The sequence below is a fragment of the Acetobacter sp. P5B1 genome (genome assembly GCF_018811985.1).
In the GTDB taxonomy this organism is placed as follows: Bacteria; Pseudomonadota; Alphaproteobacteria; order Acetobacterales; family Acetobacteraceae; genus Acetobacter; species Acetobacter cerevisiae.
The window spans coordinates 57,672-168,988 of the sequence record NZ_JACRVS010000005.1 but is presented as its reverse complement, the minus strand read 5'-3'; the positions used below and the strand labels follow the sequence as shown (position 1 = coordinate 168,988).

General features: G+C 59.0%; 92 protein-coding genes and 2 tRNA genes. 43 read left to right on the top strand and 51 right to left on the bottom strand.

What is annotated here, in order from left to right; all coding sequences use genetic code 11:
- From KP703_RS05180 to KP703_RS05155, 6 genes are all read left to right on the top strand, one after another.
- A partial coding sequence (locus tag KP703_RS05180; protein ID WP_062271793.1) for an energy transducer TonB occupies nucleotides 1–472 on the top strand: 472 nt, incomplete at its 5' end.
- 89 nt (nucleotides 473–561) lie between these two features.
- Nucleotides 562–1,590, top strand: coding sequence for a MotA/TolQ/ExbB proton channel family protein (locus tag KP703_RS05175; protein WP_082779863.1), 1,029 nt, complete (start codon nucleotides 562–564; stop codon nucleotides 1,588–1,590).
- A 2-nt stretch (nucleotides 1,591–1,592) separates the two neighbouring features.
- Nucleotides 1,593–2,018, top strand: coding sequence for a biopolymer transporter ExbD (locus KP703_RS05170; RefSeq protein WP_062141650.1), 426 nt, complete (start codon nucleotides 1,593–1,595; stop codon nucleotides 2,016–2,018).
- Nucleotides 2,019–2,138: 120 nt separating this feature from the next.
- Nucleotides 2,139–2,579, top strand: coding sequence for a biopolymer transporter ExbD (locus tag KP703_RS05165; protein ID WP_062141649.1), 441 nt, complete (start codon nucleotides 2,139–2,141; stop codon nucleotides 2,577–2,579).
- A 4-nt stretch (nucleotides 2,580–2,583) separates the two neighbouring features.
- Entirely contained in the window at nucleotides 2,584–3,804 is a 1,221-nt protein-coding gene (locus KP703_RS05160) for a tetratricopeptide repeat protein (protein WP_062250442.1), read from the top strand.
- A 154-nt stretch (nucleotides 3,805–3,958) separates the two neighbouring features.
- Complete coding sequence (locus tag KP703_RS05155) at nucleotides 3,959–4,510, top strand: GNAT family N-acetyltransferase (RefSeq protein WP_215754007.1); 552 nt, start codon at nucleotides 3,959–3,961, stop codon at nucleotides 4,508–4,510.
- Between the two features lie 9 nt (nucleotides 4,511–4,519).
- Here the strand turns inward: KP703_RS05155 and KP703_RS05150 are convergent, their stop codons facing one another.
- The 11 genes from KP703_RS05150 to KP703_RS05100 form a co-directional block, all read right to left on the bottom strand.
- Nucleotides 4,520–6,055, bottom strand: a complete 1,536-nt coding sequence (locus tag KP703_RS05150; protein ID WP_215754006.1) for an efflux transporter outer membrane subunit — start codon at nucleotides 6,053–6,055, stop codon at nucleotides 4,520–4,522.
- A gap of 4 nt (nucleotides 6,056–6,059) precedes the next feature.
- Complete coding sequence (locus KP703_RS05145; protein WP_062250446.1) at nucleotides 6,060–9,215, bottom strand: efflux RND transporter permease subunit; 3,156 nt, start codon at nucleotides 9,213–9,215, stop codon at nucleotides 6,060–6,062.
- A 5-nt stretch (nucleotides 9,216–9,220) separates the two neighbouring features.
- Nucleotides 9,221–10,396 carry an efflux RND transporter periplasmic adaptor subunit gene (locus KP703_RS05140; RefSeq protein ID WP_062250448.1) on the bottom strand — a complete coding sequence of 392 codons (1,176 nt, stop codon included), beginning with the start codon at nucleotides 10,394–10,396 and terminating at the stop codon, nucleotides 9,221–9,223.
- Between the two features lie 226 nt (nucleotides 10,397–10,622).
- Nucleotides 10,623–12,020, bottom strand: coding sequence for a sugar porter family MFS transporter (locus KP703_RS05135; RefSeq protein WP_215754005.1), 1,398 nt, complete (start codon nucleotides 12,018–12,020; stop codon nucleotides 10,623–10,625).
- Nucleotides 12,021–12,174: 154 nt separating this feature from the next.
- Entirely contained in the window at nucleotides 12,175–13,332 is a 1,158-nt protein-coding gene (gene rodA, locus KP703_RS05130) for a rod shape-determining protein RodA (RefSeq protein ID WP_215754004.1), read from the bottom strand.
- A 2-nt stretch (nucleotides 13,333–13,334) separates the two neighbouring features.
- Nucleotides 13,335–15,284: a penicillin-binding protein 2 gene (gene mrdA / locus KP703_RS05125; protein ID WP_215754003.1), complete on the bottom strand. Its 1,950-nt coding sequence runs from the start codon at nucleotides 15,282–15,284 to the stop codon at nucleotides 13,335–13,337.
- Nucleotides 15,285–15,303: 19 nt separating this feature from the next.
- Entirely contained in the window at nucleotides 15,304–15,870 is a 567-nt protein-coding gene (locus KP703_RS05120; protein ID WP_231866249.1) for a rod shape-determining protein MreD, read from the bottom strand.
- Nucleotides 15,871–15,882: 12 nt separating this feature from the next.
- The gene (gene mreC, locus KP703_RS05115; RefSeq protein WP_062141641.1) at nucleotides 15,883–16,788 is read right to left on the bottom strand and encodes a rod shape-determining protein MreC; all 906 of its coding nucleotides are present in this window, start codon (nucleotides 16,786–16,788) and stop codon (nucleotides 15,883–15,885) included.
- A gap of 142 nt (nucleotides 16,789–16,930) precedes the next feature.
- Nucleotides 16,931–17,977, bottom strand: a complete 1,047-nt coding sequence (locus tag KP703_RS05110) for a rod shape-determining protein (RefSeq protein WP_043549245.1) — start codon at nucleotides 17,975–17,977, stop codon at nucleotides 16,931–16,933.
- A 198-nt stretch (nucleotides 17,978–18,175) separates the two neighbouring features.
- Nucleotides 18,176–19,765 (bottom strand): 2-isopropylmalate synthase, encoded by a 1,590-nt coding sequence (locus KP703_RS05105; protein ID WP_062271757.1) that lies wholly within the window; start codon nucleotides 19,763–19,765, stop codon nucleotides 18,176–18,178.
- A 275-nt stretch (nucleotides 19,766–20,040) separates the two neighbouring features.
- Complete coding sequence (locus KP703_RS05100; protein WP_156470188.1) at nucleotides 20,041–21,087, bottom strand: COX15/CtaA family protein; 1,047 nt, start codon at nucleotides 21,085–21,087, stop codon at nucleotides 20,041–20,043.
- Between the two features lie 120 nt (nucleotides 21,088–21,207).
- On the opposite strand from KP703_RS05100, the gene KP703_RS05095 reads away from it, so the two are divergent.
- The 8 genes from KP703_RS05095 (at nucleotide 21,208) to KP703_RS05060 (ending at nucleotide 32,049) form a co-directional block, all read left to right on the top strand.
- Complete coding sequence (locus KP703_RS05095; RefSeq protein ID WP_252353850.1) at nucleotides 21,208–21,915, top strand: TVP38/TMEM64 family protein; 708 nt, start codon at nucleotides 21,208–21,210, stop codon at nucleotides 21,913–21,915.
- 127 nt (nucleotides 21,916–22,042) lie between these two features.
- Nucleotides 22,043–23,326 (top strand): multidrug effflux MFS transporter, encoded by a 1,284-nt coding sequence (locus KP703_RS05090; protein ID WP_215754001.1) that lies wholly within the window; start codon nucleotides 22,043–22,045, stop codon nucleotides 23,324–23,326.
- Nucleotides 23,327–23,385: 59 nt separating this feature from the next.
- Nucleotides 23,386–25,617, top strand: a complete 2,232-nt coding sequence (locus KP703_RS05085; RefSeq protein WP_215754000.1) for an ATP-binding protein — start codon at nucleotides 23,386–23,388, stop codon at nucleotides 25,615–25,617.
- A gap of 82 nt (nucleotides 25,618–25,699) precedes the next feature.
- The gene (locus KP703_RS05080) at nucleotides 25,700–26,233 is read left to right on the top strand and encodes an adenine phosphoribosyltransferase (RefSeq protein ID WP_062141636.1); all 534 of its coding nucleotides are present in this window, start codon (nucleotides 25,700–25,702) and stop codon (nucleotides 26,231–26,233) included.
- 144 nt (nucleotides 26,234–26,377) lie between these two features.
- Complete coding sequence (locus KP703_RS05075; protein ID WP_062250466.1) at nucleotides 26,378–28,609, top strand: FUSC family protein; 2,232 nt, start codon at nucleotides 26,378–26,380, stop codon at nucleotides 28,607–28,609.
- 81 nt (nucleotides 28,610–28,690) lie between these two features.
- Nucleotides 28,691–29,683: a quinolinate synthase NadA gene (gene nadA / locus KP703_RS05070; protein ID WP_215753999.1), complete on the top strand. Its 993-nt coding sequence runs from the start codon at nucleotides 28,691–28,693 to the stop codon at nucleotides 29,681–29,683.
- A 45-nt stretch (nucleotides 29,684–29,728) separates the two neighbouring features.
- Nucleotides 29,729–30,586, top strand: coding sequence for a carboxylating nicotinate-nucleotide diphosphorylase (nadC, locus tag KP703_RS05065; protein ID WP_215753998.1), 858 nt, complete (start codon nucleotides 29,729–29,731; stop codon nucleotides 30,584–30,586).
- A gap of 221 nt (nucleotides 30,587–30,807) precedes the next feature.
- Complete coding sequence (locus KP703_RS05060; RefSeq protein ID WP_252353856.1) at nucleotides 30,808–32,049, top strand: glycerate kinase; 1,242 nt, start codon at nucleotides 30,808–30,810, stop codon at nucleotides 32,047–32,049.
- 16 nt (nucleotides 32,050–32,065) lie between these two features.
- On the opposite strand, the gene KP703_RS05055 is transcribed toward KP703_RS05060, so the two are convergent.
- The 4 genes from KP703_RS05055 to KP703_RS05040 form a co-directional block, all read right to left on the bottom strand.
- Nucleotides 32,066–32,740: a uracil-DNA glycosylase family protein gene (locus KP703_RS05055; RefSeq protein ID WP_373687438.1), complete on the bottom strand. Its 675-nt coding sequence runs from the start codon at nucleotides 32,738–32,740 to the stop codon at nucleotides 32,066–32,068.
- 113 nt (nucleotides 32,741–32,853) lie between these two features.
- Complete coding sequence (locus tag KP703_RS05050) at nucleotides 32,854–34,269, bottom strand: cytochrome c (RefSeq protein ID WP_062141657.1); 1,416 nt, start codon at nucleotides 34,267–34,269, stop codon at nucleotides 32,854–32,856.
- A gap of 56 nt (nucleotides 34,270–34,325) precedes the next feature.
- Nucleotides 34,326–36,554: a PQQ-dependent dehydrogenase, methanol/ethanol family gene (locus tag KP703_RS05045; protein WP_062141631.1), complete on the bottom strand. Its 2,229-nt coding sequence runs from the start codon at nucleotides 36,552–36,554 to the stop codon at nucleotides 34,326–34,328.
- Nucleotides 36,555–36,787: 233 nt separating this feature from the next.
- Nucleotides 36,788–37,363 (bottom strand): 2'-5' RNA ligase family protein, encoded by a 576-nt coding sequence (locus KP703_RS05040; RefSeq protein WP_215753996.1) that lies wholly within the window; start codon nucleotides 37,361–37,363, stop codon nucleotides 36,788–36,790.
- Nucleotides 37,364–37,449: 86 nt separating this feature from the next.
- Here KP703_RS05040 and KP703_RS05035 point away from each other — a divergent pair, with 86 nt between their 5' ends.
- The 5 genes from KP703_RS05035 to cyoD all read left to right on the top strand — a co-directional run bounded on the left by KP703_RS05035 (nucleotide 37,450) and on the right by cyoD (nucleotide 42,713).
- Complete coding sequence (locus KP703_RS05035; RefSeq protein WP_062141629.1) at nucleotides 37,450–38,226, top strand: Bax inhibitor-1/YccA family protein; 777 nt, start codon at nucleotides 37,450–37,452, stop codon at nucleotides 38,224–38,226.
- A gap of 629 nt (nucleotides 38,227–38,855) precedes the next feature.
- Nucleotides 38,856–39,779, top strand: coding sequence for a ubiquinol oxidase subunit II (gene cyoA, locus KP703_RS05030; RefSeq protein WP_043549228.1), 924 nt, complete (start codon nucleotides 38,856–38,858; stop codon nucleotides 39,777–39,779).
- A 5-nt stretch (nucleotides 39,780–39,784) separates the two neighbouring features.
- Nucleotides 39,785–41,776, top strand: coding sequence for a cytochrome o ubiquinol oxidase subunit I (gene cyoB / locus KP703_RS05025; protein WP_062141628.1), 1,992 nt, complete (start codon nucleotides 39,785–39,787; stop codon nucleotides 41,774–41,776).
- On the top strand, nucleotides 41,776–42,381 hold the full coding sequence (cyoC, locus tag KP703_RS05020; RefSeq protein WP_043549225.1) for a cytochrome o ubiquinol oxidase subunit III: 606 nt from the start codon (nucleotides 41,776–41,778) through the stop codon (nucleotides 42,379–42,381). The genes cyoB and cyoC overlap by 1 nt, the downstream gene beginning before the upstream one ends.
- The gene (gene cyoD, locus KP703_RS05015) at nucleotides 42,381–42,713 is read left to right on the top strand and encodes a cytochrome o ubiquinol oxidase subunit IV (protein ID WP_062250477.1); all 333 of its coding nucleotides are present in this window, start codon (nucleotides 42,381–42,383) and stop codon (nucleotides 42,711–42,713) included. Before cyoC ends, cyoD begins: the two co-directional genes overlap by 1 nt.
- A gap of 197 nt (nucleotides 42,714–42,910) precedes the next feature.
- Here cyoD and fdxA read toward each other — a convergent pair whose 3' ends face one another.
- A complete protein-coding gene (fdxA, locus tag KP703_RS05010) occupies nucleotides 42,911–43,243 on the bottom strand; it encodes a ferredoxin FdxA (RefSeq protein WP_025826541.1) in 333 nt (110 codons plus the stop codon).
- Between the two features lie 168 nt (nucleotides 43,244–43,411).
- Entirely contained in the window at nucleotides 43,412–46,006 is a 2,595-nt protein-coding gene (locus KP703_RS05005; RefSeq protein WP_252353849.1) for a helicase-related protein, read from the bottom strand.
- 106 nt (nucleotides 46,007–46,112) lie between these two features.
- On the opposite strand from KP703_RS05005, the gene KP703_RS05000 reads away from it, so the two are divergent.
- From KP703_RS05000 to KP703_RS04990, 3 genes are all read left to right on the top strand, one after another.
- A complete protein-coding gene (locus tag KP703_RS05000) occupies nucleotides 46,113–47,558 on the top strand; it encodes a M17 family metallopeptidase (protein ID WP_215753995.1) in 1,446 nt (481 codons plus the stop codon).
- A 159-nt stretch (nucleotides 47,559–47,717) separates the two neighbouring features.
- Entirely contained in the window at nucleotides 47,718–48,131 is a 414-nt protein-coding gene (locus tag KP703_RS04995) for a MarR family transcriptional regulator (protein ID WP_062141624.1), read from the top strand.
- A 170-nt stretch (nucleotides 48,132–48,301) separates the two neighbouring features.
- Nucleotides 48,302–48,751: a hypothetical protein gene (locus KP703_RS04990; protein ID WP_062250483.1), complete on the top strand. Its 450-nt coding sequence runs from the start codon at nucleotides 48,302–48,304 to the stop codon at nucleotides 48,749–48,751.
- Nucleotides 48,752–48,777: 26 nt separating this feature from the next.
- Here KP703_RS04990 and KP703_RS04985 read toward each other — a convergent pair whose 3' ends face one another.
- Nucleotides 48,778–49,887 carry a glycosyltransferase family 4 protein gene (locus KP703_RS04985; protein ID WP_215753994.1) on the bottom strand — a complete coding sequence of 370 codons (1,110 nt, stop codon included), beginning with the start codon at nucleotides 49,885–49,887 and terminating at the stop codon, nucleotides 48,778–48,780.
- Between KP703_RS04985 and KP703_RS04980 the strand changes: the two genes are divergently transcribed.
- Genes KP703_RS04980 through KP703_RS04970 form a run of 3 tightly spaced genes read left to right on the top strand, consistent with a single transcriptional unit; the run spans nucleotide 49,881 to nucleotide 53,535 of the window.
- On the top strand, nucleotides 49,881–51,920 hold the full coding sequence (locus KP703_RS04980) for a nucleoside-diphosphate sugar epimerase/dehydratase (protein WP_215753993.1): 2,040 nt from the start codon (nucleotides 49,881–49,883) through the stop codon (nucleotides 51,918–51,920). The genes KP703_RS04985 and KP703_RS04980 overlap by 7 nt on opposite strands.
- On the top strand, nucleotides 51,917–53,056 hold the full coding sequence (locus KP703_RS04975; protein ID WP_215753992.1) for a DegT/DnrJ/EryC1/StrS aminotransferase family protein: 1,140 nt from the start codon (nucleotides 51,917–51,919) through the stop codon (nucleotides 53,054–53,056). Before KP703_RS04980 ends, KP703_RS04975 begins: the two co-directional genes overlap by 4 nt.
- A gap of 14 nt (nucleotides 53,057–53,070) precedes the next feature.
- Complete coding sequence (locus tag KP703_RS04970; RefSeq protein WP_215753991.1) at nucleotides 53,071–53,535, top strand: hypothetical protein; 465 nt, start codon at nucleotides 53,071–53,073, stop codon at nucleotides 53,533–53,535.
- 83 nt (nucleotides 53,536–53,618) lie between these two features.
- On the opposite strand, the gene KP703_RS04965 is transcribed toward KP703_RS04970, so the two are convergent.
- From KP703_RS04965 to KP703_RS04950, 4 genes are all read right to left on the bottom strand, one after another.
- Nucleotides 53,619–54,905 carry an Hsp70 family protein gene (locus KP703_RS04965; RefSeq protein ID WP_215753990.1) on the bottom strand — a complete coding sequence of 429 codons (1,287 nt, stop codon included), beginning with the start codon at nucleotides 54,903–54,905 and terminating at the stop codon, nucleotides 53,619–53,621.
- A 3-nt stretch (nucleotides 54,906–54,908) separates the two neighbouring features.
- The gene (locus KP703_RS04960; RefSeq protein ID WP_062141617.1) at nucleotides 54,909–56,303 is read right to left on the bottom strand and encodes a dihydroorotase; all 1,395 of its coding nucleotides are present in this window, start codon (nucleotides 56,301–56,303) and stop codon (nucleotides 54,909–54,911) included.
- An 81-nt stretch (nucleotides 56,304–56,384) separates the two neighbouring features.
- Complete coding sequence (gorA, locus tag KP703_RS04955) at nucleotides 56,385–57,782, bottom strand: glutathione-disulfide reductase (RefSeq protein WP_215753989.1); 1,398 nt, start codon at nucleotides 57,780–57,782, stop codon at nucleotides 56,385–56,387.
- A gap of 31 nt (nucleotides 57,783–57,813) precedes the next feature.
- Entirely contained in the window at nucleotides 57,814–58,728 is a 915-nt protein-coding gene (locus tag KP703_RS04950; RefSeq protein ID WP_373270316.1) for a ferredoxin--NADP reductase, read from the bottom strand.
- Between the two features lie 241 nt (nucleotides 58,729–58,969).
- Between KP703_RS04950 and KP703_RS04945 the strand changes: the two genes are divergently transcribed.
- Nucleotides 58,970–61,336 (top strand): helicase-related protein, encoded by a 2,367-nt coding sequence (locus tag KP703_RS04945; protein ID WP_215753988.1) that lies wholly within the window; start codon nucleotides 58,970–58,972, stop codon nucleotides 61,334–61,336.
- A 10-nt stretch (nucleotides 61,337–61,346) separates the two neighbouring features.
- On the opposite strand, the gene KP703_RS04940 is transcribed toward KP703_RS04945, so the two are convergent.
- The gene (locus KP703_RS04940; protein ID WP_215753987.1) at nucleotides 61,347–62,297 is read right to left on the bottom strand and encodes an SDR family oxidoreductase; all 951 of its coding nucleotides are present in this window, start codon (nucleotides 62,295–62,297) and stop codon (nucleotides 61,347–61,349) included.
- On the bottom strand, nucleotides 62,294–62,878 hold the full coding sequence (locus tag KP703_RS04935) for a DedA family protein (RefSeq protein WP_197056165.1): 585 nt from the start codon (nucleotides 62,876–62,878) through the stop codon (nucleotides 62,294–62,296). The genes KP703_RS04940 and KP703_RS04935 overlap by 4 nt, the downstream gene beginning before the upstream one ends.
- A gap of 269 nt (nucleotides 62,879–63,147) precedes the next feature.
- On the opposite strand from KP703_RS04935, the gene KP703_RS04930 reads away from it, so the two are divergent.
- Complete coding sequence (locus KP703_RS04930; protein WP_215753986.1) at nucleotides 63,148–65,115, top strand: prolyl oligopeptidase family serine peptidase; 1,968 nt, start codon at nucleotides 63,148–63,150, stop codon at nucleotides 65,113–65,115.
- A gap of 140 nt (nucleotides 65,116–65,255) precedes the next feature.
- Here the strand turns inward: KP703_RS04930 and KP703_RS04925 are convergent, their stop codons facing one another.
- The 4 genes from KP703_RS04925 to KP703_RS04910 all read right to left on the bottom strand — a co-directional run bounded on the left by KP703_RS04925 (nucleotide 65,256) and on the right by KP703_RS04910 (nucleotide 68,140).
- Nucleotides 65,256–66,890: an NAD-dependent malic enzyme gene (locus tag KP703_RS04925; RefSeq protein WP_215753985.1), complete on the bottom strand. Its 1,635-nt coding sequence runs from the start codon at nucleotides 66,888–66,890 to the stop codon at nucleotides 65,256–65,258.
- Between the two features lie 326 nt (nucleotides 66,891–67,216).
- Nucleotides 67,217–67,747 (bottom strand): transcription termination/antitermination protein NusG, encoded by a 531-nt coding sequence (nusG, locus tag KP703_RS04920; protein WP_062250505.1) that lies wholly within the window; start codon nucleotides 67,745–67,747, stop codon nucleotides 67,217–67,219.
- A 9-nt stretch (nucleotides 67,748–67,756) separates the two neighbouring features.
- Nucleotides 67,757–67,951: a preprotein translocase subunit SecE gene (gene secE / locus KP703_RS04915; protein WP_025825930.1), complete on the bottom strand. Its 195-nt coding sequence runs from the start codon at nucleotides 67,949–67,951 to the stop codon at nucleotides 67,757–67,759.
- 112 nt (nucleotides 67,952–68,063) lie between these two features.
- Nucleotides 68,064–68,140 (bottom strand) — tRNA-Trp (locus KP703_RS04910).
- Between the two features lie 220 nt (nucleotides 68,141–68,360).
- On the opposite strand from KP703_RS04910, the gene KP703_RS04905 reads away from it, so the two are divergent.
- The 6 genes from KP703_RS04905 (at nucleotide 68,361) to atpC (ending at nucleotide 74,099) form a co-directional block, all read left to right on the top strand.
- Nucleotides 68,361–68,434 (top strand) — tRNA-Gly (locus KP703_RS04905).
- A 686-nt stretch (nucleotides 68,435–69,120) separates the two neighbouring features.
- Nucleotides 69,121–69,705, top strand: a complete 585-nt coding sequence (atpH, locus tag KP703_RS04900) for an ATP synthase F1 subunit delta (protein ID WP_025825935.1) — start codon at nucleotides 69,121–69,123, stop codon at nucleotides 69,703–69,705.
- Nucleotides 69,705–71,240 (top strand): F0F1 ATP synthase subunit alpha, encoded by a 1,536-nt coding sequence (gene atpA, locus KP703_RS04895; RefSeq protein WP_215753984.1) that lies wholly within the window; start codon nucleotides 69,705–69,707, stop codon nucleotides 71,238–71,240. The genes atpH and atpA overlap by 1 nt, the downstream gene beginning before the upstream one ends.
- Nucleotides 71,241–71,256: 16 nt before the next feature.
- On the top strand, nucleotides 71,257–72,156 hold the full coding sequence (locus KP703_RS04890) for a F0F1 ATP synthase subunit gamma (RefSeq protein WP_062141606.1): 900 nt from the start codon (nucleotides 71,257–71,259) through the stop codon (nucleotides 72,154–72,156).
- A 31-nt stretch (nucleotides 72,157–72,187) separates the two neighbouring features.
- Complete coding sequence (gene atpD, locus KP703_RS04885) at nucleotides 72,188–73,660, top strand: F0F1 ATP synthase subunit beta (protein ID WP_043549205.1); 1,473 nt, start codon at nucleotides 72,188–72,190, stop codon at nucleotides 73,658–73,660.
- A 28-nt stretch (nucleotides 73,661–73,688) separates the two neighbouring features.
- Complete coding sequence (gene atpC / locus KP703_RS04880; protein ID WP_062141605.1) at nucleotides 73,689–74,099, top strand: ATP synthase F1 subunit epsilon; 411 nt, start codon at nucleotides 73,689–73,691, stop codon at nucleotides 74,097–74,099.
- 110 nt (nucleotides 74,100–74,209) lie between these two features.
- Here atpC and queF read toward each other — a convergent pair whose 3' ends face one another.
- Entirely contained in the window at nucleotides 74,210–74,680 is a 471-nt protein-coding gene (gene queF / locus KP703_RS04875) for a preQ(1) synthase (protein ID WP_061508480.1), read from the bottom strand.
- Between the two features lie 128 nt (nucleotides 74,681–74,808).
- Here queF and rnd point away from each other — a divergent pair, with 128 nt between their 5' ends.
- A complete protein-coding gene (rnd, locus tag KP703_RS04870; protein WP_215753983.1) occupies nucleotides 74,809–75,996 on the top strand; it encodes a ribonuclease D in 1,188 nt (395 codons plus the stop codon).
- Nucleotides 75,997–76,058: 62 nt separating this feature from the next.
- Here rnd and KP703_RS04865 read toward each other — a convergent pair whose 3' ends face one another.
- Together KP703_RS04865 and KP703_RS15900 are read right to left on the bottom strand one after the other, a co-directional pair.
- Nucleotides 76,059–77,057 carry an adenosine kinase gene (locus KP703_RS04865; protein WP_061500805.1) on the bottom strand — a complete coding sequence of 333 codons (999 nt, stop codon included), beginning with the start codon at nucleotides 77,055–77,057 and terminating at the stop codon, nucleotides 76,059–76,061.
- A 275-nt stretch (nucleotides 77,058–77,332) separates the two neighbouring features.
- Nucleotides 77,333–77,467, bottom strand: coding sequence for a hypothetical protein (locus KP703_RS15900; RefSeq protein ID WP_373320540.1), 135 nt, complete (start codon nucleotides 77,465–77,467; stop codon nucleotides 77,333–77,335).
- On the opposite strand from KP703_RS15900, the gene KP703_RS04860 reads away from it, so the two are divergent.
- On the top strand, nucleotides 77,466–77,972 hold the full coding sequence (locus KP703_RS04860) for a polymer-forming cytoskeletal protein (protein WP_062250515.1): 507 nt from the start codon (nucleotides 77,466–77,468) through the stop codon (nucleotides 77,970–77,972). The genes KP703_RS15900 and KP703_RS04860 overlap by 2 nt on opposite strands.
- Nucleotides 77,973–78,084: 112 nt before the next feature.
- On the opposite strand, the gene KP703_RS04855 is transcribed toward KP703_RS04860, so the two are convergent.
- From KP703_RS04855 to KP703_RS15780, 3 genes are all read right to left on the bottom strand, one after another.
- Nucleotides 78,085–78,675, bottom strand: coding sequence for a GcrA family cell cycle regulator (locus KP703_RS04855; protein ID WP_062141600.1), 591 nt, complete (start codon nucleotides 78,673–78,675; stop codon nucleotides 78,085–78,087).
- A gap of 143 nt (nucleotides 78,676–78,818) precedes the next feature.
- Nucleotides 78,819–79,430 (bottom strand): LysE family translocator, encoded by a 612-nt coding sequence (locus KP703_RS04850; RefSeq protein ID WP_215753982.1) that lies wholly within the window; start codon nucleotides 79,428–79,430, stop codon nucleotides 78,819–78,821.
- Nucleotides 79,431–79,506: 76 nt separating this feature from the next.
- Nucleotides 79,507–79,638, bottom strand: a complete 132-nt coding sequence (locus KP703_RS15780) for a hypothetical protein (RefSeq protein ID WP_256441377.1) — start codon at nucleotides 79,636–79,638, stop codon at nucleotides 79,507–79,509.
- A 419-nt stretch (nucleotides 79,639–80,057) separates the two neighbouring features.
- Here KP703_RS15780 and KP703_RS04845 point away from each other — a divergent pair, with 419 nt between their 5' ends.
- Nucleotides 80,058–81,173, top strand: a complete 1,116-nt coding sequence (locus KP703_RS04845) for an S-(hydroxymethyl)glutathione dehydrogenase/class III alcohol dehydrogenase (RefSeq protein ID WP_215753981.1) — start codon at nucleotides 80,058–80,060, stop codon at nucleotides 81,171–81,173.
- A 51-nt stretch (nucleotides 81,174–81,224) separates the two neighbouring features.
- Here KP703_RS04845 and arsC read toward each other — a convergent pair whose 3' ends face one another.
- Nucleotides 81,225–81,575: an arsenate reductase (glutaredoxin) gene (gene arsC / locus KP703_RS04840; RefSeq protein WP_215753980.1), complete on the bottom strand. Its 351-nt coding sequence runs from the start codon at nucleotides 81,573–81,575 to the stop codon at nucleotides 81,225–81,227.
- 39 nt (nucleotides 81,576–81,614) lie between these two features.
- Nucleotides 81,615–82,076 (bottom strand): Lrp/AsnC family transcriptional regulator, encoded by a 462-nt coding sequence (locus KP703_RS04835; RefSeq protein WP_086653232.1) that lies wholly within the window; start codon nucleotides 82,074–82,076, stop codon nucleotides 81,615–81,617.
- Between the two features lie 116 nt (nucleotides 82,077–82,192).
- Here KP703_RS04835 and KP703_RS04830 point away from each other — a divergent pair, with 116 nt between their 5' ends.
- The 4 genes from KP703_RS04830 (at nucleotide 82,193) to KP703_RS04815 (ending at nucleotide 87,180) form a co-directional block, all read left to right on the top strand.
- Complete coding sequence (locus KP703_RS04830; RefSeq protein WP_215753979.1) at nucleotides 82,193–83,665, top strand: aminotransferase class V-fold PLP-dependent enzyme; 1,473 nt, start codon at nucleotides 82,193–82,195, stop codon at nucleotides 83,663–83,665.
- Between the two features lie 196 nt (nucleotides 83,666–83,861).
- Nucleotides 83,862–84,656, top strand: a complete 795-nt coding sequence (locus KP703_RS04825; RefSeq protein ID WP_215753978.1) for an SDR family NAD(P)-dependent oxidoreductase — start codon at nucleotides 83,862–83,864, stop codon at nucleotides 84,654–84,656.
- Between the two features lie 270 nt (nucleotides 84,657–84,926).
- Nucleotides 84,927–85,313 (top strand): hypothetical protein, encoded by a 387-nt coding sequence (locus KP703_RS04820; RefSeq protein WP_215753977.1) that lies wholly within the window; start codon nucleotides 84,927–84,929, stop codon nucleotides 85,311–85,313.
- 190 nt (nucleotides 85,314–85,503) lie between these two features.
- The gene (locus tag KP703_RS04815; protein ID WP_215753976.1) at nucleotides 85,504–87,180 is read left to right on the top strand and encodes a SulP family inorganic anion transporter; all 1,677 of its coding nucleotides are present in this window, start codon (nucleotides 85,504–85,506) and stop codon (nucleotides 87,178–87,180) included.
- A gap of 319 nt (nucleotides 87,181–87,499) precedes the next feature.
- On the opposite strand, the gene KP703_RS04810 is transcribed toward KP703_RS04815, so the two are convergent.
- From KP703_RS04810 to KP703_RS04780, 7 genes are all read right to left on the bottom strand, one after another.
- Complete coding sequence (locus KP703_RS04810) at nucleotides 87,500–87,703, bottom strand: hypothetical protein (protein ID WP_043549186.1); 204 nt, start codon at nucleotides 87,701–87,703, stop codon at nucleotides 87,500–87,502.
- Nucleotides 87,704–87,717: 14 nt separating this feature from the next.
- Complete coding sequence (cydB, locus tag KP703_RS04805; protein WP_215753975.1) at nucleotides 87,718–88,857, bottom strand: cytochrome d ubiquinol oxidase subunit II; 1,140 nt, start codon at nucleotides 88,855–88,857, stop codon at nucleotides 87,718–87,720.
- A 27-nt stretch (nucleotides 88,858–88,884) separates the two neighbouring features.
- Nucleotides 88,885–90,501 carry a cytochrome ubiquinol oxidase subunit I gene (locus tag KP703_RS04800; RefSeq protein ID WP_062141594.1) on the bottom strand — a complete coding sequence of 539 codons (1,617 nt, stop codon included), beginning with the start codon at nucleotides 90,499–90,501 and terminating at the stop codon, nucleotides 88,885–88,887.
- A 54-nt stretch (nucleotides 90,502–90,555) separates the two neighbouring features.
- On the bottom strand, nucleotides 90,556–92,247 hold the full coding sequence (gene cydC / locus KP703_RS04795; RefSeq protein ID WP_215753974.1) for a thiol reductant ABC exporter subunit CydC: 1,692 nt from the start codon (nucleotides 92,245–92,247) through the stop codon (nucleotides 90,556–90,558).
- The gene (cydD, locus tag KP703_RS04790; protein WP_215753973.1) at nucleotides 92,244–93,941 is read right to left on the bottom strand and encodes a thiol reductant ABC exporter subunit CydD; all 1,698 of its coding nucleotides are present in this window, start codon (nucleotides 93,939–93,941) and stop codon (nucleotides 92,244–92,246) included. Before cydD ends, cydC begins: the two co-directional genes overlap by 4 nt.
- Nucleotides 93,942–94,206: 265 nt before the next feature.
- Nucleotides 94,207–94,989 (bottom strand): sulfite exporter TauE/SafE family protein, encoded by a 783-nt coding sequence (locus tag KP703_RS04785; RefSeq protein WP_061487395.1) that lies wholly within the window; start codon nucleotides 94,987–94,989, stop codon nucleotides 94,207–94,209.
- Between the two features lie 53 nt (nucleotides 94,990–95,042).
- Entirely contained in the window at nucleotides 95,043–95,969 is a 927-nt protein-coding gene (locus KP703_RS04780; protein WP_215753972.1) for an MBL fold metallo-hydrolase, read from the bottom strand.
- Between the two features lie 108 nt (nucleotides 95,970–96,077).
- Between KP703_RS04780 and KP703_RS04775 the strand changes: the two genes are divergently transcribed.
- Complete coding sequence (locus KP703_RS04775) at nucleotides 96,078–96,737, top strand: peroxiredoxin (RefSeq protein ID WP_062141590.1); 660 nt, start codon at nucleotides 96,078–96,080, stop codon at nucleotides 96,735–96,737.
- Nucleotides 96,734–97,156 (top strand): helix-turn-helix transcriptional regulator, encoded by a 423-nt coding sequence (locus tag KP703_RS04770; RefSeq protein WP_215753971.1) that lies wholly within the window; start codon nucleotides 96,734–96,736, stop codon nucleotides 97,154–97,156. The genes KP703_RS04775 and KP703_RS04770 overlap by 4 nt, the downstream gene beginning before the upstream one ends.
- 82 nt (nucleotides 97,157–97,238) lie before the next feature.
- On the opposite strand, the gene KP703_RS04765 is transcribed toward KP703_RS04770, so the two are convergent.
- On the bottom strand, nucleotides 97,239–98,459 hold the full coding sequence (locus KP703_RS04765; RefSeq protein WP_215753970.1) for a cation:proton antiporter: 1,221 nt from the start codon (nucleotides 98,457–98,459) through the stop codon (nucleotides 97,239–97,241).
- 372 nt (nucleotides 98,460–98,831) lie between these two features.
- Here KP703_RS04765 and KP703_RS04760 point away from each other — a divergent pair, with 372 nt between their 5' ends.
- Entirely contained in the window at nucleotides 98,832–99,389 is a 558-nt protein-coding gene (locus tag KP703_RS04760) for a hypothetical protein (RefSeq protein ID WP_215753969.1), read from the top strand.
- Between the two features lie 448 nt (nucleotides 99,390–99,837).
- Here KP703_RS04760 and holA read toward each other — a convergent pair whose 3' ends face one another.
- The 7 genes from holA to KP703_RS04725 form a co-directional block, all read right to left on the bottom strand.
- On the bottom strand, nucleotides 99,838–100,851 hold the full coding sequence (holA, locus tag KP703_RS04755) for a DNA polymerase III subunit delta (RefSeq protein ID WP_215753968.1): 1,014 nt from the start codon (nucleotides 100,849–100,851) through the stop codon (nucleotides 99,838–99,840).
- 24 nt (nucleotides 100,852–100,875) lie between these two features.
- The gene (locus tag KP703_RS04750) at nucleotides 100,876–101,574 is read right to left on the bottom strand and encodes an LPS assembly lipoprotein LptE (RefSeq protein WP_215753967.1); all 699 of its coding nucleotides are present in this window, start codon (nucleotides 101,572–101,574) and stop codon (nucleotides 100,876–100,878) included.
- Complete coding sequence (gene leuS, locus KP703_RS04745) at nucleotides 101,574–104,219, bottom strand: leucine--tRNA ligase (RefSeq protein ID WP_215753966.1); 2,646 nt, start codon at nucleotides 104,217–104,219, stop codon at nucleotides 101,574–101,576. The genes KP703_RS04750 and leuS overlap by 1 nt, the downstream gene beginning before the upstream one ends.
- A 78-nt stretch (nucleotides 104,220–104,297) precedes the next feature.
- Nucleotides 104,298–104,837 (bottom strand): DUF3576 domain-containing protein, encoded by a 540-nt coding sequence (locus KP703_RS04740; protein ID WP_052403647.1) that lies wholly within the window; start codon nucleotides 104,835–104,837, stop codon nucleotides 104,298–104,300.
- Nucleotides 104,838–104,901: 64 nt separating this feature from the next.
- Complete coding sequence (locus KP703_RS04735) at nucleotides 104,902–107,064, bottom strand: BTAD domain-containing putative transcriptional regulator (protein ID WP_215753965.1); 2,163 nt, start codon at nucleotides 107,062–107,064, stop codon at nucleotides 104,902–104,904.
- A 140-nt stretch (nucleotides 107,065–107,204) separates the two neighbouring features.
- Nucleotides 107,205–108,353 carry a transglycosylase SLT domain-containing protein gene (locus tag KP703_RS04730; protein WP_215753964.1) on the bottom strand — a complete coding sequence of 383 codons (1,149 nt, stop codon included), beginning with the start codon at nucleotides 108,351–108,353 and terminating at the stop codon, nucleotides 107,205–107,207.
- Nucleotides 108,354–108,501: 148 nt separating this feature from the next.
- Complete coding sequence (locus tag KP703_RS04725) at nucleotides 108,502–110,943, bottom strand: membrane-bound PQQ-dependent dehydrogenase, glucose/quinate/shikimate family (protein WP_215753963.1); 2,442 nt, start codon at nucleotides 110,941–110,943, stop codon at nucleotides 108,502–108,504.
- Nucleotides 110,944–111,317: the final 374 nt, after the last annotated feature.

Genomic DNA, 111,317 nt, shown 5'->3' with positions numbered 1-111,317 from the left:
GGTCATGACGGTTCCGCCGCCGCCGTATATTCCTCCGCCGAAGATACAGCTGCCGCCGCCGCCGAAGCCGCCGATCAAGCATGTGGCCCGGACGCCGCCCAAACAGGCGACGCCTCCGCAGACGACAACGGCTCCGGCACCGCCCGTGTCAAGCGAACCGGCATCCACTGCGGCACCGTCCAACTCGCCGGATACTTCGGCTGGTACATCGCCGCTGAACAACGCCCGGCCCGTCTATCCGCCTGATATGGAGGAAGACAACATTGAAGGCCGTGTGACTGTTGCATGTGATGTGGAGACAACGGGGATGACGAGCAATTGTTCTGTTCAGTCCGTGCAGGGGGGACAATCCTTCGCGCAGGCTGCTCTGGATTACGTTCACAAGGCCCGGTATCGCCCGGCTATGAAGAACGGTGCGCCCGTCAAGGAGCTTCACAAGGTGTATGTGATCAGGTTCAGACTGGATGACTGATCCCGGCGTTTAGCCGAACTCTGCAGAAAACTGTCTGGTGCGGGGAGGCCCCCGTCACCAGGCCGACAAAGATAAGGATTTTTAGGTACATGATCAGACTGTCTCGTCTTCCAGTGTCGGGTCTCGCGGTTCCGGCCCTCGCGGTCATGCTGGGCACGGCGACACCGGTTCTGGCTCTGGCTCAGGATGCCTCTGCTCCTGCTGCATCAGCGCCTGCTGCTACGGATTCCACCACAGCACCTGCCGCTCCTGCCCCCGACGCCGCCGCTCCGGCTCCGACTGACACGGCTGCTCCTGCCGCCCCGACGCCTGACGCGTCCGCCCCGGCTGCCCCGGCAGCTGATGCGCCTGCTCCGGCTGCCGCTGCTCCGGCCACTAAAGAAGAAGCCAACCCGTACGGTCTTGGCGCTCTGTGGTCCAACGGTGACATCATCGCACGTGGCGTGCTGATGATCATGCTGATCATGTCCCTGGGCACCTGGTTCATCATGATCACCAAGTTCATCGAACAGGCTCGTCTGTTCGCTGCTGCTAAAGAAGCCACCAAACAGTTCTGGACGAAGAGCACCATTCAGGAAGGCGCTGCTGCCCTGAAGTCGACCTCTCCGTTCCGCTACATTGCTGACACCGGCATTGTTGCTGCTGAACACCATGAAGGCACGATGCAGGAATCCATCGACCTGAACAGCTGGACCTCCCTGTCCATTCAGCGTTCGGTGAACAACATCCAGAACAGCCTTCAGTCTGGTCTGGCCTTCCTGGGCACCGTGGGTTCCACGTCTCCGTTCATTGGTCTGTTCGGCACCGTCTGGGGTATTTACCACGCTCTGACCGCCATCGGCATTGCTGGTCAGGCTTCCATCGACAAGGTTGCTGGTCCGGTTGGTGAATCCCTGATCATGACGGCTATTGGTCTTGCGACCGCTGTTCCGGCCGTGCTGGGTTACAACCTGCTGGTGCGCCGTAACAAAGGGGCTATGGACCGCGTGCGTGACTTTGCGGCTGATCTGCAGTCCATCCTGATTGGTGGCGTGCGTCATGGCGCCGGTGCAGAAAGCATCGTTGTGCGTCCTGACAACTCTCCCACCACCTCAACTGTCTCTAACCGGGTAGGTTAATCATGGGTATGTCTGTCGGAGACAGCGGGGGCGAAGACGACGTCGTATCGGCGATCAACACAACTCCCCTCGTTGATGTCATGCTGGTGTTGCTGATCATCTTCCTGATCACAATTCCGGTTGCAACCCACACGGTCAAGGTAACTTTGCCGAAGGATATGAACCAGCCGACACAGACAAAGATGTCTAACGTCGTGCTTGCAGTGGCGGAAAACGGACAGGCATACTGGGACGAAACGCCGCTCAAGGGCCGGGCCGATCTTCTGGATCGGCTTGAAAAGGCGGCGGTCCAGAAACCGCAGCCGCAGATTCAGATCCGTGGGGATATCAAGACCCGCTATGAATCTGTCGGCAAGCTGGTCGAGGCCTGCCAGGAAGCTGGTATCTATCATATCGACTTCATTACCGAGCGGCCAAAAACCAACTGACCGAGCAGGGAGGTTCCGCCTTCTCTCCTTCGGGAGGGCAGGCGGGCTTCAGTCCACTATCCCGCGTCCGGCCTGGTTTGGACCGTGCCGTGGAACCAGAGTTTGAGAGAGTGACACCCCATGGGCATGAATGTCGGATCGGAAAGCACGACGGAAGACGAAGGCATTGTCGATATCAACACCACGCCGTTGATCGACGTGATGCTGGTTCTGCTGATCATGCTTATCATCACAATTCCGTTGCAGACCCAAGCCGTTTCCATTGACCTTCCGCAGGGTAACCCCCCGCCTTCCACGGTTGAATCCCCCGTGGTGACGCTGGCTGTCGATTTTGACAATAGCATTACCTGGAACGGTCAGCCGGTTACCAGTGAGGATGATCTGCAGGCCCGCCTGCGTGAAGCCGCCACCGGACCGGAAGACCAGCAGCCGGAAGTGCATCTGCAGCCAAACCGGCTGGCCGATTACAAAACGGTGGTGCATGTTATGGCAGACGCCCAGCGACTTGGCGTGACCAAGCTTGGTATCGTCGGGCAGGAACAATTCGCAGAAGGTCAGTGATCTGATGTCATCTCGTCTTTTACGCGTCGCGCTGTTCGCAAGCGCTGCATTCGCTCTCTCTTACCCCGCAGCTCAGGCTGAGGACGTGCTGGGGGCGGATGTTGGCAAGGCGCTGCAGCAGGCACAATCCGCTCTGTCCGCTCACGACTACACCAAGGCCATGGCCGCGGTGAATGCCGCTGACGCGGTAAAGGGCAAGAGTGACTACGAGTCCTACACCATTACCCAGATGCGCGCCGCTGTGGCGACACAGGGCGGCAATCTGGATGTGGCAACCCAGGCTTATGACAAGCTGATTGCCTCTCCGCGCACGCCCAAGGACACCAAGCACCAGATGCTGATGTCTGAAGCAACAATGGCCTACACCGCAAAGGACTACCCGCGCGCGGTTAAAGCCATTGAGCGCTACCAGAAGGAAGTTGGCTCCAATGCCACAATGGATACGCTTCTGGCGCAGTCCTACTACCTTCAGAAAGATTATCCGAATTCCGTTCGGGTGCTGAAGCAGCAGATCGATCAGGAAATCAAGGCGAAGAAAACGCCGGCAGAATCTCAGCTGCAAATGCTGGGCGCCAGTGCGACCGCCATGAAGGATTCCGCGACCACCACGCATGCGTATGTGCTGCTGGCCACCTATTATCCCAAGCAGGAATACTGGGCGCTGCTGCTGCACGAACTCATCGTGAACCCCAAGATTCCGACGTCACTCCAGCTGGACGTTTATCGTATCCGTCTGGCTGCCGGGAACGTGTCTCAGGCGCGTGACTTTATGGAGATGACGGAAATTGCCATGCAGTCCGGCATGCCGCAGCTGGCGCTGGACCTGATGAATCAGGGCTATCAGGCCAATGTACTGGGGCAGGGTGCAGAAGCGCCGCGTCAGGCACGCCTGAAAGCCATGGTTGAGAAATCCGTTGCTGACAAAAAAGCCTCCATTGCGGCTGATGAAGCGGCAGCGCTCAAGCAGAAGACCGGCGATGACCTGCTGACGGTTGGCTATAACTACGTCACCTTCGGGCAGGCAGATAAAGGCCTCGGCCTGATGCAGCAGGCGATGAGCAAAGGTGTGACGGACATGAATGTGGCCCGCCTTCACTACGGTCTGGCTCAACTGGCTGCCGGTAAAAAGGCAGATGCCATTGCCACGCTCAAAACCGTCGATGGCGGAGCTGGCGCGCAGGACATTGCTCAGCTCTGGGTTCTGAAACTCTCTGCGGCCAAATAAAAGCAGTTAACCCTCTCCGGGTGTGGAAAAGGTCGTCTCCTGGAGACGGCCTTTTTTATTGCCCGTAGCGTTTCACGGAGCTGAGGCAGGCTGGCGGAGCTTTGCTGGCACATTTCTCTTGTGAGAGCCGGCCGGTAGGTGGCAACAGCGGGGCATGTGTTCTTCTGTTTCTCTCCTTGGTGAAAAGCCTTCCCGTGTTTCAGTGCGTCTGGCACGGTATGAAGATGTCGTGTTGCTGCCTGAAATTGAGCGTTCTGCGGCACAGAGCTTCCGCACGATTCCCGCGCTGGCATGGATTGCTGAGGGGGCGTGCCTTCCGATCGACACGCATCTGGCGAGTCTGGAGGCAGGGACGTGCTGGGTAGCCGTGACAGAGCAGGAACGCCCTGTCGGGTTTCTGACAGCCGAACGCGAGAAAGACCGGCTTCATATTCTGGAAGTATCGGTGGAGGCGCAGGCTCAGGGGCGCGGGGTAGGGAAAGCCCTGTTAGCGGCGGCATTTCAGGCGGCGCAGCAGACTGGGCTGAAGCGTATCACGCTCACCACCTGCCGGGATGTGCCCTGGAACGCGCCCTTTTACCATAAAATCGGTTTTGACTATCTGGAGGAGGCCGCTCTGGACAGTGACCTGCGGGCTATTCTTGAGGAAGAAGAAGCCTGCGGTTTCCCGCCCGGCACGCGCTGCGCCATGCAACGCTGCCTTTAAGGGTTTTTGTCAGCCTGCGTCAGTTTGGCGCACAACACTGGTTGGCTGCTGGGCTGAGGCCTCCGTATGCTGCTTCCAGCCGCCCCCCAGAGCGCGATAGATGGTGATCAGGTTCTGGTATTTGGAGACGGCCACCATAATCTGCATCTGCTGGGCCTGCAGGTAAGAGCGCTGTGATTCCAGTGTGGTCAGATAGGAATCAGACCCGGCGTTAAAGCGCATTTTTGCCAGACGGAACGCATCGGCGGTGGAGACCACAAGGTCGTCTGCCTGTTTGTTCTCATCCAGATAGGCTTCACGTGCGGCCAGTGCATCGGCCACTTCACGGAAGGCGGTCTGCACCGTCTTTTCATACGTGGCAATCTGGACGTCACGCGCGGCTTTAGAGGCTTTCAGATTCCCGCTGTTCATGCCCCACGTCCAGAGCGGGATTTGCAGAGACGGATTGAGCCCCCACGTCGTGGCCGCTGCCGTAAACAGTTTATGGAACTGAAGGCTGGAAACGCCGTCGGATGCTGTCAGTGTCAGGCGCGGGAAGAAGGCCGCACGGGCCGCCCCGATATCGGCCTGAGCCGCCAGCAGGTTATGCTCGGCGGAAACAATGTCCGGCCGCCGTTCCAGCAGGTCTGAGGGCAAGCCTGCAGGCAGGTCTGCGAGAAGCGTCTGTTCCCCCAAAGAGCGGGCCGGGGGCAGATCTGTCGGGATGGGCGCGCCAATCAGCAAGGCAATCAGGTTTTCGTCCTGCTCGACCTTCCGGCGGGAGTCGGCGCGGAGTGCCGCACTTTGCTGCACCTGCGTTTCCGCCTGACGGACGGTGAGCAGGTTTTCTTCCCCATGCTCATATTTTGTACGGGTGAGGTTGAGGGTGTCCTGCTGGTTGGCCAGCGTTGTGTCCGCCAGAGCCAGCGTGTCCCGATCCCCTAACCACGTGACGTAAGCAGTGGCGACCTGTGAGATGATGCTGATGGCCATGCTGCGCAGGGAGGCTTCCTGCGCCAGTGCTTTTTCTGCAGAGGCCTGGGTCAGGCTGCGAATGCGGCCAAACAGGTCAATTTCGTATGAAGAAAAGCCGATTCCGCCCTGATAGTATTTAAAGACGCGACCCCCGCCAAAGGCTTCGTTGCTCTGGTTCTGCTCCAGCCCCGGTGCAAAGCTGAGGCCCGATGCGCTGGCCGGAGCCTGATAAATAGGACCGCCTGTTGCAGAAATGGTGGGGAAGAGGCCCGCATGCTGCACATCATACTGCCCCTGTGCCTGCGCAATATTGGCTGCGGAGATGCGCAGATCCCGGTTTTCACGCAGGGCAATGGTGATCAGGGCTTTCAGCCGCGGGTCCGTAAAGAAATCCTGCCAGCCGATGTCTGAGGCCGCCCGCGCAAGGCGCGGATTCCCGGTAGCCTGATACGCAGGGTATGTGTTGGCCAGCGGCGGTGTAGGCCGCGTGTATTTGGGAATCATGGTGCAGCCGGACAGCAGGCCGGCTGCCAGAGTCAGGCTCAGAGCACGGAAGCGGCGCGAGGAGTGTGAGGGGACGTGTGACGACATGCGCTTACTCGTTTCCGGGAACTGACGGGGCAGAAGACGGGGTTTCCTGACGTTCGCTGAGGCGACGGACCTTGAACAGCCGCAGTACCACCACAAAGAAAACCGGCACAAAATAGACCGCCAGCAGGGTGGCCGTGGCCATACCCCCCACCACCGCGGTGCCAATGGCTACGCGGGAGGCGCTGCCCGCGCCCGTTGCGATGGCCAGCGGGAACACGCCGACGACCAGCGCAATGGAGGTCATCAGAATGGGGCGGAGACGTTCGCGGGCGGCCGTCAGCACCGCGTCACTCAAGGACTCGCCGCGTTCAAAGGCCATTTTGGCGAATTCCACAATCAGAATGGCGTTTTTCACGGCCAGACCAACCGTAGTCAGCAGCCCCACCTGAAAGTAGACGTCGTTATCAAGGTTGCGCCACAGCGTTGCGGCAATGGCCCCGAGAACGCCCAGCGGAATGACCAGCATCACCGCCAGCGGGATGGCCCAGCTTTCATACAGAGCCGCCAGACAGAGCAGGATGACAACCAGCGCCAGCGCATAGAGCGGACCGGTGGAGGAGCCGGACGCAACCTGTTCAAAGGACAGACCGGTCCACTCGTAGCCGACACCCGCCGGCAGCTTATTCAGAACGCCTTTAATGGCGTTGATGGAATCGCCCGAGCTGTAACCCGGCGCAGGCTGGCCCAGAATTTCAAAGGCATTCAGGCCGTTATAGTTTTCCACTTTCTGCGGGCCGACTTCCCAGTGTCCTGTTGCAAAGGCATTCAGCGGAGTGAGGGTCTGCAGGGCGTTGCGGATATACCATTTATCCAGATCGCTCGGCAGCATGCGGGCTTCCGGCACGCCCTGGATATAGACCTGCTTCACACGGTCATTCCGGGTGAACTGGTTCACGTAGATGGACCCCAGCGCCCCCTGAATGGTGGTGTTGATGTCATCAATGGTGATGCCAAGCGCGTTGGCTTTTTCCCGGTCGATATCCAGATGGTACTGGGAAGCGTCTTCCATACCGTTCGGGCGCACGGCCATCAGGCGTGGATCTTTGGAGGCCAGACCCAGCACCATGTTCCGGGCTTCCAGCAGCTTCTGATGGCCCAGATGGCCGCGGTCTTCCAGCTCAAGGTCAAAACCGGTGGCGTTGCCCAGTTCCAGCACAGCTGGCGGGTTGATGGCGAAGATTTGCGCTTTGGGGCTGAACCAGAAATGCTGCATGATCCGCCCGGCAATGGCCGAGGATGTCTGGGAGGCCAGAGGGCGGTCTTCCCAGTCTTTCAGACGGATGAAGAACGCGCCGGAGTTCTGACCCTGCCCGGCAAAGTTGAACCCGTTGATGGAATAGACGGATTCAACCAGAGAGCCTTCGGACTTGAGAATATAGTCGGCAACTTCGTGGTTGACGGCCTGTGTTTCTGCCATGGGCGTGTTGGGCGGCATGGTGATCTGCCCGAAGATCAGCCCCTGATCTTCATCTGGCAGGAACCCGCCGGGTAGACGCATGAACAGGAACACGGCCAGCGCTGTGATGACAACAAACCCGAGCATGGAGAGCACAGTCCGGCCGATAAGGAACTGCACGCCCCGCAGATAGCCATTGGTCAGGCGGTTGAACTGGCGGTTGAACCAGCCAGCGGGGCCGGTTGTTTTCTCATGCCCGCCCGCTTTGAGCATGGTGGCGCACAGGGCCGGAGTTAGCACCATTGCCACCAGAACGGACAGCCACATGGCCGCAACAATGGTGACGGAGAACTGGCGGTAAATCACGCCCGTGGAGCCGGAGAAGGCTGCCATGGGCAGGAAGACGGCTGTCAGCACCAGCACGATGCCAACCAGTGCGCCGGAAATTTCATCCATGGAGACGCGAGCAGCATCTACCGGAGAAAGCTTCTTCTCCGTCATCACACGTTCGACGTTTTCCACCACCACAATGGCATCATCCACCAGCAGACCCACGGCCAGAATCATGGCCAGCATGGTCAGGGTGTTGATGGAGTAGCCCAGAATATTGAGCACCCCGAACGTGCCGAGCAGCACGACCGGCACGGCGATGGTCGGGATAAGGGTCGCCCGGAAGTTTTGCAGGAAGATCAGCATCACGACAAAGACGAGCGCGATGGCTTCCAGCAGGGTTTTGACGACTTCCTCAATGGAGAGAACGATGAACGGCTCTGTATCCAGCGGGTAGACGGTTTTCAGGCCCGGCGGGAAGAACTTTTCAAGCTGGGTGATCTCGGCGCGGATGGCCGCTTCCGTCTGCATCTGGTTGGCACCCGGAGCGAGCTTCAGCGCCATGCCGGAGGCGGGCAGATTGTTGTAGAACGAGTTGGTATTATAGGTCTGCGGGCCCAGCTCCACCTTGGCGATATCGCTGATGCGGACCTGAGATCCATCTGGCTGCACCTTGAGCAGAATCTTCTGGAATTCTTCGGGTGAGGTCAGACGCGTCGGGCCGATGATGGTGGCATCCAGACGGATCGCCTTTTTGGCAGGCAGGCCGCCCAGTTCACCGGAGGAGACCTGGATGTTCTGGGTCTGGATGGCGGTTTCAACGTCCTTGATGGTCAGGCCGTAGCTGTACAGCTTGCCGGGGTCCATCCAGATTCGCATGGCGTATTCCGACCCGAACAGGGTGTGGTCCCCCACGCCGGACACGCGGCTGAGCGGGTCGGAAATGCTGGAGGCGACGTAGTCGGCAATATCACTGCCGGTCATGCTGCCATCGGTGGAGATGAAGGCCAGAACCATCATGAAGTTCTTCACGGCCTTGGTGATGCTCAGGCCCTGAGCCGTCACTTCCGGCGGCAGCTTGGGCTGGGCCAGCTGCAACTTGTTCTGCACCTGCACCTGCGCAATATCCGGGTTGGTCCCCTGCGCGAAGGTGAGGTCGATCTCCATCATGCCCGAGGCGTAGGACTGGGCGGAGATATATTCCAGATGATCCAGCCCGAACATCTGCTGGAGAATGGGGCGCACGACCGTATCGTTCACCGTATCTGCCGAGGCACCGGGATACGTCACGGAAATGGCGATCTGCGGAGGAGCAATGCTCGGATACTGTGAGATGGGCAGTCGGAAAATGGACAGACCACCCACCAGCATGATGATCAGGCTGATCACCCACGCAAAAATGGGGCGATCAATAAAGAAACGCGAAAGAGACATCCGGTTTACTGCCCTTTGTTCTGGCTGGAGGCGTCGGATGCTGCCTGCGCGGCTGCGTCGTCCGTGGGTTTGACCTTTGCACCGGGTTTGATCTTTTGCAGACCAACGGTGACGATGCGCTCACCGGCTTTCAGGCCGCCTGTCACCAGCCAGTCCGTGCCAACGGCCTGGCCGATCTGGATCTGGCGCAGTTCCACCGTATCATCCGCTTTGACCACCCAGACCTGCGGGTCCCCATGCGTATTGCGGCTGACCGCCTGCTGCGGCACGAGCAGCCCGTTGGGGTCCGCGCCTTCATCCAGCTGGGCATGCACATACATACCCGGCAGCAGCAGCTTGTCCGGGTTGGGCATGAGAGCACGCACCACGACGGAGGCCGTGGACGTATCCACGTTCACTTCGGAAAGTGCCATACGGCCCGTATGTTCATAGGTGCTGCCATCTTCCAGCGTGAGGGTGACGGGCACCTCACCATTGGCCTGACGGGTAATGCGGCCTTCCGCCATTTCGCGCTTGAGGCGCAGCAGGGTGATGGCGGGCAGATTCACGTCCACATAAATGGGGTCCAGCCGCGTGACGACGGCCGTATTGTCCGTCTGGTTCGCAGTGACGAGCGCACCCACGGTGATAATGCTGCGGCTGATGCGGCCCGTGATGGGCGAATTCATGCGCGTATAGCCCAGATCAACCTGGGCGTTTTCAACCTGTCCTTTGGCGGTCAGAATCTGGCCCTGTGCTTCTTTTTCGGTGGCGAGGGCGTCGTCATAATCCTGATGACTGACGGCGTGCGCCTGCAACAGAGACTTATAGCGCTGGAGTTTGGCACGGGCGGTGACTTCCGCTGCCTCGGCCTGAGCCAGCTGGCCACGGGCGGTGTCATAGGCCGCCTGATAACGGGACGGGTCAATCTGATAGAGCTGCTGTCCGGCCTGCACGTCTGCGCCTTCAGTAAACAGGCGCTTCTGAATAACGCCTGTTACCTGCGGGCGGACCTGTGCAATTTCGTAAGCATCCGTGCGGCCCGGCAGAACGGTATGCACATTGACGGACTGCGCGTGGAGCGTAATGACCCCGACCTGCTGCGGTGGCATGGCGGGAGTGGCGGCTTTGCGGTTACAGCCGGACAGCGCCAGCAAAGCGACAGCAGAGAGCAGGACCGGGCGGAATGGAAGGGAATGCATTGTCACTCTGGCGGATCCTGCCTTTGGAAAACAAAAAAACGAAAAGGGACACGAACACCGGTTCTGATGCGCCTGATGAGCCTTGCTCAAGGACCGGACTCAGGGCGTGCAGAAAGATGAAGTGTATCAAAAAACAAAATATGGAGGCCTGAAACAGTACTAAGCGTTACCGTTTCAGGCCTAAGCTAAAAGGCGTCAACAGGCTAGTCAAGCCACCTGAAAAGCGTCAGCGGCCAATATCGCGCAGTTTTTTGCCGGCCATGAGGTTTTGCTCGATCACTTCAAGCGAGACCCCTCTTGTTTCGGGCACAAGCAGACGGGTGAACACGAAGAAGACGGCGTTGAGAGCGGCAATCAGGCCAAACGTCAGCGGCGCCCCCAGCGCGTTCAGCAGGCTGAGGAAGGAGACGCCGACAATCATGTTGGAGACCCAGTTCGTCAGGGTGGACAGGGTAATGCCCAGATCCCGGCCTTTGATCGGCTGAATTTCCGAACACAGAACCCACATCAGCGGCCCAGCGGACATGGCGTGGGCGGCAATAAAGATCATGATGAGGAAGACGCACAGCAGTTTGGCCGTCTGACTGTCCAGCCCATTCGCATTAAGCAGGGCGAGTGCGCCCATGGCGACGGTCATGGTGGTAAAACCAGCGTAAAGGATGGGTTTACGGCCCCAGCGATCCACCAGCCCGATGGCCGCTACCGTGGCCAGCACGTTCACAAAACCGATAATGGCCGTGCACCACATCTGCGCGGTGCCGACAAATCCCGCCAGTGCGAAAATTTTGGGGGCGTAATACATCACCACATTGATGCCCGCGAACTGCTGCATGGCCTGAAGCAGCATGCCCAGCAGAATGGAGCGCCGGAAATTGGCGTTCTGCCAGAGCAGCCCTATGCCACCCTGCCGCTGCTTGAGCTGCTCATCAATGGCGCGAATTTCGGCACGAGCTTCATGCGCGGTGGGGCGGAGGTCGGTCAGTACAGCCAGCGCTTCCTGCCGCCGGCCCTTCATCATCAGCCAGCGTGGGCTGTAGGGCAGGAACAGCACCCCAATGACGAACAGCACACSGGGGATGGCGATTACGCCAAACATCCACCGCCACTGGCCGTGGTAGCTGAACAGCGTATCGCTGATGAAGGCGAGGAAAATGCCCACCGTAATCATCAGCTGATAGGTGGAAATCATGGCCCCGCGTGTGTTCTCACTCGCAATTTCGGACAGGTAGAGCGGGGAGGTAAACGCGGCGATCCCGATGGCCAGCCCCATCAGGGCGCGCCCGACGATCATGCTGGCGACAGACCAGGACAGCGCACAGGCGACAGACCCGATGATGAAAATGACCCCGCCGATGACGAGTGCCCATTTGCGCCCGCCCAGACGTGCCAGCCAGCCGGCCAGAATGGCCCCGATGGCAGCCCCTGCCATCATGCCGCTGACAATCCATTCCTGCGCAAAGGTGGAGGCATGGAAAGCATCTGCAACAAAATCCAGTGCGCCGGAAATAACGCCAATGTCCAGACCAGACATAAGGCCGCCGGTTGCAGCAAGAATACCAATAATAATGGTGCGGAGTTGAGAGGTGGAGTCGCTCTCTGTCTCGACTGAAGGCTGGTTTTGCATGGGGGTTAAGGGTTTCCGTGAAGAAGATTATTATTATTGGCGCATTTGTGCTTGTCGTGACCGGGCCGGGTCATCCTTTATAGGGTCACCAGCTTCAGGATGGTCTCGGTAATGCCACAAAATGGCGGATAAATATATCTTTCGTTAAACGGAATCAGGCCTGATCCTGATTTTCGCTCTCTCCAAAGCGGGAATCCCGATGCACCCATGTTGAGAGTAGCAGGCCGAACCCGAGCATGACGTTCAGCATGGCCGAGCCGCCATACGACACCAGAGGCAACGGCACGCCGCCCACCGGAATGGCGCCCATCACCATGGACAGATTAACCAGACAATACAGAAAGAAGTTCATGCTGATGCCCAGAGCCACCAGCCGCCCGAAGCGGTTGCGGCTCCGGATGGCCATCAGCATGCCACCCAGAATCAGAAGCAGCAGGAGGCCGATAACGGTGACGGCTCCGACATACCCCCATTCTTCCGCAATCATGGTGAAGATGAAGTCGGTCTGTTTTTCCGGTAGAAAGTTCAGCTGTCCTTGTGAGCCGTGCAGATAGCCCTGCCCCCACATGCCGCCAGATCCGAGTGCGATCTTGGACTGAATGATGTTGTAGCCAGCCCCCAGCGGGTCACTTTCCGGGTTGAGGAAGGTGGTAATACGGGCGCGCTGATAGTCATGCAGGTGGGCATAGGCAAATTTGGCCAGATACGGCACAGGTAGCAGGAGCAGGGTAATCAGCCACAGTCGCATGCCCGCGGCAAAGAACATGGACGCCCCGATCCCGCCAATAATCACGGCGGTCCCCAGATTGGGCTCCTTGAGCACCAGCACAACCGGTAGCAGCACAAGGAAAGCCGGGGGGATCAGCCAGAGGGGATTACCCATCCGGGCGTAGCTGATGCGGTGGAACCACGCGGCCAGAGCGAGCACCAGAGCCACCTTGGCGTATTCGGAAGGCTGAACCTGTAGCCCGCCAATCATCAGCCAGCGTTCCGCACCTTTGCCTACATGCCCCATGTGTAACACGGCCACCAGCAGGATGATGGAGAGCACATAAAGTGGCCCGGCAATACGCACCAGCATTTTGGGTGGCAGCATGGCCACCGTAATCATCAGCACCAGCCCCACCGCAAAGCGGGCGGCCTGTGGTGCTGCAAACGGATAGGGTGTGCCACCGCCTGCGGAATACAACGTGACATAGCCAACGCCTGCCAGCGTACAGATAAGCAGCACATACAGCCAGCTGATGCTCCAGAGTTTGGAGAGCAGGCGGAAGCTTGGCTCGGCGCGCAGAAGGCGTTTGTGGAATTTCATGATTATTCAGGCGTGTCCGCTGGGGGCGTATCCGCGTTCGGTGTCTCTGCGGTTGCCACACTTTCCGGCGGCGGGGTGAGGTGGTTCACCGGGTCCCGCAGTAGGGTGTCGGTCATGATATCGCGCGCCAGCGGGGCCGCAGCATCAGCGCCGGTATTGCCGTGTTCAATGACGACCGAGACCGCATAGCGCGGTGCGTCATACGGTGCGAAGCAGATGAACAGCGCATGTGGGCGATATTCCCACGGCAGATTGGCGGAGTTGAAGTGCCCGCTCTCACGCAGCGCACGCGACACACGGCGCACCTGAGCAGAGCCGGTCTTGCCCGCCATTGTGATGCCGGGCAGCCCCAGCCGGGCCTTGGGGGCTGTGCCGTGCTGTTCGTTCACCACAGCAAACATGCCTGAGCGCAGCGCGGCCAGATATTTGTCGGGCATGCCGAGTTCGGGCCAGTGTTCGGGCGTGGCTTCCGGCCCCAGATCCCCATTCATGGCGCGCACCAGATGCGGCTGCACGGCCCGGCCTGTGGCAAGGCGGGAGGTATAGGTGGCCAGTTGCAGCGGCGTGACCTGCACAAACCCCTGTCCAATACCGCTGACGATGGTATCGCCCCCGTTCCAGTGGTGGTGGTGTGCCTGCCGCCATGTGGGGGTGGGGATCAGCCCGGTACGGGTGTGCGGGAGTTCAATATCCAGTGCCGTGCCCAGTCCGAACTGGTGAGCCGTTTCGGCTATGCGGTCCATGCCAACCCGGCGGGCCATTTCATAAAAATAGACGTCGCAGGAATATTTGAGCGCCTGATGCAGGTCCACAGACCCGTGCCCCCAGCGGGACCAGCAGTGGAAGCGTGTGCCGCCCACATCCAGATGACCGGGGCAAAAGACGCGGTCCGTCGGGGAGAACAGACCAGACTGTAGTCCGGCCATGGCGACGGCGGGTTTGAAGGTCGAGCCGGGGGGATACACGCCCGCCACCGCCTTGTTGATCAGCGGTGTGCGTTCGTTATTGGTCCACTCAATCCACTGGGCGTGGCTGACGCCACTATCAAACAGCGAGGGATCGAACGAGGGGGTGCTGACCATGGCCAGCACTTCCCCGTTGCGGCAGTCCATCACCACGGCGGAGGCTGTCTGCTCGCCAATGCGGCTCAGCACCTTTTGTTGCAGGCCGCGGTCAATGGTCAGGCCAATTTCTGCACCGGGCACGCCTTCCACCCGGTTGAGTTCGGACATAACGCGGCCCACGGAATTGACTTCCATTTCCACGGAGCCAGCGGTGCCGCGTAGCTTTTCGTCCTGACTCTGCTCCACACCCGCACGGCCCACGCGCATGCCGGGCAGGGCCAGCAGGGCAGAGCGGGCGACGTCCCGCTCATTCGGCGGTGCGACATAGCCGATCAGATGCGCCAGCAATTCCCCTTCCGGGTAAACACGCCGGGTGCCGACATCAATCAGCACACCGGGGAGGGAGGGCGCGTTGAGTTCAATCCGCGCCATTTCCTCCCAGGAGAGGAAGTCACGCAGCATGACGGGGATAAACCGCCGCTGGTGGCGCATTTCGCGCGCAATCCGCGCGCGGTCCCGGTCATCCAGCGGAATGATGGTGGAAAACCGCTCGATGGTGCCGCTGACATCGGTGGTTTCTTCCGGCATCAGCAGGGCGCGCCAGTTTTCCTTGTTGTTGGCCAGTGCCACGCCGTAGCGGTCCACAATCCGGCCACGCGGCGGGGCCAGATAGCGTTTGCTCACGCGGTTGCTGGCTGCCATGCGGGCGTAGCGGTCCCCGTCCTTGATCTGAAGCTGGTAGAGCTTGTGCGCCAGTTCCCCCAGCGCGCCTGCCTGCACGGCCATGAACAGCAAAGCCCGGCGCGTAAAAACACCGCGGCCGGGGTCCTTCTGGTTCTTGATGGGCATCAGGCGGCTGCTCTCCCGCCTGCGACGCCTCAGCCGCATGACATGCCTCCGGCCAGCATCAGGGGTCTTCCTTTTCGTCCAGCTTATTCAGAACCCATGAGAACAGGGCCGAAAGCGGAGGATAGACACCGATTGTCAGAAGAGCCTCGAACAAAGCCGGGGCGATGTCCAGCACAGCAAGCCGAAACAGGCAGGCCAGTCCCCATTGCAGCAGGCAGGCCCCTGCGGCCACGAGCGCAAACACACCCCAGACCAGCAGAAAGTTCAGGCGCATCAGGCCAAAGCGGGAATAAAACGCCACGCCATGCACCAGCAGCAGGATAAACGCGCTGACCCCGAGCGGCGTGAAGCCGACCAGATCCATGAACAGGCCAAGCAGAAACACTGCCACCCCAGACATGCCGGTGGGCCGCCAGAACGACCAGAAAAAGACCGTGGCGATAACAATGGCAGGCAGCAGTTCCGCAGCGCCCGGAATGTTCAGGGGTGCTGAGAAAAAGACAATGATGAGCGCGATAAAGATGGAAGGCAGCAGGCGGCGCGCCCCGTGGTCGAGGCGTTGCCACACAGTCTGGCGGGGCCGGATTTCCGGCTCCCACGCGCTCATGGAAGGATCTGGCATCATCCGCGTCTGCCCTCAGCCCTGACCAAGCAGGGTTTTGAGGGGCAGGGTCAGTGTTTTACGTGGGTGGGCCAGAGGTACATGGCCGGGGGCATCAGGCGGGTCGATCAACGCCTGACCAAAATCGAACACCCGCAGCAGGCTCAAATGGTCAAGCTGCGCAAACGGTACCACCACCGGCTGGCCGGGATGCAGATAATGCACCGTGCCAATGGGGAGTCCTGCGGGAAAAGCGCCTGCCTGATCACTCGTCACGACTCGTTCACCTTCAATGGGCCGGGTATCCTGCGCGTAATACATCAGCCGGGGGAGGGGGGTATTGTCCCCGCCCATGATGGCGGTAGCATGGCTGGCGTCCAGCATGACGGGCAGGCGGCTGGCAATATCGGTAATCAGGAGGATGCGGGCGGAGCGGGCACCGGTTTCCGTCACGCGGCCAGCCAGACCATTGGCGGCCAGCGCCACATTGCCCACATGCACGCCGCTATCCGTACCGGCCACAAGCAGGACGGCGCGGGCGTAAATGCCCCCGCTATCCGCCACCACACGGCCCGTGACAAAGGCGGGTGTGGGTTCAGGAATCCAGTGCAGGGCGGTTTTCAGGGCATCGTTTTCCCGGGTCAGGGAGACGGCGACATCATACCAGCGGCGCAGATTTTCATTTTCTGTCTGAAGTCGCGCATTTTCGGACGCCATACGTCCGGCTTCGCGCAGATTGGTGTTGATGGCCTGCACGCGGTGCTGCGCGGAGGTCATCAGCCCCCACAAAGGAGCCAGACCATCGGCTACCGTCATGCGGGCTTTATCAGCCAGTTTGCGGTCTGCCTGACCGGCAATGATGATGCCAATGGACAACAGAACCAGCAGGGGCAGCACCAGCTTGCCCAGTGCCTGACGCATCTGGATGGAGACGGGAATCATACGGCCTCCACAGCTTTCAGGCGGTCAGCCCCTGTGTGTGCGTTCAGGGCGTGTCTGCGTGTTCTCCACATGGAGTGGCATGCATCCTTTCCATCAGCCGGGCTGACGTTTTGTCCCGCGTTTTAAGAGAAAAACATGACAATCAATACATGGTTGTCAGGACGTTGCGCAGGCGCTTCATTTCTTCCAGCGCACGCCCCGTGCCAAGTGCCACGCAGGACAGCGGATCTTCCCCAACGGTGACGGGCAGGCCTGTGGCCAGACGCAGCACTTCGCTCAGGCGATGCAGCAGCGCACCGCCGCCGGTCAGCACAATGCCTTTGTCCACAATATCCGCCGCCAGTTCCGGCGGGGTGTTTTCCAGCGCCGTGGTAACGGCATCCACAATCTGACTCACGGGTTCCAGCAGGCTTTCGGCAATCTGGGCCTGAGAGACCTGAACCTCACGCGGGACGCCGTTAATAAGGTCACGCCCTTTCACATCCAGCCAGGGGCCGGGGTCTTCCGGGTCATCCGGCATCATGGCGGAGCCGAGGTTGATTTTGATGCGCTCGGCGGAGCTTTCGCCAATCAGCAGGTTATGGGTGCGGCGGATGTAGGAGATGATGGCTTCATCCATCTTGTCCCCGCCCACACGCACCGAGCGGGCATAGACAATGCCGCCCAGAGAAATAACGGCTACTTCCGTCGTGCCGCCACCAATATCAACAATCATGCTGCCGGACGGTTCCGTAACCGGCAGACCGGCGCCAATGGCAGCGGCCATCGGTTCTTCAATCAGGAAGACGCGGCGCGCACCGGCACTTTCCGCACTTTCCTGAATGGCGCGGCGCTCAACGGCGGTAGAGCCGGAGGGCACGCACACAATAATCTGCGGGCTGGTAAAGGCGCGGCGATTATGGACCTTACGGATGAAATGTTTGATCATTTCTTCCGCGACATCAAAATCGGCAATCACGCCGTCCCGCATCGGGCGGATGGCGGTGATGTTGCCCGGAGTCCGGCCAACCATCAGTTTGGCCTCATCCCCCACGGCCAGCAGTTGCTTCTTGCCCCGCACCTCGGCTATGGCCACCACGGACGGCTCATTGAGCACAATGCCGCGTCCTTTGACATAGACGAGGGTATTGGCGGTACCCAGGTCGATAGCCATGTCGGCGGACATGAGACCGAGCAAACGAGAGAACATCCAGCACTCCTGGCTTGAGAGGGTACTGCACGCGCCTGAACGCAGGCGCGCAAACAACCACACTCTAAGATAATCAGCTTCTATATGGGGGCAGGGATTACCGGGCCGCAACCACCCAGACAAGACCCTGAGGCAATAAACTGCCTAAAATTATACCAACCCGGTCTGGTATAACAGAACCGGGCTGGTTAGCAGTTTTTAAGCAGTGAGTTCTTCGGGTTCTGCACGGTCTCGTTTGACCAGCAGTTTGTTCAGCGCATGCACATAAGCACGTACGGCAGACACCACCGTATCGGCATCCGCACCCTGACCATCCACCAGCTTGCCGTCTTCTTCCAGACGCACGGTGGTGCGGGCCTGTGCGTCCGTCCCTTCCGTCACTGCACCGACGGAGAACAGCGCCAGACGGGCTTCATGCGGGAAGGCGATGCGCAGGGCGTTGAAGGCGGCATCCACCGGGCCGTTGCCAGTTGCTTCGGCTTCAATCGTCTTGCCATCTACCTGCAGGGACAGCGTGACGTTGGAGGGCTTGCCGGAGCAGGAGGTCAGGCTGAGTGCGCCAAAGCGGATATGCTCGTTATCGCGCACTTCGTCGTCCACGAGTGCTACGATATCTTCGTCGTAAACGGCCTTTTTCTTGTCGGCCAGATCCTTGAAGCGGGCAAAGGCGTCATTCAGCTTGGCATCGTCCAGATCGCCATAACCCAGCGCTTTCAGCTTGTCGCGGAAGGCCGCGCGACCGGAATGCTTGCCCATGATCAGGGAAGAGCGGGACCAGCCCACGCTTTCCGGGGTCATGATCTCATAGGTTGCGGCGTTTTTCAGCACGCCGTCCTGATGGATGCCGCTTTCATGCGCAAAGGCATTGCGGCCCACAATGGCCTTGTTGGGCTGCACGTCAAAGCTGGTGATGGTGGCCAGCATGCGGGAGACCTTCAGCAGGCTTTCCGAATGGATGCCGGTGGTGAAGGGATACTGGTCATGCCGCGTGCGGATGGCCATGACGATTTCTTCCAGCGCGGCATTCCCGGCGCGTTCGCCAATGCCGTTGATGGTGCATTCAATCTGGCGGGCCCCGCCGCGTACGGAAGCCAGCGTGTTGGCAACGCCCAGCCCGAGGTCATTATGGTTATGGGCGGAGAAAATGACCTGATCCGCTCCCGGCACGCGCTCGACCAGCATGGAGAAAATGCGTTCCATGTCTTCCGGCGTGGCGTAGCCTACGGTGTCGGGGATGTTGATGGTGGTGGCACCGGCCTTGATGGCGGCTTCCACGCAGCGGCACAGGAAGTCCGGCTCGGTGCGGGAGCCATCTTCTGCGGACCACTCCACATCGTCTGTCAGATTACGGGCGGCGGTGTTGCCGGTGGTGATCAGGTCCAGAACCGTCTCCGGCTCCATCCGCAGCTTGTATTTCATGTGCAGCGGGGAGGTGGAGATGAAGTTGTGAATCCGCTTGCGCTCTGCCGGGGCCAGAGCCTCACCTGCGGCAGCAATGTCTTTCGCCCCACCCGAGCGAGCCAGTGCGCAGATGACGGCGCCTTTGGTGTGCTGCGCAATCTGGTTGACGGACTCGAAATCCCCTTTGGAGGCGACGGGGAAGCCGGCCTCAATCACATCCACACCCAGTGCCGCAAGGGCTTCTGCCATGCGCAGTTTTTCCGCCAGATTCATGGAGAAGCCGGGGGACTGCTCGCCGTCGCGCAGCGTGGTGTCAAAAATGATGACACGGTCGGCAGGCAGGCGGCCAAAGGAGGGATGATTGATAATGGTGGAGCTGGCTGACATTGGAAACTGTCCTTGAAATCGGTCTTGTCTGGTTTCTGGCATGCGGGTCAGGCACGCCGGTATCCGCTATGGATACAAAGGCTCATTCGTCTTCCCCCTAAGCGCGACAGCACAAGGCCGCCCAGATCGCTCAGGGGCAGATTAGTCGAAGAAGAAGGTCCAGACGTGTGGCCACGCCGCCCGCCTGCGCCGCGTTGCGGCACAGCAGAGACTCGGACGTGAACCAGACGGAATTCATGGCGGACACCATACAGACGGATTTTGTAAAAGCAACTCTAGTTTGCGCGCTGACCGCGCAGGCAATGCAGGGTGTAGAGCATGACGCCCAGCAGAACGGCAGCGAAGGTCTGATGCACAGCCCCGGCCCAGACCGGCACAACCAGCAGCAGGGTGGTCACCCCCAGTGCATACTGGATCAGCACCGCCCAGCCCAGCAGCATGATGGCGTTATGCGCCTTGCTGCCAAGAGTGGCGCTGCGCAGGCCGAACAGCAGAACCGCGCCAATGCTCAGGGCCGTCAGGGTGGCCAGCAGGCGGTGGTCAAACTGAATGGCGGCCTTGTTGTCCACCAGATTCATCCAGAACGGGGAAAGACGGGCGTATTCCGTCGGGATCAGGTGTCCGTCCATCAGTGGGAAGGTATTGTACACAAAGCCCGCGTGCGTGCCCGCGGTAAAGCCACCGGCCACAATGGTGATGCAGATCAGGCAGAGCGCCAGCCAGACCAGCCGCTTGGTGCGGGTGCCCTCGGCAGAGGGTGTGACCACCTGCGGGGTGGGCCAGCGGATGGAAAGGGCCGTCCACAGAATGGCAAGATACAGGGCGAGGGCGGCGCTCAGATGCAGCACCAGCCGCACCGGTTCCACCGCCGTGCTGTCCGGACGGAAGCCGGACGCGACCATGAACCAGCCAATGGCCCCTTGCATGGCGCCCAGAACAAAAAACACAAACAGGCGCAGCGCCAGTGCACGGGTAATCATGCCCCGGATGGTGAACCAGATGAGCGGCAGCAGCAGCACGAGGCCCATCAGGCGGCCCCAGAAGCGGTGAATCCACTCAGCCCAGAAAATTCTCTGGAAACCTGCCAGCCCGAACCCTTCATGCTGAAGGTGATATTGCGGGATGGTTTGATACAGCGCGAACAGCCGTTCCCACTCTGCATGAGACAGAGGAGGGATAAACCCGCTGACAGGCTGCCAGTCCATAATGGACAGGCCGGAGCCTGTCAGGCGCGTCACCCCACCAATGGCAATCATGCCCAGCAGCATGAAGCAGAGCAGGAACAGCCAGTTGGAAATCAGGCGGCGGTGGTTGGGGGCCATATCGGCATAGCGCGGAGGAGAGGAGGACATGGCACCCTTTGGCCTGTGTTGTGTCTGACTATAACGAGGGTTTAAACCCGGCTTGCGGCTGGCGGCAAGAAGATGGTAGCAGCCGGCAGGATGGAACAGACACCTCCCTCCGCCGCACGGCCTGTTTTCCGGTTTTTGCGTCCTGCTCTGATGCTGGCCTTTCTGGTCGCGGGGGCCGTGTTGCTGCGCGCCGTGCCGGGGCTGAGGCATGTGCTGGAAAGTACGGCTCTGCTGCGGGATGGCGCATGGGGGCGCGTGGTGTTTCTGGCCGGTGCGTCCGTCTGGTGTGCGTTTGGCCTGCCGCGGCAGGTTGCGGGGTTTGCTGCCGGGCTGGCTTATGGGGCCCTTGAGGGCACGGTGCTGATTACTGTTGCATCGACAGCCGGATGTGTGGCTGGCTTTTTCTGGGCACGCTGGGGTGGCCGGCACTGGGCGCAGGCCCGGCTTGGGGCGCGCTTTGCCCGGCTGGATGCCATGCTGAGCCGCCAGCCTTTTCTGAGTATTCTCACATTACGTCTGCTGCCGGTTGGGTCTGCTTTGTTGCTGAACCTGCTGGGGGGCGTTTCAGGCATTGGCGTGGTGCCGTTTGCTGCGGCTACCGTGCTGGGCGGCCTGCCGCAGAATGTAGTGGCGGTGCTGCTGGGGGCCGGGGTGCGGGTTGACGCTGTGTGGCAGTTTGTGCTTGGCGGGGGCCTGTTTGTTACCTCGGGCGTGCTGGGTGTGTGGCTGCTGCGCCGGGCGCAGGTGGGCCGCATAGTGCAGCAGGATACAGACCGGGCCGCCCAGCCAGACGCCTAGGAGCCAGCCTCCCTGGGGCGCATCACAAAGATGCTGCATTTCTGTTCTTCGTTTTTGCCTCTGTCCTGTCAGGCCGATGTCCTGTTCAGTTCTTTTTTGCCCCTCTTTTTCTTTCCGGAGCGCCACGATGGCATCTGCCACCGTCTCACGAGAGCCTGTTTCTGCCATTTTCCCGAACGGGGTGCCGGGCTGGCTCCCCCTCCTGCTGGGGTTTCTGACTGCCGTTGGCCCCATTTCCACGGATATCTATCTGCCAGCGTTTCCCGCCATGGAGCAGTCTCTGCACACCACGGCGGGCAATGTGCAGATGACGCTGTCTATCTGGTTTGTCGGGCTGGCCATCGGGCAGATTACCATGGGGCCGCTGGCGGATCGCTACGGGCGGCGCTGGCCGATGCTGGCGGGCAATCTGATTTATGGTCTGGCGTCTGCGGTCTGCGCTTTTGCGCCGGACATCATCACCTTTTCCATTGCCCGGTTTGTGGCGTCCATTGGCGCGTCGGCCAGTCTGGTTATCCCCACGGCCTGCGTGCGCGATATTGTGCCGGACCGGAATGCCGGGGCTAAAATGTTGTCTCAGCTGGTGATGGTGATGGGCGTTGTGCCCATTCTGGCTCCCATGCTGGGCGGTATGGTTGTGGCTGTCACCTCATGGCGCATCATTTTCTGGGCGTCTGCGGTGTATGGGCTACTGTGTGTGCTGCTGGTAGTGTGGGTGTTACCGGAAACGCTGCCGTACCAGAGGCGTGTTTCCCTGTCCCCCATGACGCTGGTCACCCGTTATCTCACTCTGCTGCGGGACCGGTCATTCAGCTCCCATGCGCTGATCACCGGTTTTTCCACCTTCATGCAGTTCAGCTATCTGACGGCGGCATCCTTTGTCTTCATCAAGATTTTTGGGTTCACGCCGTTCCGCTTCTCCATGCTGTTTGGCATTTTTTCCGTCTTCATGATCGGCGCATCCCAGCTGAACGGGGTGCTGGTCGGGCGGATCGACTCGGCCAGATTGCTGGTTATGGCGGTGCTGGTGGCTGTGCTGGGCGGCGCGCTGGTGGTGGCTGTCAGTCTGTGGGGGGATTGGTATGCAAGTGCGGAATGGCGCAAACATTACGAAGTGTGGTTCCTTATTGCCACAATGGTGCTCACCCTCGCGCCGACGGGCTTTATTTTCCCTAATGGCATGATGGGCGCACTGGCGGACCACCCCAGTCTGGCAGGGGCGGCGGCTGCGCTGGCGGGCACCATGCAGTATGTGCTGGGCGCGCTGGCCGGGGCTGTGCTGGGGATGTTCCCCACAACGTCGGCTCTGCCTATGGCGGGCTGTATGTTTTTTGGTACATTAATGATGCTGGCCATGTGTGCACTCCGGCCCGGAGGTTTGAGCAGCACCACTGGCCACCAGAGCGACTGAGGCAAACACGGGCGCTGTGCCCTGACGCCGCAGGCAACGTGAAACGGAGCTAGGACGGCATGGCACGGCATCCCGCAAGACGGGCCCATATTCTGGCACTGATTGGTGCCGGTCTGCTTATTGTCACGTTCGGGACTATGGGCATTGAGCTGGGTAACGAAATGGCCCGCCATGGCGATCTGGATCGCCGGAGCACCGCTGCTGGCAGTTACCTGCGCAACCTGCACCATGCGACCAGCGAGGCCCGGATCTGCCATTATGCCTGGCTGGCCAAGGGGCAGGAGCGGGATGAGACCTGTTATGAGCGCGCCATTGCCCAGCTTGGCGCAGCCCGACAGGATTTTACGGCGTTCAAGGCCATTCAGAAGCGGCAAGGCAGTGAGCGATCAGAACCTCTGAGTGCGGTCGATAATGGTCTGACGCAGGTTGCCGGCTGGAAGACAACCGGCGGGGCGATGCCGGAGGGTGGCGAACAGGTTCTGGCCACTCTTGATGATAACCTTTCCGTTCTCAGCCGCGTCAGCACGCTGGATCAGGCAGACCGCGTGGCCAACATGCTGCGCAATACCAGCTGGCAGCGGCGTCTGGGGCTTCTTGGTATTCTGACTGGTGTGCTCAGTCTGATTTCCGCTGGCTGGGTTCTGGACCGGTCTTCTCTTGCCGCAGCGCGGGCGGAAGCATCCTCGCGTGATCTGGCATTGCGTCTGCGCGCCACGCTGGACAGCCTGAGTCTGGGCGTTGCGGTGTTTGGCGCGGATGGCCGTCTGTGGCACTGGAACGAGCAGCTGCGCACTGTGCTTGGGCTGGAAAAGGATTTTCTGAAACTCGGCCTCTCTTATGAGGAACTTAGCGCGGTTCTTGTGGTGGGGGGCGTACCTCTTCTAGAGCCGTTCGAGCATATTGAAGCCAGTCTGTTGCGCGGTGAATCTGCGCCGCCAGTCATGGTGGAATGTAACGGGATTAATGGTGCGGATCTGGAACTGTGCCGTACCCTGTTCTTCGCGCCGGATGGGGCAGCGGAACGCCGGGGCTTTGTGCTGACGGCAGCCGATATCACCCTCCGCCTGCGCAGTGAGCGCGCTCTGGGTGAAGCCCAGAAACTCCGCGCTCTTGGCCAGCTGACCGCGGGCATTGCGCATGACTTTAAAAATCTGCTCACCGTGATTCTGGGCAATCTGGAACTGGCTGCGGATCATGACCAGCCGGACCATGTGGAGCAGCGGCAGGAATATCTTTCCGCCGCCACGCATGCCGGGCGGCGGTCCGAGGCGCTGACGGGCCAGTTGCTCTCCTTCATGCGGCGGCAGAGTACGACGCCGGATTCTTTATCCCTGGCCGATCTGTTCTCTTTTTTGAGCGGGTTGCTGGGGCGGATTATCGGCTCCCGTATTGTCGTGGAATGTGGGGATGTTTCGGGCGTATGGTCCGTGCGGGCTGACCCGGCGCAGCTTGAAAGTGCTGTGCTGAATCTGGCCATTAATGCGCGGGACGCCATGCCGACAGGCGGCCGTCTGCGCATAGTCGCGCGGAATGTCACCTTCCCCGTCAATGCCGACCTGATGAGCCTTCCGGTGGAGGAAGGCCGCACAATGCGCGTTGTCTCAGACCCAACCCCTCTGACCGCAGGGGACTGGGTGCGGCTGGACGTGATTGATAGCGGCAGCGGCATGACGAAGGAGGTTCTGGCGCATCTGTTTGAACCCTTCTTCACCACCAAGAGTGAAGGCGCCGGCACAGGGCTGGGGATGGCCATGGTTCTGGCGTTTTCCCAGCAGGCACGCGGGCGCGTGGTGGTAGCGACGGGTGCATCCTGCGGCACGGAGGTCTCCCTGTGGCTTCCTCGCGCCGTTACGGATGTGAAGGAGGTTGTGCTGCCCAAATGCGCACCGGCGGCACCGGTGCAGGAGCGACAGATGCAGGTTCTGGTGGTGGAAGATGATGCGGCCATTCGGGATATTGTCGTCACCATTCTCAGCATGGCCGGGCACCGGGTGCTGGAAGCCGGGGACGGCGAGCAGGCGTTTGACGTGGCGGCTGCGGCCAAGGGGCGGATCGATCTGCTGGTGACGGATATTCAGCTCCCCGGCCCGCTGGATGGCGTGACGCTTTCCCGCGTGCTGGCGGGGCGGGATGCTGGTCTGGCTGTGGTCTATATGTCGGGTGAACTCACGCCGGACAGCCCCCCGCCACCCGGCGCGCTGAAGGGAGCGCGGCTGCTGCCTAAGCCTTTCCGGAGAGATGGCCTGATGCAGGCGGTTACAGCGGCTCTGACCGCACGGGCGGGGGCCTGACTCCCATCCTTCTCTCTTGCGGAAGGGGGAGGGGCGGGCTAGAGCGTGTGCCGCAAAACCATCGGAAAGGACACCACGGGCCATGACGCAGCACGAGGATATCGACCTGAAGCGTTATATTCGGAACATTCCGGATTTTCCGAAACCGGGTATCCTGTTTTACGATATTTCCACGCTGATGCGTGAGCCGGATGCCTGGCAGATCACCATGGGCCGTCTGGCACGCCAGATTGCACCGTGGGAGCCGGATATGCTGGCCGCTGTGGAATCCCGCGGGTTTCTGACAGCTGCTCCGCTGGCGGACCGCCTTGGCTGTGGCATGCTGATGCTGCGTAAACCAGGCAAGCTGCCGGGTGCCACCATCTCCCATACGTATGATCTGGAATATGGCAGTGACACGCTGCAGATTCAGGCCGACGCCATCAAACCCGGCCAGCGCGTTGTGGTGATGGATGATCTGCTGGCAACCGGCGGCACGCTCTCCGCGTCTGTCACGCTGCTGCAAAAGGCTGGCGCTAATGTGGTTGGGGCCTCTGTGCTGGTGGAACTGACCGGCCTTGGCGGCCGCGCAAAAGTAGATGCGCCAGTTAAAACCCTGCTGTCTTACGACGAATAAAACACGGTCCGCCCTGCTTTGCCTGTGACGCCTGCCTGTCAGGCATAGCGGGCATAGTAAGGTGTGAATACGTTTTTACTCTGCCCTAAGCTATGAAGGCTGCATGGCAGGTATTTCCGTAAAATACGATTGGCTGAGTGCTGCATGAGGAGTGCCGCACTTTCTATAGGCCAGCTCTGGCAGGCGTTTGCGCAAATTGCGCGCCAGACCCTGCTGGGGGGTGGCCCGCCGCGTAAACTGGACCACTTTCGCTGGCTGTATGCGCCGGATCTCCTGTCCTTCGGCTACGCGCTGCGGACCACCATTTCCGCTCTGATCGCACTGGGTATCGCCCTCTGGTGGGAGCTTGGCAGCCCGCAATGGGCCGCGCTGACGGTCTGGATGGTGGCGCAGGGCACGCGCGGCAAATCCATCGCCAAGGCGCGGTGGCATATGTTTGGTATGGTGGTAGGTACCATCTGCGCCATTGTGCTGGTGGCCTGCATGCCACAGGCACCGCTGCTGTATCTGTTCTGTCTGGCCGGAGGGATCGGGGCGTTCTGTTTTATCGGAACGCTTCTGCCCGGCCCGGCGGCTATGACCAACTACCGTATTCATGGCATGCGGGCGTCCGGCTTTACCTACGCCATTATCGCGCTGGATGGGGTGCTGGCACCGGACCATATTTTTGAAATCGCCATGGCCCGCGCCACCTACATCACGCTGGGCATTGTGGTGGAAACCACCATTTCTTCCCTGTTTCAATACCGGCTGGAAAACCGTGCGAGAAACCGGCTGGCCAGCAATTTTGTGCAGGCGCTGGGCGGCGTGACGCGCACACTCGGCCGCCTGCTGCAAGGCGACCGGCGCTCAGTGTCCACCTCGCCTGAGGTGTTCTCCACCATTCTGACGCTGAGTGATCAGGTTGAGTTTGCCGAAATTGAGATGGGCAAACACAAGCATGAAGGCGACCACGCCCGCGCAGCCCTTGCCGCCATGACGGTCCTGATGTCGCGCGGGCTGGATCTGGCGGCCTTGTTGCAGGTGCCAGACAGCGAGGGCACCCATTATCAGCAGACAGCTGCGGAAGTGAGCCACTTTTTGCAAACGCTGCCGGGCCGTGTGGATCAGGATCAGCCCGTCGCGCCCGTCCTGCGGGAGCTGGATGAATTATGTGCCACCTGCCGCCAGCTTGCAGCCGCCTGTCTGGATGAGGAAATGGTCGCGGCGACTCATACGCCGGTTGATCGGGATGAGGAGCGCGTTGTCTCCCGTCAGGGCCAGCTTTTGCACAAGCTGGGAGAAATGATGGACGAACTGCGGCTGGCGCTTGAGCAGTTCGACATGAGCCGCAACCCGCAGCCGCATGACCACTTCCGCTACGCCATGCGGTCTTACCGGGACTGGCGGATGGCGTTTACCAACAGTCTGCGGGCCTCGGTGACCATCTTCTGTTCCGGGCTGATCTGGGTTGCCACGGCCTGGCCGGATGGTCTGACCTTCATGATGTTTGTCTCCATTGTCTGCGCCCTGTTCTCCACGCTGGAACAGCCGGCTCTGGCGACCAAAGCCTTCCTGCACGGGACTATCTGCGTCATCGGCATGTGCGGCCTGCTGGATTTGTGGGTAATGGCTCAGCCCACCACGTATGAAATGCTGGCCATGTGCCTTTCCATCCCCATGCTGCTGGGGGGACTGGCTTTTGCCTATGTGCCGCTGGTTCTGGCGGCGGTGGCCTATAACCTGTTCCTGCCCATTCTGGTCGGGCCGCTGAATCAGGGCCGGATGGATGAGGTCATGTATTTCAACACGGCGCTGCCGCTCTTGCTGGCCATGGTGTTTGCCATGTGGATGTATCGGGTTTTCCTGCCGTTTGACCCCGATGGTCTGCGGTGGGACATGCGGCTGAACATTCTGCGCGGCTTGCGGCGGCTGGCCAGCCAGCGGGTGCCGGAACTGCCGTCCGAAGTGGTGGGGCGCAGCGTGGATGGCTTTGTGCGCCTGTCCACCATGACGCCGGATAAAAAATCTTTTGTGCTCAATCGCTATCTGAGCGGCGTGCTGTCCGGCATGACCATCGGGCTGAATGTGCTGCGGTTACGGGCCATTCTGGCGCAGGGTGTGCTGCCACCCGGCGCACAACGGGCCACGCAGGCCATGATGAACCGGATGCAGCGGTTTACAGGCCGGTATGGTGGGCAATATGGACGCACGGCGCGGGCCACGCATCTGGCAGTGCAGTATCTGGTGCAGCGGGAGCAGGTGGAAACAAACCTGTCCGTGCGGCTGGAAATGCTGCGCGCCCTTGCCAGCCTGAGGGTGATTGAAACGGAACTGGAGCAGAACCAGGATTTCTTTGATGCGTCCTCCCCGTATCTGGACAAGGCGTTTTCCTGACTGTGTTTTGACTCTTCCTGTGCCAGCAGGCATGGAAAAGGCGATGCCCCGGCCCCTTTTTGTTCAGACGGATACAGCAAAATGACCGCCTCCCTTCAGACGTCATTCTGGCAAGAGCAGGCAGACAGCCTGTACCCACGGGTAAGCCATGTTATTCCGGCCATGGAGTGGCCCGCTTTTTCTGAAGATATTGCCGCTATTTTGGCCCTTAAGGAAAAGCGTAACGCCGTCATCCTGGCGCATAACTATCAGACGCCGGAGATCTTCCATTGTGTGGCGGACGTCACGGGGGATTCCCTTGCTCTGGCGCGTAAGGCGCAGGAGGTGGAAGCCGACGTGATTGTTATGGCGGGGGTGGCCTTCATGGCTGAGACCGCCAAGCTGCTGAACCCGTCTAAAACGGTGCTTCTGCCGTCTGTGGAAGCCGGATGCTCACTGGCGGATTCCATCACCGCAGCCGATGTCCGGCTGATGCGCGCCCGTTACCCCGGCGTGCCGGTGGTGACGTATGTGAACACCTCAGCCGATGTGAAGGCAGAAAGCGATATCTGCTGCACCTCCGGCAACGCCCGCCAGGTCATTGAAAGTCTGGGCGTGGATGAAGTGATCATGATCCCCGATGAGTTTCTGGCGCAGAATGTGGCGAAGGAAACCGGGGTGAAAATCATCACATGGAAAGGCCATTGTGAGGTGCATGAGCGTTTCACGCCGGAAGAAATCCGCCAGTGGCGCGCCGCATGGCCCGGCCTTGTTGTGCTGGCGCATCCGGAATGCCCGCCGGAGGTTGTGGCGGAAGCCGATTTTTCCGGCTCAACTGCCGGGATGTCAGAGTTTGTGGCGTCTGGAAAAGCCGGACGTGTGCTGCTGGTGACGGAATGTTCCATGAGCGACAATCTGGCCGTGGAACATCCCGAGGTAGAGTTTGTCCGCCCGTGTAATTTGTGCCCGCATATGAAGCACATCACACTCTCCGCCATCCGCAAATCGCTGGAACAGATGGAAGTAGAAGTGACGGTCGATGCCAGCGTGGCAGACCGCGCCCGTCTGTCCATTGAGCGGATGCTGGCGGTTTAAGGTCTTTTCCACTTACGATTTTTGAAGAAGAGAACGAGACGCTCCATGCTGCCTGCCCTGCCTGATATCATGCTCGAACCGCTGGTGCGGGCCGGACTGCTGGAAGATCTCGGCCGCGGAGGGGATCTGACGACCAGCGCCGTTCTAAAAGGGACAGAGCGCGTCCGGGTGACCCTGCGGTGCCGGGAAAAAGGCGTGCTGGCTGGGCTGGATCTGGCGAGATTGTCCTTTCATCTGATGGACCCCTCTCTGCTGTTCGAGCGTCTGAAAATGGAGGGCGCGCCTCTGGAACCCGGTGATGTGGTGGCCGTGGTGGAAGGCTCTGCACGTTCCATTCTGACAGGCGAGCGGGTGGGGCTGAATTTCCTCTCCCACCTCAGCGGCATTGCAACCGCCACGGCGCAGATTGTGGCCAGCATGGCAGGCACAAAGGCGTGCCTGTGCTGCACGCGCAAAACTTTGCCCGGTCTGCGGGCGGTGCAGAAATATGCTGTGCGGGCCGGTGGGGGGATCAGCCATCGGATGGGGCTGGATGACGCCATTTTGATCAAGGACAACCATATTGCGCTGGTGGGCAGTGTGCAGGAAGCCGTGGCGCGGGCGCGCAAGGCAGCGGGCCATATGGTGAAAATTGAAGTTGAGGTCGACACACCCGAGCAGTTGCAGGACGTGCTGGCGGGGGAGCCGGTGGACGCCGTGCTGCTGGACAACATGCCGGTGCCCATGCTGCGCACCTGTGTTGAGATGATTAAAGGCCGCCTGCTGACCGAGGCCTCCGGTGGCATTACGCCGCTGACGGCTGCGGCCATTGCCGGGACGGGGGTGGATCTGCTGTCCGTCGGCTGGCTGACGCATTCCGTCAAAGCGCTCGATTTTGGTCTGGATTTTGAAAAGACCCTTTGAACGTCAACATCCTCACGTCCCGGTGTTTTTTGTAACCCTTGGGGCAGGTCACGCGTTAGTCGGTAAAATGTGAGTCTGATCCCTTGAGTTCACCTCCGGAACCTCATGGGATGATGCACGAAAAATAAGAGGCAGCCTTTATGTCAGAGTCTTTCAGCACAGCGTCGCCCACCCCGGCGGAAGAGTGGTCGGAAACCCGGGTACGGGTTTTTCTGCGCGAGATGTTTGATGCCGCCGTGGCGAGCGCCAGCCCGTTCCATGTGCTGGCGCGGTTCCTGCCGGAAAAACCCAAAGGGCGGTGTATTGTGGTGGGGGCTGGCAAAGCAGCCGCTTCCATGGCGGCGGCGCTGGAAGCCGCATGGCCGGATGTCCCGCTGGAAGGCGTGGTCGTCACGCGGGACGGGCATGCCATGGCGACCCAGTCCATCCGTGTGCTGGAAGCCTCACACCCGGTCCCGGATGAACGGAGTGAGCAGGCGGCCCGGGAGATTCTGAAAACGGTGAAGGGGCTTCAGGCGGATGATCTGGTGATTGCCCTGATCTCCGGTGGTGGTTCGGCTCTTCTGGCGCTTCCCGCTGAGGGCATTACGCTGGATGAGAAAAAGCAGATTGCCCGCCAGCTCCTGCATTCCGGCGCGACCATTACAGAGATGAACACCGTCCGCCGCCATTTGTCCGCCATCAAGGGTGGGCGGCTGGCACAGGCGGCTTATCCGGCACGGGTTGTCTCTTTGGTGATCAGCGATGTTCCGGGTGATGATCCAGCTGTCATTGCCAGCGGCCCCACACTGCAGGATAAGACCACGGCGCAGGATGTGCTGCGTATTATCCAGAAATATGATCTGACGTTACCCCCGGCAGCACAGGCCTTGCTGGAACGGGAAGCCAGTGCAGCAAAGCACACGTGTCCGCCCGTGGCGGAGGGCAATAGCCTGACACTGATCGCAACGCCGTTCTTCGCGCTGGAAGCCGCAGCCGATGTGGCGCGCCGGGCAGGTGTAACCCCCATTATTCTGGGGGACGCGCTGGAAGGGGAAAGCTGTTCTGCCGGGGTTCTGTTTGCTGGCATGGCCCGGTCTGTCAAACAGCACGGCCATCCTGTGGCTGCCCCTGCTGTGCTGCTGAGTGGCGGCGAAACGACTGTGACCATCAGGCCGGGTGAAAAACCGGGCAAAGGGGGCCGTAATACGGAATTTCTGCTGGCCTGTGCGCAAAGTCTCGCCGGTGAAGCGGGGATCTGGGGTATGGCCGGGGATAGTGACGGGATTGATGGGACGGAAGATGCGGCTGGTGCTTTGATCGGCCCGCACACCCTCTCCCGCGGTGCTACGCTGGGTTTAAGTGCCGAAGGTTTTCTGAAACGGCATGATAGCTACAGCTACTTTAAAGAGCTGGATGACCTTGTGATGACCGGCCCAACGCTAACTAATGTGAATGATATTCGCCTGATTCTGGTTCTGTAAAAGGCGCTTTTCAAACTCAGTCTTCCAGAGCGTGTCTGACGGCGTCCCGCAGAGCCGGGATGACCACGTTCTGGAATTCCGGCGTTTTCCGCTCCCACGCCCCTGTTCGCCATGAGGGGTGCGGCAGTGGGAAATTGCCGGGGAGATAAGAACGGAAATCCAAAACCCGTTCAAAAACCTTCCCTTTTCCCAAAGCATAATTCTGCGCGTATGATCCCACAAGCAGCGTTAGCCGCAGGTTGGGCAGGAAGGACAGGATGCGCTCCCGCCACAGGGACGTGCATTCTGGCGGCGGTGGCCGGTCGCCCCCTTTTGGTAAAACCCCGGGATAACACAGGGCCATTGGCACAATGGCGACCTGTTCTGTGTCGTAAAAAACATCCGGGCTCATATCCAGCCAGGAGCGCAGGCGCTCGCCAGATGCATCATTAAACGGGATGCCGGTGTTATGCACACGTGTTCCGGGCGCCTGTCCGGCAATCAGAATCCGGGCGCGGGGCGAGAGGCGCACAACCGGGCGCGGCCCGAGCGGCAGCTTGTGCGCGCAGGCCTGACACCCCTGTAGTTCTTTCAGAAAACTGGCGAGAGCTTCATCCTGTTCCGCAGCGGTGCTGTCTGCGGGAAAGCCGGGAGTATGTTTGGAAAAGAGAGAGGCCATGCCAAGGATATGTGGTGGGGTGTCCCGTTCCACAATACGCGGTCCTTCCCTCACGTAATGCGCATAAAAAAACACCGCGCTGGCAGGACCAGCGCGGTGTTTTCAGATCTGCCCCGGTTAAGGGGCAGAGTGAGAGAAGAGGCGGCTTACTGTGCTGCGTCTTCACCCGTGTGGGTCTGCGGAGAGAACGTCCAGCCAGCGCCGTAAGGCTGCGGATGGAAGACACCCCACGTCGCCGTGTCGCTCCCACCAAAGCCCCAGGAAGCGGAGGAGATCGGTGCATGATCAACACGCAGCTTCTGGATATCAGAGGCTGTCACGTTAGCAGGAGCTTTGTTGCCCCATGCCGTGCGGATGAAGTTCACGACATCAGCCATCTGCTGGTCAGACAGAACGCTCTTGTAACCCGGCATGGCCACAGCGGACGGAGCCCAGTTGGTCGGCGGCAGAACCGCACCGTCCACAATGATGTGGGCGACAGATGTCGGGTTTTCAGACACCACAACCGGGTTGCCAGCCAGCGGCGGGAACATACGGGCTACACCACCACCGTCATTACGGTGACAGATGGCGCACTGGTCAACATACACGCTGGCGCCGGGGGTGCCGGACGTGTTGTTGGAGTCCAGAGCCTGTGCCGTGGACGGGTCATACTTGTAGTCACCCCGTGCCGGCGGAACCGGGGGCAGGGCCTTCAGGTATTTCGCCATGGCGTGCAGGTCAGAATCCGTGAAGTACTGGGTGCTCCAGCCCACCACGTCTGCCATGCCACCAAACACTGCGGAATGGTCGGTACGGCCAGATTTCAGGAACTGGTAGAGGTCTTCTTCAGACCAGCGACCAACACCCATAACCGGGTCGTTCCGCAGGCTGGGGGCAATCCAGTTATCAATCGGAGCGCCACCGGCCAGGAAGTCAGCACCGCCGGAGGCATCCAGAGCTTTTTCCTGCATGCCAAAGCCGCGCGGCGTATGACAGGCACCGCAATGGCCCGGACCCGTGACGAGGTATTCACCGCGGGCAATGTCAGCATCCGTGCCCGGAGCCGGCGTGAAGTCCTTGGGTGCCGGAGCAAACACGGAACGCCAGATGGACAGCGGCCAGCGCATGGACATCGGCCAGGAGATGCCAGCCGGTTTGTTGGCGTCGGCAACCGGCTTCACACCATGCATGAAGTACGCATACAGCGCCTTCATGTCGTCCTGCGTCATCCGTGCAAAGGACGGATAAGGCATGGCGGGGTAAAGCGTGCTGCCATCCTTGCGGACGCCGTGGCGAACGGCTTCGTCAAATTCCTTGAACGTGTAGGTGCCAATCCCGTGGGTCGGGTCCGGCGTGATGTTCGTGGAATAGATGGTGCCAATGGGGGTCTGAATAGACAGACCACCCGCGTATTTCTGGCCATGCAGCGCTGTATGACAGGCCACGCAGTCACCCAGACGGGCGACATACTCACCTTTTTTTACCAGTTCATCATCAGTGCTCTGGGCATGGGCCAGAGAAGTTCCTGCCAGAAGCCCGACAGTGACCGCTCCAAGAGCGGCTTTTAGTCCTTTGATCATCGTTTTTACCACTGTATCGCTTGTGTGCCGAATGACGTCATGACTCTGCCGGACCATTACGGCGTGATGCCGAGGGTCGCGTTTTCAGGAATGCCCTTGTCATTCTTGCGAGCATCCACTTCACGCTGATACGTTTCGTTCGCGCGCTTGATGAGGAACTGGCGAATGGCCTCAATCTCATCAGGCTTCATGCTCGTATCAAAACGATCCATGCCGTAGGCAGTCAGAGCACCGCGACCGACAACGTTGTAGAACGCATCCTGATGGCGGATTGAGCCGGACCAGCGCAGATCAGGCAGAACGCCAGCACCTTCCCCGTTATCGCCATGGCAGGCGGCGCAATAGGTCTGGAACTGGAAGTAGCCGTTATCCGTCACCTTGGTGTCATACTGTGCCGGCGGCTTGACGGGCAGGAAGCCCTTGTCGTTCTGCGGCGGCAGAACAGCATTGCCATCCAGAGAGAAGGCCACAACGCGGGAGTGGTTGACTGTCCAGCCGGACGTACGGGCCAGACCACCCAGGAAGAACGGATAGATCCCGCCCCAGCCCACTTCCACAGCCACGTACTGCTTGCCTTTTGCCTTATAGGTAATCGGCGGAGCAATAATGCCGCTCTGTGCATCAAAGTGGAACAGATCTGCACCGTTCGTGGCGTCGTAGGCGTGGAATTCGCCGTTAGCCAGACCCTGGAACAGAAGATCACCGCCAGTTGCCAGCAGACCGCCATTCCAGGGGCCTTTGTGGTCAACAACCCAGGCAGCCTGCTGCTTCTTCGGATCCCAGGCCACAATCCAGCCCTTCAGATCTTTCATGAACGCCGTGCGGGCTTCGGGGGTATCGGGCAGACCAGCTTTGGTCATGTCCAGACCGAGGTTCCAGGAGTCCGGGTGCGGCTTGAAGCCACCAACCTGGTTTTTATACAGGAACGGAACCTGCTGCGCCGGGATGTAGACCAGACCCGTTTTGGGGCTGTAGGCCATGGCAGCAAAGTTATGCCCGCCCAGATCGCCCGGAATGCCATACCATTCCTTGCCGTTCAGGGTATAGAGCGCATCCGGGTTATAGATCGGACGACCCGTCTTGGGGTCCAGACCCTGGGCCCAGTTCTGGTACACATAGTTGTTGCCGGACAGGAATTCACCCGTTTTGGCGTCCAGAATGTAGAAGAAGCCGTTTTTCGGCGCATGCACGATCACGTGGCGTTTTTCACCATTGATCGGCAGATCAAGCGTCATGATCTGCTGGACCGAGGTGTAATCCCACTGGTCCATCGGCGTTTCCTGGAAATGCCAGACGTATTCGCCGGTTTCAGGCTTAACGGCAACAATGCTGCCCAGGAACAGGTTATCGCCAATCCCGTCAGAACGATATTTGTAGTTCCAGGGGGAGCCGTTACCAACGGCCAGATAAACCAGATCGGCTTCCGGGTCATAGACAATGGAGTCCCAGACCGTGCCGCCGCCGCCCTGACGCGTCCAGGCCCCCGTGGGGCTCCAGGTCTTGTAGGCTTTGTTCATCAGCGCGGAATCTGATGCAGCGTGGTCAGGCTGGTTCTTGTTGTTAGGAACCGTATAGAAGCGCCAGTCCATCTTGCCGGTTTCGGCATCGTAGGCGGTCACAAAACCACGGGCACCAAATTCGGACCCGCCGTTGCCGATCAGAACGCGACCTTTTGCAACACGCACAGCGCCGTCAACCGTATAGGAACGCTGCTGGCCCAGAGAGGCATCTTTGGGGATGGTGTTCACGCTCCACACCAGCTTGCCGGTTTTGGCATCCAGTGCGATCAGGCGGCCATCAAACGTGCCAAAGTAGACTTTGCCGTTCCAGTATGCCGCACCACGGTTGACCGTGTCACAGCAGCCCTTGTCCGCAATGTTGCCCGGCGTGCGCGGGTCATAGGCCCACAGCAGCTTGCCGGTTGCGGCGTCGAGCGCCTTCATTTTGGACCAGTTGGTGGTGGCATACATCACGCCGTCCACAACCAGGGGCGTGCCTTCCTGCCCGCGGTTTGTGTCCAGGTCGTAGAACCAGGCCAGCTTCAGATTGCCAACGTTGGACCGGTTGATGTCCTCCAGCGGGCTGAAGCGCTGTTCCGTGTAGGTCCGGCCATAAGAGAGCCAGTTTTCAGGGTGATCATCCGCATGGATAATCGCTTCCCCTGTGTTGCTTTGGGCGTCAGCGTAGGCAGGCACTGCCGCATACGGCAGTGATGCGGCGCAGATCGTTCCAGCCGCGAGAATTCCTAGCAGCGAACGTCTCTTGGCGGAGGCGGGGCGGGTCATGCGTTAGCGTCCTCGACTGATATTAAGGTGAGGAAAGAAGAAAAAAAGCCGGCAGGCCGGTTTCTCACAATCAGCCAAGAGGCCCAGTTTCTGTCAATCACGCCAGATGAATAGCTGCCTCCATGTTCCTGGAGATTATCTAGCCGTTACAGCAGCGTAGAGGCACCGCCCCGTCTTGTAGCTGGGTGATCACGAACTGTAATAGTTTATGTTATAACACGTGATGGGGGGACTTAAATAATCCCGCTAAAATGATATTCCTCTTCCGGAATAATGAGGGGCGTTTCCTCGTTTTTCCAAGAGCTGAAAAGGGTAATTTCGGAAATGGTGTGTTCAGAAAATGTCTGTGGATGATGCATCTGAATCCACTGACTGACGTTGAGTGAAGGGACGTCCGTAACAGCGGCCAGAGGAATGGTCAGGGGGGTATAAAGTTTGGGGTTTTGCACCCCCGCCCGTTGCATGGCCGAACGGATTTTCACGGAAAGGTGATCAAGCTGTGAGGGCTGTACTTTTATTCCGAGTGAGATTCGGTCCTTGCGCAGGGAAAGTTCAAATCCATCTGTCGTGAAGGAAAGCGGCGTACGCGGGCAAATGTTCCGCAGAGCGTGATCAATTTCTTCCAGAAGTGTGGGATCGGTAATGTTTCCCAACGCGCAGAACGGCAAAAAGAGAAAAGACTCCGGCACCCAGTTCTTGTCTGGAAAATGAGCCTGAAGCCCAAGCAGGGTTGTTCGGAGTTCCGCAGGGAGTGTCGCGCCAATTATAAGGTACATCGTCAGACCTTCATCATCTCTCAGGCTGGTCATGAAAGGGGTTGCTAACCCTTGACGCAGGGGCAGGGCAGCCACAAGTATAAAGCAACGCCGGCTTGTCCGGACAAGGAGAGGAAAAGATGTCGTTCAGTCACGACTACCGTTCACCCACAGCAGCTGCGGGCTTAAATGCCCAGGCCGGCGCATTGGATGCAGGTCTGCGCGCCTACATGCTGCGCGTTTATAACTGGATGGCCTCAGGCCTGCTGCTGACAGGCATCGTGGCCTACGCCGTGGCCTTTACCGGCTTGCGGAACCTGTTTTTCCATCTGACCCCAATGGCTGGCGGTCTGGCCCTGCGCCCCACGCTGCTGGGTGATCTGGCGATGATCGCGCCGCTCGGCTTTGTGCTGGTGATGTCCTTTGGGGTTAACCGCCTGTCCCGACAGGGCGCGCAGGGTCTTTTCTGGGCTTTCTGTGCGACCATGGGCGCCAGCATGGCCAGCATTTTTCTGGTCTATACCGGTGTCTCCGTTGTGCGCGTCTTTCTGGTAACGGCCTGCACCTTCGCGGCAACGTCTCTGTGGGGCTACACGACCAAGGCTAACCTGCTGAAGTTCAGCTCCTTCCTGATGATGGGGCTGTTCGGACTGGTGATTGCCGGTCTGGTGAATATCTTCCTGAAAAGCTCGGCAGTGTATTTTGTCTACAGCATTATCGGGGTGTTCATCTTCACGGCGTTCAGTGCGTTTGACGCCCAGCGTATCCGCGTCACCTATCCGCAATATGCGGCGTATGAAGGTCCGGATGAAGCGGCCAAACGCAGCGTCTATGATGCGCTGAGCCTGTATCTGAATTTCATCAACCTCTTCCAGTTCCTGCTCCAGTTCATGGGCGTGCGGAACTCCAACGACTAAGGTTGGAAATAAGAGGTCCAGACTCCTTAATTCGAGGAGTCTGAATAAATCTGGAAAGCCCGGCCTGCAGAGGTCGGGCTTTTTTGTGTGGCCAGCTATGCAGTGAAGGAAAGGGCATCTGCCCATTCAGAATGCGTTCAAAATAAGACTTATGTTGAGCATGAGGAAGTGGCTCACATATCTGTGATTTGAGGTGAAGTGCTATAACACACTGATTTAGAACAGAAAAAAAATCAGGACATTTTTAGTATGTAATATTTCGTAACAAATAGTGAAGTCTTGTCACCCTCGAAATTCGGCGAAATAACACAGGAACGAAATGTTCTTTAGGGAATAGATCGACTGTGACGAAAGGCTGATGGAACTTTTCGGACATTGAGAATCTGCGCTTTAGGAATAAAGTAGGGCGCAAGGCGTTTTCGCTGCCCGAGGAGCCTGTTGAACTGTCGTTCCGGCTCAGGCTTTTTCATCTCTTTTCCGGAGGAGATGGCCAGTCTGTGCAGGGTTGCCGGCATTTTGGCACCCAAGGGAAGCCGGAGCGCGGTTTCTTGCTGTTGTCGGGCTTCTATGGCAGCAGGAGCGAAGAGTCTTTGTGAGGCTAAGTAGATGTCAGAACCAAGAGGCGTGCGATGAAAAACAAGTTACTGGCGAGAATGGCGCGATTGGGCGGCCTATCGTCAGCGTTGCTGCTTGCCGGGTGTGAGATGGATGTCTTGGATCCGAAAGGCCCGGTTGGCGATGGGGTGAAATCACTGATCGCCACCTCTACAATCGCAATGCTGATTGTGGTCATTCCGACCATCATTCTGTCCGTGTATTTCGCCTGGCATTATCGCCAGTCGAACACCAGTGCAGAATATCTTCCTAAGTGGTCTCATTCTAACAAGATCGAGCTGATCATCTGGGGCGTGCCCTCCCTGATCATTCTCTTTCTTGCGGTGATCACCTACCAGACGTGTCATTCTCTTGACCCGTACAAACCGCTGGAAGCCGAAGCAACCACCAAGCCGCTTCATGTTGAAGTTGTGGCTCTGGACTGGAAATGGCTGTTTATCTACCCGGAACAGGGTATTGCGACCGTCAACCAGCTGGCTATTCCGGTTAACACCCCCGTCGATTTCGTAATCACCTCTGATTCCGTGATGAACTCTTTCTTCATCCCGCGTCTTGGTTCCATGATTTACGCAATGGCCGGTATGCAGACTCAGCTTCACCTTATGGCTAACGAGCCGGGTGATTATCTGGGTGAATCCGCCAACTACAGCGGCCGTGGCTTTTCTGACATGAAATTCCGCACGCTGGCTGTCAGTGGTGATGAATTCAATGCATGGGTTGATAAAGTAAAGTCTTCCTCCGAGCAGCTGGATGGTCAGACCTATCCGAAGCTGGCTGCGCCGAGCGAAGCCAATCCTGTCGAATATTTCGCGCATGTTGAACCCGGAATGTTCAACACGATCGTTGCCAAATACAACAACGGCATGGTCATGGACAAAAGCACTGGCAAGATGATTCAGGTGCAGTCCGCGATGTCCGACATGAATATGAAGGAATAGGATCTATGCTAGGGAGACTATCGTTCTCGGCCATCCCGCTGGATGTGCCGATCCTGGTAGGCACGTTCTTGGGCGTTGCCATTATCGGTCTCGCGGTTCTGGGGCTGATTACCTATTACGGCAAGTGGGGCTACCTCTGGAAAGAGTGGCTGACTTCCGTTGACCATAAGCGTCTGGCTGTCATGTACATCGTGCTGGCGCTGGTTGCTCTGTTCCGCGGTTTTGCGGACGCCATCATGATGCGTACCCAGCTGGCCATGGCCTATGCTGGCAACCCCGGTTATCTGCCGCCGCATCACTACGATCAGATCTTCTCCGCTCACGGAACGATCATGATCTTCTTCCTGGCCATGGCTTTCATGACCGGGCTGTTCAACTTCGTTGTGCCGCTTCAGATCGGCGCCCGCGACGTTGCCTTCCCGTTCCTGAACAACCTCAGCTTCTGGATGACCGCCATTGCATTCATCCTGGTGAACGTCTCCCTGTTCATCGGTGAATTCTCACAGTGTGGCTGGCTGGCTTATCCTCCGCTGTCTGAGTCTCAGTTCAGCCCTGGCGTTGGTGTGGATTACTATATCTGGGCCATTCAGCTCTCCGGTGTCGGCACCCTGCTGACCGGCGTGAACTTCTTCGTGACGATCGTGAAGATGCGCGCTCCGGGCATGACCTGGATGAAGATGCCTGTCTTCACCTGGACGGCTTTCTGCTCCTCTATCCTGATCATGGTCTCCTTCCCCGTGCTGACCGTTGCTGTCGCACTGCTGGGTCTGGACCGTTACTTCGGTATGCACTTCTTCACCAATGATGGTGGCGGTAACCAGATGCTGTATCTCAGCCTGATCTGGTCCTGGGGTCATCCTGAAGTTTACATTCTTGTTATTCCCGCCTTTGGCGTGTTCTCTGAAGTTGTTCCTGCTTTCTCCGGCAAGCCGCTGTTCGGCTACGGCACCATGGTTTACGCAACCTGCTCCATCATGGTTCTGTCCTTCATCGTGTGGGTTCACCACTTCTTCACGATGGGTGCTGGTCCGGATGTGAATGCCTTCTTCGGCATTGCAACCATGATCATCTCGATCCCGACTGGTGTGAAACTCTTTAACTGGATGTTCACCATGTATAAGGGTCGCGTTCAGTTCCATGCTTGCATGTACTGGGCCGTGGGCTTCATGGTGACCTTCACCATCGGTGGTATGACCGGTGTGATGATGGCAATTCCGGGTGCTGACTTCGTTCTGCATAACTCCCTGTTCCTGATTGCTCACTTCCATAACGTGATTATCGGTGGTGTGTATTTCGGTTACATCTGTGGCATGAACTTCTGGTTCCCGAAGGTCATGGGCTTCAAGATGAACGAAACCTGGGGCATCCGTGCTTTCTGGTTCTGGTTCGTTGGCTTCTACTTTGCGTTCGTTCCGCTGTATGTGCTGGGCTTCGACGGCATGACCCGTCGTATGAACCACTACGACAATCCGGAATGGCACATCTGGCTGCTGATTGCTGAAGTCGGTGCTGTGCTGATCCTGTTCGGGATCGTGTGTCAGCTGACCCAGCTTTACGTGACAATTCGTGACCGCAACCTGCCCGCTAACCGTGATGTCACGGGTGATCCGTGGAATGGTCGCGCTCTGGAATGGTCCACGTCTTCTCCGCCGCCGCCGTACAACTTTGCTATTGTCCCGCACGTTCATGAACTCGATGCGTTCATGCACGATAAGGAAAACGGCATTGATACGCGTTGTGCTGGTGGGCCGTATGCTCCGATCCACATGCCGAAAAACACGGCTGCCGGGTTCCTTATCGGTGTGTTCAGCCTCGTATTCGGCTTTGCTGCAGTATGGTATATCTGGTGGCTGGCAGCCATCGGCCTGATCGGTGTGATCGGGACGGTTATTGCCCGTAGCGCCAACAAGGATATCGATTACTACATCCCTGCTGAAGAAGTTGCCCGGATCGAGAACGAGCATTCCCGTAAACTCATGGCACAGGCAGCTGAGTAATGGCGCACGACACAACTGTTCAGACCGCAGGCCACGACGAACACCATCACGAGTCCCCGGTGGTGTTCGGGTTCTGGGTCTATCTGATGACCGACTGCATTATCTTCGGCTCACTTTTTGCCGTGTTTGCAGTCCTGCATAACCAGGTTAACGGCGGCCCGAGCGGCCGTGACCTGTTCGAGTATAGCGGACTGGCGCAGGAAACAGCCCTGCTGCTGATCTCTTCCATCACTTATGGGTTCGGCATGATTGCCGCCCATAAGAATGAGGTCAACAAAGTCATCATGTGGCTGGGTGTAACGTTCCTTCTGGGTCTGGGCTTTGTTGGCCTGGAACTGAATGAATTTGCACACATGATCCATGAAGGTAATGGGCCGGACCGCAGCGCGTTCCTGTCTTCCTTCTTCACACTGGTGTCCACGCATGGTCTGCACGTAACGTGTGGTCTGATCTGGCTCGTGACCCTCATCGTTCAGCTGATGGGCACGACTGAGATCCCGGAACGTATGATGAATAAGCTCACCTGCCTGAGCCTGTTCTGGCACTTCCTGGATATCGTCTGGATCTGCGTCTTCACCTATGTCTATCTGGCGAGCATGATCTGATGAGCGATCTTCACACATCCCCTTCGGGTGAAAGCCACGGTAGTGTATCCTCATACATTATCGGGTTCGTTCTTGCGGTTATCCTGACGGCAGCGTCCTTTGGTCTCGTTATGAGCCACAGCCTGTCTCCTTCAGGTACGCTGACGGGTCTTGCGGTTCTCGCCTTCATTCAGGTGCTCGTGCACCTGCACTACTTCCTGCACATGGGCAGTGGGTCTGAACAGCGTTGGAACAACATGTGTTTCTTCTTCACTGTTGGTTTCGTCGTGATTCTGCTCATCGGCACCATGTTCATCATGAACAACACCGCCCTGCACATGATGTCCCGCTAATAAGGGACAGCTCTGCCGGTCTCGCACCGGCAGGGTCTTGTGTTTGGTAAGAAAAAAGCCCCGGAAGCAATTCCGGGGCTTTTTTTGTGCCTGGTGCCAGACCGGAGGCCAGCCGGAGAGGGGCTCATAAAAAACGGCGCGGACCACCCGGTTGGGGGTCAACGCGCCGTTTTCAAAGCACCCAAAGGGTGGGAGCTTTAGCCTTTATGGGGCTCGGGGGAGAGCAGGCCAGCTTTGTCCGGCTTGTCTTTCCATTCTTCCGCATCAGCCGGGGGTGTGCCCTTACGGGTGATGTTCGGCCATTTGGTAGAATAGGATGCGTTGAGTTCTGCCCATGCTGTCGCGCGATCATCACTGTCCGGGAAAATCGCTTCTGCGGGGCATTCAGGCTCACACACGCCGCAATCAATGCATTCATCCGGGTTGATCACCAGGAAGTTTTCACCGGCGTAGAAGCAGTCAACAGGGCAGACTTCCACACAGTCCATGAATTTGCAGCGGATGCAGTTTTCAGTGACCACGTAGGTCATTGCCATCTCCGAAGATTTCTGGGGGAGCGGATCGGGTCCGGTCCCGGGACAAATGGCATGGTCATTCCCGGCCATGCCATCAAGGATGGCGAAGATATGAGGGGCTTTTTGTTCCGTGGCAACCCGCTTCTATTAGGTATTACTGTTTCTTTCTGAGCAGAGCTGCCCTTAACGACGTTTTTGCAACACTGCCAGCGCCGCAAACGGGCCTGTATTGTCCTGCCTGATCTGCCCGCGTGCCCGTGGACCGTTTTTGCGGCCTTTGCGTTCAGGGGCCGTTGGGCGGGGCGGTAAAAGCAGAACGGGTGTGGCGGGCCCGAATTGTTTTTTGCTCAGAACGGACGCTTTCTGCACTCTTAATCCCAGATCCGTCAGCACCATCGGCAGGTCTGCCGCAGGCACACCCAGACGGGATGCCATGCCGGACTGGAGCGGACAGCCGCCGGAGCGGGTGGCAAGCTCAGAGAGAGTCTTGTGTGTCTCGTGTGCAATATCAAGCCGGATCAGGAAGTCAGCCGCAGAGTACCAGCCAATTTGCAGCAGCACGGCACGATCCTGCGCGGAGAGTTTGGTTTCGGGTGGCAGGCGGCAAGAGACCGCGCCCGGCTTGGGGAGCGGTGGCACGGGCTGGCCTGTATGAAGCTGCACCAGCAAGGCCCGGAGCGTCATGGGGCGGGGGCGGAGCAGTTGCGGGCAGAACAGGAGTCCATCCCCCAGACGCAGGCCCAGCTTGTGCAGGAAATGGCTGTCTTTTTTGCTCAGCTGGCTGTTTGCCGGGAGCGTCATCACGCCGCCCTGTTCTGTCAGGCCATGTACCAGCCCGCGCAGGGTGGGTTTATCCGCCACGGCATGGGCCGCCCGGAAAAGGGGAGCGAGTGTGTTGTGTAGGGTGGACTCGACAAAGGCTGTCAGCCGCATGCGGATGCGTTCGCGGTGGGACGGCTCCAGAAACTCTGCTGTAGTCACGTGCACGGCAGGCCGCAGTAGTTCCTCGCCTTTTTGAAGATGGCCGATGGCATCGCCAAACCAGAGCAGGGTGCCGGTGATCGGGTCCAGCGTCAGGCTTTCATCCGGTGTTTGCAGGAATTGCGTTACACGGCGCGGGATCTCGCTCCGGGCGGCCCGACGGGCGGCGCGCATCAGCAAGGGCTGGTCGGATCGGGCTGCTTCCTGATCAGGGATAAAGGCAAAGCCCTGCATATGGCCAACGGCATGACCTTCCACGCTCACTTCCCCGGTGCGGGTAATGGCAGAAAGGAGGGGTTTGCTGTCCGCTTCTTCCAGCCTGCGGGCCAGACTGGTGGCACGTTTGTCCACAAAGCGGGCGGCCAGCCGTTCGTGCAGCAGGTCGGAGAGGGTGTCTTCAATCGTGCGGGTGCGGCTGCGCCAGAGTTGTGGGTTTTCTACCCAGTCCGAACGGGTGGAGACGTAGGCCCAGATACGGATGCCCATCAGCCGCTGCATCAGGGCGTCAATATCGCCCTCGGTGCGTTCCAGGTTGGCGAGCCGGGGCTCCAGCCAGCTTGAGGGCAGATGGCCTTCCTTCACCAGCACGGTGAAAATCTGGGCGCACTGGCGGATGTGACTGTCTTCCCCAAGCTTGCGGAAATCGGGGATCTGGCAGACTTCCCACAGCAGACGAGTCCGGCCCGGCTCTTTGGTCAGGCTCTGGATGGCGGTGTCGCGCATCAATGCGCTGAGGACGACGATGTCTGAGGCCGGTTCCGCTGCCCGCAGGCCTGGGTAAGGCGGCTTCTGGCAGAGACTGGCGTACAGAGCGCGCGGGGACGAATAATCCAGCGCACTGTTGCGCCAGTAGAGATGGTGGAGCGCCTCGAACTGATGGTTTTCCACCGCCTCGGCAATATTTTCTGGCAGGGGTGGGCAATCGCCCGTGGTGCCAAACGTGCCATCCTGCGCGCCGCGTCCGGCTCGTCCAGCAATCTGGGCAACTTCCGCAGCGGCCAGCATCCGGCGGCGGGAGCCATCAAACTTATAGAGCCCGGCAAAGGCCACATGCTGGATATCCATGTTCAGCCCCATGCCAATGGCATCTGTGGCCACAAGGTAGTCCACTTCTCGTTTCTGGTAGAGTTCCACCTGTGCATTGCGCGTACGGGGAGAGAGCTGCCCCATGACCACGGCGCAGCCACCGCGCCGGCGCCGGATGGCCTCCGCAATGGCGTAAACATCTCCGGCGGAGAAAGCGACAATGGCGGAGCGGGGCGGCAGGCGGGAGAGGCGTGTAAAGCCGGTATAGCTCAGCTCTGACAGGCGAGGCCGCGCTTCAATCTCAATGCCCCGGATAAGCGTGCGGAGCAGCGGCGCGATAGTCTCGGCCCCCAGAAACAGGGTTTCAGCCTGACCGCGTGCGTTTAGTAGCCGGTCCGTAAACACGTGGCCGCGTTCGGGGTCCGCACAGAGCTGGATTTCATCCACGGCGATAAAGTCCACCGCCCGGTCCATCGGCATGGCTTCCACCGTGCAGGAAAACCAGCGGGCCCCTGAGGGGATGATTTTTTCTTCCCCGGTAATCAGCCCCACCGCCCGCACGCCTTTCAGCCGCACCATGCGTTCATAGTTTTCCCGCGCCAGCAGGCGGAGCGGAAAGCCCATGATGCCCGAGGTGTGCGCGAGCATTCGCTCCAGCGCCAGATGGGTCTTGCCGGTGTTGGTCGGCCCCAGTACAGCGCGAACCGGAGCATCCTCAGTACTGGCGGGGGGCCTCAGGCGGCTGGCCTGGCGGCTTGGGGTATCCATCATCCTGCCATGGTCCGCTGGTATGCGTTCAAAAGCAACCCGTTCCCTTCTGCGGGGGCATTGCGCCGAGGGGGTTCCCGGCGCAGGTTTGAGTAAGGAGGAACTGTCCATGTCCGTTCGTGAACCAGACTGTCTCGTCGTATCCCGTAGCCGCCGTAAGGCAGGGGAAAAAGCCACCCGCACCGTGCAGGGCGTGCGTGGGGCTGACCCGAAGGCTCTTGCCTCCCTGCTGGGGGCAGAAGGCGCCGCTTTTGCACAGGCCTGTGGCTTTACCGGTAAGCCGGGCCAGCTGGTGCTGGTGCCGGATGCCAGCGGCGCACCGATAGGGCTGTTTGGCGTGCCGGAAAAAGGGCAGCGCGACCCGTATCTGTTTGGCGCTCTGGCGCAGGATCTGCCGGACGGAGACTGGGACGTAAACGTGCCCGCCGATATTGCGCGGGATGATGTGATTCTGGGCTTCTGTCTGGGGGCCTATCAGTTTTCCCTGAAGTCTGCCGGGAAGGCCGCAAAGCATGCGGGGCCGCGTCTGGTGGTGACTGCCGCTGAGCAGAAAGGGATGGCCGTTGAGACGGCACGCTCTGTCTGGCTGGCGCGGGATCTGATCAATACGCCCGCCAATCTGCTTGGGCCGTCTGAACTTGCCAAGGCCGCCCGCGAGGCGCTGACGCCGTTTGGCGCGGACGTGGAGATCATCAAGGGCGCTGCGCTGGACAAGGCCTACCCCTTGCTGGCGCATGTGGGCAATGGTTCCGATCGCGGGCCGCGTGTGGCGCTTGCGCGCTGGAAAGGGAGCAAGGCCGGGAAATCCGCGCCGCTGCTGTCTCTCGTCGGGAAAGGCGTGTGCTTTGATTCCGGCGGGTATGACCTCAAGCCGTCCTCCGGGATGCTGCGGATGAAGAAAGACATGGGTGGGGCGGCGAGCGTGCTGGCGCTGGCCCGTCTGATCATGACGCAGGATCTGCCGGTGCGGCTGGAAGTCCGGCTGGGGTGCGTGGAAAACAGTGTCTCCGGCCACGCTATGCGACCGCTGGATGTGGTGAAGAGCCGCGCAGGCCTGACGGTGGAAATCGGCAACACGGATGCGGAAGGCCGGCTGGTACTGTGTGACCTGCTGAGCGAAGCCGGTGAACATACCCCGGACCTGCTGATGGACATCGCCACCCTGACCGGTGCTGCCCGCGTGGCGCTGGGGCCGGATCTGCCTGCCTTGTTCAGTAATGATGAGGGTGTAGCGCAGTCCATTCTGGCCGCCGGGCAGCGGCAGGCTGACCCGCTCTGGCGTTTGCCTTTATGGCAGGGTTACGCCGGATGGCTGAAAAGCCCGGTGGCTGACCTTAACAATATTTCCTCCAGACCTATGGCCGGGGCAGTAACAGCGGGACTGTTTCTTGAGCGTTTTGTAAATGCTGGCCAGCGGTGGGCGCATATCGACAGCTATGCATGGAATGATAGCGGCAGGCCCGGACGGCCTGAAGGCGGGGATTCTCCTGGGATGCGCGCACTTTTCGACGCGGTGTGTAAAATTTTTGAGACAAAACCCGGCGCGATGTCGTAAAGAAATGTCACATTCCTGGAACTATTTTTAGAGTACAGGTTTTAAACATGTACACCGGCTCCTATATAGGCCTCACCAAGTATGCCGGAAGTAAAAATGAAAAAGCCGAAAGCTGGCCGCAAGGGCAGTGATTGGACCTTTGGAAAGGACTAGAATCTGATGGCACAGACTGCCGCCAAAGCCGAAGAGCTGGTTAAAACTCTTCGCGATACCATCGTCTCGCTGGTGCGTGGCGAAGGCCCTGATCTCTCTGCAAGACAGCTTGCGGTTTTCCTGACCTGCTATCTTGATGAGTCCGGTCACACCGTGCGTGGTCTGGCCTCCAGCCTGAACGTCTCCAAGCCCGCCATTACGCGTGCGCTTGACCGTCTGGGTGAACTGGATCTGGCCCGTCGTAAGGTTGATCCGCTGGATCGCCGCTCCGTTCTGGTGCAGCGCACCCCCAAAGGTGCGGCTTATCTGAAGGAAATCCGCTCCATCATGGGTGAAGCGGCTGATGAGGAAGCCAAAAAGGTGCGTCAGGAAGACAAGCCTGTCCGTCGCGCCACGCTGCGTCGCGTAGCGGCAGCCTGAAGACTTTATCGGCCTGTCCGTCGATTCTTTTTTGCAGAAACGACAGACAGGCCTGTTCTTAGAAACTTTTATCTGTATCGGGCGTTTTTTTCTCAGCGCTTCCCAAACGTCTCCGGCTTTCTGCCGCAGGGGGATATGGGAAGAGAAACAAAGAGATAAGGAACGTTCCAATGCGGTTTGCTTCTGTTGCCGCTGTGGCGGCACTGGCGTTTTCTCCCATCAGTATGATGCCTGCGGCTCATGCTGCTGATGCGATGGGTTCGCCCACCGGAAAAATCACCCTGAGTGCTAAATCCGCTGACGTTGGAGTGGGTTATACGTGGGGTGATGGCAGGCTGACCTATGGCGGCCACACCTACAAATTCTCTGTAACGGGCGGCACGATTGCGGCGGTTGGTTTCTCCACCATCGAAGGCAACGGCACCGTTTACAACCTGCACCGCGTGCAGGATTTTGACGGCACCTACGGCGCAGCCCATGGGGAAGCGACCCTCGGCAGCGGTCTTGGCGGGCTGGTGCTGGAGAACAAGAACGGCGTCCGGATTAAAATCGAGACAGCCACCAAAGGGGCACGTCTGGCCAGCTCTGCTGAAGGCCTGACCCTGAAGCTGGAAAAATAAGAGCCTGACGCCAGAAAATGCGTCGCTTACCAGGGGCCGACCGGGTGGCGGCGCGTTTGCAGGACGGCGAGACCTGTCCAGAGGAGCTGGGGCGCCAGAAGCAGCCCCAGCGCACTGATAAAGCCGGGGACAAAGGCCATGGGCGCGGCCCACCAGGCAACCCCGGCTCCCCACACCACAAATCCCCATTCCGCCAGTGTGATCAACGCGGCATTGATGCCGCTGCGGTGGAGCACCTGATACAGGTGCCCCCGATGCGCCTGCACCAGAGAATGTCCGGCAAGTTTGCGGCGGACGAGCGTGAACAGCACATCATAAATCAGCGGAAAAATCAGGCACGGCCCCAGCACCCATCCGGAAGGCTGGGACGTTGCGTGGGCCACATGCAGGGCCGCCGCTCCGGCCAGAAGTCCACAGCTCTGGCTCCCGACATCCCCCAGAAAAATACGGGCCTTTGGGTAATTGAAGGGCAGGAAGCCGCACAGGCAGGCGCACAGCAGCAGCGCAGGCCAGAACAGGTCCGACACGCCAAAGGCCGGGCCGATCAGCGCGAGAATGCCACACCCGACGGCCAGAGAGCCGGAAATCAGCCCGTTCAGCCCATCCATGAAGTTGATAGCGTTGGTGATGAACACCAGCCAGAGGACGGAAATTACTGCTCCGGCCACCGCGCCACCCCATGCCAAAGGCAGCGGCAGGCTGGTGCCGCCCGCAACCACCAGAACAGCCGCCAGACACTGAGCCGCAAATTTGATGGAGGGCGGCCACTGATACAGGTCATCCAGCCAGGATACGCCTGCCAGCAACGCGGTGGCGAGCGCCGTCATTAGCACGGGCGCACTCAGGATCGGCTGGCCTGTTACCCCCTGCAAAATGGGAAACAGCACAAAAAATGTGGCCATCACGCCTACACCGCCGCCCTTTGGGGTTGGGGCTTCATGTGCGCTTCTGTGGCCCGGGTGGTCCAGAATGGCCACGCGGATCATCATCCTCACCAGAAAACTGGTGAAAAATACTGCGCTGAACAGGCAGAAAACCGCCAGAAAAAGAGAAGAAGGGACGGTGGGCATGGTCTCGTCTGGTTGTGCTGCTTCTAGGATGGCAGGTGCTAGGCTATAGGTGCAAGGTAATGGCACTGCAACGCTCTGAGTCTCTGCACCGTAGCCCCCGGCTGCGCCCGCTCAACAGAATCATGGTCAACATCCTGCTGGACGGGATGCTGGCGGCTCTGGCTGCGCCGTTTGCACGGTGGCTGGCCGCGCCGCAGGATGGGCTTTTGCACCCGCTGTGGTTTCTGGCCAGTGGGGCAATTACGCTGGTGGTCAGCGGCCTGCCTTTCAGAATGCCGCAGCAATACTGGCGGTTTTCCGGGGTTTCGGATCTGCTGGGTATTGCCGGTGCCTCAGTAGCGAGTTCGGTTCTCTTTTCTGTCGGGCTGGTGTGGGCCGGCTTCCGGCTGCCCAGCCCGACCTTTCCCATTATCTACGCGCTGGTGCTGCTCATCATGCTAGGTGGCCTGCGTATAGGCTATCGGCTGGCGCATCGTCTGGCGGCCCGCAAGGCGGACCAGCGGCGGGTGGTGCTGGTGGGGGTGGATACAGAGGCAGACCTGTATCTGCGCGCTCTGGAGCGTAATCCGGCGGCCGGCATCCGTGTGGTGGGGATGGTCGCACTTGGCACGCATCAGGCAGGCCGCAGGCTGCATAATGTGCCGATCCTTGGCCATGTAAACGATATTGAGGCGATACTGGACCGGCTGGAAAAAGCCGGAACACTCCCCGAGTCGCTGGTGGTGACGACCCCGTCTTTTCGTGGGGCGGCGCTGACAAAAGTGCTGGATGCGGGCGCGGTGCATGGCATTTCCGTATTGCGCACCCCGGCTCTGACGGACCTGACTCCGGCGGAGCGCGTGGAACTGCGTCCCGTGCCGATTGAAGATCTGCTCAACCGCCCGCAGGTGCCGCTGGACCGGGCGGGGATGGAGCGTCTTGTTGGCCATAAAACCGTTCTGGTGACGGGTGCTGGTGGCAGCATTGGCTCCGAACTGGTGCGGCAGATTGCCATGCTTGAGCCGGATCGTCTGATCCTGCTGGACCACGGTGAGTTTGAACTCTGGCAGATTGAAACAGAACTCGCCGAATGGGCACCCCACGTCCGGCGTGAGGTTGTGGTGGCGGATGTGCGGGATGAATCCCGGATTGAAGAGGTGATGGCGCGGTTCCGGCCGGAACTGGTGTTCCATGCCGCCGCCCTCAAGCATGTTCCGATTGTGGAAGCCAACCCGGCTGAAGGCCTGCTGACCAACGTGCATGGTACGCGCGTGGTGGCCGATGCCGCCACCCGTAACGGCGCGCGGGCCATGGTGGTGATCTCGACCGACAAGGCCGTGAACCCCTCCAGCCTGATGGGCGCGGCCAAACGCGCCGCGGAGATGTATTGTCAGGCGCTGGATATCAAGGCGCGCACTTCTGGCAACCCAAATGCCATGCGCTGCATTACCGTGCGGTTTGGCAATGTGCTGGGCTCTACCGGCTCAGTTGTGCCGCTGTTCCGGCGGCAGCTTGAGCGGGGCGGCCCGCTGACGGTCACGCACCCGGAAATGCGCCGTTATTTCATGACCGTGCCGGAAGCCGTCGGGCTGGTCCTGCAGGCCAGTGTGCGGGGTACCTGCGGTGTGGATGGTTCCGGCACGGATGCCCTGCTGCGTGATGGCGGGATTTTTGTGCTGGATATGGGCGAGCCGGTGAAGATTGTGGACCTCGCCCGCCAGATGATCCGCCTTGCCGGACTGCGCCCGGAAGAGGATGTGGGCATCCGCTTTACCGGCCTGCGTCCGGGCGAAAAACTCTATGAAGAACTGTTTCACGGACGAGAAGCCCCGGTGCCCACGGATGCACCGGGCCTGCTGATGGCCACCCCCCGCGTGGTGGATCTGACGGACGTGACGCAGGCAGTGGACCAGATTGCAGCCTGTGCGCGCAAAGGGGAGGTGAAGGCAGCCCTGCGCATTCTGTCATTGCTGGTGCCGGAATTCGATCATAACCCCACAGGAGAAGTGCGGTCTGTTGCACCGCCGGGTGCGGCAGAGGCCGCAGCACGCTCCGGGGCGATACAGACCAGAGGCCCGGACAACGGGCCGGATGGCAGCAGGAAACAGGTGGCATCATGACCGATAAGACAGCAGACAAACCGATTGCGTTTCTTGATCTCCCTGCACAGCAGAAGCGTCTGGGCCCGGCCCTGCGCGCCCGCGTGGATGCGGTGCTGGACCATTGCCGCTTTGTGATGGGCCCGGAAGTGGCTGAACTGGAACAGCGTCTGGCTGACTGGTGTGGTGCGAAGGAATGCGTCGGCGTTTCCTCCGGCACGGATGCGTTGCAGATTGTCATGATGGCCGAAGGGATTGGCCGGGGGGACGCCGTGTTCCTGCCCGCTTTTACCTACACCGCCACGGCGGAAGTCCCGCTGGTGCTGGGGGCAACCCCGGTTTTTGTGGATGTAGATCCCAACACCTTCCAGATTGACCCGGACCATCTGCGCGCCCGTATTCGCGCCGTGAAGGAAGCCGGTAAGCTGACGGCCCGCGCTATTGTGGGGGTCGATCTGTTCGGCCAGCCTGCGCCCTGGCCTGAACTACGCAAAATTGCGGAAGAAGAAGGCCTGTTCCTGCTGGCGGACTGCGCGCAGTCCTTCGGCGCGGATCTGGATGGCAAACCGCTGGGGCGGGAAGCAACAGCCACCACGCTGTCTTTCTTCCCCTCCAAACCGCTGGGTGGCTACGGGGATGGCGGGGCTATTCTGACGGATGACCCGGAACGTGCCGCACTCTATCGGTCCCTCCGCACCCACGGGGAAGGCGGCACGCGGTATGAGGTGCTGCGCACCGGCATGAACGGGCGTCTGGACACGTTGCAGGCTGCGGTCCTGCTGGCCAAGCTGGATGGTTTCAAGGAAGAGCTGGATCGGCGTGACGCGATTGCGCGGGCTTATGATGCCGGCCTTGCGGATGTGGTGCAGGTGCCTGTGCGGGTGCCAAACAGCAAGAGCGCATGGGCTATTTATGCTATTCTGCTGAAAGACCCGGCAGAGCGCGCCCCGCTTCAGGCGCGCCTGAAAGAACGGGGCGTGCCCTCCGCCATTTATTATCCGCTGCCGCTGCACAAGCAGCCGGCTTATCGGGACCATCATGACGGCACGGCATTGCCGGTGTCGGAAGATCTGGCACAGCGTATTCTGGCACTCCCCATTCACCCGGAACTGACTGATGATGATGTCGCCCGCGTGATTGCGGCGGTGCGCGGTTAAGGAGAGTTAGGGGAATGAGGAAGGAAACCGCGTTTCTTATCGGGTTTCTGGTGCTGACGATTGGCACGGCATCGTTAATCTGGATGGTGGCGCTGCCCAATTTCAAACCGGTGGTGTTCCCTCAGATCGCCAGTGGTGAGATTGAGGTCGGCCCGATGCGGCACAAGCGGATGCTGAGCGCGGAAGAAGTGAAATCCGTGAATGACTGGCTGAGCGAGCATAAAAGCGGGTGGGGTCCGCTGGGCCGCACGCCGCCGTCTTCCGGCGATTCGCGCCTGATGCTGAAAGATGCCAGCGGCAAGGATGTGCTGGCTCTTACGCTCTGGACGGGCATTAGCGCTGCCGACTGGAACGATACGGTGTTTGTAGAAGCGCCAGATGGCTCCAAGGTCTATACGGAAAACTTTTCCGATAAAGCCTTCGGCCCCCTGCGGGCGCTGGTGGACCTGCACGTTTTTAAACGGTCTGCCTTTCCGTAAAACAGAAAGGGCGCGGGAGATAGTCTCCTGCGCCCTTCTTCAAACACTCTGGGTTTTTCCGGCTACGGATGAGTTGGGTGGGCTCAGGCTGCGCGGCCTGACATCAGAGCCAGTCCCTCCGCTACGGAGACGAACTCGCCTCCGGCATCCACCCGCTCTTTCCCAAAACGATTGATAAACAGATTGCGCACCGCAGGCACAAAGGATGTGCCGCCGGTCAGGAAGACGCGGTCGATATCGGACGCAGCAAGGTTGGCGTTCTCAAGCGCCTTATCTACTGCGCCGCCAAACCGGGCGAGGTCCGGGGCAATCCACTCTTCAAATTCCTGCCGGGTGATGGTGCGTTCCACCTTCAGCCGCTTGTGCTCGAACTTCAGCACCGTGCTCTCTGCGGAGGAGAGCGCGCTTTTGGCAGCCCCCACGGCGCGGTAGAGCGCCTGCCCCTGCTGGTCATTCACCAGATCAAGCAGCGCGCGGAGTTTTTCCGGCTCGGCGGCTGTGCGGGTGACGTCCTCAATATCCCGCAGGGTTTGCGGCGTGCGCATCAGCGCCAGACGGTGCCAGTGGCCAAGGCTTGCGTACCATTCAATCGGCACGGGCAGAGGCTGGCCGCCCATAATCCGGTACGTGCTGTCCCGCCCGAGCAGGGGAGCGATAACGGTGTTGATAATGCGGTAATCAAACTGATCCCCCGCAATGCCGACACCGGCATGTCCCAGCGGCGTGGCGCGGCCTGTGGCGGGGTCAAACCGCAGGACCGAGAAATCACTGGTGCCGCCGCCAAAATCGCCCACCAGAATGGTAGTGGGTTTTTCCAGCCGCTGGGCAAAACGCCAGCCTGCGGCTTCCGGCTCCCACGCAATGCCAATAGGGGCGAAGCCTGCTGCGGTAAAGCTCTCGCGCAGGCGCTGTTCGCCCAGCGCATCGTCCGCGCGGTCTCCGGCAAAATGCACAGGCCGCCCGACCGTGACCTGCACGGAGGCCGGGTCAATTTTCACGGCCTGCATCAGATGCGTCAGAAAGCGCGCAATCAGCATTTCCAGCGTCATGCGACGGCTGAAAATCTGGGTCTCGCGGAAGGATTTCTGCGCGAGGTAGGACTTCATGGACATAATCATGCGGCTTTCCGCAGGATCTTCCAGATAGGCATCCACCGCTGCGGCACCGATGGCCTCATGCAGCTTCAGGCGGCCGCGTTCTTCATCATGCCAGAAGCACAGCAGCGTGCGGCAGGTGTCGGATTCGCCGTGGTGGGGGAAGGTAAACCGGGCGGTTTCAGTCCGTCCGTCCGGGTGAGCCAGCACCACCACACTGTTGGTGGTGCCGAAATCAAGACCAATTTTCAGGCTGTTGGAAGGCGTCGTCGTCATGTTTCAGCGGGCAGCCTGCGGTCTGTCGGTTGCATCAAAACGCAGGGGTTCGCCAAGGGCTTTGTCCGCCAGCGTGCCTTCCCACATCACCTGATTGCCACGGATAATGGTGCCCACCGGGCGGCCCGTGACGGTCTGGCCCGCAAAGGGAGACCAGCCACAGCGGGAGGCCATCCAGCTCTGTTCCATGGTCCAGCGGGATTTGAGGTCCACAATGGAGAAGTCAGCATCATACCCCACGGCAATGCGGCCCTTGCGCACCAGCCCGAACAGGCGCTGCGGCCCGGCGGAAGTCATGTCTACAAGGCGGCGCAGGGTCAGGCGGTTGTTGGCCACATGGTCCAGCATCAGCGGCAGCAGGGTCTGCACGCCCGGCATGCCGGAAGGAGAGGCCGGGTAGGGTTTTTCCTTGGCGGAGAGCGCATGCGGTGCGTGGTCGGAGCCGATAATGTCGGGCATGCCCTGGCTGACCCAGTGCCACAGGCCATCCCGATGCGCGCCGGAGCGGATGGGCGGGTTCATCTGCGCCAGCGTGCCCAGACGAGGATAAGCGTCTTCCCCGGCCAGTGTCAGATGCTGCGGCGTGAGTTCGCAGGAGGCAATGTCCCGGTGTGCGGAAATCAGTTCCAGTTCCGCCGGGGTGGTGATGTGCAGGATATGCACACGCCGCCCGGTTTTGCGGGCCAGATGCAGAGCACGGGTTGTGGCGCGCAGGGCGGTCTCATCATCACGCCAGACGGGGTGGGAAGACGGGTCACCTTCCACGCGGTAGTCCATGCGTTCCTTCAGGCGGGTTTCATCTTCCGCATGAATGGCCACGCGGCGCATACCGGAGCGCAGAACGCGTTCCAGCATGTCATCTTCTGAAATCAGCAGGTTGCCGGTGGAAGACCCCATGAACACTTTGATGCCTGCGGTACCCGGTAGCTTTTCCAGCTCACCGCACTCATCCGCGTTGTCCACAGTGGCACCCACATAAAAGGCGTGATCACACCACATGCGGTGCTTTGCGCGAGAGAGCTTGTAGGCCACCGCTTCCGGCGTGGAAGTCGGCGGACGCGTGTTGGGCATTTCAAACACGCCGGTCACACCCCCCAGAACAGCGGCGCGGCTCCCGGTTTCGAGGTCTTCGTTAGCCTCAGCACCCGGCTCACGGAAATGGACCTGCGTATCAATCACGCCCGGCAGAATGGTCAGGCCCGTGCAGTCTATTGTGCGCCCGGCGTCAGCCTGCCCGCCAATGGCGGCAATCAGCCCGTCCCGCACATACACATCCGTCTGCACGGTGGCGTCCGGCAGCACAACGGTGCCGCCTTTCAGAACCAGATCGTAAGACCCGCGGGCGTGAGCGGCAACGCTGCCCGGCGTGGGGCCAGACGGTGTGTGGGAAGAGGACATGGCGTTTTTCCTGTTCTGGCGGCTGGAAAAAGAAAAGCGGGGGAAGGCAGGGGTGTGGGGCTGCGCCGGAGCGCAGCCGAGTCAGGACGCGGCTGGCGTTTCCCGCGTGCGGGTGCGCATCGTCACCAGTTCCTCAGCGGAGGTGGGGTGGATGCCGATGGTGCGGTCAAAATCCTGCTTGGTCAGACCGGCGGTAACGGCGACCGCCACGCCTTGCAGCATTTCCGGGGCGTCATCCCCCAGAATATGCGCGCCTACGACAATCTGGCTGCTCTGCTGCACCACCAGCTTCATGACCGTTTTGCGCTCCTTGCGGCCACTTAGCGTGTGACGCATGGGCGTGAAGCGCGTGAAGTAGATATCCACCGCGCCATGATGTGTGGCTTCCGTTTCCGTGAGGCCAACAGACGCCATTGGCGGGGAGAAAAAGACGGCCTTGGGCGTGGTGTCGAACGACCATTCCCGCGCCGGCGCTTTGCCGAACAGGCGGTCAGCCAGATTATGGCCCTCGGCAATAGCAACGGGGGTCAGGTTGATGCGGTCCGTCACGTCCCCAATGGCATACACGCCGGGTTCCGTGGTCTGGCTGTTGGCATCCACCTTGATCTGCCCGAGGTCGCCTACGGTAATGCCGGTATTCTCAAGGCCAAGCTTTTCGATCTTGGGTTTTCTGCCGGTGGCGAAAAACACGCAGTCAGCTTCCAGCGTATGGCCGTTATCCAGCGTGACGGTGTAGGTCTCGCCCTCTTTGGTCACACGGCTGGAGGAGCAGCGCGGGTGCTGGGTGATACCGCGCACGGTAATGGCCTCAGCCATGGCGGCGCGCATATCCTCATCAAACCCGCGCAGGGGGAGAGCCTGCCGGTAAACCAGATCGACCTGAGAGCCTAAGCCTGCAAAAATCCCGGCAAATTCCAGTCCGATATACCCACCGCCAACAATCACCACGCGCTGCGGGCGGCTGGGCAGATGGAAGGCTTCATCAGACGTAATGGCCAGTTCGGCCCCCGGAATATCCGGGCGCAGGGGTGTGGAGCCGGTGGCGATGACAATGTTTTTTGCCGTCACGGTGCGCGGCGCTTCATGCGGGGCAAGCGGAGAGGCTTCAACACGCACGGTATGGGCATCCACAAAGCGGGCGTGGCCCGTCAGCAGGGTGATGCCTGCTTTCTCCAGCAGGGAGACGTAAATGCCGTTCAGGCGGGTAATTTCTTTATCTTTGGCGGCAATCAGCGTGGCCCAGTCATGAGTGCCACGGAGGGAGGACCAGCCAAAAGCGTGGCTGTCATCCACCAGATCGCCATACTCACTGGCCTGAACCATGAGCTTTTTGGGCACGCAGCCCAGATTGACGCAGGTGCCGCCCCAGTGGCGACTTTCCACCACGGCAACGCGCGCACCATGCCCTGCGGCAATACGGGCGCAGCGCACCCCGCCGGAGCCTGCTCCGATGACAAGAAGATCAAATTCATGCGTCATGGCGCAGGCTCCGTTTTTTAGTTCACTAACCTCAGCGTTCAGCGAAGGCCTTTTCCACTACGTAAGAACCGGGGTTGGACATGTTGCCTTCATCAAACCCACGGGCCTGCAGCAGGGCTTCCGTATCCGCCAGCATTTCCGGTGACCCGCAGATCATCACACGATCATGCTCGGGGTCCAGTTCCGGGATGTTCAGATCCGTGAAGATCTTGCCGGATTCGATCAGCTTGGTGATGCGGTCCGTCACGGCAAAGGCTTCACGCGTCACAGCCGGGTAGTACAGCAGCTTGCCGGAGATGTCCTCGCCCAGAAATTCGTGTTCCGGCAGTTCATGGCGGATGTGGTTGGCATAGGCCAGTTCACCGGAAATACGCACTGTGTGGCTGAGGATGACATGCTCGAACCGCTCATAGCAGTCCGGATCTTTGATCAGGCTCATGAACGGTGCCAGACCCGTGCCGGTGGACAGGAAATACAGGTTCCGGCCCGGACGGAGGTTGTCCAGCAGCAGCGTGCCGGTCGGTTTGCGGCCAATCAGAACCGTATCACCCACTTTAACGTGGCGCAGGCGGGAAGTCAGCGGGCCTTCCGGCACGGCAATGGAGAGGAACTCCATCTCATCCGCATAGTTGGGGGAGGCAATGGAGTAGGCACGCAGCAGGGGCTTGCCGTTCAGTTCAATACCGATCATGGCGAACTGGCCGTTTTCAAACCGCAGGCCGGGGTCACGCGTGGTGGTGAAGCTGAACAGACGGTCCGTCCAGTGATGCACCGTCAGCACCTTCGCCGGATACAGGTTGCCGTATTCCTTGGTCGGGGGGGCAAGGTGCCAGACACCGTCCTGACCTTCTACCGGCAGGAGACCTGTCGGGACTTCAGAGGCCGTCATTTTCGGCAGAATGTCGGAAAATGTTCCGGTTGACGTTTCAGACATGGTTTCAGACATGGGCCGCTTATACTCCGCTTGCAGCAGATCGAGAGGATATGCCCCGTAGCCGGCCTGTGGTCCCGGTGCGGACTCTTGAACGGCACGGAGGCGTGCTTCTGGTCGTGGCGCGTTTCTAAGGGGCTGGAAAGCATGACGCCAGTGCAAATTCATCACGCGACGCTTTCTGGCAGTGCACAGGTGCGGTTTTATTGCCGTTTCAGCCATTGTTCCGCCCGCGCGGATGCCGCATGAATACGCTATGACATCAGAGACTTTTGCATCCCCCGCCCGTGAGGCCTTTGTGCGTGTTTCAGCCCGCACAGGCCTGAGTATCGAACCACGGGAAGAGCAGGACGTTCTGCGCCGCATTGCCCGCGCCCTGGAGCCCGGCGCGCGGGATATTGAGGATGAAACCTACCGCACCATTCTGTGCACCGCCCGGCGCAAGAAGCGTGTCTCCCGCCTTGTGGACCTCACGCGGCGCAGCGGCCGCATCTGGGTTTCCCGCGATGAAATTGAAGAAGCCGTTGGAAACATAGAAGAACCGGAAGCGGATGACCGCGTGCTGGAACGCGCTCTGGCCCCTGTCTCCCGCGCCCGGCTGCGGTCTTACGGGGCTAACCCGCGAGCCGTGTTTGAGACAGTGCAGGCTGATCTGGTTGATACCGGGCGCGTGCTCTCCCCGGCCCAGACCGACCTGCTGCTGATGGCCATTGCGCTGGCGTTTGACCTGCCGGAGGGCGACCCGTTTCTGGACACGGCCCGCCGGGAGGAAGCCCAGCGCCAGAAGACAGCCAGCACAATTGAGCGCACGGCACGTGAAAAGCGCGAGAAAGAAGAATCGCGCCTGCGCACGTGGGAAGAAAGTCTGGTGCCGTTTCAGGAGGTGCCGCGCCTGCTGCGGTGCTCCCATAAGGAAGCGCTGCGTTGGATTGCAGAAAATCGTCTGCCCGTGGCCCGAAAGGTGCGCGAATCGGGTGACCGGGAACGCTGGGAGTTTGATCCGGCGGAACTTATCGCCCTGCGTGGCAAGCTGGGGGAGTGGCGCAATGGTGGCGCTCCGGCTGTTGCCGGGGCAGGGGGTAAGGCCCCGGATATGGGCCGCAAGGTGGCCAATTCCGTCATTGCCCGCGTGGCGGCGCTCGACCGTTATGCAGCCCATTTCCGCACCGCACGGGCGCTGAACCGTCGTATCACTCTCGTTACCGGCCCGACCAACAGTGGCAAGTCCTACACGGCGCTCAATGCGCTGGCGCAGGCCGACAGTGGACTGGCGTTGGCCCCCCTCCGTCTGCTGGCGCATGAATTCCGGGAGGCACTGGCCTCTCGTGGGGTCGAAGCGTCCCTCGCAACCGGGGAAGAACGCATTCTGGTGCCCAGCAGCCGCCATCTGGCGGCCACGGTGGAGATGTGCCCGTTCTATAATCCGGTCGATGTTGCGGTAATTGATGAAGCACAGATGCTCTTCGATACCGATCGTGGTGCAGCCTGGACAGCGGCGATCATGGGCGCTCCGGCCCGCCACCTGTATGTGCTGGGTGCACCGGACTGTATCCCCATGGTGCGGCGGATTGCCGAACTGTGCGGGGACCCGCTGGATGAAATTTCTCTGGAGCGCAAAAGCCCGCTGAAACCCGCCACGCAGCCCGTGCGGTTGCAGGATCTTCAGGCCGGTGATGCGCTGATTGCGTTCTCCCGGCGCGAGGTGCTGGACCTCCGCGCAGCCCTCATGCAGCACGGGCGGTGTGTGGCCGTGGTCTATGGAGCGCTCAGCCCGGAGGTCCGCCGGGCCGAAGCGCAGCGCTTTAACTCGGGTGCGGCCGATATCCTGATTGCGACCGACGCCATTGGCATGGGTCTGAACCTGTCCATCAAGCGCGTGGTGTTTGCGGCCCTCAAGAAGTTTGACGGCAAGCAGACGCGGGACCTTACGGTGCAGGAGGTCAAGCAGATTGGTGGCCGCGCCGGACGCTACGGCAAGCATGAAGTGGGCACTGTATCCGTGCTGGCGGGGGCGGGCAGCCCGTCCTTCATCCGTCGCCAGCTGGAGGCGGACCCGGAAATGCCAGAAGATCTGCGGCCCTTCGTGCAGCCAGACGCGGATATCGTGAAAGCGGTTGCGGCGGAAATCGGGTCGGAAAGCCTGTATGGCGTTCTCTCCCGTATTCATCGTGCCGTGTTGCGTAAGGATGACCCCAATTACCGTCTGGCGGATATGGAGCAGGCTTTTGCCATTGCGTCCGCGCTGGAAGGGGTGGACGGACTGGATCTCACCACCCGCTGGTCCTACGCCATGTGTCCGGTGGATGACCGCGATAACGGCATCCGTCGTCTGGTGGGCTGGGCAGCGGATCATGCCGCAGGCCGCCGCGTTCTGCCGCCGGGTACAGGCCGTCTGCCACCGAGTGAGCGTGCCAGCCGTGAAGAGCTGGAACGCGCGGAAAAACGTCATAAGCGACTGGTCGCATGGCGCTGGCTGGCGCTGCGCTTCCCGGAATTCTACCCGGACCGGGAAGATGCCGAAGAAACCACACGCCGCCTGAATGAGTGGATTGAAAACGTGCTGCGGCAGCAGAGCCGCACGCGCAGTTCCTCACCGGGCAGCAGTTCCCGCCGGCGGGGTTAAGGCCGGGACGTTACCAGGCCACGCCCGTCAGGCGTTCGGACACATCCCACAGGCGCGCCGCCGTGCTAACTTTCTGCGCGGCGGGAGGCACTTTGGCCGGGCCGGGGGGGCCACGTCGCTCCCCTGTGCCCTGTGGACCGTAATAGTCCCCATCACGCGCAGCCGGAGAGAGGGCCGCATAAAGTAGCGGTTCTGCCCCGCGCGCTGCGGTCTGTCCCATCACGCGCAGAACTGCGGTGCCAATCACCTGTTCCGCCTTGCCGACAGCGCCGGGCAGGCTGGAGGCCGGACCATTGGCAATAATGGATGTGGAAGACCAGCCGGGGTGGGCAGCGCGGGAATGGATGTTCCACCCATTTTCTCCCGCACGCCGGGCCAGCTCCCGCGCAAACAGCAGGTTGGACAGCTTGCTCTGCTGATACGCGCCAAAGGGGCTGTAACGGCGGCGGGACTGCAAATCATCAAAATGGATTGCGCCCTTACAGGCGGCCAGACTGGCGACGGTCACCACCGTACCGCCACCGGAAGCCGCTTCCAGCAGGGAACGCAGGCGCGTGGTCAGCGCAAAATGGCCCAGATGGTTGGTGCCAAACTGCATTTCAAACCCGTCAGCCGTTTCCTGCCTGCGGGCAAGGGCCATCACGCCGGCATTGTTCACCAGAAAATCCAGCGCGCGGGTGCGGGTGGCGACCTCAGCCGCACAGGTCGCAATGGAGTCCAGTGAGGCAAGATTGAGCGCGAGCAGTTCAGCCTCGGCACCGGGGCAGCGGGCCTGCAGGGCGGCCAGAGCGGCTTCCCCACGCGCAGCACTGCGCACCGGCAGCAGCAGGCGTGCGCCACGCGTGGCCAGACCACAGGCCACTTCAAACCCAAGGCCGCTATTGCCGCCAGTTACCAGAGCCACGCGGCCCTTCAGGCTGGGCTGGCGGTTGGTCACGGACCATTCATGCTTGCCGATCATGAGGGCATAATCCGCAGGCGTTCATCTTTTTCTGCTGCAGCCAAGGCTTCCTCCGTCAGACGTTTCTCGTTGCGTTTCAGGAAAAGGAACGAAGCAATAATGATTGTCGCGGCGCAAACCCCGAAGACAATTCCCAGCGGCCCGGAAAGCCGTAACACTTCATTCCCCAGCAAATACGTGCAGATGGCGTACCCTCCTGCCCAGCAAATGCCGCCCAGCGCATTGTGCCACAGGAACGTATGCCAGGGCATATGGTTCGCTCCTGCCAGCAGGGCCACAAACATGCGCAGCACGGCAATAAAGCGGCCAAAGAACACAACAGACCCGCCATGTTTAAGGAACACATAGCGCCCCAGTAGCAGGCGGTTGGGGGTCAGGCCGAATTTGGGGCCGTATTTCTGCAACAGCTTCAGCCCCAGCGCCCGGCCAATCAGATAGCCAAAATTGTCCCCCATGATCGCCCCGATCACGGCGGCAATCACCACGCCACTAATGTGGAGTTTATGCGTGGTGGCGCAGAACAGCGCCCCGGTGATGATCAGGCTCTCGGCAGGCAGCGGAAGCCCCATACTCTCAAGCATGACCACGACCCCGATCACGGCATAACCGTAATGGGAGAACAGGCTGTTCAGGTAATGCAGTGAAAAAATGGATTCGAGAGAGTGTAACAGGACAAAAAATCCACTTCTGGCTGGGTAGGCGTCAAAGGGGGCAGCAGGAACAGTTTCCGTTGCAGACTGTCAAGCCTCAGTGTGTTGCGGGTTTTGTCCCCTTTTCCAGCCAGACGCCTGTATCTGTTGCGGGAATTACGGTTTGATAGACCTTAAATGTGTTTCCCGGAGAGCCTTATATGTCTGATCTGCCTTTTTCCTCATCTGCTGGACCGGATGCCCCCGTGCCCATGCCGTGCGGCACCTGGCCGTCCCGTGTGACGGCGGCTCTGGTGGCGGGGAAAACGTTCTCGCTTTCTGAAGTGACCGCAGACGGCAACGTCGTGTTCTGGCTGGAGCGCCGCCCGGCAGAAAAAGGCCGCTCCGTCCTGATGCGCTGGGCCGAAGGGCAGGGCGTGGCAGAGGCGCTTCCCGCGAACTTTGATGTCGCGACCCGCGTGCATGAATATGGGGGCGGCCCATATGCCGTGCGGGCAGGGCGGATTGCGTTTTCGGACAAGCGGACAGGAGCGGTCTGGCTGGTGGCACAACCGGGAGCGCAGCCAGTGCAGATCGCCGGAGAAGACGGACTGCGCTATGCGGACCTGCGGTTTGACCCGACGGCCAGCACTGTTCTGGCGGTGCGGGAAGATCATCGCGCAGAGGGTGAAGCCAAAGCGGCTCTGGTCGCGCTGAAACTCCCAATAGCAGGCGCGCAGGCGGAAGAGATCGTGCTGTATAACGGCCCGGATTTTCTGTCCTCTCCCTCAGTCTTACCCGATGGCACGCGCATGGCGTGGGTGGAATGGCAGCACCCGGACATGCCGTGGGATGCCACGAGGCTGTGCCTCGCAGAGGTCGTGCGGGATGCGGAAGGTCGGATGACCGCTCTGAACAACAAGCAGGTTCTGGCAGGCGCAGAGCAGCGCGAATCGGTGCTGGAACCCCGCTGGACTGAGGACGGTCAGTTGCTGGCCATTTCCGACCGGTCCGGTTGCTGGACCGTATGGGCTGTTCAGTTTGGGCAGGGGGCTCCCGCTCTGACGCCCTGCACCATGCCGGAGGGCGAGATTGGTCAGCCCGCATGGGTGTTTGGCCAGCGGAGCTATCAGCCCTTGCCGGAGGGGGGATGTCTGGTGCTGGCGGTGCGTGATGGCCGCACAACCTGCCTGCATCAGACAGCGCAGGGGCAGGCTCTGGCGTTTGCTGCCCACCCGGACCAGTGCCCCGTTCCGCTGGCTGATGGCCGGTTTGCCTGGCTCGAAGTGCCTGACGATGCGCTGCCCGTCGTGGTTGTTGGCAGCATGACCAAGGGTGTGGAACAGGTGTTGCAGCGTGCCGCAACGCTCGATCTCGCTCCGACCGATATTTCCCGTGCTGAAACCATCCGCTTCCCCGTGCAGGGGCAGGACGGTGTTTTGGGCCACGCGCTGTTCTACCCGCCCGCCAACAGTCGGGCCTGTGTGCCGGAGGGCGCGCTGCCGCCCATGATCGTGCAGGTGCATGGCGGCCCTACGGCGCGGGCGCAGGAAGGGTTTTCCTTCAAGGTGCAGTGGTGGACCTCGCGTGGATTCGCAGTGCTGGACGTCAATTACGGCGGCTCCACTGGATTCGGGCGGGCATGGCGTGAGCGGCTGAATGGCGCATGGGGCGTCGTGGATGTGGCGGATTGTATTGCTGCCTGCCGTCATATGGTGGCCACAGGCCGCGTGGACCCGAAGCGTCTTGCCATTCGCGGGTCCAGTGCCGGGGGCATGACGGTGCTGGTAGCGCTGGCCGAATCGGACCTGTTTGCCGCCGGCGTCAGCCTGTATGGCGTGACGGATCTGCGGGCGTTGGCGCAGGAGACGCATAAATTCGAGGCGCGGTATCTGGATGGGCTGATCGGTCCCTGGCCGGAGGCAGAAGCCGTTTATCTGGCGCGCTCACCGCTGTCTGTAGCGCATAAAATCAAGGCGGCGGTCCTGCTGCTGCAAGGATCGGAGGACAAGGTCGTGCCGCCCGGTCAGGCGCATGCCATGGCGAGGGCCTTGGAAGAGGCGGGTTGCCCCTGCACCCTGCATGAATTCCCCGGCGAGGGGCATGGGTTCCGTCAGGAGGCTACAATTCGGAAGGCGCTGGAAGAAGAACTGGCGTTTTATGGCCGTGTGTTCGGGTTCGAAGCGTGACAGCAGCCTGAATACGCGTTTGTGATCATACAAAGCGTGAAACAGGTGAGACGTTTTCTGATCTGCTGACGTTAACGCTGAAAAAAGAAAAAGGCCGAATCATCCTTGTGGACGATTCGGCCTTTTTGTATCTGCCGGGCTTAGTGTTCGTAGCGCGGGGTGTAGATCAGACTTTCAATCCACGCCCGGATATCCTGCGGGCGTTCTACCGTGGCGGCACCCTGATCGAAAATGAACTCCGCAATGCGCGTGGCGGAGGTGATGGACACTTCCAGAATCTCGCTCTGTGGCGGGAACAGGCGGCCCCGTTCCTGTGCTGCCGGATCAACCTGATCCGCGAGTGCCTTGGCGGCCTTGATCACCATGTCATCGGTAATCAGATCCGGGCAGGTGGCGTAAACAGCCAGCCCCAGAGCCGGGAAGATGTAGAAGTTATTGGCCTGCCCCGGATAGAAGGTTTTATCGTTCAGGGTGAATTCCGGATATTGCAGGCCAGCGGCAAACAACGCCCGTCCTTCGGACCACGTATACGCCTGCTCCGCTGTGCATTCCCCGTTTTTAGCGGGGAGGGAGAGGGCGAAGATGATGGGCCGCTCGTTCAGGGCGGCCATTTCTTCTACAACCGCCTGCGTAAAGGCCCCACCACAGGTGGAGACGCCGATCAGAATGGTCGGCTTCACGGCTTTGACCATGGTCAGCAGGTCGCGTGAGGGCGGCATGTCCTTTGCAAAACGGGCCTGCTGAGGGGAAAGGTCGGTGCGGGATTTTTCCAGCAGACCATCCACGTCCATCAGGGTCATGCGGGAGACGGCTTCTGCCTCGGACATCCCTTCCTTCTGCATGGCGGTCACCAGCATGTTGGCAATGCCCAGCCCGGAAGACCCTGCACCGAGGAAAAGCACCCGCTGGTCGGTCAGCGGTTCGTTCTTGATGCGCAGGGCGGTGATGAGCCCGGCCAGCGTGACGGCGGCTGTGCCCTGAATGTCATCATTATAGCAACGGACGCGCGGATAATATTTTTCCAGATACCGGATGGCATCCGTGCCTTTCCAGTCCTCAAAATGCAGGCAGCAGCGCGGGAAGACGGTCTGTACAGCCTGCACAAATTCTTCCACAAATTCGTCCAGCACGTCCTGTGAGGGCGGTTCACGCCGCAGGCCCAGATACAGCGGGTCTGCCCGCAAGGCGCTGTTGGTGGTGCCAATATCAAGCTGGATGGGCAGCAGCGGTTCCGGCGGCACTGCGCCGCAAGCTGTGTAGAGGTGCAGCTTGCCGATGGGGATGCCCATCCCGTTTACGCCAATGTCGCCGAGGCCCAGAATGCGACCGCCCGTGGTCACGCAAATTACGCGCACATCGTCCACCGGCCAGTTGCGCAGCACTTCTTCGATACGGCCCTTCATCTCCAGGCTGATATACATGCCACGGGGGCGGCGGTAGATATGGCTGAACTGCTGGCAGACGGCCGCCAGTGTCGGCGCATAGATAATGGGCACGTATTTGGCCGGGTTGGACATCAGAACCCGGTAAAACAGAGTTTCGTTCTGGTCTCGCAGGCCGCTCAGATAAATATATCGCTCAAGGTCGCTGGGCTTGGCTTCCAGATGTCGATGGATGCGCTCAACCTGCCGGTCCAGACTTTCGACATGCGTAGGCAGAAGCCCTTCCAGCCCGTACTGCCGCCGCTCCTCAGCCGTAAAAGCTGTGCCCTTGTTCTGACTGGCGTCATTCAGGAGGGACATTCCCCGGAGATGAGGGATAGGGGCTTTTGGCATTATAAACCTTTCATACATGTGAGACGTCAGAACGCATCGCTTGCAGAAAATCGCAGAAAGATGCGGGCAGTGCTCTTCTTATTGTGAAAGTAACAAAATTTTTTGCCCGGAAGTCTGAGAATTTCAAGACGGAGCCATGTTCGGTGCAGAAAATTAATAAAATGTGCCAGCACCGTTCAGTCCTTCCCCGCAGCAGGAACTGTCTGCGTATTGGGCCTGAAACGTGGCATTATGCAGGGCGTTCAAAGGCGCGGACCATAAAAAAAAAGAGGCAGCACAAGGCCACCTCTTTTTGAAAACTTTTCAGATCCGGAGATCGGATAAAATCAGAGTTTTTCAACCTGACCATATTCCAGATCGACCGGGGTCGAACGACCAAAGATGGAAACGCTGACTTTCAGGCGTCCCTTTTCTTCATCAATCTCTTCAATCACACCGTTGAAGGAGGTAAACGGCCCATCCGCCACGCGGATCTGTTCACCAATTTCAAAGGTTACGGCAGAACGCGGATGCTGGATGCCTTCCTGCGCCTGCTTGATGATACGCTCAGCTTCTGCTGCGGAAATGGGGGTCGGGCGGTTCTTGGTGCCAAGGAAACCCGTTACCTTCGGGGTATCCTTAACCAGATGCCAGGACTCATCCGTCATTTCCATCTTCACCAGCACGTAACCGGGGAAGAATTTACGCTCGGCATTCACTTTCTGGCCGCGACGCATTTCGATGACTTCTTCTGAGGGAACCAGAATTTCATCAATATGGTCAGCAAGACCCTTCTGTGCTGCCTGCTCGCGAATATGCTGGGCGATTTTTTTCTCGAAGCCCGAATAGACGTGGACCACGTACCAACGTTTGGCCATGTCGTTTCCTCAGCCTCCCAGCCCGAACAATTGACGCACGCCGAGACCAATCAGCTGGTCAACGACAAAGAAGAACACAGATGCAAGCCCTGCCATGGCAAGCACAGCACCTGTTGTAATGAAAGTAGCACGTCGGGACGGCCATGTGACCCGTTCGGCCTCGGCACGCACATCACGCAGAAACTTACCGGGACTGACCGACACGAACTATCCTCTCTCCGCTGCCCGGTCCGATCTGGTTTGGACAGACGGCGCAGCCAATATCTTTCTGTCAGAAAACGCCGCAGGCTTTGCGGGCTTTCCAGCCAGTGTTGTCTGGCAGGGGTGGAGGGTCTCGAACCCACAACCTCCGGTTTTGGAGACCGGCGCTCTAGCCAATTGAGCTACACCCCTGCAGTGCGACAAGCCGACGCGGAAAGCAGGTATAACGGAAATCCGTCAGCCTGACCACCCATACGCGGCCCTTGCAGGAGGCGGAACAAAATATGTTGCGGCCCTAAAGTCAAGAGGCAGAAAACAATATCGTGCCAGATTGTGAAAAGAAGGCACAAAAACTCCCCTCATCAGGGGGTTGCGAAGTGCTGCGTTTTGGGGGTAAGAAGCCTCTTAGAGCGCGGGCGTAGCATAGTGGTAATGCTGTAGCCTTCCAAGCTACCGAGGAGGGTTCGATTCCCTCCGTCCGCTCCAAAATAAATTTTCCTGAAAATTTAAATTTTTCCGCAAGCCCTGCTGAAATCAGAAGTGCCTCGCCGCTGTTGCGCATGGTCGCGTCTTTCTGTTTTCACCGTGTCGGGTGGTCCAGCACGCCGTTCTGCCGTGACGTTTAAGGATTCGGAAAGGGCGCTAACCGAAACGCCCCATAGCGGGTGGCGGGGCCGGTTGGTGCTGTCCTCTCAAAATCTCCTGGCCAAAACGATAGGCTAAGGGGGGGGGCGGTAATCTGTTCAGTGGCCCCGTGGGATGTCTTCTGATGGGAAGCCCATGCGTCCGGCTACTGCGCAGCGCGGCTGTTTGGGGATGGATTCGCTGTAAATCCGGTCGTGCATTCTTCGGCGTGGTCGGGACGGTCTTCCATGAGTTGGCTGGAGAATATTTTCAGCAAAGATTTTCCGCAGGTATCTCAGGGCTCCAAACACGCAAAAATGCGGGCAAAGCGGTCTCTCCTAAGATGTTTTTCTGTCGAAAAGGTCATTTTCATACGGTCTGACAGAGGGAAACCGGGGGTACGGGTTCATTTTGGAAGAGGCTGCCGGTTGCGTGGCAGGTTTCAGCATGCTAGAGGCCGCGCCGACGCATGCTTGTGGCTAGATACAGCCAGAGGCGGAGTCATGTATGTGGAATGCCGGCGCGCACAGAAGGAAAGAGCCTAAAGAGTGGTGGCCTCGGGCGTAACGACAGCACAATCGGTTGCTTTTGCTTCCAACGGTCTCGAAGGCCGTTATGCAACTGCGCTTTATGAACTCGCAGCGGAACAGCAGCAGCTGGATGCAGTGCTTGATGAATGTGCGGCACTTGCCCGCCTGATCGATGAGAGTGCCCCTCTGCGCACTGTTCTGGATGATCGGCGGCTTGATATCCGTGTCTCCCGCAAGGCTGTTCTGGCCGTGCTGGACGCACAGGGTTTTTGCCAGACTCTTAAGAATTTCGTGGGTGTCGTTGCTGACAACCGCCGTCTGCCGAATTTGCGGCAGATTATGGCGGCAGTCGATGCCCTCGCTTCAGCCCGCCGTGGTGAAGTGGTTGCGGATGTCACATCCGCCCAGCCGCTCACAACCACGCAGCGCGCCCAGCTTCAGGTTCGTCTGGCCGAAGCCGGTTATTCCCGCATTACTATCCGTGAGCGTGTCGACTCATCCCTTCTCGGCGGCCTTGTCGTCCGTGTTGGGGCCAAGCTTTATGACGCCAGTCTTCAGACCCGCCTGTTTCGTTTGCATTACGCCATGAAGGGAGCCGCGTGATGGAAATCCGTCCCGCAGAGATTTCGGATATCCTCAAGCAGCAGATTGCTTCGTTCGACAAAGAATCCGATGTTGTCGAAACCGGCACTGTCCTGTCTGTCGGCGACGGCATTGCCCGTGTGTTCGGCCTGCAGCATGTGATGGCCGGGGAGCTCGTTGAGTTCCCGGGCTCCGGCCAGAAAGGCATGGCGCTGAACCTTGAGAGCGATAACGTTGGTATCGTGATTTTTGGTGATGACACCAACATCCGTGAAGGCGACACTGTCAGCCGTTCCGGTGTGGTGGTTGAAGTCCCCACAGGTAAAGGTCTGCTGGGTCGCGTTGTTGACGGTCTGGGTACCCCGATCGACGGCAAGGGCCCGCTGGCTGACGTTGAAATGCGTCGCGCTGAAGTGAAGGCTCCCGGCATTATGCCGCGTCAGTCCGTCAGCGAGCCGATGCAGACCGGCATTAAAGCCATTGACGCCCTCGTGCCTGTCGGGCGCGGTCAGCGTGAGTTGGTGATTGGTGACCGTCAGACCGGTAAGACGACCATTCTGACTGACACGATCCTCGCTCAGAAGACCGTCAATGACGAAGGCGACGACAAAAAGTCCCTTTACTGCATCTACGTTGCTATCGGTCAGAAGCGCTCCACGGTCGCACAGCTCGTGCGTCTGCTGGAAGAAAAAGGCGCGATGAAATACTCCATCGTTGTCGCAGCAACGGCTTCCGATCCGGCTCCCCTGCAGTACCTGGCACCGTATGCTGCCTGTGCAATGGGTGAGTATTTCCGTGACAACGGCATGCATGCTCTGATCTGCTACGATGACCTGTCCAAGCAGGCTGTGGCTTACCGCCAGATGTCCCTGCTGCTGCGTCGTCCGCCGGGTCGTGAAGCGTATCCGGGTGACGTGTTCTACCTGCACTCTCGCCTGCTGGAACGCGCTGCAAAAATGTCTGACGCCAACGGCGCTGGTTCTCTGACGGCTCTGCCGGTCATTGAAACGCAGGCTGGTGACGTGTCCGCCTACATCCCGACCAACGTGATTTCCATCACCGACGGGCAGATCTTCCTTGAGACCGATCTGTTCTACCGTGGTATCCGTCCGGCCGTGAACGTTGGTGGCTCCGTGTCCCGCGTTGGTTCTGCCGCACAGATCAAGGCGATGAAGCAGGTTGCCGGCAAGATTAAGCTGGAACTGGCTCAGTATCGTGAAATGGCAGCCTTCTCTCAGTTCGCGTCCGATCTGGACCCGGCAACGCAGAAGCAGCTTGCTCGTGGTGCCCGTCTGGTCGAACTGCTGAAGCAGCCCCAGTCTTCTCCGCTGACGGTTGAAGAACAGGTGATTGTGCTGTTTGCGGGCACCCGTGGCTTTATCGATGGTATCCCCGTTGAGAAAGTGGTGGCCTGGGAACACGCTCTGCTGGCTGATCTGCCGAACGGTGGGAAAGATATTCTGGCAACTATTGGTAAGGAGCGTCAGCTGTCCAAAGACACTGAAGCCCGCCTGACGGAATATCTGACCACCTTCAACCGCAACTTCGGCGGCTGAGGAGCAGGACTTATCCATGGCTTCCCTCAAGGAACTCCGCGCTCGTATCGGAAGTATCAAGTCGACACGGAAGATCACCAGCGCGATGAAAATGGTCGCGGCCGCAAAATTGCGCCGCGCCCAGGCCAGTGCTGAGGCTGCTCGTCCGTATGCCGCCGCCATGCGGCGGATGCTGGGTGAACTTGCTGCTGCCACGAAGGGGGAAGAGGGTGCGCCGCGTCTTCTGGCCGGAACGGGGCAGGATAAGGTTCATCTGCTGATCCCGATCACCAGTGATCGTGGCCTGTGCGGTGGCTTCAACTCCAACGTGCATCGCCTGACGCTCCAGACCATTAATAAGCTTCAGGCTGAGGGCAAAACCGTCAAACTGCTGCCGGTTGGCCGTCGTGCTCTGAACTTCTTTAACCGCGAACATGCTGACCTGATCATTGATAAGGTCATCGGGTTTAGTGGTAAGGACGTTCCGTTTTCTGTAGCAAGCGGCCTTGGTGACAAGGTGAATGCGCTGCTGGAAGCTGGCGAAATCGACGTTTGCACGCTTGTGTTCAACAAGTTCCAGAATGCGATGACGCAGACCCCGGCATGCCTGCAGCTTGTGCCCATGGTGATGGATGATGCCGCGGCGAAAGCCGATGCTGCCTCCACCACGGCAGACGATGCAGCGCAGTACGAATTTGAACCGGATGAAGCAACGCTTCTGGCAATGCTCCTTCCGCGGAATCTGCAGGTTCAGATCTACGCTTCGCTGCTGGAAACAGCCGCAGGTGAGAACGGCGCCCGCATGACGGCCATGGATAACGCCACGCGCAATGCAGGCCGGACCATCGACAGTCTGAGCAAGGTCTATAACCGGACCCGTCAGACCAATATTACTAACGAACTGATCGAAATCATCTCGGGCGCACAGGCTGTCTGAGCCCGCTCGTTTGCCCCGCAGGAGCTGACCCATGTCGGATACCACAACCCAGACCCAGGCCCCTGCGGCCACAAAGACCAATTCTGTTGGCCGCATCACCGAGATCAGAGGGCCGGTTGTTGACGTGCAGTTCGAAGGTGAACTGCCGAAAATTCTCAACGCCCTTCACGTCAAGCTGGGTGAACAGACTCTGGTGCTTGAAGTGGCCCAGGAAATTGGCGAGCACGAAGTGCGTTGCATTGCCATGGACACCACCGACGGTCTGGTCCGCGGCGCAGAAGTGTCCGATACCGGCACGCAGATTTCTGTGCCGGTCGGCCCCGAGACTCTTGGCCGTATCCTGAACGTCATCGGTGAGCCGATTGACGAAAAAGGTCCGATCAAGACCGCACGTCGCGCCCCCATCCACCGTGATGCCCCATCTTTTGAAGAGCAGGCTGCTGCTTCTGAAATCCTGATGACGGGTATTAAGGTTGTTGACCTGCTCTGCCCGTACCTCAAGGGCGGTAAAGTTGGCCTGTTCGGCGGTGCCGGCGTGGGCAAGACCGTTATTATTCAGGAACTCATCAACAACATCGCAAAGGCGCACGGTGGTGTGTCCGTGTTTGCCGGTGTTGGCGAACGTACCCGTGAAGGCAACGACCTGTATTACGAAATGCAGGACGCTGGCGTTATCAAGCTGGACGAAAACAACAACACCGAGGGCTCCAAAGTGGCTCTGGTGTTCGGCCAGATGAACGAACCGCCGGGTGCCCGTGCACGTGTTGCTCTGTCCGGCCTGACGCTGGCTGAATACTTCCGTGACGAAGAAAGCCAGGACGTGCTGTTCTTCGTGGATAACATCTTCCGCTTCACGCAGGCTGGCTCTGAAGTGTCCGCTCTGCTGGGCCGTATTCCGTCCGCAGTGGGCTACCAGCCGACGCTGGCTACGGAAATGGGTGCGCTGCAGGAACGTATTACGTCCACCAAGAAGGGCTCCATTACGTCCGTTCAGGCCGTGTATGTTCCCGCGGATGACCTGACCGATCCGGCTCCCGCCGCGACCTTCGCCCATCTTGACGCCACGACCGTGCTGAACCGCTCCATTGCTGAAATGGGCATCTACCCGGCCGTTGACCCGCTGGACTCCACGTCCCGCTCTCTGGACCCGGCTATTGTGGGTGAAGAGCACTACAACGTGGCACGTGACGTGCAGCGTATTCTGCAGACCTACAAGTCTCTGCAGGACATCATCGCCATTCTGGGTATGGATGAACTGTCTGAAGACGATAAGCTGATTGTGGCCCGTGCGCGCCGCATCCAGCGCTTCCTGTCTCAGCCGTTCCACGTGGCAGAAGTCTTCACGGGGGCACCGGGTAAGCTGGTTTCCGTGGCAGATACGGTTCGCTCCTTCAAAGCGATCTGTGCCGGTGAGTATGATGACCTGCCGGAAGCTGCGTTCTACATGGTTGGCACGATTGAAGAAGCCGTTGCCAAGGCAGAAAAAATGAGGGAATCGGTCTAACAGCCGGTTCCGGGAAGGAACAGCATTCATGCCGATCCAGATCGAGATCATCAGCCCTGAAAAGGTTCTGGTGTCGCGTGAAGTAGATATGGTGGTCATGCCGGGCGCGGAAGGCGATATCGCCGCCATGCCCGAGCGTGCCCCCATGATGCTTCTGCTGCGTGGTGGTGTTGTCTCACTGTACGAAAATGATGCCGTGACGGACCGTTTCTTCGTCGGTGGTGGCTTTGCGGACATGACGGCAACGCGTTGCACCATTCTGGCTGATAAAGCCGAGCCTGTGAGCGAAATCTCCATTGATAACGCCACAGCAACGCTCGAAGCTCTGACAGAAGCCTGGGACAAAGCCGACAAGACCGATATCTCGCGTCTGGATGTGCTTCAGGATAAAATCCTGTCTGTGCGTGCTGAAATCGAAGCCGGGTCTTCCGCTTCCTGAATTCAGAGCCGGGTTCTGCCCGGTCTTTGAGACAGACGATGCTAAGACGCCGACCAGTTTCAAAAAAAGCCACCCTTGCGGTGGCTTTTTTTATACGCTTGTTCTGAGTGTCAGCCGCGACCGCGATAGGTCGGCACGTCCTGTGACGGAATCCAGACATCGGCCGGCGGTGCGCCAGTCTGCCAGAACACATCAATCGGAATACCACCGCGCGGATACCAGTAAGCGCCAATGCGCAGCCAGACAGGGTTCAGGCGTTCAACCAGAGTAGTGGCAATCTGCACGGAGCAGGCTTCGTGAAATGCGCCGTGGTTGCGGAAACTGGTCAGGAACAGCTTGAGAGATTTGCTTTCCACAATCCACTGGTCCGGCACGTAATCAATCACGATATGCGCAAAATCCGGCTGGCCGGTGACCGGGCAGAGAGACGTAAATTCCGGGGCTGTAAAGCGCACCAGATAATTCTTGCCGGGGTAGGGCGCGGGCACGCGTTCCAGAACGGCGTCTTCCGGGCAGGTCGGAGCAGGGGTTGCGCGGCCAAGCTGGGTGAGGGCGTCACTGCCGTCATCTGGGCGGGTCATGGCGTTTCTTTCCGTTAGGGTCTGTGTGTGTCTCATGTCGAAGCTGTGCGGGGTTTCGTCAAGCTTTTCAGAAAGTCAGGCGCTGCTGTCCGCTTCTTTTTCCTGTCAGGTGGTGTATGAAGGCAGACATGGCCAGAGCTTCCTCCCCCGCATTTCCCGAACCCCGCCTCATATCCACAACGGACGATCTGGCGACAACTCTTACCCGCCTGCGTGCAGAACCGTATCTGACGATTGATACGGAATTCATGCGTGAGCGCACCTACTGGCCGGAACTGTGTCTGGTGCAGATTGGCGGCGTGCAGGAAGTGGTGCTGATTGACACCATGGCGGACGGCCTGGATCTGGCGCCTCTGGCGGAACTGATGGCCGATGAGTCCGTGTTGAAAGTTTTCCATGCTGCCCGGCAGGATCTGGAAATTTTCCTGCATCTGTTTGATGCCTTGCCCACACCGCTGTTCGATACGCAGGTTGCGGCCATGGTCGCCGGGTATGGGGATCAGGTTGGGTATGACAGTCTTGTCGGCTCGATCACGGGCCATGCGATTGATAAAAGCCACCGCTTTACCGACTGGTCCGTGCGTCCACTTTCTGCTGCACAGCTGACCTATGCCGCAGGCGACGTGACATGGCTGCGCCTTGTGTATGAACGGCTTGTGAAAAAGCTGGAGCAGGAAAAGCGGCTGGACTGGGTTTCTGCCGAAATGGCGGTGCTGACAGACCCGGCCACGTTCAGGGCCGACCCGGAAAAACAAKGGGAACGTCTGCGTGCCCGCACGAGCAACCGCCGTATGCTGGGCATTTTGCGCGCCGTCGCAGCTCTGCGGGAGCGGGAAGCGCAGCGCGTAAACGTGCCGCGTCAGCGTTTGCTGAAAGATGAAAGTCTTCTGGAAATTGCCGCCACAGCGCCAACCACAACGGATGCTCTGGCCCGCGTGCGGGGGGTGTCTCGTGGGCTGGCCGAAGGGCGCACGGGGCTTGGCCTGCTGGACGCCGTGAAACAGGCGCAGGCTCTGCCAGACGCGGAGCTGCCGCGCCTGCCGAAAAACCGCAGCAAGGATGCTCCCCGGGCGTCCGCAGCTCTCATGGCTTTGCTGAAAGTGCTGCTTACCAGCTGCTGTGAAGAGCATGATGTTGCGCCCAAGCTCGTCGCATCCATGGATGATCTGGAAGCGCTGGCGCTTGATCCGTCCGCTCCGAATCCGGCTCTGGCCGGCTGGCGGAAAGCGGTATTTGGGGATGCCGCTCTGGCCCTGTGCAACGGCGAGATTGCGCTGGCCGTAAAAGGCGGAAAAGTCGATATTCTGACCCGCTGAGGCCTCTGCCTTCCGCAGTAACAGGGAAGGCAGAAACGACAGCGAACAACAGAGAGGGCTTTTTAGAAGCCCATTTCCTGCCAAAGATTGGCCAGCGGGCGTGCGCCCACATGCGAGATAATTTCTGATGCCGCGACAGAAGCCAGACGGCCACATTCCGGCAGGGTGCGGCCAGAGGTCAGACCAGCGAGGAAGCCCGCGGCATAAGCATCGCCCGCGCCCGTTGTATCCACGACCTGAGTGGGGACCGGGGCGACTGTCGTCATCTGCCCGTCATGAATGACCACGCTGCCCAGACCTGAGCGGGTAAGTGCTGCAAAGGTGGTGTCTTCCAGCGTATGGCGGGCTGCTGTCTCAAAGTTTTCTGTTTCATACAGCGCGCAGATTTCATCTTCATTGGCGAAGAGAATATCGACGTGGCCTTTTACGAGATCCAGAAACGCCTCACGGTGACGACCAACGCAGAACGGGTCAGACAGGGAGAGCGCAACCTGACGGCCATTCTGATGTGCGAGTGTTGCAGCACGGCGGAATGCTTCCTGCGCATGCGGCGGGTCAAACAGATAGCCTTCCAGATACACGATTCTTGAAGCTGCAATTACGTCCGTCAGCACATCATCCGGTGTGAAGTGTGTGCACGCACCAAGATAGGTCGCCATGGTGCGCTGGCCGTCCGGTGTGACCATGACGACGCAGCGTGCCGTCGGCAGGTTTTCAGACACATGGCCGTCCAGCGGCGTGGAGGGGAAGGTAATGCCGTTATCGCGCAGATCCTGCGCAAATTTCTGGCCAGCCGTATCGTGCGCAACTTTGCCCAGATACGCGACGCGTGCGCCAAACTGTGCTGCTACAACACAGGTATTTGCAGCAGAGCCACCGCCCATCACCTGTTCTACTTTCAGGTTTTCGGTCAGGCTGTCGGCACGGGCCGCATCAATCAGCGTCATGCTGCCAGGGGTCAGATTCTGCTCAAGCAGAAACGCGGGTTCGACAGTGGCAAGAATGTCCGTAATGGCGTTGCCAATGCCGAGAATATCGTATTTTGCCTCAGAGCCAGTCATGACGATGTCTATTTTCCTGAAAAAATGAGCAGATCGGCTCTTTCGGTATCGCGCTGCCATAAAAAGGGCAACAGCAAGCGCTAACGGATGCTTGCCGCACGGTCTGTCAGCTGTATAACAAATTGGCTGCCAGCTTGATGGATCGACGCGGGCAAGTACAGACGTATAACCGCTGTCGCAGATACGGCAGCCAGCATGGCGGGGGGATTCTTGTTTAAAAGACGCAAGCCTGAAGATAACCGACCGGCCGGGCAAAATGCCGGTCAGAGTACCAGTCAGCCGGGCGCTGCGCGTCCTGCCGGAGCATTTGGTACACTTTTCCCTTCTTCTTCTCCCGCGGGTTCGCCTCCGTCATCCGGCAGCGGCACGGCACCTGCTTCCCGTCCAGACGCAACAAAGGAGACCTCCATGGGTCGTGCGCCTCTCCCCCCCGGTTCCCCTCTCTCTCCCAACGCTGGCGTGCCCCCCATGCCGGGTGCCGCTGCACGAGGCATGAACCCCCAGCAGCCGAAAAAAGAAGTTCCGGACCAGCGGACCCTCGTTGTCGGCCGCGGTATCAGCGTTCAGGGCACCGTGCAGGATGCTGAGCGTCTGGTTGTGGAAGGCACTGTGGAATCCAGCATGATTTCCGCCAAGGAACTTGCTGTCATGCCGGGTGGCCTGTTCCGTGGTGGCGTGGAAGTTGAGAACGCGGAAATCGCCGGGACGGTTGATGGCACGCTGACGGTGCGCGGGAGCCTGACGGTGCGTGCAACGGGCCGCCTGCTGGGCAAAGCTGCCTGCCGCCGCCTGAAGGTGGAAGATGGTGGTCAGATCACCGGTCAGCTGGAAATGCTGAGCGATGACAACAAAGCACCGAAGCCTGCTGCTCCCGCAACGCCTGCTGCGGATGCACCGGTTAAAGCTGAAGGCTGATCTGCTTCTGATCAGACGGGGGTGAAAGCCCCCGCTTTCAGTAAGGCACAAAAAAGCGCGCCCTTTGCTGATGCAAAGCGGCGCGCTTTTTTATGGAACGTGCGGTGTGACGTCAGGCGACGTTATCGCGCCGGTCACGCAGTTTGACGTAAGCAATCTGTGCATGTTCCGCACAATAGGGCTTACCCGGCAGCGGTGTGGCTCCACAGAAATGGAAGCCCGGTGTGCCGGGGTCGCCAATCGGCCAGCAGCAGGATGGCCCACGGCGCTTTTTGGGTTCCGGGTCGGAAATGCTGCGCAGGGACGTTTTGGGCTTTGCTGAGGCGCGTGGCGCTGCCGGAGCTTTAGCTGGTTTAGCTTCAGCCTTGGGCTGCGGAGCAGGTTTGGGAGCCGGAGCGTCCACAGCCGGGGCTGCAGTTGTAGCAGGCTTGGCGTCTGCTACAGGGGGCGCAGCCTGAGGTGCTTTTTCCTTAGCGGGTGCAGCTGCGGCAGCCGGAGCTGCTTTTGCAGCACTTTCCGTGCCAGCGACTTTGGTTTTGTCACTCCGCCGGATGGGAGACGGACGCGGGGGCAGACTCAGACGATGCGCTTTGCCCACCACGGCGTTTTTGGTGATGGAGAGCCGACGGCCAATTTCTGCAGTTGAGAGGCCTTCCGCCCAGAGCTCTTTGAGCCGGGCGATCGTTTCATCGGTCCACTCCATGCACAGGCACCTTTTCGTATTGTCACGGGTCAGTGAAGCCAGATGCTTCAGTGCCGGGCATATTAAGGGCAGAGCAGGGGTATCTCAAGGAGAAAGGCCAGAAATTCTTGAAATCAGGCGGGTTTCTGGCTCTTTTACCGGCCTTAATGCGTGCCGGCTTCCATCATCAGGGGGTAGAGGGAGGCCACCAGCAGGGCGGCCATGGTCAGGTTGAACCCGCGCAGAATGGCAGGCTGGCTCAGCCAGCGGCGCATGAGGGCGCCAAAGCTGGTCCACAGGCTGACGCACGGGATAGCGGTGAGCCCACAAATGATGCAGGCCAGAGCTAAGCCAAACAGAAAATTCTCGTGCGGCAGATAGGCGGAGACAATGCCAATAGCGATAATCCATGCCTTGGGGTTAACCCACTGGAACCCCGCGGCCTGAAGGAAACTGATGGGTTGGCCTGCCCCGACTTCAGCCGAAGCTGGTGTTGCGGTGGCAATTTTCCATGCCAGCCACAGCAGATACGCCGCACTCAGATATTTCAGCCAGATATACAGCAGAGGAAAGCGCTCAAACACGACACTCAGCCCAAGCCCAACCAGCGCGACCATCAGCACAAACCCAAGGGCAACACCGAGCATATGCGGAATGGACCGCCGGAAGCCGTGGTTCAGGCCCGAGGCAGCCAGCATGGTATTGTTCGGACCGGGCGTGATGGAGGCCACCAGAGCGAAAGCGGTCAGGGGGCCGAAGGTGCTCCAGAAGGACATGAGGCGCAAAACTCCGTTTGCAGAAGGCGGAAGAGCCATAATATTCAGAAAAAGGCTCTTATGCTACGCTGGTGGTTCAGCCGCAGCGGCCCGAAAGGCCCGGTTGAGCAGTAACTGACAAGCCGGATTGCAGATCACTTTCGGCGCGCCGGCAGCCGCCTGCCATCTGTGCGGTGGATGGCAGGCGGCTGCCGGGATCAGCCGCCATACGGATCGTCATCCTATTTGCGTCTGACGGTCAGTATGGCAGATCACCAAAAATTCTGGTTCATTTTTCAGAAATTACTGTGATAATAAAAAGGTATTGTTTTTTTGTTCAGTAAAAATTTCCATATTCCCTCAATGAGATCTGCGTATTCTGCGCAAGATGTAAAGCAAGCCTGAAAAGCGTTTGCGAGGAAAATATCGGATAACGAAAGACATTTTTCAAAGAGATCCTGTTATACTGTAACATCTGGGCGTCTTGTTGTGTTTCCGATACAGTTGTGCCCTGACAGAAAAGCAGATGTGACCAGAGAACACGTGCAGCACGGTAGCTCTCGGGGTCAGCTTGGGGCTATTCTGAAAAACATACAGCGCATCTGAAAGACGGTGCGCACAAACAGACACAATACACAGGGGATGAGCATGGACGTACGGGCAGCCGTAGCCTTTGAAGCGGGGAAACCGCTGGAAATTGAAACCGTGCAACTGGAAGGCCCGCGTGAGGGTGAAGTTCTGGTGGAAATCAAGGCAACGGGCCTGTGCCACACGGATAAATACACTCTCTCTGGTGCGGACCCGGAAGGTCTGTTTCCGGCTATTCTGGGCCATGAGGGGGCTGGCATTGTGGTTGAGGTCGGCCCCGGTGTGCGGCACCTGAAACCCGGTGACCACGTGATTCCGCTCTACACGCCGGAATGCCGGGAATGTAAATCCTGCCTCTCCCGCAAGACCAACCTGTGCACGGCTATTCGCTCCACACAAGGAAAAGGCCTGATGCCTGATGGGACCTCGCGTTTTTCCTTCAAGGGGCAGCCGATCCATCATTATATGGGCTGTTCCACCTTTGCGAATTACACGGTTCTGCCAGAAATCGCGCTGGCTAAAATTCGGGAAGATGCCCCGTTTGATAAGGTCTGTTACATCGGGTGTGGCGTGACGACTGGCATTGGGGCGGTGCTGTTTACGGCCAAGGTCGAGACGGGCTCCACAGTCGTGGTGTTCGGGCTGGGTGGCATTGGGCTGAATGTCATTCAGGGTGCCAAAATGGTTGGGGCCGATCGCATTATCGGTGTGGACATCAACCCGGAGCGGGAAGCTATCGCTCGCAAATTCGGTATGACCGATTTTGTGAACCCGAAGGATCTGGGGCAGAATGGCGATCTGGTTGGCTATCTGATTGAACTGACAGATGGCGGCGCGGATTACACGTTTGAATGTGTGGGCAACCCGACTCTGATGCGTCAGGCGCTGGAATGTGCCCATCGTGGGTGGGGTGTTTCAACCATCATCGGTGTGGCTGGGGCCGGGCAGGAAATCAGCACGCGACCGTTCCAGCTTGTTACGGGGCGCCGGTGGATTGGGTCCGCATTTGGTGGGGCACGTGGACGGACCGATGTTCCAAAAATTGTTGATTGGTACATGGATCATAAGATCAATATTGACGACCTGATTACCCACAAGCTCCCGCTGGAAAAAATCAACGAGGGCTTTGATATGATGGCGCGCGGGGAGAGTATCCGCACAGTTGTAGAATATTAAAACGTGTTTCAGCCCCGGCCTTTTTGTGCCGGGGCTTTTTTAATGCGTCGCTCAGGGCAGAAGGCGCAGCACTGTGTCCGCAGGGCGGCATGCCGCAGCCCCTTTATTCGTCACGACAATCGGGCGGTTGAGCAGAGCAGGGTGTTCAGCAATCGCGTCCAGAATCTGATCATCCGTGACACTCGGGTCTTTTAGCCCCAGCTCTTCATAGAGCGGGCCTTTCTGGCGCAGCAGATCACGCGCTGTCAGCTCGGTCTGATTTACAAGCTCAGCCAGCTTTTCCCGGCTGGGGGGTGTTTTCAGATACAGCACAATTTCCGGCTCAATCCCGGCGTCCCGAATGAGGCCAAGGACCGTGCGGGACGTGCCGCAGGCGGGGTTGTGGTACAGCGTGACAGTCATGAACAGCGTCCTTGTAGCAGGTGAAAAAGAAAGACAGCCTCAGACGGGCAGAGGGCGATTATCGGCAATCGCTTCCATCGCCATGTAAGAGGTGACGGTATCAATGTCGATTTTTTCTATCATTTTGCGATAAATGGCATCAAAGGCATTCATGTCTCGCGCGACCACTTTCAGCATGTAGTCATACTCACCGGCAATCCGATAGAAATCGACAATATTGGGGATGGAGAGGATGATCTGCCGGAAGCTTTTCAGCCACTCCTGTGAATGGTGGCGCGTTTTGATGAGCACGAGCACAGTCAGATCCAGCTCCACCGCAGCACGGTCCAGCCGCAGCGTTTGCCCTTGCATGACCCCCGCTGCGCGCAGAGCTTGCAGACGCCGCCAACATGCATTTTGTGACATGCCGACCCGCTCTGCCAGATCCCGCTGAGATAGCGAGGCATCCTGCTGCAAGGCACGAAGGATTGCGCGATCAAAACTATCAAGTTTATGGGTCATAACCGATCATATGATCGAATATGACGGGATTCAATCATGAAATAGGGAAACTTTTTTGGATTGGTGTTTCTTATGATGGCGGAACAGCCTTTTCCAGTCTGCGTGGTTCCGGAATTATGATGACACCTTCCCCCGAAAACTTCTTTTCCCATTTTGCCAAAACCTTGCAGGGTGACGATGTGATTACCCGCCTGAGGGACGATCTGATTGGCGATAACCTGACCATTCCCGGTCCGTTTGGTCCCAAAAAGCTGGTCTATGCGGATTACGTTGCCTCAGGTCGGGCTCTGGGTGTGATCGAGCAGGCCATCGCTACGCAGGTGTTGCCCTACTATGCCAACAGCCATACGGAGGCCTCGTTCTGCGGGCAGGTGATGAACCGCATGCGGCATGAGGCCCGGCAGATCATTGCGCGTCTGTGCGGCGCTGAGCAGGGCTTTGCGACGATCTTCACGGGGAACGGTGCAACCGCGGGCCTGAACCGGCTCGTGCATCTGCTGGGAGTGCGGGATGCTGTGCGGGCCGGCGAGTGCCCGCTTGTGCTGATCGGCCCGTATGAACACCATTCCAATATCCTGCCCTGGCGGGAAAGCGGTGCGGAGCTGATTGAAATTGCGGAAGCGCCGGATGGCGGCCCGGATCTGGCCCAACTGGAAGCCCATCTGGCCGCAGCGGCCCCGGAGCGTCTGAAAATCGGTGCGTTTTCCAGTGCCTCGAATGTCACAGGTATTGTAACAGATACTGATTCTGTCACACGGCTTCTCAAAAAATATGGTGCGAAATCTGTCTGGGATTATGCCGGGGGTGGTCCTTACCTGCCGATTGACATGAAGGCCGGGACAGATGCGGAAAAAGATGCCGTCGTGCTTTCTACACATAAGTTCATTGGTGGCCCCGGCGCATCCGGTGTGCTGATTGTGCGGGAGGCGGCTGTCGCAACACAGGAGCCAACGCTACCCGGTGGGGGCACGGTGCGGTTTGTCTCTCCGTGGGGGCATGACTATTCAGGCAGTGTTACGGCGCGGGAAGAAGCTGGTACGCCGGATGTCGTGGGCAATATTCGGGCCGCTCTGTGTTTTCTGGTTAAGGATGCCATTGGCGCGGCGTTTATGGCGGAGCGAAATCACACGCTTTATCAGCGGGCCTATGACGCATGGCATGCCAACCCTTATCTGGAAATTCTGGGAAATTCGCAGGCAAAACAGCATCTGCCTATTTTCTCATTCCGCGTGAAGGATGCAGATGGAAAGCTGATTCATCATCAACTGTTTACGCGGATGCTGTCAGATCTATATGGCATTCAGGCGCGTGGCGGATGTGCCTGTGCGGGACCGTATGCACATCGGCTTCTCTCGCTTGGTCAGGACGAATCCATGCGGATGCATGAGGCAATCCGTGCCGGGCAGGAAGTGGAAAAGCCGGGCTGGGTGCGCCTGAACTTCAGTGTGCTGATGGATGATGCCAAAGTGGCGTATATTCTGAAATCCGTGAATGAACTGGCTGAAAATGCCAGTGTTATTGCGCAGTCTTATCTCTGTGACACTGCTACGGCGCGCTTTAAATATCAGGAGACACTGGCAGCGGAATAAGCGCCGGTTGGCAGATATGTTTATTTCACGATGAACTTTGCCTCCTATTTCCTGTTCACTCAGTCAGACGTGCGTGCAGAGCTCAGCCACACCTTGTCGCTCTCTGCACCACAAGGTCAGTTCCTTACCTATCCTGCGTCAAAAGGAGCTGGTTACCGGGAACCGAGTGAACACTAAAGAGGAGGGCAGTCGCATCATGAAATTTGATCTTAAAGGCCGGAAAGCCATTGTGACGGGGTCTACCCTTGGGATTGGTCTGGCAACAGCCAAAGGGCTTGCAGCAGCCGGGGCAGAGGTTGTGGTGAATGGACGCAAGCAGGAGGCTTGCGAGAAAGCTGTTGCCGCCATCAAAAAAGATGTGCCGGATGCCCGGGTGACAGCCTGTGTGGCTGATCTGGGAACAGCAGAGGGATGTGACTCTCTCGTTTCGGCTCATCCTTCCTGCGATATTCTGGTGAATAATGTCGGTATTTTCTCACCGAAAGATTTTTTTGAAACATCCGATGAGACCTGGACGCAGTTTTTTGATGTGAATGTGATGTCCGGCGTGCGGCTCTCCCGCGCTTATCTGCCTGCTATGGAAAAGAAGGGCTGGGGACGTGTCATTTTCATCTCTTCTGAATCTGCACAGAACATTCCAGTCGATATGATTCATTACGGCTTCTCCAAAACGGCGCAGCTTGCCGTCTCCCGTGGTCTGGCCAAGCGGATGGCCGGCACAGGTGTGACGGTCAATGCAGTTCTGCCCGGACCGACGTTGTCCGAGGGGGTGCAGGCCATGTTTAAGGAAAAAATGCAGGAAACCGGGAAATCTCTTGAAGAGGTCAGTGAAGAATTTGTGCGCACCCAGCGCCCGTCTTCTCTGATCAGACGCCCGGCCAGCGTGGAAGAAGTTGCAAACATGATCCTGTATGTAGCGTCTCAGGAAGCGTCTGCCACAACGGGCGCCGCTCTGCGGGTTGAAGGTGGCATTCTGGAAACGATTTTCTAATATTGAAAAAGTCTTTAAATTAAAATCATCTTCCCCATGGCAGGAGAGAACTGCCATCACAGCAGATGAGAGACGCGTATGGGTTTATGACATAATGTTCATGAACTCATACGCAACGTCTGCGCCGTTTCCTCGTTGGAAGTGTAAGGTTTTACAATGGGCGAGCACAATCAGCGCCGAAATGACAAGCGCGCTGGTGTTTCGTCTTTACACAATGCGGTGTAGAGACATCCTGATGCTTTCGTCCACTTTCCTATAAAGGGGACTATCATGACAGCTTCCACCACAGACAAAATCAGCTCTACTCTGACGGCTGTGGCCGATACGGTAACGGCGGCCACCACGGATAAATCCGGCCTGTCTTCCGCCCTTATTCATTATCTGGAACACAACAATAACGCCGGGCAGGCAATTGTACGTCGGCATGCAGAACAGCATGGTTTGCAGTCCGTTGTGTCCCACTGGGAAAACCACGCTGTTGTGGAACCCACGACGGAAGACGTTGTGCAGAAGCTTCTGCCGTCTGAGGTGATTGACCGACTGGCGGCAGAAAGTGGTCTGTCCCGCGGCGCTGCGATTACAAACCTTCAGGAAGTGCTGCCGCCCGCTTGCCGCACGAACAAGGTTGATGCGCAGCGGAAAGCACGTCAGGCCTAAAAACTCTCTGCCCGCAGGTTTATCCTGCGGGTCGCCTTGCATTGTCTGAGTGCTCTAAAAGCCATCTCGTTCCTTTATTGGAGCGAGGTGGCTTTTTTTATGGGGGGATGCGTATTTTTAAAAAGGTGACGCCGCGTAGGAATGGCGGCAAAAAGCCTTGAGAGATCAGAAGACCAGTAAGGTGGGCAAGATGCTGAAAAACCTGTTCAGACGGTGGGGGCAGGGAGACCGGGCCAGCACTATGCGCGATAGTCTGGCGGGGCTTTCGCTTGCCTGTATGAATATCCCGCAGGTTCTGGGGTATGCTCGTATTGCCGGGATGCCTGCTGTAACCGGGCTGTATACAGTTTTGCTACCGCTGGTGGCGTTTGCTGGTGTCGGGTCTTCGCGGCATCTGGTCGTGGCGGCAGATTCTGCAACCGCGGCCATTTTTTCCAGTGCTCTGGCACGCATGGCCCCGCCGGGCAGTGCGCATTACATGGCGCTTGTCAGCATGGTCGCGCTGTTGAGCGCCGGGTTCCTGTTGGCAGCGCGGTTGTTCAGGCTAGGGTTTCTGGCCGATTTTCTCTCCCGCACGGTGCTGGTTGGGTTTATGGCGGGTGTTGGCCTGCAGGTCGGCATTGCCATGACGTATGACATGCTGGGCTTACAGGCCACAGCGCATAATCCTTTTCTCCAGTTTGTAGAGTTGCTGAAGGCGCTCCCGCATCTTGCGCCGTTAAGTGCGGCAATCTCGCTTGTTATGTGCCTGCTTTTATATGCCGGAGAGAAATTTGCACCGCACAAGCCACTGGCGCTGGTTCTGGTGGTTGGAAGCATTTTCGCCAGTTGGGCTATGGGGCTGGAGGCGCGAGGCGTAGCACTGGTAGGGCCACTGTCTGGCGGCTTGCCGTCCCTGCATTTCCCCAGGGTGGGGTGGAATGACATGCTTAGCCTGCTGCCGGTGGCGACGTCCTGCGTGTTCGTCATTATTGCGCAAAGTGCCGCAACATCCCGAACCTACGCGTATAAATTTCAGGAAGATGTTGACACAAACAGGGATATTCTGGGGTTAAGTGCTGCCAATGCAGTGGCCGCCTTGAGCGGCACTTTTACGGTCAATGGCAGCCCGACGCAGACAGCCATGGCCGTGCAGGCCGGAGCCCGTAGCCAGAAGGCACAACTTGTTTTTGCCTGTGTCACGCTGGTTGTTTTACTATTTCTCACGGGCCCCCTGCACTATCTGCCACGGTGTGTGCTGGGGGTTATTGTTTTTAGTGTTGCGATGGGGATGATTGACCTGCGCGCCTTATGGCGCATACGGCAGGAAAGCCCCGGAGAGTTCGGTCTGGCGCTGATCACCGCTGCTACGGTTGTGGGGGTGGGGGTGGAGCAAGGTATTCTGGTAGCGATTGCGCTCTCCCTGTTCCGCCATGTGCGGCATAGTTATGAACCACACACTATGGTTTTGCAGGAAGATGCCCAGACCAAGCTTCTGGAAGCCTCCCCAGTCAAGGCTGGGGTTGAAACGGAACCAGGCCTGATTGTGTATCGGTTCTGTGCAGATTTATTCTATGCAAACTGTAACCGCTTTGCAGATGATATCCGGTTTCTGATTAAAACAGCGCCCACCCCTGTTCGCTGCATTGTGGTAGATGCCAGCGCCATTACGGATATTGATTATTCTGCCGCCAGCCTTCTGCGCACGGTTTTGCAGGAATTACAGGCAAAGTCTGTTTTGATTGCTTTTGGGCGGGTTAATCCGTTTTTACGGGCTGATATGGACCGCCACCGGATTAGTGCTGTTTTGGGTGAGGGCAATATTTATGCCCAGCTCCATACCGCAGTGGCCGCAGCCCGCTCTCATGCCCGGTGCGAAAAGGCATGAGAGCGGCAGCTTGTGAGGCTTTTTTGTCAGAACAGGCTCAAAGAGGAGGCATGCGCTCCGCTGGTAAGCCATGTGTGTAAAATACCATAAAAACCCAACAAGAAAACAGAATGAATCATTAAAAACTTATAAAATAAAAAGAAGTTTCTGAATGATATAAAAAACCCCACGCCAGAAGTCCGACGTGGGGTAAAAAAGGTCTTTCTGCATACACTCCGTTACGGGAAGAGCTTACGCACAACCCGATAAGCAATGATGTAAAGCAGAAGGTAAAATGCGGGAATAAACAGAATTATTCCTTCAAGATCGCCTAACATGATTAAACCTCCTGATCTGAAGAGGAGCCGATTTTGCCGTCCTGCTGCGCATCCAGCAGGATTGCGCCGGCACCGGAAATGAGAATGATCATGATGGTACCAATCACCCAGGCGAAGTACCAGGGGCCCTGATCCCCCACAAAAACGGCAAACAGCAGGGAGACGACCAGAACAGCGGCCAGACCGGCCAGACGTAACAGTTGCATGGTAAAGTTCCCTTTTAGTAGCTGTGGCTATCGTTAACGATGTCCGCCGTGTGAACCTTGCCGCGCATCACGTAGTAGCACCATGAGGTGTAGCAGAGGATGATGGGCACAAAGATCAGCGCGACAACCAGCATGCAGGTCAGGCCATAAGCACTGGCGGAGCTGTTCCAGATGGTCAGGCTCTGGTCCGGTGCGGTGGTGGAGGGCATGAAGAACGGGAACATCGCCGCAGCAACCGTGCCAATGGTGCCAATCCATGAACCAAGCCCAATCCACCAGGCGAGAATGACCTTGTTCATGCGTGCAGCCAGTGTTCCGCCAATCATGCTGGCCAGCCCAAGCAGGGGTAGCAGCCAGAGGACCGGATGGGCGGCATAATTATGCAGCCAGCCCCCGGCAACCATGGTGACGTGCTGGCCGTGCATGGGGGAGGCCGGCATAGCCGGGTCGACCGGGGCGGTGAACACAAAGCCCTGCATGCGGGCAATAAAGAAACCACCAATGATAAACAGTATCGCTGCCGTCAGGCCGCCGCGCAGGGCGTAGCGACGGGCGCGGTCATAAATCGGGTTTTCTGCCCGCAGCATCAGCATCACGCCACCCTGATACACACTCAGGGCAACGGACATCAGACCGCACAGAATGGAAAACGGGTTCAGCAGATATGAGAAAAAGGAGCTGTCCTGATAATACTGTCCGGTCCAGCCAAAATGGTAGCCAACACCATGCAGGATGTTCCCGAAGGCCGCGCCGTAGATGAACATGGGCAGGAAACCGGAAATCAGAAACACCCAGTCCCAGCTGGCGCGCCAGAGGTGGGAGTCCGCCTTGGAGCGATATTCAAAGGCGACAGGCCGCAGGATCATGCTGAACAGCAGCAGGATCATCACGACATAAAAAACGGAAAAGGACGTGGCATAGAGGGTGGGGAAGGCAGCAAAAATCGCACCGCCTCCCAGAATAAACCAGACCTGATTCCCATCCCAGTGCGGGCCGATGATGTTGAGGGCCGTGCGGCGCTCTCCATCATTCCGCCCTACAAAGCGGAGCAGGGTGCCAACGCCCATATCCATGCCGACCATCAGCCCGAGGCCGATCAGCAGCACGCACAGCAGAGCCGCCCAGATCAGTTTGAGAAGTGCATAAAGTTCCATATCAGGACCTTTCTTTCAACAAAAGCATCAGTGACCTGAGGCGTGCGGGGTGCCGACAACAGCGCAATGGGCGGCATACGCATCATCACTGTGCGGGGCGTCATGCGCTTCCGGGCCAAGGCGTGCGAACTTGAACATCAGATACAGTTCTGCCGCGATAAAGATGCTGTAGAGCAGCGCAAAACCTGCCAGAGAGAACACCATGTAGGACGTGCTGTGCGTGGAAGCGGACAGGAAGGTCGGCAGCGTGTTGAACACCGTCCAGGGCTGACGGCCAGCTTCTGCTGTAATCCATCCGAATTCTGTTGCCAGAATAGGCAGCGGGATAGACCACATGCAGGCCTTGAGGATGAGCTTGTTCCGCTCCAGCTTGTTCTTCAGGCTCAGGTAAGCAGAAATGGCAAACAGCGCGAAGAAATACAGCGCCAGAAACACCATGATACGGAAAGACCAGAAGGTGACAAACACATTCGGAAGAATGTCGGGTTTCGTCTGTTCCACAACGCTCTGCAGGGCATCTGCCGGAATGGCCGTTACGTCCTGATTAGGGGCGTGGCGGGTGGCCAGAAAGCCAAAGCCGAGGTCGGCTTCATGCGCCTTGAACGCGTCCAGATCAGCCTGCTGGTGTGTTTCCTGATACCGGCGCAGGGCGGAGACAGCGGCAATTCCGGATTCAATGCGCGGTGCGGCAGCATCTTCCAGTTCGTGCATGCCACGGATAGGCGTGTTGAAATCATGCGTAATAAGCGGTGTGAGAACAAACGGGACACCAATTTCAAAATGGTTTTCCTGTTTGGCATCATCCGGAAGGGCTGCCAGAATCCACGGTTCATACGGCGGTTTGCTGGTGTGCCACAGGCCTTCAATGGCAGCGATTTTGGTCGGCTGTTCCATATAGTCTTCACGGCCCAGAACATCGCCCAGCGTGATGACGGCAACAGTGGAGATAATGCCGAACAGTGCAGCCATACGGAAAGATCGGGCTGCAAACTGCCTGTGCTGACCACGCAGCAGATAAAATGCACTCACACCCATAACAAGCAGAGCCGCAGAGACATACCCGGCAACAGAGGTATGCACGAACTTGGCCTGTGCATCCGGGCTGAAGATCAGTTTTACAAAGCTGTCAAACTGCAGGCGCATGGTGTCCGGGTCAAAATGCGCACCGTGCGGCACGTTCATACCGGCGTTCGCAATCAGAATCCACAGGGCAGACAGGTTGGAGCCGAGGGCCACCAGATACGTCACGGCCAGATGGGCCTGTTTGCTCAGGCGGTCCCAGCCAAAAAACATAAGGCCCACAAAGGTGGATTCCATAAAGAAGGCCATCAGACCTTCAATGGCCAGCGGCGTGCCGAACATGTCCCCAAAAAAGCGGGAATACATGGACCAGTTGGTGCCGAATTCAAACTCCATGGTAATGCCGGTGGCAACGCCGAGGGCAAAGTTAATGCCGAACAGCTTGCCCCAGAACATGGCCATGTCTTTGTAAATTTTTCTGCCGGTTACAACATAGACAGTTTCCATGGCAGCCAGCATGAATGTCAGGCCCAGCGTGAGGGGGACAAACATGAAGTGGTAAAGCGCTGTCAGCGCGAACTGAAAGCGTGAAAGATCAACAACAGTCGGGTTGATCATGTCCATTTTAAAAATCCTTTATCATAGGCACTCTTAAGCGGTATCTTTGAGGTTATCGTCTCATGGCACCTCCTCCGCCGGGCAGATCTGGCCGCCTGCAAGCGTGAGTGTCCGGTCCATAAACGGGATCAGGGTGCGCCGATGCGTAATGCACAGGATGGTGGCATCCGGCCTTGCGGAAATCAGGCTGTGCATCAGGGCGTATTCGGTTTTCTGGTCCAGCCCTTCTGTGGGTTCATCCAGAATGAGCCATGGGGTGTTGCGCAAAAGTGCCTGCGCAAGAACAAGCCTTCTGGCCTGACCACCGGAGAGTGCGAGACCTTCATCCCCAATCAGCGTATCCAGCCCGTGGGGGGCGTGCTGCACAAACTCTTCCAACTGCACAGTGCTTAGGGCCTCCGCCATCTGCGCGTCATCCGCGTTCGAGTTGGCAAGCAGGAGCGTGTCCCGAATGGTGCCGTTGAACAGGTGGAAATCCTGTGCGGCGACGCTGATGGTTTTTGCGAGATCTTCCGTTGAAAAATGACGAAGATCCAGACCTCCCAATGTGATCTCACCGCCCTGATATGGATAGAACCGGCTCAGGAGGCTGATCAGGCTGCTCTTGCCAATGCCGGATGCCCCGACAAGCGCCACACGTTCCCCCTGACGGATGGTGAAGCTGGCATGCTCCAGAACCCGGTGCTGGGTATTCGGATATCGGAAGGAAATATCGCGAACGATGAGATCCAGAGGATGGTGCAGAGCAGGTGCGGGGGTGGTGGGAGCAGAAACGCACGGTGCGGCATTGCAGGATGTTTGCAGCCGTTCCGCAGCAATGCGGGCGCGGGTGAAGGCCTGACAGGCTGCGGGCAGAGGCTGCGTAACATCAAAGGCAGCCAGACACCCCAGAGCCAGCATCGGAATTTCCGGCGCAGAGAGTGCGCCCAGATGAAAAGCCCGAACCGCCAGCATGACCACATAAAGGGTTGTCAGCAGACCGATAAAAGTCATCAGGCTGCGTGCACCGCTTTCCAGTGCGGCAAGATGCCGTTCTGTGGCTTGCAGGGTTTTCTGATGGGTATCCAGTGTCTCAATGCGGGCTTCACTGGCCCCCAGAGTCAGATACTCCCCTAAGCCTGCAAGCGTGTCTGCAAGTTCAGCCTGAAAGGTGCCGCGTTGCGTGGTAAGGGCGCGCAGGCGCGGTGCTGAGAGGAGACCGACGCTCATGGGGACCGGCAGAGTGCAGACCAGCAGGCCAAGAGCCAGAATAAGTCCTGCGCTTTTCAGGAAAAGTCCGGAAATAAGCGCAAAGGCCAGACCGCACAGAATGGCGCGAGCAAAAGGGATGAACGTTTCTGTGTAGGACTGGCCGACGCGGTCGGTGTCCGACACAAAGCGGGAGAGCAGATCGCCACCCCGTTTGTCGGTCAGTCCGGCCGGGGCCTGTGGGGCGAGTTTTGTATAAACCCAGACCCGCAGGCGGCCCGTCAGGCGCAGACTGGCATCATGCGTGACCAGCCGTTCCAGATACCGTGTGGCAATGCGCAGCGTTGCAAAAAAGCGCACCCCGGTGGCGGGCAGTATCATGTTGAAGGCTTGCTGTGCCGCAAGTCCCGCAGCCCCGGCGCAGGCCGCCCCGGCCAGCAGCCAGCCGGACAGGAACAGCAGCCCGAAGTTGGCAAGGGCTGCAACACAGGCCAAGGCCAGACCGAAGAAAACAGGCCAGCACAGAGCGCGCGTGAAAAGCCCTGAGACAGTAAGAAGATTCATGCGCAGGCCCTCTGCGGTGCGGAGAAGAGTTCTCCGTGCCCGTCACTGATATGCAGGCACTGGTCAGCCAGCGCGACCATGTCGGCATGGTGTGTGGCAACAAGTACAATCCGGTTTGCAGAACAGCGCCGAATGGCGTGGGCAACACGCAGAGCACTGGCCGGGTCCAGATCGGATGTTGGTTCATCGAGACACAGGATATCCGGATTGCGGAGCAGGGCACGTGCCAGAGCCAGCCGCTTGATCTGGCCACCGGAGAGGCATGCGCCTCTTTCCCCGACAGAGGTTGCAAAACCCTGCGGCAAAGCCTCGATAAATTCCAGCGCATCGGCCTGCTGAGCAGCGGCATGCAGTTCCGCATCGGTTGCGTTGGGTTTGGCCAGCCGCAGAGTGTCGGCAATGCTCCCCATTGTCATCACAGGGCGCTGCGGCACCCATGCGGTGTGGCTTTGCCAGACTTCAAGAGGGGCTCCTGTGGTGTCACACGCGGTGATCTGACCGGAAGATGGCTGTAAAAACCCCAGTATCAGACGTAGGAAAGTTGTTTTCCCAGCGCCACTTTCTCCGGTGATGACGGTCAGAGTTCCGCGTGACAGCGTGCAGGAAAGCGCCTGAAAAGCTGGCGCTTGTCCCGGATAGCCTGCTGTCAGGTCGGAACATATCAGGTGGGCTATCGGGTGATTCCGGGTGTGTGTCAGCCGGGGCTGGCTTTCCGGTTGCGTCATCTCCGGCAGGGCGAACAGGTCAGCAAGCCTGGCGGCCGCTGCCGTTGCGTTCTGGCGGGCATGGTAGCTGGCGGAAAAAGCACGGAGCGGCATGAAATATTCCGGTGCCAGCAGCAGAACCAGAAAAGCGGACCGAAAATCAACCGTGCCAGACAGCAGCCGTGCGCCGAAAACCACGGCAACCAGAGCAATGGACAGGCTGGAGAAAAATTCCAGAACAGCCGAGGTCAGGAAGGCAACTTTCATGACGGAAAGCGTGCTGGCCCGGTGTGCGTTGGTTGCGGCGGCCATACGGCTGATGCTGGCCTCTGTCTGGCCCAGAAGGCGCAGCGTGCTAAGCCCGCGCAGGGAATCCAGAAAGCTGGAGCCCAGCACAACCAGCTGCATCCATTGCCGGTCCATGATGCTTTGGGCGCTATAGCCAACCAGCGCCATGAAAACCGGAATCAGCGGGCCGGTGCAGGCCAGAATGACAAAGCTCCAGCCGTCCAGATGGAACACCATGGCCAGAATAAGCAGGGGCAGCACGACCATCATGGCGGCACGGGGAATGTACTGCGCAAAATAGGGTTCCAGCGCATCTACCCCTTCTGTCAGGGTGGTGAGAATGCGTCCTGCCGGAAGGGTCGTGCAGCCGACTGGTCCCGCACGGAACAGATGCCGCAGGGCATCGCGCCGCACATGGGCGGCAATGCGCAGTCCTGCTTCTGTCCCCGCCATATCGGCAAGCCATTGCAGAAACAGACTTCCGCCGAGGCAGGCCAGCAGCAGGAGAAGGGTATGCTGCTCTGCGGCAAAGGATGCGCCTTTGAAGGTCAGATCATCCACAAGTCCGGCCAGCAGCGTGAGGTGCAGCACAAACAGGACCGCCGCCATGCCACTCAGCGTGACGCTGCCAGCCAGCCAGCCTTTGGCCCGCCGGGCCATGCCAGCAGTCTGCCAGTCGTTTTTGGGTTGCTTGGAGTGCATGAAAGTTTGCCTGCCTGCGGGAAAGGATCACAAAGGGATAGACTTTCATAATTAATGAAAGTCATATTAAAATATTTACGAAAGTATCTGACGTCAAGGGTACGGCAGTCTGCGCGACCTGCAGGGCAGCTGCGTCAGGGCTTGAAAAGCTCAGGGATTGCGGAAGGATTGCCAGGAAAAGACAAAAAAACGGGGCCTTGAAGGCCCCGTCACTCTCCTCATCGAGAAGATGATATTTAATTTATGTTATTAAGTGTTGGGTTACTTATCGCCCGAACAGACACTGCCAGATCATGTAAGTCGCCACGCAGAAAATTACGCAGGCGAAAAAGATGGTCAGCGCCCCTTTGGACTGCGCCATGGAGCGCGCCACGCGGGTGCCCACCAGACTGCCAATGGCGCCCCCCAGAATGAACAGCCCGGCCAGAGACCAGTCCACATAGCCCGAGGCCATATAGCTGGCGGCTGTGCTGAACCCGAATGCTGAGACTGCCACCAGTGACGTACCAACAGCATTGAGAATCGGCATGCCGGTGGAGGCAATCAGGCCCGGCACAATCAGAAAACCGCCGCCAATGCCAAAAAAGCCGGAGAGCAGGCCCGTGCCTGCGCCATAGCCTGCGACTTTGGCGGCGTTATCGCGGTTGCAGCTTGCGCCTGGGCAGCCCTCGTTCCTGCGGCCACGGAGCATGAGGATGCCGACGCCGATCATAAGGATGGCAAAGCAGAGGAGAAGCTTTTTGCCATCGACAGCCTTGCCGAGACTCGCGCCAACAAACGCCCCCAGTACGCCGCAGGATGCAAAAATGGCAGCGCATCGCCATTTGACTGTATGGGCGCGGGCATGCTGCGCCAGCCCGACAAGCGCGTTGATGGCCACGGCCAGCGCGCTGGTGCCAATAGCGACATGCGGGTTGGAAACGCCCACCAGATAGACCATCAGCGGCACCGCCAGAATGGAACCGCCCCCGCCAATAAGCCCAAGAGTAAAGCCGACCAGTGAGCCGGAAAAAATTTCCAGCCCGGTCTGTAAAAGGGGATCTGACATTTTACGCTTTGTGCCTCAGGTCAAAAAAACAGGGGTGCTGCGGTCTGTAGAGCTTAGAGTTTGTTGACGGGAATTTTGATGTAACTGACGCCGTTTTCTTCCGGTTCCGGCATATGGCCGCCACGCATGTTAATCTGCACGGACGGCATAATGAGGTTGGGGAGAGAGAGCGTGGAGTCGCGCTTGGTGCGCATGCTCACAAAGTCCTCTTCTGCCACGCCGTCATGCACATGGACGTTATGGGCGCGCTCGGCTCCCACGGTTGTTTCCCATGCAAATTCGGTGCGGCCCGGTGCTTTGTAGTCATGGCACAGGAATAGGCGCGTCTGTTCCGGCAGGGTGAGCAGGCGGCGGATGGAGCGGAACAGCATCCGGGCATCCCCACCGGGGAAGTCTGCGCGGGCGGTGCCGTAATCGGGCATGAACAGCGTATCGCCAATAAAGGCGGCATCCCCGATCACAAACGCCATGTCAGCCGGGGTATGGCCGGGCACATGGAGGGCGGTGGCTTTCAGGTTGCCGATCTGAAACTGGTCCCCATCCCGAAACAGGTGGTCAAACTGGGAGCCATCCCGGGCGAAGCGGGTTCCGGCATTGAAGATTTTGCCAAAAACCTCCTGCACCCGGATAATGTCAGCTCCAATGCCCAGTTTCCCGCCAATCTGCTCCTGTAACCACGGAGCGGCGGAAAGATGGTCGGCATGGGCATGGGTTTCCAGCTGCCATTCAACTTTCAGCCCCTCTGCCCGCACATAGTCCACAATTTTCTGTGCGGAGTCGTAGCACGTGCGACCGGACGCTGCGTCATAATCCAGAACGCTGTCCACCACGGCGGCGGCCTTTGTTTCCGGGTCATGCACAACATGGCTGGCCGTAAAGGTCGCTTCATCGAAAAAGGTTTTAACAACTGGCTTTTGAGCCGGGTTGCGTTCAGCATTCAGGATCTGGGCTGTCGCTGCGGCAATAGGGGCATCCGTCATGAGGTGCGTCCTTGTTAGTTTCTAAATTAATTTAAAAGTGTATCTTCATTTTCATTAAATACGAAACCATCTTGCGTCAAGGATAGTAACCCGCGTAAGTAACGCAGCATGAGCGATCCTACGTTTGAAGCATGTCCCCTCTTTCAGGCTCCGCCACCCCTCAAGATTGGCGATATGGCCCCGGATTTCGTGGCGAGGACCACGCAGGGCGACCTGACTTTAAGCAATCTGCGCGGGCATTGGGTGATCCTGTTCTCCCACCCGGCGGATTTCACGCCCGTTTGCACAAGTGAGTTCATCGCTTTTGCCAAGGCTGAACCGCAGTTCCGCGCCATGAATTGCGCGCTGGTAGGGCTCTCCATTGATAGTCTGCCCTCTCATCTCGCGTGGGTGGATGCCATCCGGGCGCAGTTTGGCGTCGTGATTCCGTTCCCGGTGGTGGAAGATCCCTCCATGGTCATCGGCCGTGCCTACGGCATGCTGGATAGCACGGCCCAGAGTAGTGCCACGGTGCGGGCTGTTTATGTGATTGACCCTGAAGGCATCGTGCGGGCCATTACATGGTACCCCATGACAGTGGGGCGCTCCGTCATGGAACTGATGCGCCTGCTCGCAGCGTTGCAGCGTGTAGCAGAAGGCGATGTGCTGACCCCTGAAGGCTGGATGCCGGGGGATGATGTGGTGAGCCCCGCAGCTCAGACGCAGGATGCCGTGGCCGATGCCGGGCCGGCTTGGTTCATGGCGTTGCAGCAGGATGCAAAGGTATGAGCTCCCTCTCGTTCGACATGGCCAAGCAGCTGGTGGAACGATTGAAGCTGTTTGCCCAGCCCCAGCGCCTGATGATTCTGGACGCTTTGCTGGATGGCGCTCTGGCGGTGAGCGAGCTTGAGAGCACAACCGGCATTGGCCAGCCTACTCTGAGCCAGCAACTGGGCACCTTGCGGCGCGCCGGTATTATTGTGCCGCGCCGGGAATCCCGCACCATTTATTACAGCCTTGCCAGTGATGAAGAAGTGTTGCGCGCACGGGCTTTGATTGGCCTGCTGCGGGAAGACCGCTTGGCGCTGCCGCTTTTGCAGGAAGTGTCCGAGCGGCGCGCAGCACTGCCCGCACGCCCCAAAACGCAGGAAGAAGGCGGAGCGCAGTTTGCGTTCATCCGCCCCGGTTTATCTGCATCCTCATCCTGACGCGCTGGCTTTGCTGGTGATGAACCGAGCCTGAAGGGGGCAGCCCCCATCGTGAGTGGCTGCCCTTAGAGGTGAAAGGCGTTCAGGCGGGAGTGCTGCCTGATACCTTGGGGGCCGCCAGCCGGAAGAGCGGCCCGGTCAGAACAGTTGAAATCACCGCCAGCACCATCAGGGATGCAAAGGCGAATTCTGAGATCATGCCCTGTTCGTGCAGAATGGTGGCTGCGACAATTTCCATCAGGCCTTTGCATTGCAAAAGCGCGCCAATGCTCAGCCGCTGCCTGCCATTAAGCCCGGCAGCAGGAGGGAACAGAGAGACCGCACCAATTTTGGTGACGACCGAAAGCACCACCAGCATCAGTGAGGCAATGACGGACGGCCAGGTCAGGGCGTCGCCATTGATATGCAGTCCGCTATGGCCGAAGAACATGGGGGCAAGCCAGATTAGCGAGAACGTACCGACTTCTTCCACCGGCAGGCGGCGAACCCAGCTGGGAGGCATGATGGCTCCGGCAAAATACGCCCCGATCAGCTCATGCAGGCCAAGCTGCATACTGGCCCAGGAGCCTGCGGCCAGATAAACCGGCACCGCCAGCCAGATGACCCACAGCGGCGGATGCTTTAAATTGCGGGTGGCCCAGCTTCCGGCCAGCGCCAGCCCAACCAGCAGCGCGATGGCCACGAATTCCAGCCCGGTCCAGCCTTTCAGACTGGCGGACCCTCGGGCGGCAAATTGCAGGGCAGCGAGCCCGACCCATAAGGCGGCATCATCCACCACAGCCAGTTTGAGGGCCAGATGGCCGATGGGCCGATGGGCAGGGGAAAGCTCACGCACCACACCAATCAGCACCGGCAGGGCGCTGACCGCCATGCACAGCCCGACTGACATGGCCCCGATCAGCGGGGTTGTGTGCGGGGGCGTCCAGCCACGTAGGGGCAGGAAGAAATAATAGACCAGCACGGAGCCAATCACGAAAGGTCCGGCCAGCGCGACCAATGCCCCGGCCAGCAAGCGGCCGAGAGACGGAGAGGGCAGAGGGTCATTCTGATCTTTTTCTGGCGTCTGCCACATTTCCAGCCCGGCAGTGAAGGCGAGAATAAGCACCGCCACCCAGCCGATGGAATTCCCGTAAAAGGACGGAATACCGAGTTCCTGCACAGGCGCATGGGTAACAGCGAAAAGAATACCAACAAGAATCGGGATGACGGCAATAGGAATAGCTTTGTTAATCAGGCGCCAGAATCCCCATGGCACCAGAACAAATATAAGCACATCAGCAACAAGCGCTAAGATTTTCGGCATGCGTTGATCCTGCCTTTCTTTTTAGTTATTCGCTTTATTATATGAGAACAGATGGAAAGTGAAACAATATTGAAAAAAGTTAATAAATTGATATAAAGCTCTATCAGTTCTGATCTCACAGGTTTTTTTTGTGGTCTGGTATTTTCGGATATCACCGCGATACCCGGTTTTGCTGGAGTTTATGGTTTGTGAGCAGAGAGTGTATTAAAAAAGATGTTATAATTTGGAAAAAGATCTTGCTGGTTTTGCAAGAGGCCAGCTTTCGTGGGGTGGTTTGAACCAGAGCTATTTGGCTGCTAGTGTCAGCCAGATATCAGTATTACCAAAAAGTTTTTCTGTTTTTTGAGAAATGATGCGTAGGGTTGATCTATTGTGCCAGATAAAAATTCTGAAAAGACAAGTAGAACGCCAGAGCGTCTTCTGACTTATGATGCCCCTCTTCTGCTGGAAGAGGATAAGCCGACCCGATTAGGAAAACTAAAAACCCGCGTAAAAGCTGTTGGGCAGAAGGTGGGGGCAGTCCGCCAGACTGTGATGGACAAATATAAGCCCAGGGCAGCCTCTTCCAAAGCCTTCCTGAAAAAGTATAAGCCTTATCTTGATAAAGCGGTTCTGATGGTCGCCGTAGCGGCAGCCAGCGAAGTTCTGAATGACCGCGAGAAAATGGAAGCCGTTTACCGCTGGGTGCTGAAACTGGTGCCCTCATCCATTCGGCTTTTTCTGCCAGAAAAGCTTCTTTTTAATGCCATCTGGTTTGTCAAAGATGACCTGATTAAGAAATTCTATGACTACCGAGAAAGACTAGCCTCTTCTGGTGAGAGTAAAGAAGAAATACAGCGTCTGACGGATGAGGCCGATCAGTCTATTAAGGATATGGATCAGGTCAAGACCGAGGAGCAGCCACCACGCGAGGCGTCTGCGGAACACTAAGTCTGTGTTAGATTTACGATTCAGTAAATCTGGCAATTTCAAAGGTTATACCCGGAAAACAGGCTGTTGGTGTCCGCGACGGGATTCGAACCCATGGCCCCAGGATTCATCCCACTTCGGCTTTCACCGCCACCCGGTTTTGCTCCCTTTAAAAGGGGCGGGTGTTCGTGGTCTGGACTGTCCCTTTGCCTTAAGCCGTTTCCGGCCCGTAGGCACCGCCCGTCCAGTCTCTACACCTTCCGGCCCTGTTGCCAGAGCGCGGCTTGGCTCGGGATCGGCACGGCAAAAGCTTGCCAGAGCGTTCCCCGAATTTGAGCGGATACACCATGGGGTTTCCCGTCATGGCGCCCAATTACCTTAGGAATCCTGTGCTCTATCCTGCTGAGCTACGCGGACACACCCCACTGTCTATACTGAAAGCCCCCAGCAGGAGCAAGGGGAAGGCGGCTTAGCGGCGGGATGCCAGAACGGCCCGTGCCGCCAGCCCTGCCACAAAGCGTTTGCAAAGCAGAGCATCTGGCGCGCCGGTCTGTTTGCAGGAGAGTTCCAGCGCCTGCGTTTCCTGCACGGCCTTGGTCAGGGCGGGCAGCGGCCAGAGCTCCACGGCCCGGTTAAAGCCGTTGGCGCGTTTGAAAAAGACTGGCGGACGCAATCCCTTGATGGCGTCACTCCGGCTGGCACCATCCGCCATGGCGGCGCGCACACGTCGCAGGCGGTGCAGATGGGAGAGAAAGGTGCGGGCAATGGCAATCGGACTGATGCCCTCGGCGAGTGCGCGTTCAATGGCCAGATCCGCTTCCGTGCGGCGGCCTTCCGTTGCGGCAAAGGCGGCATCTTCCACGGAGACGCTACCAGCATCCCCAATGCAGACATGCACATCATCCAGCGAGAGCGTGCCGGTATCGCCCGCATAAAGGGCCAGCTTTTCAACTTCGCTGCGGGCAGCGCCCCGGTCGGCTCCGAGCCGGCCTGTCAGCCAGTGCAGAGCATCCTGATCAATGCGCACAGAGTGGCTGGCCAGCATCTGGGTAATGGTGGCTTCCAGCGTGCGGCCTTCTTCCGGGTAGCAGCCAACGCTGGCGCAGTCCGGACGTTTTTCCAGCAGGGCGCGGAGTTTGGAACGCGAGGGCAGGCCCGGGGCTTCCAGCACCACCAGCGTATCGGTGTTTTGCTCCAGCACATGGGTCACAGCTTTGAGCAGGCCGTCTCCGGCATCACGCACGCGTACGGCGCGGCGCCCACCCATCAGGGAAAAGGCCGTGGCTTCTTCTTCCAGTCGGTCGTGCGTTTCCTTGTCCAGCACGGCCACGCGGAACGGATCATCCACTGATCCGGCAATTTGTTTGACGGCATCCTGCGCCCGCTCACGGATCAGCCCGGTATCCTCGCCATGCAGCAGGATGACCCGCCACGCGCCGGGGTCTCGGGTTACGCGCGGCAGATTGCGGGCATCAATCTTCATAAGGCTGTGTCCCGCCCCTGGCCGTTACAGGCCACCGGTCTGGCTGGGGGAACCACGGCCCGTGGCCATATCCGGAATGGCGTCATCCCGTTCCTGCTCCATGGGCGCATCCTTTTCAGAATTCGGGATGGCATTGGGCATGGGGTAGAAGGCTTTGGGGCCCTGCGAGCGCGTCTGTGCCGGTGCGGCCTGCGTGCGGAACCATGTTGCCACCTGCTGAGTGACCTGATCCGCCAGCGTTTTTGCCACGCGGCCAGTAGCCGTCTCGTTGTTCAGAGTCTGGGCAAAATATTGTTCGTATGTGGAGGTATAGCCATCAAGCGCTGTGGCATCCCCCTGCGCCAGAAATTTGGGATACTGTTCGACCGTGTACAGAGCCCAGTGCGCATGGCCATTCATCCGTATACGCCCGGAGGTATTGTCCGAATGGGTATCAATAGATTCTGAACTGATGGAAGGCTGGACAACCAGTTTGTAACCATCCGGGTCTTCCGGTCCGTCACCGGCCATGTTCTGTTGCAGCGCAAGGCGCACTTGCTGGCCCATCCGTTCAGGGATGTTGGCAACATAAACGCGCTTGAGCTCCGCATTGATCTGCGGTGCATCTTCGCGCTCACCGTAAAGCGGCTGAAAGCCACACCCGCCCAGCGCAAGAGGAGCCCCCAGCAGCAGAACTGCCAGAGAGCCATTCAAAAGAGTTTGCGTGAAGCGGGGTCTGGACATCAGCCTGCCGTTACAAAGTTGACGATACGGTTGGGCACGTGAATGCGTTTGACAATCCGCTTGCCTTCCAGCAGCCGCGCCACATTGGGTTCGGCCTCTGCACGGGCAATCACGGTCGCACTGTCTTCATCCGGTGCCGCATCAATCTTACCGCGCAGCTTACCCATAATCTGCACCGCCAGCGTGACCTGTGTTGCGGCCAGCAGGCTGGGGTCGGCTTCCGGCCAGGGCAGTTCCACCACCATGGTCTTACCCGGCTCCAGCTGCGCAAACATTTCTTCCGCCAGATGCGGCATCATGGGGGCGCAGAGCTGACAGAGTGCCCGGGCGGTTTCACGCCGTGCAAAGGCCATGCCGGGCAGGTCGGGGGTTTTTTCCGCATCCGCCAGAGCGGAGGTCAGCTCATGGATGCGGGCTACGGCCACGTTAATGGTGAAGGTTTCCAGGGCTTCCGTCACCGCCGCAATGGTGCGGTGGGTGGCGCGGCGCAGGGCGTCTGCCTGCGGGGCGATCTCTGCCGGGCAGGCGTTCTGAGCCGGTACGGTTTCTGCCACCGTGCGGACAAGACGGAACAGGCGCTGTGCAAAGCGGGCGGCACCGGAAACACCGGCTTCCGTCCATTCCATATCGCGTTCCGGCGGGCTGTCAGACAGCACGAACCAGCGGGCAGTATCCGAGCCAAAGCGTTCAATGATGGCCTCGGGTGAGACCGTGTTCCGCTTGGACTTGGACATTTTTTCCACGCGGCCAACGGTGACGGCTTCCCCGGTGTCGCGTTTGACGGCACCGTCCGGGCGGAGGTCCACTTCTTCCGGATACAGCCAGTTTCCGGCGGCATCCTTGTAGCTTTCGTGGCTGACCATGCCCTGTGTGAACAGTCCGGCAAATGGTTCGCTCAGATCCAGATGCCCGGTTTTGCGCATGGCGCGCGTAAAGAAGCGCGCATAGAGCAGATGCAAAATGGCGTGCTCAATCCCGCCAATATACTGGTCCACCGCCAGCCAGCCATCGGCAGCAGCGCGCACGGTCGGGGTGTCGGCATGGGGAGCCGTGAAGCGGGCAAAATACCATGAACTGTCAACAAACGTGTCAAACGTGTCGGTCTCACGCACCGCAGGTTTGCCGCACTTGGGGCAGTCTACATGTTTCCATGTGGGGTGGTGGTCCAGCGGGTTGCCCGGTTTGTCGAACGTGACGTCTTCCGGCAGTTTGACCGGCAGCTGCGCGTCCGGCACGGCCACGGGGCCGCAATGGTCACAATGGATCACGGGGATGGGGCAGCCCCAATACCGCTGGCGGGACACACCCCAGTCCCGCAGACGCCAGTTGACCACGCCTTTGCCCACGCCCAGCTCTTCCAGCCGGGTGATGGCTTCCTTGCGGGCTTCCTCGGTGGTCAGACCATCCAGAAAACCGGAATTGATCATCGTGCCATCGCCGGTAAAGGCATTTTTGGTGATGGCAAAATCAGCCTGATCTTTGCCCTGCGGCAGGACAACCGGGGTAACCGGCAGGTCGTATTTATGCGCGAAGTCCAGATCGCGCTGGTCCCCGGAGGGGCAGCCGAACAGGGCACCGGTACCGTAATCCATCAGCACGAAATTGGCGATCCAGATCGGAAAGCTCTTGTCCATGAACGGATGGTTGACGCGCAGACCAGTATCAAAACCGCGCTTTTCAGCTGTTTCCACAGCTTCGACAGAGGTGCCGAGGCGGCGACATTCCGCAATGAACTCCGCAGCCTCTTTATTGCTCTGGGCAATATAAGCGGCCAGCGGATGGTCGGGTGCGATCGCCAGAAAGGACATGCCGAACAGCGTATCCGGGCGGGTGGTAAAGACCTCAACCGCGTTCAGGTTGCTATCCAGCCCCTGCGGCGGCTGATGCAGAGAGAAGGTGATATGCGCACCTTCCGAGCGGCCAATCCAGCGTTCCTGCATGACGCGGACGCGGTCCGGCCAGCGGTCCAGCGTTTTCAGGCCGTCCAGCAGGTCTTCTGCAAAATCGGTGATTTTGAGGAACCACTGGGAGAGCTTCTTCTTCTCGATGAGCGCGCCAGAGCGCCAGCCGCGACCGTCCACCACCTGCTCGTTGGCCAGAACGGTCTGGTCAATCGGGTCCCAGTTCACCCAGCTTTCCCGGCGTTCCACCAGACCAGCCTGCAGGAAGTCCAGAAACAGCTTCTGCTGCTTGCCGTAATAGTCCGGCAGGCAGGTGGCAATTTCGCGGTCCCAGTTCAGGGAGAAGCCAAGGCGCTGGAGGGTGGCGCGCATGGCGGCAATATTTTTGAGTGTCCAGTCCTGCGGGTGCACGCCGCGTTCCCGCGCCGCGTTTTCCGCCGGCAGGCCAAACGCATCCCAGCCCATGGGATGCAGCACGGCATAGCCGCGGGCGCGTTTGTAACGGGCAACCACATCCCCCAGTGCATAGTTGCGCACATGGCCCATATGAAGCTGGCCGGAGGGGTAGGGGAACATTTCCAGCACGTAGTATTTGGGCTTATCCGCCGGGGGGATGTCCGGCACGGTGAATACACCGGCCTCATCCCACGCCTTCTGCCACCGGGGCTCAACGCTCTGAAAATCGAAGGACGCCCCTGTGGAGGGCTGCGCCGGGGCAGTGGACGTGTTGGCAGGCTGTGTCATGGAACTCGCGCGGGTGAATTTTTAAATCAGGAAAAAACCGGCCCGCAAAGGGGCCGGGAACAGCGAAGAGCCGGGACGTTAGTCGTCCCGGTTGCCGTTGTCGGCGCGCAGCTTGCGTGCGCGGGAGAGAATGCGGGCCGCAATATCAGACGCCGTATTGGCGGCAGGCGGCGTATCCACCCATTCCGTGCCCTGCTGGACCTGACGGAATACCGTAAGACGCAGCGCATCGGAACGCAGGCGGCGGTCGAGGATGAACGCCGTCATTTTAAAGCGTTCGCCGTGGGCTGCGGGCGGGGTGTACCAGTCCGTCAGGATAATGCCGCCTTCCGCATCCGCCGTGGCGACGGGCATGAAGGAGAGCGTATCCAGCGTGGCGCGCCACAGATAGGCGTTCACGCCGCCTTTCAGCACATCCTCACCGCCAGATGCGCCCCGGTCTTCATGCAGAAGATGGTTGCGCGGGGCGGTCAGATCACTACTGGTGCGCGGGCCGCTGGAGCAGGCCGGCAGCAGCAGAAGGCCGGAAAGGGCAACGCCAGCCAGCCAGAAAGCAGGCCGTGAGCCGCTGGAGGCAGAACCGGAAGCGGAAGGGCAGGGCATGGGACGACGTGGCATAATGTCGATACGGCTCCTTCGGCGGTGGGGCGCCGATGTTCCCCGGCCTGCCTGATGCGCAGGGTCAGGTCCGGTTCATGGTCGAATGGGTCTTGGTTCTCTTCATATCCTGTCGGGGCAATCCCGCCAAGCGTCTGCTTACGCTCTCTGCGGACAAGGGGCGCAGGGGGGCTGCGTCGTCCTGTAGAAAGCCTCCCTTTTTCAGAGCATCCGTCAGCAGTTTCATCAGATCCGGCGGGAGATAAGCGTAACGGGCTTCAATGCGGGAGGCTGTCAGATCCGGCTGGAGCAGGCTAAGGCGCTCGGCATACTCATTCGCCTGTTTATACTGGCCCAGTGCTGAGGCCGCGGCCAGCGCCGGGAGCAGAATGGCGGTACGATTCGGGCTGGTGATCAGCATGTTTCGCGCTTTTTCGAGTGCCACCTCATGCTGGCCCGACAGAAAACAGGAGATGATCAGATTGTGGTCCGCTGCGGTGGTCAGCGGCATGAAGGGCACCATGTTGAAAAAGTTCATGTAGATCGGGGCCGCGGCCTTCGCATCTCCATCTGCCAGGAGGCAAAGCCCTTCCAGCAGGATGAGCAGACTGTTTCGCGGGTCCCTCAATTCTGCTTCCATCTGCTGGAGCAGGGCGACGGCTTCGTCCCGTCGTTGCAGGTACACCAGACTAACGGCCAGCAGATAACGTGCCGTGAGACTGCTCGGCGCAATGGCCAGATTCTTGCGCATCAGGTCCATAATCGGGGCCATCAGGCTGGCGATGGGGGTATCCCACTGCTCAAGGGCGCGCAGAAGCAGATAATTGGCGTGTACAAACAGGATGAAGGTTTCTTCCGGCGCGCGCGCTGCTGCCTGCCGCAGCAGATCCTCAATGGTCGTGCGGAGGCCTGGGTCCCCCCGCAGGCTGAGGTTGAAGGCCCGCAGGGCCATGCCGACGGGGGCCAGTTCAGCCACCGGTTTGCTACCCAGCCGGCGCGCTTCCGTCAGCAGCAGGGTCCAGACCACGACGGAGGACACCCGGTTGGAAAGGCGGTTAAGTGTCTCCTGTGTAAAGCTGAGCCGGTATCCCCAGACAATGACGCCGTTCAGGTGAGTGCTCAGCGTCTGCAGGGTGAGATGGGGCGTGCCATCCTCCTGAGAGGTCAGCGTAATGCTGAGAATAAAATCCGTGCCCTTCTGCTGGAAAATATCCAGGTCCTCAGGCGTGGGAGAGGGGAAGCGCTGTGGCAGCATGACCACGTCGATAATGTCATGCTGGGCTATGGACAGGCAGAGTTCGTCACGGAAGGCTTCTGTAAGGCGGACGACGGCGGGGTCCGTAATGTTGTCCGGGCAGGATAAGAAAACCAGCGTACTGATATGCTTGCTGCCATAGACAGGCTGTTCGGCAGGAGCAGTGGTTTCCCGTTCCGCCGGGCTGGTGTCTGCCCAGTGGGGGAGCCGCCTGTCTTCCTGAGCGTTGAGCGGGGGCACGGCTTTATAATGTGTGCTGCGGACTTCAGAAATCAGCCGCATGGTTTCCTCACCCGGAGGCGCGCTAACAGCTTCCTGAAAGGTGCGAATGCAGGCTTTCGCATTCAGCAGGGCTGCGCCCTGTTGTCCGCACAGCGTTTCCGAGAGAATACGCGTCCGCCATGCAGCTTCATGTAGCGGTTCCATCAGCAGCACACGACGGGCGGCCTCTCGTGCTGTCGCGGGCTCTGGTGTGGTGACCAGAAGCGCTTCCAGCTGATGCAGGACGTGCTGCCGCAGGCGGGTGCGCTGCTGCGTCAGCCAGACGGTAAAGGCCGGGTCTACAGCGGACAGATCTTCCATTAGCGGCGGCGGATTATCGGGCAGACTTAGCACAGTGCTTGGCGTGCACGTCAAAAACCGCTCGGCGTCTACAGTGGTCAGGTCGGGCTGGAGGGCGAGAGACTGGCGCTGTACATCCAGAACGGCCTCGCCCAGCGAGCTGAGCGCATCCTGCAAACGATGGATTTCCTGCCGGAGGGAGGCGCGGGCCTGCACTGTAGAGCGTTGGCTCCACAGCAATTCCGCCAGCCGGCTACGGGACACGGGCCGTCTGTCAGACAACGCGAGGATGGCCAGCAACCCTTTGGTCTTGGTGCCATTGGGTAACAGCGAGTCATCAGCAAGAGTGGTTACATCCATATGGCCCAGAAGGCGCACACGCAGGATGGCAGTTTCAGTCTTGTGAAACTCGGGTCTGTCTACAGTAGGCATGAGGTCGGTGTCCGTTCTCTATAACCGTATTATCCAAAGAATTGTCCCATGTAATCTGAATAAGATTAAGGTCTTGTTAAGGCGGCATTTATAGGGAGTATGGCCCTATAATAAAAATCTTAACGCGAAATAGAGAAAATTTACTGATTAACAACCAGAATACAGGATAGCCCCTGCTGCCGAAGCTGGGAGCAGATCGGCCCGGTTTGTGTGGCGGACAGGCCCGCCAGCCGTGTCCGCCAGATCTGGCGCCCATTGGTGGTGGGGATCAGCTCAATCCGGTTGACCGCACTTGCCAGCCCACCGGAAGACTGTCTGGCCAGAGCTGCCGCCTGAAGAGCACGTTCCTGCGTGGAGAATGCGCCAATCTGGATCATGGCATTGCCCCCTGTATCCTGTTGCCAGACCGTGGCAGCTGTCGGGGTCGTATAAGATGCCGGTGTAATTACAGGCGTTGTGAGAGCCTGTCCAGCGGCCTCAGTGCCCGCGGCGGAAGAGACAGCAATATCTCCGTCTGAGGTGTAGGGGGCCGGGGGCGCAAGGTCATCAGCAGGCAGTGGCGGAGCCGTAGCAGTTCCGACCGTGCTTGCGGCGGGTGTGCTGGCAACCGCCACCGTGGCCGGAGCGGAGGCGGCAACGACGCGATAAGCCGGAGGGCTGGCGGGAACGGCGACCTGCTGAGGTATGGTCGCACTGGGGGCTGTGGCATACGCCATCTCGGTCGTGGTGGCGATGGCCGGAACCGGGTCATTCAGATGCGGGCTCACAGCGGCCAGATAGGTCCGCGCGTAGGAGGGCAGGCTTGTGCCGCGGCTCCGGTGGTTTTCTTCACACTGCGGGCCGCAGTTGTAAGCGGCCACAAAGCCCGGAGAGCCAAAGCGATCATATAGTTCGCGGATGTACCCACTACCCGCCATGATGTTGTCATGCGGGTTGTAAGGGTCCGATCCCAGATGGTAGCGTTTGGCCAGTTCTCTGTAGGTATCGGGCTTGATCTGCATCAGGCCGACTGCCCCATGGATGGAGCGGATGGGCCGGCCATGCATGTATTGGTGGCCGCCGGACTCCTGTTGCATGATGGCGCGAATCCATGACTGCGGGATGGAAAACCGTGTGGAGGCTTCCTGAATATAGGGTCCCCACGGGTTGAGCGCCGCACCGGGGGCACGGTATGTTGAGCGTGTTGGCCCGGCACAGGCAGAGAGTGCTGCCAGCCCACCAAGAAACAGCGAGCAAAGCGTGCGTTTTCTCTTTTGTGCTGTTCCGGGGAGAAGAAAAGTCCGAACCATGCGCGCATGGTGCCTTTCCTGAAAGCCGGATGCAATCACAACCTTGAGCAGGCATATCATCGCGCTTTGACTCCGGGAGGTCGGGCAAAAAAAATCCCCACATAAAGTGGGGATTTTCCTGTGTTCCGGTCAGTGAGTTTTTGGCCGCTTATTTGGCCGCACCATCATCCGGCAGCGTGTAGGCAATAATATAGTCACCCACATCTGGAGAGTGGCTCATGCCGCCGGCAGAGATCACCACATATTCCTTGCCCGTTTTGGGGGAGCGGAAAATGAGGGGGGCTGCCACAGCGCCAACCGGCAGACGCTCACGCCACACTTCCTTACCCGTGCCGGAATCCAGCGCACGTAGATAGTAATCCTGTGTGCCAGCAAAGAAGACCAGCCCGGACGCGGTGGAAGTGGGGCCACCCAGAGTTGGCATCCCCATGGGCACCGGCAGATGGGTTTTGATTCCCATCGGACCCAGATCCTGCGTTGTGCCCATGGGCACCTGCCACAGCAGCTTTTTGGTATGCAGATCAATGGCGCTCATGGTGCCGAAGGGCGGCGTGTTGCAGGGTACCTGCAGCGGAGACTGCAGAATATCAATGCGCACACCAGCATAGGACCCAGCCACCTGCGGGCGCATGGTGCCCATGAAGCCCGGCACTTCGTCTGTTGAGGCTTTATATTTTTTGGCTTCCTCAAGGTTCACCAGAGACATGCGCAGGGGCATCCGCATGTCATTCACAAACATGACGCCGCGTGCTTCATCAATGGAGATGCCGCCCCAGTTCATGCCACCCAGCAGGCTGGGCCATTCGATATAGGGTTTTTCACCCGGCGGCGTGAACGGGCCTTCATACACCGAATCTTTGAACATGATGCGGCAATAAAGCTGGTCAAACGTGCTGACACCCCACATGGAGCTTTCCGTCAGCGGATCAGCCCCGATGGTGGGCATGCCCACAGAGAACGGCTGGGTGGGAGACAGATGTTCGCCCTGCGCTGAAGGAGAGGTTGCAACGCGACGTTCCTGAACTTCCGTCACCGGCGTGCCGGTGCGGCGGTCAAGAACAAAGATATGTCCGGTCTTTGTGGTCTGGATCAGTGCCGGGATTTTTTCACCCTGCGCGTTGGTCACATCATACAGAACAGGCTGCGAGGGTAGGTCATAATCCCAGACGTCATGGTGAACTGTCTGGAAAACCCATTTTGTTTTGCCGGTAGAAGCATCCACGGCGACAACAGCAGCGCCGAATTTTTCTTTGGCGACCGTCCGGTCTCCGCCCCAGTAATCCGGCGGTCCATTGCCGGTGGGCAGATAGACGAGATTCAGCTCTTTATCGTAGGTCGGGATGGTCCATACGTTAGGGGTTTCCAGCGTGTAGGTCTGATCGTCCGCAGGCGCGCCCGTGTTGTCCGGGTCACCAACATCCCAGGCCCAGGCCAGAGCGCCGGTCCGCACGTCATAAGCCCGCACAACGCCGGAGGGTTCTCCGTGAACAATGTCACGCACCCAGCCGCCGATAACGGCAACGTGGCCCATAACAACCGGGGTGGAGGTGGGGTGGTAGCGTTTGCCCGCTGCAGTCGGACCCATCTGTTTCTTTAGGTCTACAACGCCGTTTTCACCAAAGCCGGAACATTCCGCACCGGTGTGGGCATCCAGCGCAATAAAGCGGGCATCCACGGTTGAGACCAGAATACGCTGGTGGCACATGGGGGCCGCATCATCCGCTGCTTTTTCCTCAGCGGTCAGGCTGGCGTCTTTTGTAGCATCGTAATAGCCAACGCCACGGCATGTGACATGTTCAGCAGAGTGTGCCTTGGGATCAAACTTCCACAGCTCTTTCCCGGTGTCGGCTTCCAGAGCCGTAATCAGGTTTTCCGGCGTGCAGGAATACAGCACGTTGCCAATCTGCTGGGGGGTGTTTTCATCAACCCCTGCACCGGGACCATGCGTTCTTCTGCCCGTATGATAAACCCACGCAACTTTCAGCTTGCTGACGTTGTCTGGCGTGATCTGGGTGTAGGGTGCGTAACGCGTACCCTGAGCATTCCGCCCAAAGAATTCCCAATCATCCGGCGCGTCGGGCTTGCCTGCCTGCGCCACCTGCGGATTGGCTGATGCTGCGTTCGGGTTGCTGATCCGCCCGTGCGGGAAGAAGGCTTCTACCAGTGTCACCAGCAAACAGCCGACAATTCCAAGACCACCAAAAACGCTTCCCCGCCGGATGGGAGAAGGCGTGGCCGGGAAGGTAGCGACGGCCCACAGAGTGAGAGTGAAGAGGATGGCAGGCACAACCAGCCGAGGCAAAAGGGCCCAGTAGCCAATTTCCGGCGTGTCACACAGCGCCCATACAAAGGTGGCGGCAAAAACAACGGCCGACACAGCCAGAGTATAAGGATGTTTCAGAAAAACCAGAACGGCCAGGGCACAATAGGCAAGGCCCGCCAGGAGGTAATACGCTGAGCCGCCGAGCATCAGAAGCTTTATGCCACCGTAAGCAAGCGCCAGACCAGCAGCAAGGCTGATGACAGAAAAGATGGCACGATAAATGCCACCTAGCGGAGAATGGTGATCTGCGGGTTGACCGTCACCCATGCTGTCACTCCAGTATTGAAATCGTCCTGACAGCAGGGTGCCGGGCCGAGGTTACGACTAAATCCAGATACACTGGCTTATGATAAGAGCTTTTCCCTGTGCACCATGGGCTGTGGAAAAAATCCTTCATCATTGTTTCCAGAGGAGCGGAAAATGCTCTGTGTCCAATATGTCTGATTCTGTCAAGAAGGGATTTGGGGAAAACCCACCGAAAAACGGTGAATTTTTATAAAATTTTTCCTAGCACAAGGTCGTTCGCCTTGAGAGTAGCTTTTTTGTGAAATGGCAGGTTCTTTTCTGCCCATTCTTCTTAGTGGTGGACAGGAGGCATTTCCGCCCTCTTTCGGGGGTAACGTTCCGGTGAGAAGCCTCGC

Coding starts and splice junctions, on each gene's coding strand:
- nadC (WP_215753998.1), top strand. CDS start 29,729: ATGCTGCCTGCCCTGCCTGATATCATGCTCGAACCGCTGGTGCGGGCC.
- KP703_RS05110 (WP_043549245.1), bottom strand. CDS start 17,977: ATGTTCTCTCGTTTGCTCGGTCTCATGTCCGCCGACATGGCTATCGAC.
- KP703_RS04820 (WP_215753977.1), top strand. CDS start 84,927: ATGACAGCTTCCACCACAGACAAAATCAGCTCTACTCTGACGGCTGTG.
- KP703_RS05080 (WP_062141636.1), top strand. CDS start 25,700: ATGACGCAGCACGAGGATATCGACCTGAAGCGTTATATTCGGAACATT.
- KP703_RS04960 (WP_062141617.1), bottom strand. CDS start 56,303: ATGTCCTCTTCCCACACACCGTCTGGCCCCACGCCGGGCAGCGTTGCC.
- KP703_RS04750 (WP_215753967.1), bottom strand. CDS start 101,574: ATGTCCAGACCCCGCTTCACGCAAACTCTTTTGAATGGCTCTCTGGCA.
- KP703_RS04990 (WP_062250483.1), top strand. CDS start 48,302: ATGCGGTTTGCTTCTGTTGCCGCTGTGGCGGCACTGGCGTTTTCTCCC.
- queF (WP_061508480.1), bottom strand. CDS start 74,680: ATGACCCGCCCAGATGACGGCAGTGACGCCCTCACCCAGCTTGGCCGC.
- KP703_RS04770 (WP_215753971.1), top strand. CDS start 96,734: ATGAGCTCCCTCTCGTTCGACATGGCCAAGCAGCTGGTGGAACGATTG.
- KP703_RS04890 (WP_062141606.1), top strand. CDS start 71,257: ATGGCTTCCCTCAAGGAACTCCGCGCTCGTATCGGAAGTATCAAGTCG.
- KP703_RS04810 (WP_043549186.1), bottom strand. CDS start 87,703: ATGCAACTGTTACGTCTGGCCGGTCTGGCCGCTGTTCTGGTCGTCTCC.
- KP703_RS05140 (WP_062250448.1), bottom strand. CDS start 10,396: ATGCATTCCCTTCCATTCCGCCCGGTCCTGCTCTCTGCTGTCGCTTTG.
- KP703_RS04845 (WP_215753981.1), top strand. CDS start 80,058: ATGGACGTACGGGCAGCCGTAGCCTTTGAAGCGGGGAAACCGCTGGAA.
- KP703_RS04855 (WP_062141600.1), bottom strand. CDS start 78,675: ATGGAGTGGACCGATGAAACGATCGCCCGGCTCAAAGAGCTCTGGGCG.
- KP703_RS05120 (WP_231866249.1), bottom strand. CDS start 15,870: ATGATGCCAGATCCTTCCATGAGCGCGTGGGAGCCGGAAATCCGGCCC.
- KP703_RS04765 (WP_215753970.1), bottom strand. CDS start 98,459: ATGCCGAAAATCTTAGCGCTTGTTGCTGATGTGCTTATATTTGTTCTG.
- KP703_RS04995 (WP_062141624.1), top strand. CDS start 47,718: ATGGCACAGACTGCCGCCAAAGCCGAAGAGCTGGTTAAAACTCTTCGC.
- KP703_RS04775 (WP_062141590.1), top strand. CDS start 96,078: ATGAGCGATCCTACGTTTGAAGCATGTCCCCTCTTTCAGGCTCCGCCA.
- KP703_RS05100 (WP_156470188.1), bottom strand. CDS start 21,087: ATGGCCCCCAACCACCGCCGCCTGATTTCCAACTGGCTGTTCCTGCTC.
- cyoD (WP_062250477.1), top strand. CDS start 42,381: ATGAGCGATCTTCACACATCCCCTTCGGGTGAAAGCCACGGTAGTGTA.
- KP703_RS04800 (WP_062141594.1), bottom strand. CDS start 90,501: ATGGACATGATCAACCCGACTGTTGTTGATCTTTCACGCTTTCAGTTC.
- nusG (WP_062250505.1), bottom strand. CDS start 67,747: ATGGCCAAACGTTGGTACGTGGTCCACGTCTATTCGGGCTTCGAGAAA.
- fdxA (WP_025826541.1), bottom strand. CDS start 43,243: ATGACCTACGTGGTCACTGAAAACTGCATCCGCTGCAAATTCATGGAC.
- cydB (WP_215753975.1), bottom strand. CDS start 88,857: ATGGAACTTTATGCACTTCTCAAACTGATCTGGGCGGCTCTGCTGTGC.
- KP703_RS04730 (WP_215753964.1), bottom strand. CDS start 108,353: ATGGTTCGGACTTTTCTTCTCCCCGGAACAGCACAAAAGAGAAAACGC.
- KP703_RS04735 (WP_215753965.1), bottom strand. CDS start 107,064: ATGCCTACTGTAGACAGACCCGAGTTTCACAAGACTGAAACTGCCATC.
- KP703_RS04950 (WP_373270316.1), bottom strand. CDS start 58,728: ATGTCTGAAACCATGTCTGAAACGTCAACCGGAACATTTTCCGACATT.
- KP703_RS04860 (WP_062250515.1), top strand. CDS start 77,466: ATGGGTCGTGCGCCTCTCCCCCCCGGTTCCCCTCTCTCTCCCAACGCT.
- KP703_RS05045 (WP_062141631.1), bottom strand. CDS start 36,554: ATGACCCGCCCCGCCTCCGCCAAGAGACGTTCGCTGCTAGGAATTCTC.
- KP703_RS05105 (WP_062271757.1), bottom strand. CDS start 19,765: ATGTCAGCCAGCTCCACCATTATCAATCATCCCTCCTTTGGCCGCCTG.
- KP703_RS05175 (WP_082779863.1), top strand. CDS start 562: ATGATCAGACTGTCTCGTCTTCCAGTGTCGGGTCTCGCGGTTCCGGCC.
- KP703_RS04925 (WP_215753985.1), bottom strand. CDS start 66,890: ATGCCAAAAGCCCCTATCCCTCATCTCCGGGGAATGTCCCTCCTGAAT.
- nadA (WP_215753999.1), top strand. CDS start 28,691: ATGACCGCCTCCCTTCAGACGTCATTCTGGCAAGAGCAGGCAGACAGC.
- KP703_RS04825 (WP_215753978.1), top strand. CDS start 83,862: ATGAAATTTGATCTTAAAGGCCGGAAAGCCATTGTGACGGGGTCTACC.
- KP703_RS04830 (WP_215753979.1), top strand. CDS start 82,193: ATGATGACACCTTCCCCCGAAAACTTCTTTTCCCATTTTGCCAAAACC.
- KP703_RS04725 (WP_215753963.1), bottom strand. CDS start 110,943: ATGGGTGACGGTCAACCCGCAGATCACCATTCTCCGCTAGGTGGCATT.
- KP703_RS05095 (WP_252353850.1), top strand. CDS start 21,208: ATGGAACAGACACCTCCCTCCGCCGCACGGCCTGTTTTCCGGTTTTTG.
- KP703_RS05150 (WP_215754006.1), bottom strand. CDS start 6,055: ATGTCGTCACACGTCCCCTCACACTCCTCGCGCCGCTTCCGTGCTCTG.
- KP703_RS05090 (WP_215754001.1), top strand. CDS start 22,043: ATGGCATCTGCCACCGTCTCACGAGAGCCTGTTTCTGCCATTTTCCCG.
- cyoA (WP_043549228.1), top strand. CDS start 38,856: ATGAAAAACAAGTTACTGGCGAGAATGGCGCGATTGGGCGGCCTATCG.
- arsC (WP_215753980.1), bottom strand. CDS start 81,575: ATGACTGTCACGCTGTACCACAACCCCGCCTGCGGCACGTCCCGCACG.
- KP703_RS04785 (WP_061487395.1), bottom strand. CDS start 94,989: ATGTCAGATCCCCTTTTACAGACCGGGCTGGAAATTTTTTCCGGCTCA.
- leuS (WP_215753966.1), bottom strand. CDS start 104,219: ATGACACAGCCTGCCAACACGTCCACTGCCCCGGCGCAGCCCTCCACA.
- mrdA (WP_215754003.1), bottom strand. CDS start 15,284: ATGCGGCTGAGGCGTCGCAGGCGGGAGAGCAGCCGCCTGATGCCCATC.
- KP703_RS04975 (WP_215753992.1), top strand. CDS start 51,917: ATGACCGATAAGACAGCAGACAAACCGATTGCGTTTCTTGATCTCCCT.
- KP703_RS04965 (WP_215753990.1), bottom strand. CDS start 54,905: ATGACGACGACGCCTTCCAACAGCCTGAAAATTGGTCTTGATTTCGGC.
- KP703_RS05005 (WP_252353849.1), bottom strand. CDS start 46,006: ATGATGGATACCCCAAGCCGCCAGGCCAGCCGCCTGAGGCCCCCCGCC.
- KP703_RS04940 (WP_215753987.1), bottom strand. CDS start 62,297: ATGATCGGCAAGCATGAATGGTCCGTGACCAACCGCCAGCCCAGCCTG.
- holA (WP_215753968.1), bottom strand. CDS start 100,851: ATGAAGATTGATGCCCGCAATCTGCCGCGCGTAACCCGAGACCCCGGC.
- KP703_RS04865 (WP_061500805.1), bottom strand. CDS start 77,057: ATGACTGGCTCTGAGGCAAAATACGATATTCTCGGCATTGGCAACGCC.
- KP703_RS05075 (WP_062250466.1), top strand. CDS start 26,378: ATGAGGAGTGCCGCACTTTCTATAGGCCAGCTCTGGCAGGCGTTTGCG.
- KP703_RS05160 (WP_062250442.1), top strand. CDS start 2,584: ATGTCATCTCGTCTTTTACGCGTCGCGCTGTTCGCAAGCGCTGCATTC.
- cydD (WP_215753973.1), bottom strand. CDS start 93,941: ATGCACTCCAAGCAACCCAAAAACGACTGGCAGACTGCTGGCATGGCC.
- KP703_RS04815 (WP_215753976.1), top strand. CDS start 85,504: ATGCTGAAAAACCTGTTCAGACGGTGGGGGCAGGGAGACCGGGCCAGC.
- KP703_RS05085 (WP_215754000.1), top strand. CDS start 23,386: ATGGCACGGCATCCCGCAAGACGGGCCCATATTCTGGCACTGATTGGT.
- atpC (WP_062141605.1), top strand. CDS start 73,689: ATGCCGATCCAGATCGAGATCATCAGCCCTGAAAAGGTTCTGGTGTCG.
- KP703_RS04980 (WP_215753993.1), top strand. CDS start 49,881: ATGGCACTGCAACGCTCTGAGTCTCTGCACCGTAGCCCCCGGCTGCGC.
- KP703_RS05060 (WP_252353856.1), top strand. CDS start 30,808: ATGTTTGATGCCGCCGTGGCGAGCGCCAGCCCGTTCCATGTGCTGGCG.
- KP703_RS04850 (WP_215753982.1), bottom strand. CDS start 79,430: ATGTCCTTCTGGAGCACCTTCGGCCCCCTGACCGCTTTCGCTCTGGTG.
- KP703_RS05000 (WP_215753995.1), top strand. CDS start 46,113: ATGTCCGTTCGTGAACCAGACTGTCTCGTCGTATCCCGTAGCCGCCGT.
- KP703_RS05040 (WP_215753996.1), bottom strand. CDS start 37,363: ATGACCAGCCTGAGAGATGATGAAGGTCTGACGATGTACCTTATAATT.
- KP703_RS04930 (WP_215753986.1), top strand. CDS start 63,148: ATGTCTGATCTGCCTTTTTCCTCATCTGCTGGACCGGATGCCCCCGTG.
- KP703_RS15900 (WP_373320540.1), bottom strand. CDS start 77,467: ATGGAGGTCTCCTTTGTTGCGTCTGGACGGGAAGCAGGTGCCGTGCCG.
- KP703_RS05155 (WP_215754007.1), top strand. CDS start 3,959: ATGTGTTCTTCTGTTTCTCTCCTTGGTGAAAAGCCTTCCCGTGTTTCA.
- KP703_RS04935 (WP_197056165.1), bottom strand. CDS start 62,878: ATGCTTGAGAGTATGGGGCTTCCGCTGCCTGCCGAGAGCCTGATCATC.
- KP703_RS04835 (WP_086653232.1), bottom strand. CDS start 82,076: ATGACCCATAAACTTGATAGTTTTGATCGCGCAATCCTTCGTGCCTTG.
- KP703_RS05035 (WP_062141629.1), top strand. CDS start 37,450: ATGTCGTTCAGTCACGACTACCGTTCACCCACAGCAGCTGCGGGCTTA.
- atpA (WP_215753984.1), top strand. CDS start 69,705: ATGGAAATCCGTCCCGCAGAGATTTCGGATATCCTCAAGCAGCAGATT.
- mreC (WP_062141641.1), bottom strand. CDS start 16,788: ATGATTCCCGTCTCCATCCAGATGCGTCAGGCACTGGGCAAGCTGGTG.
- atpD (WP_043549205.1), top strand. CDS start 72,188: ATGTCGGATACCACAACCCAGACCCAGGCCCCTGCGGCCACAAAGACC.
- KP703_RS04970 (WP_215753991.1), top strand. CDS start 53,071: ATGAGGAAGGAAACCGCGTTTCTTATCGGGTTTCTGGTGCTGACGATT.
- rodA (WP_215754004.1), bottom strand. CDS start 13,332: ATGAAATTCCACAAACGCCTTCTGCGCGCCGAGCCAAGCTTCCGCCTG.
- KP703_RS05050 (WP_062141657.1), bottom strand. CDS start 34,269: ATGATCAAAGGACTAAAAGCCGCTCTTGGAGCGGTCACTGTCGGGCTT.
- cyoB (WP_062141628.1), top strand. CDS start 39,785: ATGCTAGGGAGACTATCGTTCTCGGCCATCCCGCTGGATGTGCCGATC.
- gorA (WP_215753989.1), bottom strand. CDS start 57,782: ATGACGCATGAATTTGATCTTCTTGTCATCGGAGCAGGCTCCGGCGGG.
- KP703_RS05145 (WP_062250446.1), bottom strand. CDS start 9,215: ATGTCTCTTTCGCGTTTCTTTATTGATCGCCCCATTTTTGCGTGGGTG.
- KP703_RS15780 (WP_256441377.1), bottom strand. CDS start 79,638: ATGGCGGCTGATCCCGGCAGCCGCCTGCCATCCACCGCACAGATGGCA.
- KP703_RS04945 (WP_215753988.1), top strand. CDS start 58,970: ATGACATCAGAGACTTTTGCATCCCCCGCCCGTGAGGCCTTTGTGCGT.
- cydC (WP_215753974.1), bottom strand. CDS start 92,247: ATGAATCTTCTTACTGTCTCAGGGCTTTTCACGCGCGCTCTGTGCTGG.
- KP703_RS04780 (WP_215753972.1), bottom strand. CDS start 95,969: ATGACGGATGCCCCTATTGCCGCAGCGACAGCCCAGATCCTGAATGCT.
- KP703_RS05165 (WP_062141649.1), top strand. CDS start 2,139: ATGGGCATGAATGTCGGATCGGAAAGCACGACGGAAGACGAAGGCATT.
- KP703_RS05170 (WP_062141650.1), top strand. CDS start 1,593: ATGGGTATGTCTGTCGGAGACAGCGGGGGCGAAGACGACGTCGTATCG.
- KP703_RS04740 (WP_052403647.1), bottom strand. CDS start 104,837: ATGCCACGTCGTCCCATGCCCTGCCCTTCCGCTTCCGGTTCTGCCTCC.
- cyoC (WP_043549225.1), top strand. CDS start 41,776: ATGGCGCACGACACAACTGTTCAGACCGCAGGCCACGACGAACACCAT.